Here is a 115,343-nt window from a genome sequence, read left to right as displayed (position 1 = left end):
AACGTTTAATGCACGACCATAAGCATATTGCTATTTTGCTGAATATTCTTTCCAATAAATTGACTCGATTGGCAGATGGTCAAGGCGTAAATTTTAATCTGGTTAGAGATATTGTTGAGTACATGCAGAGTTATGCTGAACACAGCCATCACCCTTTAGAAGATATTATTTTCGATTATTACAGTAATAAAATGGGTCAAGCAAATTGTGGCCAATTGTATAATGAACATCATCGTTTAGCTGAAGCATCAGGCGCTTTAGTTTATAGCTTGAATATGATTCTTTCGGATGTGGTTATCTCGCGCGACAAGCTCATTAACGATCTAAAAGAATATATTGAACTACAACAATTGCATATGCAATATGAAGAGCGAGAAGTATTTCCAAAATTCGTTAAAACCTTAGATGATAACGATTGGCAGAAGGTTACCGTATTATGTCAAAAACGGTTAATCGAAGATCCATTATTTAATGATAATGATAAAACTATTTTTGAAGATTTACGTGCCTATATTGAGCAGGCTGATAACAAATGATGTTATTGCCCTTGGGCTAGAGGGCTATGATATGCATTGCATAGGCAAGCTATAAATCTTGGCAAACAAAAAGAGCGCAACATGCGCTCTTTTAATCGATTTTACAGTTAAGTGATATGTAATCTAATTAAAGTACTAATGTATTAACATCAAAATCGAATGAATCATCAATATCTTGCAATTCCTTGAGTAAACGCTGCTTATCCTTAATGGCTTCAATTTCACGCCATTTGCGTTTTTTTGACGAGCTTTTTGAGCGGCTGGGTCTTTCAACAACTTCGTCTAGCGCACCACCATAGTCTAATCGATCCATGGTAACCTCCCTTGTTATTATGATGTCTCTGCAAATAAGTATCATATTTCAACTACAGGGTGCAACACTAGTGTTTCATTGATGTTACTAGTTGGTTACAGTTTAATGGGCTATATCGATGTTTTAGTTAGCGTTTAGCGATGTTATTCAATATTTTCAATATTTTGTAAATAAAAAACACCTTCAACAATATTGAAGGTGTTTTTTTATAAACAAGGTTTTATTAGCTTAAGTACGTTAGGTATTAAAGCTGTCCCTGACGATATAGATTAATTAACGCATTACTTGATGAGTCTAATTGAGTCGCCTCTTCTTTAGCTCCAATACGCTCTAATACGTCATTACCTAGCTGTTTCCCTAACTCAACGCCCCATTGGTCAAATGAGTTAATTTGCCATATTGCACCTTGAACAAACGTTTTGTGCTCATACAATGCAATTAATGCACCTAATGTCGTAGGAGTCAGTTTGTCCATTAATAAGGTATTGCTCGGTTTATTACCAGACATAACCTTATGTTTGGCTATAAGCGGTATTTGAGCTGCGTCCAATGAACTATTGCTCAGTTCCGCTAGAGCTTCATCATAAGTTCGACCTTGCATTAATGCTTGAGTTTGTCCAAAGCAGTTTGATGCAAGTTGGTCATGATGTTCACCCAACGGATTATGACTTTGCAGTGGCATGATAAAGTCAGCAGGAACGAGTGCAGTTCCTTGATGCAATAATTGATGATAAGCATGTTGACCGTTAGTACCTTCACCTCCCCAAATAACAGGACCAGTGCTGTAATCAACGTCAGTACCGTCTAGAGTTACTGATTTACCATTACTTTCCATATCTAATTGCTGGAAATAAGCGGGTAAGCCGCGTAAATAATGATCATAGGTCAAAATGACGTGTGCTTGAGCGCCATGAAAGTTGCCATACAGTACCGATAACATTGCCATAATCACGGGCATATTTTGTTCAATAGGCGTATCAGAAAAATGCTCATCCATCTGATGCGCGCCATCTAGCAAGGCATTAAAATTATCCATACCGATAAGTAGGGCAATAGGCAAACCAATAGCTGACCATAATGAGTAACGACCGCCAACCCAATCCCACATTGGGAATATGTTGCTAGCATCCATACCAAACTCTGTCGCTTTTGTCACATTAGATGTCACCGCAACAAAGTGCTTAGCGACATCTTGTTGGCTTGCACCTTGGGCTAAAAACCAATCTTTGGCACTAAGGGTATTAGTTAGTGTTTCTTGGGTACCGAATGATTTAGACGACATTACAAATAATGTGGTTTCAGCATTGAGATTTTTTAATTTTTCACAAATAGATGTCGCATCAACATTAGCCACAAAATGGCAATTAAGTCCTTCTTGCCAATATGGTCTAAGCGCTTGTGAAACAATTTTAGGTCCAAGAAATGAACCGCCAATGCCAATACTGACGATATCAGTAATCGCTTTACCGGTATATCCTTTCCACTCGCCTGATTGCACAGAGCCAACAAACTTAGCCATTTTAGCTAATGTTTGTTGCACTTCAGGAACGATATTAGCTCCTTCAGCAATAATCGTTTGAGTTGCTTTACTGCGTAATGCAGTGTGCAATACTGAGCGCTGTTCGGTGTTGTTAATCACATCACCATTAAACATTGCAGTAATTTTGTCACTCAGTTTTGCTTCTTTAGCCAGAGAGAATAGCAGCTTAAGTGTTTCATCGTTCACACGGTTTTTAGAGTAATCTAAAAACAGACCACAAGCCGCAACGCTCATTTGCTCAAAACGTTGTGGGTTTTGGGCAAATAATTCGCGCATGTGAGGTAGTTGACTTGAATGGGTTTGTAGCGCCTTCCAAGTCGTGCTTTGTGTCAGTGTAGTCACGAGTAAAGCCTCCAACTAGCTTAATTTTGTTTTTAGCATAACTTCTAGTTTGCCTTGATCGATGGCAAAATTACGAATACCTTCTGCTAACTTATCAACTGCCATTGGGTCTTCGTTAAATGCCCAGCGGAATTGTTCTTCAGTTAACGCAGCTGGAGCAGACTGTGTTGCTGGCGTTGCAACCAATTTCTGGATAATTTCTACATCAGTATTGGCTAATTCTTCTAGTAATGCTGGCCCAATCGTTAAACGGTCACAACCTGCTAGTTCAATAATTTCACCGATATTTCTGAAACTTGCACCCATAACAACGGTGTTATAACCGTTCTGCTTGTAGTAGTTGTAAATCTCAGTAACAGAGACAACACCAGGATCGGTTTCTGCAGTGTAATCTTGACCTGTGTCTTTTTTATACCAATCTAAGATGCGACCCACAAAAGGCGAAATAAGGTATACGCCAGCTTCTGCACAGGCTCTTGCTTGAGCAAAGCTAAATAGCAAAGTTAGATTACAGTTGATGCCTTCTTGTTCAAGTTCTTTTGCTGCGCAAATACCTTCCCAAGTAGAAGCTAATTTGATCAAAATACGTGATTTATCAATTCCAGCATCTTTATATAATTTGATTAGCTTGTGGGCTTTGTCGATTGAGCGTTGCTTGTCAAATGATAAACGTGCGTCGACTTCAGTTGAGATCCGACCTGGCACTAACTTTAAAATTTCTATGCCAATATTCACTGCAAGTTTATCACCTGCGTCTTCAATTTGTTGTTCAAGACTTTGGCTTTGAGTTTTAGCCCATTCAATCGCATTGTCGATAAGGAAAGCATATTCAGGGATCTGAGAGGCTTTTAAAATGAGTGATGGGTTAGTTGTTGCATCTTCAGGCTGGTAACGTTTAATTGCCTCTATGTCGCCGGTATCAGCAACGATAGTAGTGAAGGACTTGAGTTGCGCGAGTGTGTTGGCCATGTAAATTTCCTCTCGATAAGCAATGAATATAGATCAATGCCTTTATTAGAAGCGATTTTAGGGATTATTCCAACTTTATTTGTAAAAAAATTACGAAATTTTCCGTTATTTTCGCTTATTTAATGCAATTATTGTTGCTAAAGAGACAGAATAGGTCTGTTTGTATGATACATACTTTCAATTCTATTCCCGCAACATCAGTGGTGGCAGTGGTTGTACAGATTTTTATGTTGTTCTTAAAATAAAAAAGTCGCTGCAAGCAGCGACTTTTAAAGTTTAGCATATCAATATTACAATTAACGTAATACTACGCGCTTTTCGGTACCCGTCACGATAGCTTCGATACGACGGTTTACACGGTTAGCTTCAGCTGAGTTACCTTGCATAGCAGGTTTAGTTACACCATAACCAACAGAAGTGATACGGCTAGAACTAATACCATATTTTGTGTTTAATGCATTTGCAACAGACACAGCACGACGCTCAGAAAGCTTCATGTTGTATTCTGCTTTACCTACGTTAGACGCATGGCCTTGAACTGATACAGTATGCTGTGGATACTTATTCAAGAAATCAGTTAATTTTTCTAAATCAGCAAATGAACCATCACGGATAACTGCAGAATCGTTAGCAAATAAAATGCCACCTAAATCATGCTTTGTTGTGATGAATTCATAAACACTACAACCAGTCGCATCAACTTTGTGAGTTAATGGAGTGTTTGGACATTTGTCGATGTTATTAGTAACACCATCTTTGTCATCATCACCAGGCATGGCGGCAATAACAGGTGCTACTGATGCAGCTACTGGTGCTGCTACTCTAGTGCCAAAGCGGTAACTGAGTTCAAGACCCCAATAGTTACTTTCCATTTTCAAATTATTTAATACGTCAGCATCTAAATTTTCATAACGACGGTATTTTGCTTGTAGCTTTAGGTTGTCGGTAAAGTTATAACCAACACCAGCACCAGCAAATAATGCAACGCCTGAATCACTTAACTTTTGGCCATTAATTGGCTGCTGGTTCTCTAGAAGGTAGCTAAAAGTACCAACTTCTGATGATAGGCTCCACTTGTTCGCTAGAGGGTAAAACCCGACAACACCTAAACTAACACCGCTAGCACCAACATCGTACATTCTGTCGTTAGTATCAGTCCATTCAGCACGGCCTAGATCACGGTATCCTAATTCAATACCAATGTATTCATTAAATAAGTAACCACCAAATACATCCCAAGCATATGGGTCATCTTCACCACACATTTTAGTGCCTGGTTGGTCACAATTCTGTTCATAGTTGTTTACGCCTAAACCACCACCAACATACCAAGGCGTTAGTTCTTGTGCAGCTGACGCAGCAAAAGGCAACATAGAGGTGAGTAATACTACTTTTAATGTGTTCTTCATCATATATACATCCATTGTTATTTTACTCCACCAAATATGCATGTAACGGAGTTGTTATTGTCATGCACTACTGACGCTTAATGTGGTGTTTCTTTGTGTTTTAGCCAGCGGCGCAATTATGAGGGGTAATTAGATGTTTTTCCATAGTAAAAAAGATTAATTTTTTATAATGGTAAATACAAATACGTCATGGTTAGACTTGTTTACTATTGGAAATGTGAATAAAAACAGCGGCTAATGTTAATTGTTTATAGACGTAAATGATGTAATTTATTTTTTAAATAACCTTAATATTCTTAATGAGTTAGTTAAATATTATCATAGGTTAAGTTTTTTTGTGGATTTTTAAAAAAAATACGTCCTAATGAGGACGTATTTTGTTTCAGTCTAGGTCTAGATAGCGCTTAGCGAGTCCATACCCAGTTTTCGATCTCTTCTGGGTCTACACCGTTTGCTTTTATGTAGTTCTTATGGTCAACCAAGCGTTGTAACATATCGGTAGTGATGGTCACATGTTGTGATTCATCAATTACGCCTTGTTGGAACAACTTGTAAGCCATATCGATAACTAAGTGGTAGCGAGATGTGCCGTTACGTACACCCATATCAAATGGTGTAGTCGTTGAGCCCTCTTCCTCATAACCTTTAATGCGGAAACGACGGTTACCTTTATAATCAAATACCAATTTTTTGATAGTATTTGGATAACCATGGTAGTTAAATACCACGCCTTTATCTTCAGTGAAGACTTCATCCATCATCCAAGGCTTACTTTGGAATTCAAGACTACCTAAACCGCTGCTATGAAGCTCTGACACGCTAACAAAGCGGATACGTACTCTTGGTAATATTTCACGAATTAACACTAAAGCAGCCATACATTCTTGAGTAGCGTAATCACCACAACCTGCTAATACTACATCAGGGTTGTTGTCTGAGGCAAAATCCCACACCATCATGCCGTCTTTAGCTTGCTTGCGAGCTTCATCTAATGATAACCATTGAGGTAAAGACTTTTTGCCTGCAACAATAATATTTAATTTGTCTCTGTCAGCATACGCTTTTTCGGTATACACCAAGGTGCTGTTAGCATCTGCTGGTAAATAAGCAGAAATAATGTTTGGGTGCTTCTCTAACATAGCGCCTAGGAAAGACGGATTCTGGTGAGAATAACCGTTGTGATCTTGACGCTCTAACAACGATGATAATACTACGTTGCATGCTGGAATTGGCTTACGGAAATGGATCCCTTGGCTTGCATGGACATATTTACAGTATTGGTCAGCCATTGATGACACTACCTGAGAGAAAGACTCATAGGTAGGGAACATACCGTGACGACCCGTGACTGTGTAGCCGTGTAACATACCAAAAAGTAAGTTTTCAGATAACAGCTCAATAACGCGGCCGTCGCGAGACATGTCTTGGTCCCAGCTTTCAATTGGCCACTGCCAAGCACGATCTGTTTCTTCAAATACGGCTTGTAATTGGTTTGAATAGGTTTCATCTGGGCTAAAAATACGTAGGTTACGTTGATCGCGATTCAATTTGAATGCATCACGCATCCATTCACCCATTTTGAGCATTGAGAAACCACGTTGACCACGAGGCGTTTCTGCACCGTAACCTAGTTTTACTAAATCGGGATTGGCTAAAGCGCGAACCACTTCACCACCATAGCTTAGGCGTTGACGGCCACAACATAAATCCTTTGGAGGCATTAAAGACAGGATATCTTTATCAAATACTAGCTCACCGGTATCGGTGGTTTGTACTAGCTCATCAAACTTATAGCTGGCTAACCATGCATCGAGTGCTTCAAGGTGGCCTTTATCTTTAGCACAGTTGCTAACGATAACTTGGTGTGATTCACAGTTTCCGGCAAGTTTTTTACCATCGTATTCTGATGTACCTGTCCAACCTTTTGCTGTGCGCATTAAAATCACAGGCCAGCGTGGTTTAACTACGTCTTCACCAGAGCGTGCACGGCGTTGAATGTCATTAATCATGTCATATGACAAGTCCATTGCCGCTAACATTTGTTCGAAGATGTCAGTATCAAGTTCGTCGTCAACTATGATTGGGTGATAACCAAGACCACGGAATTCTAAATCAAGTTCTTCATGGCTCATGCGTCCCATACGGGTTGGGCCAGAGATTTTGTAACCGTTGATGTGAACGATTGGCAGTACAGCACCGTTATTCTTAGGAGAAACTAAACGGTTGGCATACCAAGATGCCGCGAGTGGACCCGTTTCTGCTTCACCGTCACCAATTAAACAGGCTGCAATCAGATTTGGGTTATCCAGTACGGAGCCCCATGCAACAGACAATGAGTAGCCAAGTTCGCCACCTTCTAAGATTTGTCCTGGTGCTTCTGGGTTGGCATGTGAAGGATAACCATAAGCGGCAGAGAATTTTTTACAGATGTCTTCAATACCCGTTTCTGTATAAGGGATAGTCTCTGGATAGAAATGACTTAACGATCCTTCCATAAATAAGTTAGCCTGCACAGCTGGGAAGCCATGACCAGGACCTACTAAGTAAATGAAGTCACGGTTGTGCTTAACTATAAGGCGGTTAACGTTAGCATAAACAAAGTTGATGCCTGGGCAAGTTCCCCAATGGCCTAGTAATCTAGGTTTGATGTCAGTGTGCTCAAGCTTGCGTTTGTAAAGTACGTTTTGCTTAAGATAAATTTGCGACGTCGCAAGGAAGTTAGTCGCTCTTACATATTTTTTTAGCGCGGTTATTTCATTTGAGTTAGTCATTGTGACCTCGATTAAAAGTGAAAATATTTATTTAACTTTCTTTGAGAACACTGTATCTGTAATTTTATTACAATAATGTGGCCTTTATCTAATTTCTGATGAATCACTTTTCGTTTAGATCGCATTTGTGGTCGATTTGTCGGTAATTGCTTGAAATTTAATAACGATTTACAATAATTTTAAACATAGAGCATTAACAATAAAAGTGATAAAATGTGACCTAAGTCACTTGTTACTTTTTGTTTTATTTGTGTTGCTTCAAAGTTTCATTTACTTAAGCAATGTTTATGTTAGGTAATGTGGCTTTAGCATTCTCAGCCCTCGGTAATCAATACCTATTAATCCACTACCATTACCTTTTATAATAGCGCCTTTCAGTAGGCGTTTTTATCTTTCAGTAGGTATATTTATTAGTGTTACCGTTTTACACATAGCAGTATGCACACAAAGTGCTTGGTCTGTTCCTTATGTGATTTATATTCAGCGCAATGGCTGATACAGAACAATAACCTTATAACGGGGAAGATTAGACAATATGGCAATGTTAGAAACGATTATTAATTTCATGAATAGCCTGCTTTGGGGCAAATTATTAGTTTATGGATTAGTGGGAGCGGGATTGTTTTTTACCATTCGTCTCGGCTTTATTCAGATAACACATTTTGTTCATGGTATCAAAGTATTGGCTATTAGCCGTCGACCAGGAAAACATGGGTTATCATCATTTCAAGTTTTTTGTACCAGCATGGCTGCTCGAGTAGGGGCTGGTAATATGGCCGGTGTGGCCGTTGCCATTGGTACCGCAGGGCCAGGAGCCGTGTTTTGGATGTGGGTTATTGCGGTACTTGGTATGGCAACCGCAATGATAGAGTCAACTCTTGCCCAAGTTTATAAAGTTAAAGATGGTGATGGTCAGTATCGTGGTGGTCCGGCTTATTATATGGAAAAAGGCCTTGGCCAACGTTGGATGGGTGTGGTTTTCTCAATATTTTTAATTTTAGCATTTGGCCTAGTATTTAATGCTGTTCAAGCCAACACTATTACTGGTGCGATGACGCAAGTTTTTGGCTTTGAGCCTTTGTATATTGGTATTGGCATCGTTATGTGTAGCGCCTTTGTGATTGTAGGAGGCCTTAAAAAAGTAGCGAAAGCCTCTGAGTTAATAGTGCCCGTAATGGCTATTGCTTATATTGCAATTGCTTTTGTAGTTGTGGGTATGAATATCGAAAAGTTACCTGACATATTTATGTTGGTTATAAATAGTGCTTTTGGTTGGCAAGAAGCTGCAGCTGGTGGTGTTGCTTATAGCGTTGCTCAAGCAATGCAAGCCGGTATTGCCCGAGGGTTATTTTCGAACGAAGCCGGTATGGGTAGTGCTGCTAACGTTGCAGCAAGTGCCTCTCCAAATCCTAATCACCCAGCCTCGCAAGGTTTTGTGCAGATGATGGGCGTATTTGTTGATACTATTGTTATCTGTACCGCAACGGCAGCTATTATTTTATTATCTGGTGATGCAGCGTCTAGTTCTGACGGTATTGCAAAAACAATTAGTGCGTTGACTAGTCATGTCGGTGATTGGGGGGGAGCATTTATTGCTTTTGCTATTTTGCTTTTCTGTTTTACGTCTATTATTGCCAACTATTCTTATGCCGAAACTAATGTGATGTTTTTATCTGGCAATAGTAAAAAAGCTTTACCGCTATTTCGAGTGGTTGTTTTAGGTATGGTGATGTTTGGTTCGCTTGCTAAAATCAGCCTGGTTTGGGATTTAGCTGATGTGTCAATGGGGTTAATGGCCATTGTTAATATTGTGGCTTTGGTATTGTTATCTGGTCTAGCCATTCGCGTTATTAATGATTATCGCGAACAGATTGATGCTGGTATAGATCCGGTTTTTGATACCAGTAAATTTCCAGAATTAGCAGAACAACTAGAAGGTAATATTTGGCCAAACTCGGCGGAGATTAACAAGAAGTAAGCTTGCTAATTATTGTTTAGCCGAATGGCTCAATCGAAAAAACCATGCTAATACGGCATGGTTTTTTTATTTCAGTTGAGTATGATGACATTATGATTTTATGCGGAGCTTATTTATGTTGGTTTTAGTTTCACCTGCGAAAACATTAGATTTCGAAAATGCACCCATTACCAATGCTTTTACTCAACCGAGTTTACTTAAACAAAGCCAAGCATTGGTTGATGTATGTCGTACATTAACACCAATGGATATTGCCAGTTTAATGAAGGTGAGTGATAAAATTGCAGGGTTAAATGCGGCTCGTTTTGCTGATTGGAAGCCCCCATTTACACTAAACAATGCCAAACAAGCTATTTTTGCGTTTAGAGGAGATGTTTACACTGGCTTTGATGCAGATAATTTATCAGAGTTGCAAAGAGTTTCTTGTCAAAAGCACTTGCGTATTCTGTCTGGCCTGTATGGTTTACTAAAACCATTAGATTTGATTCAACCTTACCGGTTAGAAATGGGTACTAAACTGGCCAATCCACAAGGCAGTAATTTATATGCTTTTTGGGGCGAGACTATTACAGATGAAGTTAACAAGGCGTTGAAAGAGCAGGATGACGATATCATTGTCAATTTAGCTTCAAACGAATACTTTAAATCGGTTAAGGTTAAGCAGCTTGAAGGGCAGTTAATTACACCAGTGTTTAAAGATTGCAAAAATGGTCAATTTAAAGTAATTAGCTTTTATGCTAAAAAAGCTCGTGGACTGATGGCTCGTTATATAGTCGATACCAAACCTGCTACGATTAAGCAATTAACCGAGTTTGATCTTGAAGGTTATTATTACTGCGAAGCGCAATCGACACCGACAGCGCCAGTTTTTTTACGCGCTGAGCAAAAGTGAGGCATTGGCAAGTTATAGCATTACGATAATAAAAAAGCCCTTGTTTAAGGGCTTTTTTGCGTTATCGAGTAAGTACTTTATTCAGTTAGTGCTTTATTAAGATAATGAATTAGTGTTGCTCTTCTTTTTGGGTAACAGGTCTTAAATCAATTTCTGATTGCGCCATCATATAAGCAAATTGAACATAAGCTGCAGCACTCTGTGCTAGCTTCTTAGGATCAATTTTATCCAATGTATCGTTTGGTGTATGGTGATAATCAAAGTAGTCAGTACCATCTTGATTTAACGACGCCACGGGTACACCTAGTGCGGGTAGTATTGACACATCTGGTCCGCCAGAGGCCCGGTTGTTACCTAGTTCAACCCCATTTAGTGTCATAGCTGAGTGCTCTTGTTTGACTTGCTCAAACGTATCAGGGTTAACATTAAAATCAATTTTATAGACGGGTCCTGCACCAAAATCAGATTCTGCCGCAATATAATGCTTATCAAGTTCATCAGCATGTTGGGCTGCATAGGCTTTACCACCAACGATACCGACTTCTTCAGCGGCGTATAATACCACTCGAATTGTGCGTGCTGGCTTTTGTGGTAAGTCTTGAATAAGTTTAGCTGCGGTGGTGACAATGGCTACTCCAGCGCCGTCATCAATCGCACCAGTTCCTTCATCCCAGGAATCAAGATGAGCACCTATAAGTACTATTTCGTCGGGCTTGCTGCTCCCTGTGACTTCTGCAATGACATTATAAGATGTGGCTATCCCCAGATTTTCTGAGGTCATATTTAACGACAAGGTAATGTTAGGATCTCGCTTTAACATCGCACTAATTAAATCGGCATCAGGGTTTGACATCGCAGCGGCAGGAATTTTAGGAATACCTTCTTCATAACGCATCATGCCAGTATGAGCCATTCTGTCATGGTCGGTACCGATAGAACGGATAACAATAGCCACAGCGCCTTTTTGTGCTGCTACTATAGCTCCTTGAGAACGTCCACCAACAGCTTCTCCATAGCCTTTACCGGTAATGTGTCGTTCTGTTTTATGGTCGATAAACACAATCTTGCCTTCAATACGTCCTTGCGATGCATTGGATAATTCTTCTAAACTATCAAAACGTACGATTATCGCTTGAATACCGTTAACAGGTGTGGCAACACTACCACCTAAGGCGGTAACCACTAATGGTTGCTCATAAGGCGCTACGATACTGGCATGAGCACTGCCTCTTGACCAAGCAGGGACTTGAACCGACTCTTTGTATACTTTATCAAACCCCAGTAACCACAATTTTTCCATAGCCCAATCGACAGCAATAATGTCTTTATCTGTTCCAGTCAAACGTGGACCGACTTCTACAGTAAGTGATTCAACAATGTCATAACTCAAACTGGATGTTAAGGCTTGCTTGGCGAGTTGTTGGCTCATTTTTGCATCATCTGAAGTGTTAATGACTACATTGGCGGTGGTTGTTTTAGTTGGTACTGTCGTTTGGCAACCTATTAGCGCGGTAAATATGGCTCCGACAAGCGTCGCTCTTTGATAATTTTTCATGAGTTTCCTTTGATTATTTTAGCTAAGTCTCACTTTTCACAACAATCTACCAAAAAGTGTGCTTTATGTCCCGACTCTATTTGTAAGGGAACGCTATATTAGAGCGGGGTTAGATGAGGAGAAGAGCGCGTGATGAATATAGAAAAAATGCAACAGCAAGCAGATCATGCGGTCGTATTGCTAAAAGCATTAGCAAATGAACGTAGATTGTTTATTTTGTGTCATCTTCTTAATGAAGGTGAAATGTGTGTTGGTGAAATGAATAAAAAGTTGGGTTTAAGCCAGTCGGCTTTATCTCAACATTTGGCATGGCTTCGTAAAGACAATTTAGTCTGTACTAGGAAAGAAGCCCAAACTGTTTTCTATTCATTAAAAAGTAATGAGGTAAAAGAGTTAATCCTAGTATTGAATAATATGTATTGTTATTAAATTGACTCCGCAAACGTCTTAACGGATACATCTCTTTAATTGGTGTTTTAGTTAAGACGTTTAGTTTTATCGCTGTATTAATGCTATCGCTAACTTGGCGAATATTAAATCAAATACAATGTTTATATCCCTTAAGGGATAATTGTTAAGTATCAAAAACGCTATCACACTCATCATAAGTCATCATTTTATTACCAAATAGAGATTAGCTTCTCTGATCTATTACAAGCTGTCTATCATCTATTTTTTTTTAGCAACCTCAAACACCATTACAGCATACAACACCTAACATCATTCGTTCAAAAGTAGGCCATCATACTAAGGCGTTAATCGGTCAACTTACTGTTAAATGATGAATCATCCACGGTCATGGGTTATCTTTAAAGGTGTCAATCTTAATGGTTGCTTTGGTGTTATAAGCTGGATTGATCTTAGGAGGGCTGCACTTAGTCAGAATAAGAAAATGAATCAGGATAAGAGAAAAGCTTAGACAAAATTTAGATATAAAAAAACCGGCCGAAGCCGGTTTTTTAAATCGTTAACTACAAAAACTTAAGCTGCAATAGCTTTAATCTTTGCGTTTAAACGAGCCTTCTGACGACCGGCTTTATTCTTATGAATAAGACCTTTAGTCGCCATACGGTCAACAATTGGTTGTGCAATAGCGAACGCTTCTGTAGCCGCTTTATGGTCACCGCTTTTGATAGCCGCGATGACTTTTTTAACGTATGTACGTAACATAGAGCGACGGCTAGCGTTATGCTGGCGACGCTTTTCAGACTGAAGCGCGCGCTTCTTTGCAGACTTGCTATTAGCCAAGGTGCAACTCCTAAAAACTGGATTTGATACTTTTAAAGGTCGAGGAATATGCCTGCTTTCTATCGTCTTGTCAACGACTTCAGTTGAATAATTATCATAAAGATAAATTAATCCAACCTAACATGCTTAACTTCAACCCTACTCGTGTAATATGTGGCGTAATTCTACCAGCTCTTTGGTCCGTGTGACAGGGTTAGAATAGAATATTTGTTATAAATCCCATTAATTTCTTAGAAGAGACCGAGTGTCTGGGGGCTGTTTGAGCAAAAAATTATTTAAATCAGGTCTAATTGTTAGTGTTATGACACTGATTTCGCGAGTCTTAGGTTTAGTTCGCGATGTAGTCATTGCAAATTTAATGGGCGCGGGTAGCAGTGCCGATGTGTTCTTTTTTGCAAATAAAATTCCTAACTTTTTAAGACGATTATTTGCTGAAGGGGCTTTTGCACAAGCATTTGTACCAGTGCTGACTGAGTATCAGGAAAAAATGACCCCTGAAGACACTCGAGAGTTATTAGGTAAAGTAGCAGGTACCTTAGGTGTATTAGTTACAATTGTGACTTTAGTCGGCGTTATTTGTTCACCTGTATTAGCGGCACTTTTTGGCGGAGGTTGGTTTGTTGATTGGCTAAATGATGGGCCTAATGCCGAAAAGTTTGAACTTGCGTCTGTTATGTTAAAAATTACCTTTCCCTATTTATGGTTTATTACCTTTACAGCATTAGCTGGCTCAATACTAAACACTCGTGGCCGTTTTGCTGTATCAGCCTTTACGCCTGTTTTTTTGAATGTAGCCATTATTGCCGTAGCCTTATGGTACGCACACACATTGGAAAATCCTGAAATTGGCTTAGCTTGGGGGGTCTTTTTTGGTGGGCTGATTCAGTTTCTATTCCAAATCCCTTTTTTAATTCGCGAAAATGCGCTAGTTAAACCTTCATGGGGATGGGATCATCCTGGTGTGGTAAAAATTAGAACCTTGATGATCCCAGCGTTATTCGGTGTATCGGTTTCACAAATTAATTTACTGTTCGATACTTTTATAGCCAGTTTTTTGATGACAGGTTCTATTAGTTGGTTGTATTACGCCGACCGTCTATTGGAGTTTCCTTTAGGATTATTCGGTATTGCAATCGCAACGGTTATTTTACCCGCATTATCGCAAAAGCATGTTAATGCCCAAGGCAACGGATTTAACCAAACCATGGATTGGGGGGTTAAAGCTATTTTGCTATTAGGTACACCTGCTATGTTAGGCCTAATTGTTCTGGCCAAGCCGATGTTGATGGTGTTGTTTATGCGTGGTGCTTTTAGCCTTAACGATGTTGAGATGGCTTCGTACAGCTTGGTTGCCTATGGTTGTGGTTTATTAAGCTTTATGATGATTAAAGTATTAGCTCCGGGATACTATTCACGCCAAGACACAAAAACTCCGGTTAAATATGGCATTATTGCCATGGTCAGTAATATGGTTTTCAACCTTATTTTTGCCATTCCATTTGGCTATGTAGGCTTGGCTATCGCGACATCAATATCTGCGTTATTAAATGCCGGTTTATTGTACCGAGGTTTACACAAAGCGGGCGTTTATCAAATGAGTCGTCAAACGTTATTTTTCTCATTTAAAGTGATCATTTCAACCGCATTGATGACTATTGCTATTGTGTATTTTATGCCACAACAAAACATATGGCTTGAATGGCACACCTTTGAGCGTATGTTTATGCTAATTGAACTTATTGTTGGTGGTGCGGCAGTTTATTTACTGAGTTTACTTACGTTAGGTGTTCGACCTTGGAAAATTAAACGTCAGGGATAATTTATCCCAGGTGAATGGCGGAGTGTATATCGGCAGATTATCCTAAATCCTGTGTAATAATCTGAGGTTGAAACTCGCATCTAACATTGGTTTGGGTATATAATCTGCCGATTTGCAATAGGCAGTATTGAGCGTAATGGAATTAATTCGCGGTATACACAATATTTTACCTTCTCATTATGGTTGCGTTTTAACCATTGGGAATTTTGATGGTGTCCATCGTGGCCATGCGCAGGTGATCAGTAGCTTGGTTAGTAAAGCGCATCACTTTCAATTACCTGCAACCGTAATGACATTTGAGCCTCAACCTCAAGAACGCTTTCGTGGCGCTGATGCGCCTGCTCGTCTCAGTCTTCTACGTGATAAAATGAGATTGTTAGATGAGCTTAAAATTGATCAGCTACTTTGTATCAATTTTACTGAAGCCTTTGCTAGTCAACCTGCTGAAGCGTTTATTGAAGAGTTACTGGTTAAAAAACTCGGGGTTAAATATCTCGTTGTTGGAGATGATTTTTGTTTTGGTAAAGGTCGCTTAGGCAACTTCGATATGCTCGTTGCTGCGGGTAAAGAATTTGGCTTTACTGTGGTCAGTACCCAAAGCTTTGTTGTTGGTTCGTTGCGAGTAAGCTCTACTGCAGTGAGAGAACAACTAGCGTTAGGGCACTTAGAGCAAGCAAGGCGGTTATTGGGTCATCCTTTCATTTTAAGTGGTAAGGTTGCACACGGGCAAAAATTAGGCCGTACAATTGGTTTTCCAACAGCAAATATTGCCTTAAAACGACACGTAGTACCTGTAAGAGGGGTGTTTGCGGTTCGTTTGTACTGGGATGGCAGCGATATTTATGACGGTGTGGCTAATGTGGGTTTTAGACCCACTGTAAATGGTCAAACTTGCAGATTAGAAGTCCATTTGTTTGATTTTAGCGGTGATTTATACGGCAAACGAGTGGAAGTAGAATTAGTAGCAAAGATCCGTGATGAACAACCTTTTGAGTCATTGGACGCGCTAAAAAAACAGATTTTAAATGATGCAAATGAAGCTCGCGCTTTATTTAGCAACGATGCTAGCTGAAATGAATCAGCTTTAAATAATGGTATGGGATCAATGAGCGACTATAAATTTACTTTGAACTTGCCGGAAACAGAGTTTCCGATGCGCGGTAATTTGGCAAATCGCGAGCCAGAAATGTTAAATAGCTGGACGCAAGACGGACTGTATCAACAGATCCGTGATAGCCGTGCTGGCCGTAAACCTTTCATTCTTCATGATGGCCCTCCATACGCCAATGGCAGTATTCATATTGGTCACTCGGTAAACAAAATCCTTAAAGACATCATTATTAAGTCTAAAACCATGTCAGGTTTTGACGCGCCTTATATTCCAGGCTGGGATTGTCATGGATTACCGATTGAGCTTAAAGTTGAGCAAAAAGTCGGTAAACCAGGAGTCAAGATTTCTGCGGCAGAGTTTCGTGAAGAATGCCGTAAATATGCTGCCATCCAAGTAGAAGGCCAGCGTGAAGACTTTATTCGTTTAGGTGTATTAGGTGATTGGCAAAACCCTTACCTCACCATGGACTTTTCAACTGAAGCGAATATTGTCCGTTCATTGGCGAAAGTGATTGAAAGCGGCCATTTGCACAAAGGTGTTAAGCCAGTGCATTGGTGCACAGACTGTGGTTCTGCACTTGCTGAAGCTGAAGTGGAATACGAAGATAAAACATCTCCAGCTATTGATGTCGCTTTTGTGGCGGTTGATAGCCAAGCCGTAGCTGCAAAATTCGGCGTAGAGAATTACGCTAAGCCAGTAGCGATGGCAATTTGGACTACCACGCCATGGACTATTCCAGCTAACCGTGCATTAGCGTTAAGTCCAGAGTTAGATTACAGCTTAGTTGAATTTGTTAAGAATGGTGAAACAACCACCTTGATATTGGCTCAAGTTCTAGTTGAGTCATGTCTTGAGCGTTACAGTGCCGAGTCACACACTATTTTAGGTGAAGTAAAAGGCGCTGAACTTGAGTTAATGCGTTTTAATCACCCATTTTATGCGTTTGATGTACCTGCTATTTTAGCTGACCACGTTACTACAGATGCTGGTACCGGTATTGTACATACAGCACCTGGCCACGGTCAGGACGATTTTATTGTCGGCCAAAAATATGGTTTGGAAGTCGCTAACCCTGTCGGCGACAATGGTGTTTATAAGCCAGACACTGAGTTTTTTGCTGGTCAACACGTCTTTAAAGCCAACGCTAGTGTTGTTGCGCTGTTAGAAGAAAAGGGCGCATTACTTCTGCATGTTGCTATCCGCCATAGCTATCCGCATTGCTGGCGCCACAAAACGCCAATTATTTTCCGTGCCACGCCACAATGGTTTATCTCTATGGATAATCATGGTTTGCGTTCACAAGCGTTAAAAGAAATTGAACAAACCAAATGGATCCCTGATTGGGGCCAAAGCCGTATCGAAAAAATGGTAGAAAACCGACCAGATTGGTGTATCTCACGTCAGCGAACCTGGGGCGTACCGATTACCTTGTTTGTACATCGTGAAACGGATGAATTACATCCAGACAGTGTTTCATTAATGGAACGTGTAGCGCATCGCATTGAACAACAAGGTATTCAAGCTTGGTGGGATTTAGATGCCAGCGAATTGTTAGGTGATGAGGCAGAACAATACCGCAAAGTGACTGATACATTGGATGTATGGTTTGACTCAGGTTCATCATTCTCATCTGTTGTCGCAGCGCGTCCAGAGTTTCATGGGCATGACATAGATTTGTATCTAGAAGGTAGCGATCAGCATCGTGGTTGGTTTATGTCATCATTGATGATCTCAACCGCTATGAATGGTAAAGCACCTTATAAGCAAGTGTTGACCCATGGTTTTACCGTTGATGGTAAAGGCCGTAAGATGTCAAAATCTGTTGGTAACGTGATAGCTCCCTTACAAGTAATCAATAAGCTTGGTGCTGACATTCTACGTTTGTGGGTTGCAGCAACTGATTACAGTGGCGAAATGACGGTTTCTGATGAGATTTTGAATCGCAGTGCTGATGCATATCGTCGTATTCGAAATACTGCGCGTTTCTTACTTGCTAACTTGAATGGCTTTAACCCAGAAACAGACATGATCGCATCTGAAGATATGGTCGCGTTAGATCGTTGGGTTGTTCGTCGTGCAGCAGTACTGCAACAAGAAATCATTGAAGCATATGATCAATACAATTTCCATTTAGTGACTCAAAAACTGATGCAGTTCTGTTCTGTAGAGTTAGGCAGTTTCTATCTTGATATTATTAAAGATCGCCAGTACACCGCGAAGCAAGAAGGGCATGCACGTCGTAGCTGTCAATCTGCGCTTTATCATATTGCAGAGGCAATGGTTCGGTGGATGACGCCAATTTTAAGCTTTACCGCTGATGAAGTGTGGCAATTGTTACCCGGTAAACGTGAAAAGTATGTGTTTACCCAAGAATGGTATCAAGGCTTAGAAGCCGTCACTCTTGAAAGTGATTTAAGCGATGATTATTGGGAGAAACTATTAACTGTCCGTAACGAAGTTAACAAAGTACTCGAACAAGCGCGTCGTGATAAACGTATTGGTGGTTCATTAGAAGCTGAAGTGACATTGTTCGCCGATGCTGATTTAGCGGCTGAGTTAGCTAAAGTGGGTGATGAGTTACGATTTATTCTTATTACCTCTAAAGCAGCCGTGGCGGATATGTCACAAGCGGGTAGCGATGCCATCGAAACCGAATTAAGTTCGCTTAAACTAGTGGTTGCCAAAAGTGAAGCCGAGAAGTGTGAGCGTTGCTGGCACTATCGTGAAGAGGTTGGCACTATTGAAGCTCACCCAACATTGTGTCAACGCTGTGTGACCAATATTGAAGGTGAAGGCGAGAAACGCGAATTCGCTTAAGGAAACATTGATAATGAGTACTGTGCCATTAACATGGAAAGACAGTGGCTTACGTTGGTATTGGGTAGCTGCATTGGTGTTTTTAGCCGATCAGCTGTCTAAACAATGGGTCCTGGCTAATTTTGAGTTGTATGAGTCTATACAGCTTTTGCCGTTTTTTAACTTCACTTACGTGCGAAACTACGGTGCAGCGTTCAGTTTTTTAAGTGAAGCAGGAGGTTGGCAACGTTGGTTGTTTACCATTATTGCGGTTGGTTTTAGTACCTTGTTAACAATATGGTTGCGTAAACAATCTTATTCGTTATGGCGCAGTAATTTAGCCTTTACCTTAGTTATTGGCGGCGCATTAGGTAATTTGGTTGATCGTTTAATGCATGGTTTTGTAATTGATTTTGTCGATTTTTACTGGAATACCAGCCATTACCCTGCATTTAATATTGCCGATGCAGGCATCTTTATTGGTGCGGTACTGATCATTTGGGAATCATTTAGACCCGACGCAAAGCCATCGAAGGAGCAAGATTAACTGTGACAGATTTAAATAAGCAAGACAGTCATTCATTAATATGTCATATGAATATTGTACTGGAAGACGGGTCCACAGCCGACAGTACAAAATCATCTGGCAAACCTTCACGTTTAAATATTGGTGACGGTAGTCTAAGTCCGGCTTTTGAAGACGAACTAAAAGACTTGAAAGAAGGTGATAAGCACGCATTTACCTTAGCGGCAAAAGACGCTTTTGGTGAGTCAAACCCTGATGCGATTCACTATATGGACAGAAGTCGATTTCCTGCAGATATGAAGCTTGAAGACGGTGTTATTGTGAGTTTTGCGGGTCCTGGTGGCAGTGAAATACCGGGTATCGTTCGCGATACTGCTGGTGATTCAATTACCGTCGATTTAAACCATCCACTCGCAGGACGCACGCTTACGTTTGAACTTGAAGTTATTAGTGTCATAACTGAGTAAAAAAGGTATCACATGCTAAAAGTTGATCCGACGTCTCCAGAACTGAGTATTTTATTGGCCAACCCTCGTGGTTTTTGTGCCGGTGTTGACCGTGCTATCAGTATTGTTGAGCGTGCTTTAGAGTTATTTGAACCACCAATTTATGTACGCCATGAAGTGGTACATAACCGATATGTGGTTGAAAACCTAAAACAGCGTGGTGCTCTTTTTATTGATGAACTTGACCAAGTACCAGACAACAGTATTGTTATTTTTAGTGCTCACGGTGTATCACAAGCTGTGCGTAAAGAAGCTAAAAATCGTGGTTTAAAAGTCTTCGATGCAACCTGTCCTTTAGTGACAAAAGTACATTTACAAGTGACTCGTGCAAGTCGTAAAGGTATTGAGTGCATTTTGATTGGTCATGAAGGCCATCCAGAAGTTGAAGGCACTATGGGACAATATGATAATCCTAAAGGTGGTGTTTATCTTATTGAGTCTCCAGAGGATGTTAATAATCTTCAGGTCAATAATCCAGACAACTTATGCTTTGTCACTCAAACAACACTTTCTGTTGATGACACCTTAGATATTATTACTGCATTGCAAAAGCGCTTTCCTTCAATTGAGGGGCCGCGTAAGGATGATATTTGCTACGCGACGCAAAATCGACAAGATGCTGTACGTAGTATGTCTTCCGAAGTCGATTTATTGATTGTTGTCGGTTCTAAAAATAGCTCTAACTCAAATCGATTACGTGAGTTGGCTGAAAAAACAGGTACGCAATCTTATCTCGTTGATACCGCTGCTGACGTTGAGGCTGTGTGGTTTGATGGTGTGAAAAAAGTAGCAGTAACTGCTGGTGCTTCAGCGCCTGAGGTTTTAGTGCAACAAGTTGTTAACGCGATAGCTAAACTTGCACCGAGTATTATTACTGAAGTTGAAGGCCGTAAAGAAGATACTGTATTTGCAGTTCCAGCTGAATTACGTTAGTAATTTCAATCATCTATAAATATTAACCCGCAACTTAATTTAAGTTGCGGGTTTTTTGTGCTTACAAAGTAAACCGAGTATAATACTGATAAAATATGTTGTTCTATTAATCATACAAAATTGATACTATCTGATTACATTTAAGTCAGTTATTATCTATGCTAAATGTTTAGACTGGTTTAATAGTTGTGCTGTATAAAATATCGATATTCAAGAGTGAAAATATCTACTTTTGATTTTATCTGGAGGTTTTACGCTCATGTCATGCAAAAGGAATGGATTTTCCTTAATTGAAGTAATGGTCTCACTGGTTATCTTAGTGATAGGCCTTATTGGGATTTTTAATCTTCACATTATGTCGAAACAGGGTAGTTTTGAGTCTTTTCAGCAAACCCAAGCATCATATTATGCTAATGACATGATAAATCGTATGAGATTAAACAGTGCTCAATTAGCACTGTATGCAAATGGTTCCCCTTATTCCGGTACTCCTAGTGCTGTTAGTCAGCGATGCGATTCAGCGACTGTATTTTGTAGTGCAAGTCAAATGGCCCAGTGGGATATTTTTGAATGGCAGTCTTCTTTTATAGGGACTTCAGAAGTCATTAATACTAAAAATGTAGGTGGATTAGATACTGCAACAGGCTGTATTAACGTTAATGGTAATATTGTCACTGTTACTATGTCTTGGAAGGCTATTCGAAGCTCTAGCGATTCTGGTGATGTAAATGCATGCGGTACAGCAAGTGATAAACGTCGAATTTATTCTATACAAACAGTGATTATTTAAATGATAGCTTTTAATAAAATTCACAGAAGATCACAATCGGGTATGTCACTTGTTGAGTTAATGGTGGCAATGGTTATTAGTTTGTTTTTATCTGCTGGCATTTTTACTATGTTTAGCATGTCCTCAACCAATGTCACTACAACGAGCCAATATAATCAGCTTCAAGAAAATGGTCGTATTGCATTGGCAATAATGGAACGTGATATTTCTCAGCTGGGTTTTTTCGGTGATATGACGGGTTCTGAATTTATTCTTGGCATTAATACTACATTAAATAACACCATTCCTATTGCTGATGACTGTATTGGTGCAGGCTTAAACAATGCGAGTTTACCTAGCAATCAACCAGCCCATTTTAGGCGTTTATGGGGTTATGAAAATGGTTTAAGCGGTACAACTCCTTTTGCGTGTTTATCAGCTGCAACGGTTGCCCCTAATACTGATGTTATTCAAATAAAACGTTTTATAGGCCCAAGTATTGGATTCGGGGATGGAAGTGATAGCCCCGTAGGCGATATCACAAGATTTTCTGTATCAACCACATCAACCCAAGCTATATTTTTTAATGGCCTTGATCCTGCTACTAATTTGGTGAATTCTAGAGTTTGGGAATACCAACATCATGTTTATTTTATTGATATTGAGAATGGTGTTCCGATTTTAAGTCGTAAAACACTAACGAATACCGGCATGAAAAATGATGAACAACTTGTCGAAGGAATAGAGAATATTCGTTTTTTATATGGATTTGACAATAATGGCGATAACACACCAGATACTTATGTCCCAGCCGCAGATGTGACAACTCCAGTGTGGGATAATGAAACATTACAAAGGTTAGTTGCTGTGAAAATATATATATTAGTGCGCTCCGCTCAAGCTGATGATAGCTATGATAATCAAACAACTTATCAGCTGGGTGACAAGCAGATAAATCCCTTTAATGATAATTTTAGGCGAAAAGTGTTATCGACTACTGTCGTTTTAGAAAACCCTGTTTTAATAAGGAACTAGATGAGTATTTCTATAAAAAAACAGAGAGGTATAGTTTTGTTTCTATCTCTAGTAGTTCTAGTTATTATGACTATCATAGGGATTGCCCTAGCCGTTAACTCAACGCAGTCATTACGAATGTCTGGCGCAGGAGCAGAGCGTATCGAAGCTATGTCTATTGCAAACGGTGGTTTAGAGCAAGTCATTGCTAATAATTCCGGCGCTTCTTTTAGTAATTTATTAGCCGTAAAAACGGAATCAGCGTTTAACAGTACACAAGTTATTACACCATTACCAGAAACCGGTGTTAGAGATGTTGGTTGTCAAAGAACATCGAATGCTATGGGTGTAGATTTAGTCAGTTGTAGGCGTTCTCAAATAACAAGCACAGCCCAATTTGGCCGTGATAATTTAGGTTCGTTAACGGTTGCTGCAGGAGTAGAGCAGCAAGTGATTGCAGGGAATTAATATCATGAAAAACAAAATTATAATGAGTGTAATAGCTATACTCGTCACTATTTCTAGTGGGTTATTTGCTGATGATACAGAGCTTTATTTAGTTGATGCCAGTGCCCGATCTGGTAAGCGACCGCAAATTTTATTTATTTTTGATAATTCTGGCAGTATGGGTACTGAGGATCAGCAATCTGTTAGTCCTTATTGCTCCTCATTAGACAAAGCTGCTAAAAAATGCACCTATGCTGCAGGATTTGAAAACTATTTAAATAGCTACTCTGGCTATATTAATGATAACGGTATTTATTGGACTGCTGAAGGAATCGACAGTTCAAATGCTCCAACGCCAGACAGTCCAAGTGATGGGCGTCGTTTTTATGCAGCTAACAATAACTGCAATAAAGCTGTTGAAGCTCTAGCTACAACCGGACAGTATACTGGGTATCTTCGTGAGTTTAAAAGTAAAGGTAACAGCGGTACTTGGGAACCGTTAGCTGAAAATAATGGTTTTAACCAAAACCAAATAGTGGATTGTTTTCAAGATATTTTGGAATACGACCCTAAGAACCCGGGCGAAACGAAGAAAGGTAAAAACTATCTATCCTACGCAGATGGATATCCAATTAATACTAAGTTGATGTACACAACTACTACAAACTCAAGTGCACGTGATCAAAGTTTTAATAGTACGGGTTTTGGTAGTGAAGCACCTTTAACGTTATATTCTGCAAATTACCTAGTCTGGTACAAGTGGGTTACAACCACCGATGAAGGTAAGAATAGTGGGAGCACTAATACTCGAATGGATATTGCTAAGGATGCATTGAAGTCTGCATTAATCAACATGTCTATTCCTATAGATGCAGGTTTGGCTGTATTCAATTTAAATTATCCATCAGAGGGTAATGCTGACGGAGGTCGAATTGTTTCTAATATTAAGGAAATGACAGACTCAAATCAGACTCAATTAATTAAAACTATTTATAATTTAAAATCAGAGACAAATACACCTCTTTGTGAAACATTATATGAGGCTTATCAGTTTTTCAGTGGTGGCGCTGTTAAATATGGTAATAAGGACAATAATGGATCCGGCCAAAATAAAATACAAAGTTACACCCCAAATACACCCGCAAGTATTAAATCTTCTGGTAGTTATACAACTCCATTTAAAAAATGTCCTGATACAGCTTATGTTGTTTATATCACTGATGGTGCGCCGACTTTAGATCATTCAGCCGACTCAAGCATAATATCATTAACAGCATTAGCTGAAGATAAAACAGCTGATTACTCAAAATTCAACTTTAAAAATGGAAATAGTGATGAGTATAGCTATTTACCTGCTTTAGCTGCTTATATGGCAAATAATGATGTTGTCAAAGATGTGTTAGATCTTGATGGTGTTGATAACAAACAAACTGTTAAATTATATACTATTGGCTTTTCTTCTGGTGCTGATGCCGCTGCAAAACTATTAGAAGAAGCGGCGTTCCGTGCTGGCAGTAAAAGGGACGAAACAACGAATATTTCATCTGGTTATTTTAAAGCTTCCAATGGTTTAGCATTAGTCGAAGCCATTAATCGTGTACTCAAAAATATATTAGAAGTGAATACATCTTTTACTTCTCCAAGTATTGCAAGTAACAATTTTGATAAGACTGAAACATTTAACGCTGCTTATTTTGCTATGTTTTATCCTGGTGCGGGACCTCGTTGGAGTGGTAACTTAAAAAAACTTAAAGTCAATTCTAATGGTGAGATTGTTGGTCCTGGAGGGGTGAAGAAAGCTGTAGATTCTGACGGCAATATATCGTCAACAACATGTACGTATTGGAATACATGTGCAGCAAATGCTAGTGACGGTAATAATGTTACCTCTGGTGGTGTATTACCTTATCTTAGGGAGACGTTAAAAGATCGAAATATCAAAACTACAAGTGGCGGAAGCATCATTGATATAGATAGTTCGAGTTTTGTCTCTTCTCATTCTCAGGATACTCTTGATTGGCTTTACGGTGTTGATGTTGATGATGACGATAATGATGAAAGTTCTACAGATATACGAATCGATATCATGGGCGATCCACTACATTCTAAGCCATTAGCGCTCAATTTTGGTACATCAGATACACTAGATGTTAGGATCATATTAGGCACTAACCAAGGTTTAGTGCATATGTTTAAAGATTCTGATGCGGGCAGTGATGATTATTCTGTTGGTAGTGTTATTGAGTCATGGGCTTTTATACCTGAAGAACTCTGGAGTAACATCCCTATCATAAGAGAGAATAATCCAACTGGTGACCATAGTGTATACGGAATGGATTTATCTCCTGTTGCATACACTGAAACTGATAGTAGTGGTAAGATTGATAAAGCTTGGCTGTATTTAGGAATGCGTCGTGGAGGTGCTTCATATTATGCTTTAGATATATCAACTCCTGATACTCCGACATATAAGTGGATGATCAATTCTACTACATCAGGTTTTGAGGATTTAGGTCAAACTTGGTCTGAGCCCGTTACTACTTTTGTTCCAGGTGTTGATGATCCTGTGTTAATTTTTGGTGGCGGCATGTCGTCGAGTGATGGTACAGGCGAAGGTGTTTATATTGTCAATGCCGATACAGGCCCCGCAGGATTGATAAAACTATTTACCTTTTCAGACATGAGTAGTATCGCCACTAAAGTATCTATTCTAGACAGTGATAATGATGGCGTAACGGATCGTATATATGCATCTGACATAGGTGGTAGCGTGTGGCGGATGGATTTACCTTCAGCTGACAAATCGACCTGGACAATATTTAAGTTTGCGTCAATAAGTGATGGTAGCTCACCAAATGATCGCATGTTCTTTTCAGAGCCTTCTATTGCACAAACCCAATTCAGTAACATTCACAGTACCAGCGGTGTGCTTAGTTATCAAAATACACCTTATGATGCGGTAGCTATTGGAACCGGTAATCGAACTCATCCATTAGACACATATACCAATGATATGTTTTTTGTTTTCCAAGATAGGAACGTGGTTACTAAATCTTATAGTTCGACGGAAGCACCTGCTACGTTAGTTTTTTCTGATTTGTATGATGTAACTTCAGCAGCCCCCACATCCCAAACCCAAAATATTGAGTTTGGTACCAAGAAAGGTTGGTATTATGATTTTACATCAGCGGGTGAAAAGAGCTTATCATCGTCTTTAATTTTTGATGGGAAAGTGTACTTTACGTCGTTTATACCTCCTGCCGGTGGAACCATTGATTACGACTTGGGTGTTTGTGATCTTTCGGGCGAAGGTCGATTATACGTATTAGATTTACATAAAGGTACTCGAACTTATAGTGAACTTTATTATGATTTGGGTGAGCGAGTACCTGATACTCCTCAGATAGTTATACCAAAAGTTGACACTGGTAATGATTCTATTGCCTATATAATTGGTGTGGGAAAAGGAGAATGTGTCGGTAATGATTGTAAAGGTACTGTTGTTTTAGGTTCGGGTCTAACAACGAATAGAATTTATTATCATATAGAAGAGTAAAGTTGATGAAAAAAGTATCTTTTAAAGGTTTTACTCTGATTGAAGTGATGATTACTGTTGTCATTATTGGGATTCTTGCTGCAATAGCATATCCTTCATACACTAGTTTTATAGCTAAAAGTGGCCGTTCTGAAGGTGTCGCCGCTGTAATGAGAGTATCTAATTTGCAGGAACAATATTATATGGATAACCGTATATTTACTGAAGACATGACCAAATTAGGAATGTCTAGTGAACCATTTTTAACAGAAAATGGATATTATTCGGTCGATTCAGTGGGTACCACAACGTATACAATTACTGCAACCGCTAAAGGTAGGCAAGCAACCCTTGATACAACTTGTGCTACTATTACGCTTACAGCTGCAGGAGTTAAAGGTCCTTCTAAGGAGTGCTGGAAATGATCAAATTAATAGTATTGTGTTTATGCCTTGTTTCGTTCGGGGGTATATCTCAAACAGATGAATGGCAAGACTATAAATGTCATATTACCTCGTCATCAATAGGTGAGAGAATACTTTTTTATCGTTGGAAATCTAATGATGTTAAACGGAAAGAAATGAAGTTATCAGGTACGCAATTTAAAGATAGCATAACAGGTAATAAGTATTACATAAAAGAAGTGAGTGAGTGCTTACCCTTAAATGGTGTCTTTAAGTTAGAAACCGCCAAAAATCTGGATAATCAGACACTTCGTTAATATTGTAAATAATAAGAGATAACCATTGTTTGGCCTAGCAACTGTTACCAGCGCTACCATAAGATACTCGACCGCTACTTATCACTGATACACTCAGTGATAAGTCAGCTTTTCCACTAGGGCAGTAAATAATGTTGCCACCTGATGATAAACCGTCAGCAGAAAAGGTCATTGTTTTGGTGGAAGCTTTGACCTTGTCGCTATCATTAAAGCTATCTATTGCTCTCAATTCAGTCTCTTTACCATCAACATCAATATATACTCTTATCCCGTTACTCCAATCCGTAGATGTTCCACAGCTCGTTGCTGTCGAATATGAGCAAATATTGACAGTTCTGCCGTAAGTAATGGCTTGGTTTCTGGCAAAGACTAGGATACTTTGAATTTTTTCAATGTTATTGTTTACGCGAGTGCTTTCATAAAGTGAAGTAAAGCTTGGAACTGCAACTGTTATAAGTATCGCTGCTATTGCAACAGTGACCATTACCTCTATTAAGGTGAACCCAAACGTTAATTTTTTCATGCATAAACCCTCTGCTATATAAACAGAGTATAACTAAGCGCAGCATGAATTACAGTGTTTTATTGACCATTTTGACCGAACTACTGATTTGATATTTATTCAAATACCCTATTTAATTCCTACTTTGTCAAAGCTTACATTTAATATTTTTCTTTTTCGACATTCTTACCCTTCCTGCTTGATTTACAATGACGGCTTTTGAGTATTTACTGTCAAATTTTCCTGGGCAGTACGTTAATGTGCCATTGGTACCAGAAGCTAATCCATCGGGTTGGAATCTAATCGCTGCACGATTGTAATCAATATAGTCATTTTCATGAAAAGGAGCCGTTTGTTGAAGTAAGCGATCGTTGGCATCAAGTTGATTTTTTTGCCCATGATCAATAAATACGCTTAATCCAATACTCCAATCTGCTGAACACAGATTATCGATTAAAGGGCAAACCGTTACCCTAGAGCCATAACTTATGGCCATGTTTCGACCTAACTGTATCGTCTGTTGGATAACTTGAATATTACTCTTTGCTCGTACTTGTTCAATTACTCCAGAAAAAGAGGGGATTGCGATGAGTGACATTATTGCGGCAATCAATGTGGTGACTATAACTTCAATCAGGCTAAAGCCTTTTGCTTGGATAGGAAATTTCACTGTTGTTCATCCTTAAACGTCGTTAGCTGCGTCCTGCAGTAAGATTAAATTAGTATAGAAAATAACCAGCAGTTTTGCTGAGAAATATCTTTTCATAAATATGTAAAATAGCCGCGACAATTAGCTTCGCTTTCAAGTAAGATATTTGGACGATGTTAGCGAGTATATAAATTGCAATGAGGACATGTGCTTAATCAACTTCAGTATGGGGTTATCAATGGTTATTAAATTGCTTTTGTCCTGTTTATTGTCGTGGATTGACTTGCAATAGGCACCATATTGACGTGCAAATGTGACTTGTTAGTAAAACAAATGGCAAATTCGATATTGCAGATTTGAAATAAACCATTTTCTTATCGATTTATCCCATCTCTTATCCCGAGTTGAGGTTAATCAAAAACTTAGCCGATGACAGGAGTATTTAATGAAAAAAGTCGAAGCGATTATTAAACCGTTTAAACTTGATGATGTGCGTGAGGCTCTTGCTGAAATTGGCATTACGGGTATGACCGTCTCAGAGGTCAAAGGTTTTGGTCGTCAAAAAGGCCATACTGAACTTTATCGTGGTGCAGAATACATGGTCGATTTTTTACCTAAGGTAAAAATCGAGTTAGTTATTCAAGATGAGATATTAGAACGTGCGATTGACGTTATCGTTGATACTGCCAGAACGGGTAAGATTGGTGATGGCAAAATATTTGTAACCGATATAGAGCGAGTGATACGTATTCGTACCGGCGAAGAAAATGAAGAAGCAGTATAAGGTCCATTAGGACCTTTTTTTATATTTGTACATTTTAAGTTGTCGGCATAAAGTCTCTTAGAGGTAATGTATGGTTCAACGAATTGTTATCGTGGGTGGCGGGGCAGCAGGGTTAGCGTTAGCTTCAAAATTAGGTCGTAAATTCGGTAAAAATCCGTTAATCGATATTAGTTTAATTGATAAAAATACCGTTCATATTTGGAAACCTAAATTACACGAAGTTGCTGTAGGGGTGATAGATCAATCAATTGAAGGCCTACAATATCGAGATCATGGTTTGAAGAATGGTTACCGATATATTCGCGGCGCAATTGAACAATGCGACCCAAGCATTAAACAAATTCAACTTGCTCCAGTGTATAACGATGAAGGCGAGGTGATTATTGCCGCGCGTAATATTGAATACGATACCCTTGTTTTAGCATTAGGAGGTGTTTCAAATAGCTTCAATACCCCTGGTGCTGAAAAACATTGTATATTTTTAGACAGTCTAGACAGTGCTAACTTGTTTCACCACAAGCTTATGGATGCATTATTACAGCTTAATGAAACCCAAGACCAATTAGGCATAGGTATTGTTGGTGCTGGCGCCACAGGTGTCGAGCTTGCGGCAGAACTTCATCATGTTATTGAGTCTGTTAGGGAGTACGGTTATCAAAACATCTCTAAAGATCATTTAGATATAAACTTGATCGAGGCATCGAGTAAAATTCTGCCCCAATTACCAGAGCAAGTGAGTTCAAGAGCGCAAACCGTATTGTCAAAGTTAGGTGTTAAATTGCATTTAGGTGTGCAGGTTAAAGAAGTCACAAAAGAAGGCTTTGTTACCGCGACAGGTGAGACGATTAAAGCCAATATAAAAGTGTGGGCAGCGGGGGTTAAAGGTCCAAAAGTCTTCGAGAATTTCACTCAACTTCCGGTTACTCCCCGTAATCAAATTGATGTAGATGATTGCATGCATGTTAAAGGCATTAAAGATATTTATGCTTTAGGTGACTGTGCGCAATTAATTTTACCATCAGGTAAGCCGGTACCACCAAGAGCCCAGGCCGCAGCTCAAATGGCAGACCGTCTGTATGCTAATATTTGTTTGAAAATGAAACTGCAACCCGAAAAACCTTTTGTGTATAAAGACTATGGTTCACTGGTTTCACTTAGTCGTTTTTCAGCAGTCGGAAACCTAATGGGTAATCTTCGTTCGGGAGACTTTTTTGTAGAAGGACACATTGCGCGTTTAATGTATATTTCGCTTTATCAGCGTCATTTAGCTAGCTTGTATGGCTGGTTCTCGGCATCTGTATATCGTATTGCTCAAAAATTACTGCGCTGGCAACGCCCTAAACTAAAATTGCATTAGGTCATTAATTTAGCAAACAATTGATTGATAATTAGTGCTTGTTTTACCGGCTTTGTTTAACGCAAAGCCTTTTTTTGAACGATAATTACTCATTTGGCATTTATTGACGCAATTTAACCTAAATCTACTTGAATTTAAGATTTAACTTGGTAGTTTCTGTTATTAATTATTTGTTAACGCAACGTACGACAATGATGTTGTACTTATACCATAGAAGATAATCAGTGCTTCAAGGAGCCAAGATGCCTAACCAAATTACATTATTAGAACAAACCAAACATGGTGATTTAAAACTGACTCCAAGTGATTATTCGCACGTAGCAGAGCAACATATTGTGCCGGTAACCTTACATGAAATTAATCGTGCTGCTACTGAGTACCCAATCGTATTTGTCAAAAACAGCGACACGAATGAGTTTCAATCTGTTGCGATGTTAGGGCTAAAGCCTGGTCAGAATCTAAGTGTTAAAGACGGTAAATGGCAAGGTTTGTATATTCCAGCGGTTGTGCGTGATTATCCTCTTGGTTTAGTCGTCAACCCCGATGTTAAAGACAAAGTATGGATCGGTATTCGTGAGAATGCTAAAGAAGTGACTAAGGCTGATGGCCAAGCATTGTTCGAAGAGGGCAAAGAAACCCCATTTTTAGAAGCGCGTAAGCAAGCATTGATTAGCCACTATGAACAAGATCAAGCGACTCGAGGCATTTTGAGCTTTTTAGATGAAAAAGGCCTGCTAATTAATCAGACTCTCACTGTCGATGTTGCGGGTGAGAAACGTAATATTAATGGCTTATATCTTATTGATGAAACGAAATTAAATGCACTAAGCGATGAAGAGTTTATTGAGCTTAAAAAGCGTGGCTTACTTGGGCCAATTTATGGTCACTTGGGGTCATTAAACCAAGTTAATCGTTTAGCCCGGGTTGAAGTACTCGGCAGATAATCACGAGGTTTAACATAAAGCGGGCACTCAAATGAGTGCCCGCTTTATGTTAAGAGGCCAAATATTAACCAAGAGCATCAACTGGAGTTAGGGGATGGAACACGTATGGCCAAAGCCATCATATTGGCCCTAATTGGTAACTTGCCCTTATTCTATTCAATGTTGTTATTTGTTTGGCTAATAGGGCTGGTTAACGCGTTAATAGCTGGTCTATTGAAAATCAAGCTCAATCGCAAATCAAGCAACACAGTTAGTCGTGAACGTTTAGTATTTTGGCCTGAGATTAGATGTATAACGGGTAAATTTTAGATACAAAAAAGCCACTCATTGAGTGGCTTTTTTGTTTTTATGGTGCCGGCACCAAGAGTCGAACTCGGGACCTACTGATTACAAGTCAGTTGCTCTACCAACTGAGCTATGCCGGCTAAATATGGTGCCCGAACCCGGAATCGAACCAGGGACACGAGGATTTTCAATCCTCTGCTCTACCGACTGAGCTATTCGGGCAACTAACTAATAGTTAGTCTTTACTGCAAACTAGGTAATAACTTGGTAATCAATACCTGTCTCGTCTGGAGTGCGCATATAGTATAGTGATGGTTTTTATCGTGCAAGCGGTTTTTCAATTGTTTTGACTCGTTCGGCTAGTTAATGCGCAAAATGATGCTTTTTTATTAGTTTTTGATGGTTTTTAGGATTAATTGTTACTTTTGAGCTTTAATCGGACAATATTAATCTTTATAACATGATGCAAACAACGACGTGGAACAGCCAAAGAGTGGTTATGCGTAATACTATTGTTGGTTTATTTGCTCTCAATCACAACATGCTGACTCTTAGTGCTTTAGGTCCGGCTAATAAAGGTGAGTTTACATGTAAATAAATGACCTTTTAGTATGCTAGTTCACCTTAGATAGCATTATCAAAGGCATGATGTGTATTTACAATTAACCTTTTATGTATCTTACGGCTTAAACAATATTGAAATGTAGGATTGAACATGTCGATAAATTGACAACGCGCAAGTTGAGCCTGTGAACAATAGTCTGTAAATAATGTTAGTTAATTTCTTCTGTGAAAAAGACGTTCTCCGTTTTAGTCGTGGTGTTTATTTAATTGCTGGACTCGTTAGTCTTTATAACTCAGCTTCAATCATTACCTTGTTCAACGAGCTTAACGGGCACTCTGCAACGAGCATTTTGACATCGCTTAATTATAGGCATGATTACGTAGCGATTTTAGGTCATCAATGGCGACAATTGATTTTTATGGCATTCTAAATCGATGGGTTATTACCATAATGAGTCTGTCTCAACGTTATCTTTCTATTTTATCGAATTATATGAGCTAATTTTACTGATTTTATTTCCATAAAATGACGTTAATATGTTGTGAGTTTAAAAAGGAATGTACTCATGTTAAAAAATACTTCAGTAAGCTATGGCTTAGTGACCATTTTTATCCATTGGTTATCCGCTATCGTGGTTATAGGTCTTTTTAGTGCAGGCTATTGGATGGTTGACCTTACGTACTACAGTAGTTGGTATCAAACTGCGCCGCATCTGCATAAAAGTGTTGGTCTGCTATTACTTTGTTTAACGCTATTAAGATTAGTTTGGCGAACGATATCACACACTCCTAATCCGATGTCGAATCATCAGCCATGGGAAAAGCGTTTGGCGAAGTGGGCACATATTACTCTATATACGTTAATGCTATTTATCATGTGCTCAGGAATTATGATTTCTACTGCTGATGGAAGAGATATTTGGATTTTTGACTGGTTTGCGGTGCCATTTCCTAATGCTTTTATTGAGGATCAAGCAGATATTGCCGGTGTTATACATCAATATCTGGCTTATAGCTTAATTGGGCTGGTTGTACTGCATGCAGTAGGTGCTATTAAGCACCATGTTATTGATAAAGATAATACCTTGAAAAGAATGTTGAATCCTAAACGGGTTAGTTAACCATTATGTTTGCTCATTGTCATGTTAAATAAACACCCATCGACTTATTTACGATTTTACTTACTATCAATATAAAGGAATATAAATTATGAAAAAGCACCTTATTGCAGCATTAATTAGTTCTACTCTTATGTTACCCGTTGCAGCGAATGCGGCTAACTATGTTATCGACACTCAAGGTGCACATGCATCGATTCAATTCAGTGTTAATCATTTAGGTTACAGTTTTGTTGTAGGACGTTTTAATGAGTTCTCTGGCGATTTTAGCTTTGATGAAAATAAACTCGCTGATGCTAAAGTGAATGTTAAAATTAACACTAACAGTGTTGATTCTAATCATGCCGAGCGTGACAAGCATTTGCGCAGTGAAGACTTTTTAAATACCAGTAAATTTCCCGAAGCTACTTTTACATCGACATCTATTATAAATAAAGGCAATAACCAGTTTGTTATTAATGGGGACTTTACTTTAAATGGTGTGACAAAGCCGTTAAGCATTGATGCCGTTGCTATTGGTGAAGGTAAAGATCCATGGGGAGGTTATCGTGCCGGTTTTAGTGGCAAAACCACTTTTGCGATGAAAGATTTCGGTGTCAAAATGGATTTAGGTCCAGCTTCTGCTAACGTTGAATTAGCGTTGGTCGTGGAAGGCGTCAAACAATAGTCTGTTGGGTTAGTTATTAATAGCCAAAAAAAAGCCGCTAAATTAAGCGGCTTTTTTATTTAATACAGTGATTGACTATATTGCTGGGTTATTCATCTTCAGCTGGTGGTACATAGCCATCGATTTCAACGTCTTTACCTTCAAATAAAAAATTAGTCATTTGCTCTTCAAGAAACTTACGATCATCAACATTCATCATACTGAGTTTTTTCTCATTAATTAGCATGGTTTGCTTCTTTTGCCATAAGCCCCAAGCTTCTTTACTGATATTGTCGAAAATACGCTTACCTAATTCGCCAGGGTAAAGCTGAAAATCTAAGCCGTCAGCTGATTTGTTAAGATGTAGACACTGAACTGTGCGAGCCATGATGATTCCTTACTAACTTTAATTACACTAAAAATTAATGTGTCGCGAAAAGTACGGCTAAATTAGCCAAAATACGTTCTGTGGCTGCTGCCAATCCGACTTTCGCAGGTTGCTCTATGTTATACCAGAGAGCCGAGGTTTGTTCCATGATGCCGCTAGCGAGATCCGGAGATAGTTCAACTAATATCGGTTTAATATCTAAATGAAAGTGGCTGAATGTATGCCTAAACCCTGCAAGCCCTTGCTCTGATTCGGTCAAATTATGCAGGGTTAAATAGTCATCTAGTTCGACTTGGTGCTCAAATTGTGGGAAACACCATAATCCACCCCATATGCCTGCTGGTGGGCGTTGAATAAGCTGAACTTTTACAGTATTTTCGCTGCTGTTGACTAAAACGACCATAAAAGCAGATTTTTCTGGAGTGATTTTTTTAGGTTTTTTGCCTGGATATTGACTCTGATGACCGCTTTGTTGAGCCAAGCAATCTATTGCCACAGGGCAAGCTGCACAATTAGGTTTGCTGCGAGTACAAACACTTGAACCTATATCCATCATCGCTTGATTAAACTTTTCAACGTCTTTAATTGGCGTTAACGTATCCGTTAATTGCCATAACTGTTGCTCAACGTTTTTTTGTCCTGGCCAACCGGCAATCGCCCCGTGTCTGGCCAACACCCGTTTTACGTTGCCATCTAAAATAGGGTGATGTTGCCCAAGCGATAACGATAAAATTGCCCCGGCAGTCGATTTACCTATTCCAGATAAAGCAACCACATCATCAAACTGAGTCGGAAACTCACCATCGAAAGTATCGCGAATATGCTGAGCTGCTTTATGTAGATTACGTGCTCTGGCGTAATAGCCTAAGCCAGTCCATAAATGCAGCACTTCATCTTGATGTGCATTAGCGAGGTCTATGACACTAGGGAAGCGAGCCATAAATTTTTCATAGTAAGGAATCACCGTTGCCACTTGGGTTTGCTGGAGCATGATCTCCGACACCCAAACACGATAAGGCGTTTTATTGATCTGCCAAGGCAGTGATTTACGACCATGTAGGTCATACCAAGCGATGATACGCTCAGAAAATGGAGTCAGATTTTTCATGGGCGCAGTGTAGCCATAGGCATTTTATTACACAAGTAGCCACGCTATTTTAAATTAATCTTTAACACTAAATTAATCTCAGTTAGGGATAATCAATGCTTATCAATATAGACTTTTATTGGGTTAATTATGTTGTTGTAATCTGCTATTGCCGCAGTGTTTAACCCATAATTGCGCTTTATTTTAGTAGGCGAAATGACAAGTTTGCTACTAATTAAGTCAAATAATCTGATTTTGGCTTAATTATCCCATGCCTTAACTAGGGCCTGTTGATCTTTGCTGGTTGAATTTTGTTCGAGTTAAAAACGTTTTAATCGAGGCGAATGGATTGATGCCTAGTCATCTAAGCAAAATGCATTCAACAAAGAGTAAAACGTTTTTAGCCGAACCCTTCGGGCAGCGTTTGTTGGCCATTTTTACTGTGTTATCGACTTTTTATGTAGAATAACTACACCTCAAAGTCTCTGCCTTGTACAAATGGCCAACAATTCGCTGCAAAAATAACCTTGAAAGATCAACAGGCCCTAGAGTTGAAGTTAAATTAGCATAAACATGTGCAATCAGTTTAGGTATAATGCTCACAGACTTTAAAAACCATCTATTACAGATAGCAATTGCGTAATGTGCTGCTAGACGACGACTAAAATAATATTAGTCGTTTTCTATTTAGCAACTAGCTATAAGCACAAGTAAGTACGCAGACAATGAGGCAAAGATGAGCGACGTTACCACAGCTGAATTTAACGAAGACGGTAAGTATATTCGTAAAATCAGAAGTTTTGTTTTACGTGAAGGCCGATTAACCAAAGGTCAATCTCAAGCCATTGAGGCACATTGGCCAGCAATGGGACTTGATTACACCCCACAAGCGTTAGACTTAAACCAAGTGTTTGGTCGCGATGCTAATACCGTTTTAGAAATCGGTTTTGGTATGGGGGCATCATTAGTGCAAATGGCCCAAGCTGCTCCAGAGCAAAACTTTATTGGAATAGAAGTTCATAAGCCAGGTATTGGCGCGTGTTTAGGGGATGCTGGAGAAGCTCAAGTCACTAATTTACGTGTGTATCATCATGATGCTATGGAAGTGTTAGAGCACAGTATTGCCGATGGTTCACTGGAACGCGTGCAATTATTTTTCCCAGATCCTTGGCATAAAAAACGTCATCACAAGCGCCGGATCGTACAAGCTGAATTTGTGCAACTAATCCGTCGTAAACTTAACATCGGTGGTGTATTTCATATGGCCACTGATTGGGAAAATTACAGTGAGCATATGTTAGACATAATGAATGCAGCTGAAGGTTATAAAAATCAATCAACAACTGGTACAGTTGTTGAACGTCCAGACCATCGTCCGCTTACAAAATTTGAAGCAAGAGGCCACAGACTCGGTCATGGCGTATGGGATATCATGTTTGAGCGTACCGCTTAATCACACTTCACTTTAAGCAATCGGAGAATACACCATGGCGCAAAATCGTAGCCGTCGTTTACGTAAAAAATTACGAGTTGATGAATTTCAAGAATTAGGTTTTGAAATTAACTGGACTTTTGATGAGTCTGTTTCAGAACAAGATATCGATAGTTTAGTTGATCAGTTTCTTGTTGAAGTCATTGAACCTCGTCAACTAGGTTTCCACGGTGGTGGGCATAAGCAATGGGAAGGTATTATTGCTACCCAAGCAATCGGTAAATGTACTGATGAAGATACCGCCGCAGTGAGTGCGTTCTGGAAAGACAAGCCTGTTTCAAATCTTGAAGTCAGTGATTTGTACGATATTTGGTGGGGTTAAGCCAAATTGCCAGAGCAATTATTACTTCAACAAGCTGTAGATAAAGTAAGATCGCTTCTGGGTAAAGGCAAGGTGGCAGGATACATTCCTGCTCTTGCCTGTATTGACCCAAGCAAAATAGGTATTGCAGTTACCACTATAGATGGTCAAACAATTGGTGCGGGTGATTATCTCGACCCTTTTTCAATTCAAAGTATTTCTAAAGTTTTTAGTCTTACTCTTGCACTTAATTTATACACAGAAGATGAAATCTGGAGTCGGGTGGGCAAAGAACCCTCAGGACATTCATTTAACTCGCTGGTACAAGTCGAATTAGAGCGTGGTAAACCACGAAATCCATTTATTAATGCTGGTGCGCTAGTTATTGCTGATTTGTTACAAGCACGTCTTGGAGCACCTAAGCATCGTATGCTCGAGGTCGTACGACAATTGAGCCAAAATACGACAATATCTTATGACAAAGTGGTCGCAGATTCTGAGTATCAGTTCAGTGCACGTAATGCCTCTATTGCCTATCTAATGAAGTCATTTGGTAATTTTAATGGCGATGTTGATACAGTACTTAAAAGCTATTTTCATTATTGTGCTTTAAAAATGAATTGTGCTGATTTGTCGCGGGCAATGTTTTATTTGGCTAACCGCGGTAAAACGCTTGATGGCGACAGCCTTGTTTCTCCTGTTCAAACGCGGCAGTTAAACGCATTATTGGCGACATCGGGGTTATACGATGGTGCTGGTGAATTTGCTTACCGAGTCGGTATGCCGGGTAAAAGTGGCGTAGGCGGCGGTATTATTGCCGTTATACCTGGCGATATGTCTATTTGCGTGTGGTCTCCAGAGCTTGATGTTAATGGTAACTCACTCGCTGGTACTGCGATGCTTGAGCACCTCAGTCAGCAGCTTGGTCGATCTATTTTTTAACTTTTTACCCGCTAAATTAATTATTATTGGTATTCGCAAAATAGACTACTTTTTGGTTTATTTTACGAATACACTTTCGCTATTATTTACTCATCGACTTATCTAGCATCTCATATTAAATTTAAATAGCTATGAATCAATTGGTTATGATTTTGGCATGACTTGTGCTTTATTAAATCTATATCCGCCCCTAATTATTGATATTTGTATAACAAAAGGATTTTTCTCATGACCAAACAGAAGTTGATTTGTGGTTTAGCGTTAACCAGCATGTTATTTACTGCTGGAGCGCTGACTCCCGCCATGGCAAAAATGTCAATTAATGATGAGAAGTGTAACGTAACCCTAAACTATGACGTGACCGTTGAACCCACTAGCTTACAAGTTAGCGATAATGGAGCTGAAAAGTATCGTGTCGAGTTAGGCCAGTTATATGTTGATGGTAAAAAAGTCACTCTTAATGATAACCAACAAAAATTACTTACCCAATATTCAGAAGAGCTGTCTCGCCAAGTACCTGATGTAATTGACCTCGTTGGTGATGTTGTTTCTGTTGCTACCCAAGCTGTTAATATGGCATTAACGCCTATTTTTGGGGAGGCAGCGGGTGCTCAGATTGATAAACTAATGGTCGGGATCCAGAAACGTGTTGATACCATGGCATATCAACAAGGCGATAAGTTTTATCTTGGTTCGACAGAAACATCAATAGAACAAGCTTTCAACCATGAGTTTGAACAAGAAATGGAACAAATGGTCACCAATTCAATGGGATCATTAATGATGACATTAGGTAGCCAAATAATGTCTTCTGAGGGAGGAACATTTGAACAGAAAATGAATACTTTTTCACAAAAAATGGACAATGTTGGAGCTGATATTGAAAAGCAACTTGAATCGCAATCAAAAGGCCTCGAACAACGAGCAAATAAGGTTTGTGACAATTTTGAAGAGTTACTCGTGTTAGAGAGCAGAACGCGCCAAGCCATACCTGAACTTGCACCTTATACTTTAGCTAAGCTAGGCGATATAAAAGAGTAAACGAGCTTGTAAATAATTTTGTTCAACCTGTCTTCCCGGACACCTGACTTTCCCCTGTGCTCTTATTAAGACACAGGGGCTTTTTTTTGTGGCTATTTTAACGATTATGCCGCTATAGCTGGTGTTGCTTTGTTCTGATAAAGAAATTGTCAATTATAAATATAGAACCATATTGGCTTTTTTTGCTATACTCTCATCAATTATAACAAAATTACACTCTACTTTAGATGTGGTTATATGTCAGAATCTTCATTTGTTGGTGTCGATTTACAGTATTAGTTTATTTTAGTGCTCATTTAGCATCAAAAATAACATCAAAATAATAATACTGAACGTTGATATTGGTGCTTAGCCAGGTTTAGTTGCCAGCAATTGCTAACAGATATCTGAAGTCTTTATTAATGTCGTAACCAGCTTAAGGCGCCTTTCATGTTAGAACTGTTAGAACCTATCGCAATTTTTACTCATGTTGCACGTGCAGGAAGTTTTAGTGCTGCAGCCAGACGTCTTGGCATTTCTAAATCTAAAGTAAGTACTCAAGTTGCAGACCTTGAACATAAACTTGGCGTACAGCTAATTCAGCGTACTACACGCAGTTTAAGTCTTACCGAAGCTGGCAATTTATTGTATCTACAAGGTGAAGAGCTACTTCGTGATGCAGAGCAGGCAGTATCGAGCGTTCATAATTTAAATGATGCCACTCGTGGTGTGTTGAAAGTGGGTATTTCGCAATCTTTTGGCACTATGCATATTATCCCCGCTTTGCCAGCATTCATGGCCAGACATCCAGATCTTGAACTGCAAGTCAGTTTGCTTGATCACAAAGTTGATGTTGTTAGCGAAGGCTTAGATTTGTTGTTAACCATGTCAGAGCAATTGCCGCTTGGTATGGTGGCAAGACCCTTAATGAAATGTAATTTTTTGTTAGTTGCCTCACCGGGTTATATTGCTCAACATGGCAATATTAGTCGTCCTGAACAGTTGGTTGAACACAATTGTTTGGTGTATCAAGGTGAATGGCACGAGCACAGTATGTGGCAATTTAAAAAGGGCGAAGATTATTGTGAGATTGGCGTATCAGGCAATTTCCGTGTTGATAATGCGCCAGCATTGAAATCTGCTGCTGTGAGTGGTTTAGGTATTGTGTATTTAGCCAGTTACTTAATGGAAGATGAAATTGCTCAAGGGACATTGGTACCTTTATTACCTGATTGGCAATTGACCCACAACCTTCCATTGCAAGCAGTGTATCCTCGTCGTAAACACTTAGCTCCAAAAGTAAGTGCGTTTATTGATTTTATTAAAACGCACATTAGTAGCCCACCTTATTGGGATGCTAAATTTGACCATTTATATAAACTTCGTAAATAATTCAACTGCGGATAATAAACGCTTATCAAGCAATCCTTTGTGCCAGTAATTGAGTGGTATTGACTGACAATAGATTAGCTATTAATTGTCAATAGGTATTGCTAGCAAAATAGATGGTAAGTTTGATACTGAAAATGCAAAATAAAGAGTTTTATATTCATTTTTTGGTTCTTTTATCCTGAGTTAATGTTAATAAAAATGGAAACATTGTTTCTATTTAAAAACAAAGCCGCAAGTCATCTTGCGGCTTTATTTTAATCTGAATTTTATCAATTACTTAAGCTGTTACTTGATTAGTTGATTAGTAACCTACTAATCAAGAGGTTAGTGATTTACATTTGTTAAGTAGTTGAAGTCTGTTCTGATATCAATACAATGGTTGGTAGTTGATTCGAAATGATTTGAAGCATGCGTTTTTCTGAGAAATGACCCCTTTTCAATCAAGCGTACAAATCTGCAAGGTAGCACGTTTTGGATCAGAGCTGGCAATGGTTTTCGAACTAGAACAATGCCAGCCTTAAAACCATCATCCTAGTTTATTTGGTTTACCCCAGACTTTGTTCTGGGGTTATTTTTTTGTGGTAATGATCAACGTAAAACGGCAACCTTAGGTTGCCGTTTTACGTTAGAACATAGTTAGCTGTTAACTTACAGTAAGTTAACTTGTTTAATCCATTTAGTTACTTGCTCTTCAAGTATGTCTAATGGCAACGGACCATTTTTCAATATTAAAGTGTGAAACTCGCGGATATCAAACTTTGAGCCTAACTCTTTTTTTGCTTGTTCACGTAGCTGTAATATTTTAATCATACCCACTTTGTAAGCGGTAGCTTGTGATGGCATAACAATATGGCGTTCGACCATTTTAATTGCATCAGATTCAGCATTTGGGGTGTTATCAACATAATAGGCAATGCTCTGTTCACGAGTCCACTTCTTAGCGTGTATGCCAGTATCAACCACTAAACGGCATGCTCGCCATAGCTCCATTGATAAACGGCCAAAGTCAGAGTATGGGTCGGCATATAAGCCCATTTCCTTAGGGAAGTATTCAGAATAAAGTCCCCAACCTTCTATATAAGCAGTGTAACCGCCAAATTTTCTAAATTTTGGAATACCTTGTAATTCTTGTGCTATCGCGATTTGCATGTGATGGCCAGGGATCCCTTCATGATAAGCAAGTGCTTCCATTTGATACTTTGGCATCGCCTTCATTTTGTATAAATTAGCGTAATAGGTACCTGGGCGAGAGCCATCTGGTGCAGGTTGATCGTAAAAGGCTTTTCCTGCAGACTTCTCTCTAAATGCCTCTACTTTTTGTACTACCAAAGCCGCTTTAGGTTTAATGGTAAAGACTTCATCTAATCGAGACTCCATAGTATCGATTAGAGACTTTGCTTGCGTGATATAGGCCGCTTTACCTTCGTTGGTGTCAGGATAGTAAAATTGTTTGTCATCGCGCATGAAAACAAAAAACTCTTTCAAGCTACCGGCAAACTGTACTTTTTTCATAATGACGCGCATTTCATCATGAATACGCTTAACTTCAGTTAAACCGAGTTCATGGATAGTGTTTGCGCTCATGTCAGTAGTGGTTGTACGGGCGAGGGCGTTATTATAAAACGCTTCTCCGTCTGGTAGTTTCCAGGCGCCATCTTTAGTATCTGCACGTGCTTCAAGTGACTTGGTATAAGTGATTAATTGCTCATAAGCAGGCTTCACGTTAGTTAACAAAGCTTGTTTAACATCATTTAATAAAGCTTGTTTTTTGTCATCGCTAATATCGAGCTTATTTATTTTACGTGTTGCATCAGCCCATAGCGCACTGTCTTTTCCTGTCTCGGTAAAAGGAGCACCACTAATAATATTTTTACTGTCTGAAATCACATAAGGGAACACAAATTTCGGCGCGATGATGTGTTTTTTAGCTCTAATTTCTAATGACGTTTCGAGTTGTGAAAATAATGTCGGTACCGCGTTTAAACGGCTGATATAGGCTTTTGCATCACTTTCATCGGTTATCTGGTGTTGATTGATAAGAAATGAAGCCACGATAGAATGAACGCCGTACATTTGATTTATCGGGTAAGTGTGATAACGCCATTTATCATCGCTAATTGTATGCTCTAAACTGGCTTTCAATAGCTCAAAACTTAATGCAGCTTGTTGATCGAGCTTAGTTTCATCAAGTTGAGTGAGCCTTATAAGCTGCTTTTTAATACGGGCTAAGTCAGCATCCGCAGCAGCATCTGTTAAGTCATTCCACTTGCCATAATCTTGTTTAATACCAAGGTAAGTTTGGTTAATTGGATTTGCCATCACATTTTCCATAAAAATGGCTTCAAACAACGCGTTGGCTTTTTCTGTTTCGGTTTGTTGGTTAGATGTTGCTGTACTTTCTTGAGGACTCAATTGTGGCATGTTGTGTAAATTAGCAATAGCCGATGCACTTAATAAGCTCGATAACGCAACAGCAACCAGAGTTATTTTTGTTTTAATAGACATTAATATCTTCCCAAAGTACCTAAGTTATAGGAGCACATCCTAATCAAGCTTTGTCTAAAAGTGTCAATATAAATGTTAGAAAGTGTGTATTTTTGGTAAGTGAAATGTATTTTTTTATAAGGGGAATAATTAAGAGTCGACTCGCAGTTACCTGTTTATAACGCTAAACCGCGAGTCATATTGGCGGATTAAATAAATTGAGACAGTAAGTCATTTACAAACATATGGCCTTTAGATGTTAATTGCCAATGTGTTGTGGTCTCGGTTAATAGGCCTCGTTCAATTGATTTCTGCATGCCTGCCTTGACTACTTCTGCAGGTTGACCGGTGCGTTGCTCAAACTCGGTTTTAGGAATTGGAGTCATCAATCTAAGACGGTTCATTAAGTATTCTAATGGGCGATCTTCTTCAACTACATCTGTGGTTTCAAAAGTATATTTTTCTGCCGCGAGATAGCCTTTAGGGTGCTTGATTTTAACTGTACGCACAATTTGATTTGAGTCGGGCAGGGTAATTTTACCATGGGCTCCGCAACCAATACCAAGGTAGTCACCAAATTGCCAATAATTAAGATTATGACGGCACTGATATCCTGGTTTAGCATAGGCGGAGATCTCGTATTGCTCGTAACCTAAAGCGGCTAAGCGTTGTTGACCTTGTTCATAAATTTGCCACAGATTCTCATCGTCTGGTAATTGTGGTGGTTTTGAATGAAATAAGGTATTAGGTTCAATGGTGAGTTGATACCAAGATAAATGTGGAGGGGCTAATGCGGTTGCGGTATCAATATCGTGCATGGCTTCATCAAAGCTTTGGTTCGGTAAACCATGCATTAAGTCGAGATTAAAACTTAAATAGTCAGCTTGTTTAGCTTTTTGCGCTGCCACTTTAGCTTCATCCTCATTATGGATCCGTCCTAGCAGGTTCAGTTTTTCTTTTGAGAAGCTTTGTACCCCAATGGATAGTCTTGTCACACCCGCCGCGCGGTAAGCACTAAAGTCATCATGCTCTAATGTGCCAGGATTGGCTTCCATGGTGATTTCTATATCATCTTCAAAAGGGATTAATGCTTGTGCACCTTCAAGTATGCGTTGGATTTGGCTAGCGTCAAATAACGATGGTGTACCACCACCGATAAAAATAGTATGGATCTTTCGACCCTGAACATAAGCCAGGTCTTGTTTTAAATCGTCTAATAACGCATCAACATATTGTTGTTGAGGTAACTCACCATTTTGGCCGTGGGAGTTAAAATCACAATAAGGGCATTTTTGTACACACCAAGGGATATGGATATACAAACTAAGTGGTGGCAATTGCAATGTCATTTATTGATGATCATCCGTAGTGTTGTTTGATGTAATGTTTGATGTAATGTTTGATGTAATGATGCCTTGAGCTTTCATTGCACTTACTAGCAGTTCAAGTGCTTTGCCCCGATGACTATGGGCATTTTTCTGATCGCCAGTTAATTCAGCGGCCGAGCAGTCAAAGCCTTGCGGGATAAAAATAGGATCATAACCATGGCCTTTATCGCCTTGAGGAGCATGGTTTATGGTGCCTTCCCATGAGGCCTGGCAAATAATAGGCGTCGGATCTTTTGCATGGCGCATGTACACCAATACACATTGAAAGCGGGCACTACGAAGTTTTTCGCCCTGAAGAGCATCCAATAGTTTTAGGTAGTTGCTGGTTTCAGTGGCCCCAGCGCCAGAATATCGTGCGGAATATATGCCTGGTTGACCTTGTAGTGCATCGACTTCAATACCAGAATCATCTGCAATAGCAGCTTTACCGGTAATTTCTGCAGCATGACGCGCTTTAATGATGGCATTCTCAACAAACGTGGTGCCTGTTTCTGCAACCTCGGAAACATTAAATTTATTCTGTGGTAATACTTCAATATTAAATGCTGTTAGCATTTGATCAAATTCGGCAAGTTTGCCTTTGTTGCCACTGGCAAGAACAATTTGTTGTTTGGCTAAGGTATGCATAAGTTTTTTAGATGAGGGTAAATTTGCCGTCATTATACGCTAACTACCCCGCGATAGGCTACGGCGGTAACTAGGCCGCTTCGCTTCTAGGGCGCTTCGCTTCTAGGACGTGACTTCGTCACTGCTAAGATCCTAGGCCGCTACACGGATAGTGCGCTCCGCTTCTAGGGCGTGACTTCGTCACTGCTAAGAACAGCTTCGCTGTTAAAATTGAGTTGCTGGGCGACTAGGCTGTTGATTCTATAGAATCTAGCCGCGAAGCGTCCTAGCAGCGCAGCGCTCTAGGCTCGATATCGCTCGATACCGCTTGTTATCGATGATTTAATCTACATAAAACTTCTGTTTGAACTTCAAAGAAGTATTTAATTGTTTGCCGTATTTAATGGCAATCGTAAAATTAACCTCTTGATCGTCTCTGTAAGGTACTTCTGCGATGTAATAGATGGAGTGTCCTTCTCGGATCTCTTTAAAATCAAGTGTGATGCGGGCATCTATTAAGTTGTTGGCGATACCCGATATTTCAACGGGAACAGCCGGGTGTCCATCTTGGCTAGTATTTAGCACGGTAATATTAACTAAGCCATTATAACTACTGCGTTCTATGCCATAGGTTTTCGCAATTTCAGGGGTAATAAAGGTGCTGCTGAGTGCCATATAATGAATATCGAAATTACCGACTTGTTGTTTTTGTTCTGCGTGAGCATTGCCGATACTGCTAATTGTGATGAGAGATAGCAATAGTATTGGTAAAAGTGGCCGAGATAAACGCAATGATTGAAACATAATCTTGTCCTTAGGATCTTGAGCAGTAAGGTTATTATAGATGAGTGAGCTTTAAAAGTACGCTTATAGCAGTGCCGCTATCTCTGGTGGAATAACTCGAGGTTGGCATATTTTAATTTGTTTATGCCGACCTTGTTCACCTTTAATAATATGCACCTGACTTTTAGGTACTTTACAGGCTTTTGCAAGATACTTAGATAAATAAGCATTTGCCTTACCGTCAATCGGTGGTGCTGTTATGGCTATTTTTAATTCGTTACCGTGCAAGCCGATAATTTGATCGCGGCTGGCTTTGGGTTGTATATAGACGATGAGCAGTAAGTCACCTTGCTGCTCATCGTTGATATAGCTAACGGCATTCATCATGTAATGATGCCCGCTAACTAAATAATCGCCCAAAAAGGAATGTATTGCGCGCACAACATATTGATGAAGTTCATCGCAATAAATACTACTAATACCGATAAATCTAAGCCACCAATTGCAGGCAATATTTTACGTACAGGCGCTAAAATAGGTTCTGTTAATTGAGTCATTACCATCACTATTGGGTTGTAGCCTTGATTGAACCAACTTAATACTGCGCGAATAAGTAACATCCAAAAAAGTAATACACCCGCTTGTTTTATTACTGAAATAACCGAGAATAATAACAAGGTAACGATGTCTACAGTGGCATTGGTCATGAAAGTAAGTACTAACATTTTTACTAATACTACTATTAATGCCAGTAGCATTGATGAAGTATCTATTCGTCCTATTGAAGGTAATAGTCGACGCATTGGTGCGATAATAGGTTGTGTCGCTTTAACCACAAATTGGCTAAATGGATTGTAAAAATCCGCTCTTGCAAGCTGTAGCCAAAAACGAAGAATGACGATCATTAGGTACAAGTCAAACAGCGTGTTGACTAAAAAACTCATTGCATTCATAGGTTTTGCCTTACGTTTATGTAATTTAGTGCTAGTAATTTAGTGTTTAATTTTATGCCATTAGGCACTTTAATTAGTACAATAATCAGTGTGTAAATTAACAATTTTTTTTGTTAATTAAGCGACAATATAAGCGATTATTACTCAGGTTTGATGCATGCCAGCTTAGTATTATGTAAGCAATTTTACACCAACGAAGTTAATCTTAAATTAAATAATCATTCATTTAATACCGTTAAAATGTTTTAGCCATCTCTTGGGCGCGAGCAACGCAGTTTGTCATGGCTTTGTCGACCAATTCAACTAAACCGCCTTGTTGAAAAGTCTCAACGGCTCTGGCTGTGGTACCACCTTTTGACATAACATTTTGACGTAACTCTGTAACCGATAATTGCTGGTTTTGAATGACCATCTGCGCGGCGCCTAAAGCAGCTTGTTCAGCCAATAGCCTTGCTTTGTCTTCTGCCATACCCATTTTGACCCCTGAAGCGATCATCGATTCGATAAACAAGAAGAAATAGGCAGGAGAGCTACCAGCAAGTGCGATAACTTGATCTAATTCTGACTCATTATCAACCCAAGCTACTTTGCCGCCACTTTGCATTAACGTTGCACAAATAGCTTTGTGTTCAGCTGAAATACTGTCATCAGCATATATACCTGTCATACCGTAACCAATTTGAGTCGGAGTATTTGGCATAGTGCGGATAAGTTTGATGGGTTGTTTAAAATAAACTTGATAACGAGACGCTGGAATACCTGCAGCGATAGTAATGATTAACTTATCGGTTAAGTCTAGTGAGCTTAAGTCTTCGCAAACGGCCGCCATTAATTGAGGCTTTACACTTAGCACGATGACATCGGCAGCTTGTGCAGCAGCATTATTATCGTGGGAAACTTGAATCGAAAAATCTTGCTGCAATGCATCCAACTTACCCTTGCTTGGATTGGTTGCATGAATAAGATCACCAGGATAGCCATGTTTAACTAAGCCACTAATAATGCTACGCGTCATATTGCCCGCACCGATAAAACATACTTTTGCTTGAGTCATTAAGTCTGTATCCAATAAATAAGTGAATTTATGTTCAGTTGCCGTGTATGTTACCTAATTCAGTACTAGGACGCTACGCTTCTAGGTTCTAGGTTCGCTACGCTGCTAGGGCGGACTTTGTCCTGCTAGGATCGCTACGCTGTTAGGGCGGACTTTGTCCTGCTAGGATCGCTTCGCTGCTTGATTTAGTCACTTCGCGAGTAGGCTGTTGATTTTATAGCGTCCTAGTAGCGCAGCGCTCTAGGCTGTTGATTTTATCTTTCACCAAAGATCGCACTGCCGATGCGTACCATGGTCGAGCCGTTGGCAATAGCAATGTCCATGTCACCACTCATTCCCATAGATAGCGTATCTACGCTAGGATATTGTTGCTTGAGTTGATCAAACAGTTGTTTTAATTGGGCAAACTCTTGTTGTTGGAGTTGAGTGTCATCGGTCGCGGTTGGAATAGCCATTAATCCGCGTAATTTAAGATGAGGTAAAGTTGCGATAGTAAGTGCTAACGCTGCCACATCGGTAGCATTAACGCCCGATTTAGAGTCTTCTTGGCTAATATTGACTTGAATACATACGTTTAATGGCGCTTTGTTACTCGGGCGTTGCTCGTGTAAACGTTGGGCAATTTTATCGCGGCTTAGGGTATGCATCCAATCAAAATACTCAGCAACAATTTTGGTTTTATTGGATTGTAGCGGGCCGATAAAATGCCATTCAATATCTGAATAATCTGCCTGTAAGGCAATAATTTTAGTTTCACCTTCCTGGACATAGTTTTCGCCAAATTGACGTTGGCCCGCTTTATAAGCGGCAATGATGTCACTGATAGGTTTAGTTTTACTCACCGCCAGTAGGCTTATTTCACCAGATGAGCGTGAACAATTTTGCGCCGCTTGATTAATTCTACTCTGGGCGATTGATATTCTGTCTGCTATTGTTGTCATAATGTTGGTTAAATGGATGTCTCTACAATGGAAATCACTGAATTACTCGCTTTTAGTGTAAAACACAAAGCGTCAGATCTGCATCTTTCAGCAGGCGTTTCTCCTATGATCCGCGTTGATGGTGAGGTAAGAAAAATTAATTTACCTGCGTTAGATCATCAAGCCGTTCATAGTCTTGTCTATGACATCATGAATGATAAACAACGTAAAGACTATGAAGAACATCTAGAAATAGATTTTTCATTCGAAGTACCTAACTTAGCCCGCTTTCGTGTTAACGCATTCAATCAGTCGCGTGGCGCAGGTGCCGTCTTTCGTACCATTCCGTCTGAAATTTTGTCGCTTGAGCAACTTGGTGCACCAGATATTTTTAAGAAAATTGCCAGTTATCCACGTGGGTTAGTGCTAGTAACAGGCCCTACGGGTTCAGGTAAGTCGACTACCTTGGCAGCCATGGTTGATTACGTTAATGAAAACCGACATGACCATATTTTAACCATTGAAGACCCAATCGAATTCGTTCACCAAAACAAACAATGCTTAATTAATCAACGTGAAGTTCACAAACATACCCATAGCTTTAATGCGGCATTAAGAAGTGCATTACGTGAAGACCCGGATGTCATTCTTGTGGGTGAAATGCGCGATCTTGAAACGATTCGCTTAGCCATGACGGCCGCAGAAACGGGTCACTTAGTTTTTGGTACCTTGCATACCACCTCAGCAGCAAAAACCATTGACCGTGTGGTCGATGTATTCCCAGAAGGTGAAAAGAGTATGGTACGCACCATGTTGTCAGAATCACTTCAAGCGGTTATTTCGCAAACATTAATCAAGAAAATTGGTGGTGGCCGAGTGGCGGCTCATGAAATTATGATGGGAACGCCAGCGATCCGAAATCTTATTCGTGAAGATAAAGTCGCACAAATGTACTCTGCTATCCAAACGGGCATGTCCCATGGAATGCAAACTCTTGATCAGTGCCTACAAACGTTAGTTAATCGTGGCTTGATTACCCGTGAAGATGCAATGCAGAAAAGTTCGAATAAACAAGCTAATTTCTAAGGAACTGGATCATGGATGTTCGTCCATTTTTAAATATCATGGTTGAGAAAAAGGCGTCAGATTTATTTATTACCGCCGGTTTTCCACCCAGTGCCAAAATTGACGGTGAGTTACGTCAATTATCTGAAGAGCGATTAACGCCAGAGCAGTCGCTGGTGTTTGTTGAGTCGTTGATGAGTGATATTCAAAAGAAAGAATTTCACGAAACTAGCGAATGTAACTTTGCTTTTGCGGCAAAAGATTTAGGTCGTTTCCGGGTGAGTGCTTTTTGGCAACGTGAATCAGCCGGTTGCGTAATGCGCCGTATTGAAACCCAAATTCCTGAAGTTGATGACTTAAAACTACCGGCTATTTTAAAAGACTTAGTCATGAGTAAGCGCGGCCTTATCATTATGGTTGGGGGCACAGGTACCGGTAAGTCAACTTCATTAGCTGCGCTGGTGGGCTATCGAAATGCTCATTCTCGCGGTCATATTTTAACCATTGAAGACCCAGTTGAATTTGTCCATAATCATCGAAAAAGTATAATTACTCAACGTGAAGTCGGTATTGATACTGACTCGTTTGGGGCAGCGCTTAAAAGCTCACTGCGTCAAGCTCCAGATGTGATTTTGATTGGTGAAATCCGCACACAGGAGACGATGGAGTTTGCATTGTCGTTTGCCGAAACAGGTCATTTATGTATGGCGACATTGCATGCCAACAACGCCAACCAAGCACTCGATCGTATTATGCATTTAGTGCCAGAAAGTAAGCACAATCAATTATTATTTGATTTGTCATTAAATTTACGTGGCATTGTGGCACAACAGTTAATTCCTAAGTCAGACGGAACTGGGCGTCGAGCCGCTATTGAAGTGTTAATTAATACCCCACGAGTCGCCAGTTTAATTGCTAAAAACGAGTTGCATTTACTTAAAGAAACCATGAGTAAGTCGCGCGAGCAAGGTATGCAGACTTTTGATCAGGCATTACTTGATTTGTATGTAGAGGGTGAAATTAGTTACGCAGATGCACTGCATCATGCCGACTCACCTAATGATTTACGTCTAATGATTAAATTACAAAATAATGAAGCAACCTCTTCAGGTACGCTGGATGGCATTACCCTTGATATGGATTAATGGACATTTTTAGCTGTAAATGAGTGCATTATCCACTTAACTGTTTGTTGTTGTAGGTCGCAAGGTACATTTTGCGGCCTTTTTTGTTATAATGGCTATTGGATTGTCATTATGGATGCCGTAATGAAAAAAGAACGTAAAATCCGCTTACCGTTAATTTTATCCATGTAACTAAATTTAGCTTGGGATAAAGGGTTATCAAATAGCGCTTTGTTCGGTTAACTCCGACAAGTAAAAGGCTGGTATTGATACGTCAATGCGTCTTGTTAGTAAAACAAATAACAAGTTTGATATGAAATAGATAAAGTCTTTTTATATTAGTCTATTCACCGCATCTCTTATCCTGCGTAAAGGTTAGTTACATTGTACGTTTGTCAATTTTCCACTTTATCACATTATTTTTTCAAGGATGTTTCATGCAGTTATGGCAAAAAGTCACCGTCTTATCTTCGCTAATCTTGTTTCCATTCGCGGCCTCAGCAGTACCAGTTACAGATGAAGTCGATATCGGCGGTGCAGTACGCGTAAACTACGGTTGGAAAGATTACGACAACAACTCCAAGCTTGAGTTTGAACTGTTCCGTGCTGACGTTAACTATAAGAGCAAAGATGGCTTATTTGCCTCAGCTCAGTATCGTTGGTATGAAAACATGGACGTAGTACATCATGCTTACATGGGTTATCAATTTGATGAAGCCCAATCAGTGCAAGTGGGTGTAACCCAAGTGCCATTTGGTTTATTGCCTTATGCAGCCCATTCATTTTGGTTCGGTGCTACTTATTATCTTGGCTTTGAAGATGATTATGATGCTGGTATCCATTACAAAAATGAACAAGATGGTTGGCGTTACGATTTAGCTTATTTTGTCAATGACGAAATTGGCGACGGTTCTAATTATGATCGTTACTCATTTGATGCTGCTACCACAGCCGATTCACCATACGAAGAGGCAGGACAAATTAACGCCCGTATCGAGCGAGAATTCACTTCTGGTGAAGTTACTCATAAGTTAGGTGGTTCATTACAGTACAGCCAATTAGATTATATCGCTAATGCCGCTACGGTAGCGGGTGAAGATACCAATGGTCTTGCCGCTGCAGCGCATTGGCAACTTGACTGGAAACAATGGCAATTACAATTACAATATATTCATTATGACTATGACATAGACAACAGTGAACGTATTGCGCTAAGTGCTTTCCAATATCCATTTGAAATTGCTGCAGAAGCCGATGTTGCTACCGTTAACGTTGCTAAATCGGTTGACGTTGATTGGGGACCAATCACTAATTTGAATTTTTACAACGATTATAGCCAGGTAATGGCATCTGGCCCAGGTCTTGATGATTCTATCCAGAATGTGACTGGTGTTGCCATCACTGCAGGTAAATTTTATTCTTATGTAGATTGGATTGCCGGTAAAAATATGTGGTTTGTTGATGGAGCAGGTGTTGGTATCGACAATGGCGATACTTCGTGGCATTCACGTTTAAACATCAATGTTGGTTTCTATTTCTAAACGTTTTGATCTCAATAAAAAAGTATTACGTATAAAGTATTGATACTTCATTAGGCACCGATAAATTTATTTACCGGTGCCTATTAACTTTGAGAAAAGGACAAATTAACATGATTAAATATATAACCGCAGTCGGCTTATTAAGCCTTAGTAGTAGTGCTTTAGCTGCAAGTTGTCCTGACTATCTCAATGTTGAAGCCCGCAAGTTACATTCCGAAGAAAACATCAATTTATGTGAACTCACCCAAGGTAAAGCAGTATTAATTGTTAATACCGCATCCCATTGCGGATTTACCCCTCAATTTGAAGCACTTGAAGCATTACACCAGCAATATGCCGACAAAGGTTTAGTGATCATTGGTTTTCCATCAGATGATTTTTTCCAAGAAGAAAAAGACGAAGCAAAAACAGCTGATGTGTGTTTTATTAATTACGGTGTTACCTTTACTATGGTGGCGACATCGCCTGTTAGAGGTGATAATGCTAACTCAGTATTTACATACTTAGGCGCCAAAAGCGCTGCACCAAAATGGAATTTCTATAAGTATGTTGTCTCTGGTGATGGCCAAACAGTGAAGGAGTTTAGCTCTCGTGTTAAACCCGATAGTGATGAACTGAAAAAAGCCATCGAAGCTGTTTTATAACTTGTTAACTTATTTGAATGATTTAACTAAGATAATGCATTAGCTGGGCTGACGTTAACTTAACTAATTAAGCTAGATAATCGTTTGATTAAGATAGATGCTGCCGGGCGCTGATTTATTTGATGATAAAATCGATAACTAGCGCTCTTTTTGTGTTAAATGAATACGATACAATATTGATTTAATCTCACCAATTATTCAAGGTGAGATGTATTTATCAATCCATACCAATAACGGAGAAGATACTTTGGCTAGATTTTCAGGGCTAGATAAAGAAACCGGCCACAAAGCTCGTGGCAAAACCGGCGTATTATTATTAAATCTAGGTACACCCGATGCACCCACTGCATCAGCTGTTCGCATCTATTTAGCTGAGTTTTTGGCAGATCCTCGAGTGGTAGAGATCCCTAAACTGATATGGATGATCATTCTTCACGGTATTATTTTACGTATTCGTCCTGCTAAATCGGCTGCCTTGTACAAGCAAGTATGGACCGAAGCAGGGTCTCCTTTGCTTGATATAAGTCAACGTCAACAAGCCAAACTAGCCAAACATCTACAAGCGCAAGGGTACGATGCAAGTGTACATTTAGCTATGCGTTATGGTTCTCCATCAACGTCGAGGACCTTACAAGCTATGCACAAACAAGGCGTTGATAACTTAGTAGTTTTGCCTTTATATCCGCAGTATGCCGCGCCAACCACAGGTTCAGCATTTGATGCTTTAGCCAAAGAATTAATGAAATGGCGTTATATTCCAGCACTGCATTTTATCAACACTTACCATGATAACCCGGATCTTATTGATGCCCTTGCTGCATCAATTCAAAAAGATTTTGATCAGCACGGTAAACCGCAAAAACTAGTGATGTCTTATCATGGTATGCCTGAGCGTAACTTGCATTTAGGCGATCCCTATTACTGTTTCTGTTTAAAAACGACTCGCTTAGTCGTAGAAAAATTAGGCTTAAGTGAGGACGACTATGTAGCAACATTCCAATCTCGCTTTGGTAAAGCTAAATGGTTGCAACCTTATACCGACGTCACTATTGGTAGTCTTCCTGAAAAAGGTATCACCGATATCGCCGTTATCTGCCCAGCATTTAGCGCCGATTGTCTAGAAACCTTAGAAGAGATTAAAGGTGAGAATCGTCATGTATTTGAAGATGCAGGTGGTAAAAAATTCAGATACATTGAATGTTTAAACGACAACGACGACCACATCAATATGATGGCAAATCTTGTAAAACCTTTTCTATAATTATAGGGCGTGACTCCGTCACTGCTAGGGCGCTTCGCTTCTAGGGCGGACTGCGTCCTGCTAGGGCGCTTCGCTGCTAAGATCCTAGGCCGCAACGCGGCTGGTATGTTGATTTTATAGAATCTAGCCGCGTAGCGCTCTAGGCTGTTGCTTTTGAAGCGTCCCAGTCCCCAGGCTTTTAGCTTTATATCCTCGCCTCCGCTTTTATGATTTGTTAAACTCAAATAATGTTTTGACGCTAAAGAAATAATATGAGAATAGATCCTAATATCGCATTAGTGTATAGCACTGATAAAGGCCGTATTGATCAACCCAAGCCACAAGCTGAAATACCAACTGGTGACGGCATCGTGCGCATTCACAAAGACAGTAAAGGTCGTAAAGGCAAAGGCGTGAGTGTTATCAAAGGGCTCGAGTTAGATGAAAAAGCCCTAAAAGACCTAGCACTAAAACTGAAGAAACAATGTGGCTGTGGTGGTACAGTGAAAGACTTCTGTATTGAAGTGCAAACCGACAATCGTGAACAAATAAAATCCATATTAGACAAGTTAAATTTCACAGTGAAATTAGCGGGTGGATAATACAAAACGCTAAAGCACTATTGGGGAGAGCATATGGATAGCTTAAAAGACCACTTTTTAATTGCGATGCCATCATTGGATGACACATTTTTCGAACGTTCGGTCATTTATATTTGTGAACATGACCAAAAGGGTGCCATGGGAATAATGGTCAACCGTCCAATTGGAGTTGAGGTTGAAGAGCTGCTTGAACAAATGGAGCTATATTTATCGCCAGAATTTTTATTCTCCTTAGATAGCCAAGTACTCATTGGCGGCCCTGTAGCACCAGAGCGCGGTTTTGTGCTGCATACACCTCAAAAACACTGGGTTAATAGCACTGAAATCAGTGAACAGACTATGTTAACTTCTTCACGAGATATTTTAGCCTCGATAGGCTCTAATAAATCGCCTGAAAAATTTATCGTCGCCCTTGGCTACGCTGGTTGGAGTAAAGATCAGCTTGAGCAAGAAATTGCCGATAACACCTGGTTAACCATTAAAGCTTCAGCAGAATTACTTTTTACCATAGAACCTGAAAAGTTGTGGCAAACGGCGACTCAACAACTTGGCTTCGACATTTGGCAAATGTCTAGTCAGGTCGGTCATGCTTAGCATAGGTCGCTTCGCTTCTAGGGCGGACTGCGTCCTGCTAGGGTCGCTATGCTTCTAGGGCGGACTGCGTCCTGCTAGGGTCGCTATGCTTCTAGGGCGGACTGCGTCCTGCTAGGGTCGCTATGCTTCTAGGGCGGACTGCGTCCTGCTAGGGTCGCTATGCTTCTAGGGCGGACTGCGTCCTGCTAAGGACAGCTTCGCTGCTAAGATTTTATAGAATCTAGCCGCGAAGCGTCCTAGCAGCGTAGCGCTCTAGACTGTTGCTTTTAAAGCGTCCTCTAAAGATTAAACAAAGAGATATACATGCAACCACAAACCGTTTTAGGGTTCGACTATGGCACCAAAAGTATTGGTGTCGCTATAGGTCAAGCCATTACTGCTAGTGCTACACCTTTATTATCAATTAAAGCGCTTGATGGGATCCCTAATTGGGATGATATCGATAAATTATTGAAAGAATGGCAACCCGATATCGTGGTTGTAGGTTTACCGTTAAATATGGACGGCACTGAACAAGAGATGACTCAACGAGCTCGAAAATTCGCTAATCGAATTAACGGTCGTTTTGGGGTGAAAATTGCCACTCAAGATGAACGCCTCACAACTGCAGATGCTAAAGCGAGATTATTTGAGCTAGGCGGCTTTAAAGCGCTAACAAAAGGCCAGATTGACGCCGTTTCAGCCGTATTGATTATCGAAAGCTACTTTGAAAACCAGTATTAATCTCAACACTAGATAGCTACTAGGGCAGTTGCAGTATTCAAACACCGCCCACGACTCCGTCGTTACGGCAATGCTGTTGAGCCCGAATCCAGGTGTTAGCTTTTACGTGAATAATATTAAGGCCTAAAGTCTTAAATCTAATTCAACAGAAACACCTGGATCCCCGATAAAAACCACTCGAGGATGACATGCGGTGAAGAAACATCTGGATCCCCGATAAAAGCATTCGAGGATGACATGCGCTGAAGCAACACAATGATTGATCCCAGAAATAACGCCCACGACTCCGTCTTTCCGGCAATGCTTTTGAGCCGGAATCCAGGTGTTAGCTTTTACGTGAATAATATTAAGGCCTAAAGTCTTAAATCTAATTCAACAGAAACACCTGGATCCCCGATAAAAACCACTCGAGGATGACATGCGGTGAAGCAACACCTGGTCCCCGATAAAAGCATTCGAGGATGACATGCGCTGAAGCAACACAATGATTGATCCCAGAAATAACGCCCACGACTCCGTCTTTCCGGCAATGCTTTTGAGCCGGAATCCAGGTGTTAGCTTTTACGTGAATAATATTAAGGCCTAAAGTCTTAAATCTAATTCAACAGAAACACCTGGATCCCCGATAAAAACCACTCGAGGATGACATGCGGTGAAGCAATACCTAGTCCCCGATAAAAGCACTCGAGGATGACATGCGGTGAAGCAACACCTGGTCCCCAATTTAAGCACTCAAGGATGACATGCGGTGAAGTAACACCAAGATCCCGATTAAAGTATTCGAGTACGACGTGCGGTTTGAAAAACACCCCTGGCACCTATTACCTACAACCTAGTAGCACTTAGCGGCAAAGCCTAATATCTCGTCTCTGCAAGCGAAGCGTTCCGTAATCGGTTATCGTGATAAGCATTTATCGCACTTTATCATCCTGCCGCTTTTACACTTTTCTACTTACTAATTCGCACCAAAGTAGTGCAGTAACTATTCATTGTTGCACAATTAACCGTCTTTACAACCAATCACCACTTTTACCTTATCGGTTCTCACCTTTTTAATATTCCTTTTATATCAGTGGCTAACATCTAATTGAACTATTTGAGTGCAATGATTTTACGCTTGGCACATATCCTGAATCCTTCACTATAAAGGTAATGACAGACAATCAAAGCAAAGTGACGAGCGACAATAGATTAACGATAGTGAATAAATGGTGAATAGACAGCGATTAAAGAATGTTAAACCGGTTAGTAATGGCTTTGAAGGCTATCGACGCTAGCTGCAAACGAATGAGCTTCTAAGCTTACCTTTTTAACCACCTGACTTCGCTCGCTAACGCTTTTATAGCTTTGTTCACTCAGCACTCAATGATGATAAAGGGACATGATATGACAACTAAACCACTTATCTTTACTGACATCGATGGCACTTTACTTGATCATTTTGATTATAGTTTTAGTGATGCAATCGAGGTGATTGAAGCACTAAATGAACGGCATATTCCAATTATTGCAAATACCAGTAAAACCTTTGCCGAAATGGAAAAGCTACAACAAACCTTCGGTTTTAACTCACCGTTTATATCAGAAAATGGCGCGGTAATTTATATCCCCATTGGTTACTTTAGCCAACAGCCACAAGACACGCTAACCCAGGGATACTATTGGGTAAAAGAGTTTTGTCAGCCTAGGCAATATTGGCTTGAATTGTTACACCAGCATGCGCAGGCATTTAACGATAACTTTATTGGTTTTTCATCGTTATCGGTGGAAGAGTTATGTGAAGTCACCGATTTGTCGCCAGATAATGCCACGTTAGCACTAGTGAGACACTATGGCGAACCGCTACTTTGGCAAGGTGATGACGTTAGTAAGCAAGCCTTTATTGAATTGATGGCCAGTGTTGGTGCGCATACATTGCAAGGAGGGCGCTTTTTACACGTGGGCGGTGATACCGATAAAGGTAAAGCAATGCAATGGTTAGCAGCTGTTTATGCTGAGCAGTACGGCACTCTAGTGTCCACTATTGCTCTTGGTGACAGTGGTAATGACAATGCCATGCTTGAAGCTGCTGATATAGCCATACAAATCAAGTCACCGGTGCACCCATTTCCTTTATTAACGACTAAAAATCCAAGTATTAAAAGCTCTGAATACGGCCCTAAAGGTTGGGCTGAATGCATAAAGCAAACGCTATTGTCTTCATCGGAAACATCATCAGTATTGGCTGAATTAGCGGTAAGCCAACCATCATTTGGAGGGGCATAATATGGCCGACTTTTATCAAAATGGCATTGTAACCACAATGCATAATTTAACACGACGCAGCCATGAAGAGCTTGAGCAAGATTTGATAAAATTTTCTAAAACTCGTCCATTAGGGTTAATTCTTCCGTCTCTGTATTCCGAGTTAGAAGGGGATGCTCTTAAAGGTATTGTGAGTAAATTGAAACAAGTGCCATATTTAGACGAAATTGTCATCGGACTAGACCGAGCCGATCTCAAGCAATACCAACATGCTTTAAGTTTCTTTGGTGAATTACCACAGCATCACCGCATTCTTTGGAACGATGGTCCTCGTCTACAAGCACTAGATGCCAAATTACAAGCATTAGGTTTAGCGCCCAAAGAATTGGGTAAAGGCCGTAATGTATGGTACTGCATGGGTTATATTCTGGCCTCTGGCAAAACAGAGTCGGTAGCGCTGCATGATTGCGACATTGTCACCTATGAGAAGTCATTACTGGCGCGTTTGCTTTATCCGGTGGCCAATCCGCAGTTTAATTACGAGTTTAGCAAAGGTTATTATGCCCGTATTTCTAATGGCAAAATAAATGGCCGCGTGTCACGGCTACTCGTAACACCATTGATTAAAGCGCTTAAAAAAGTGGTTGGTTACAACGAATATTTAGAATACATGGACAGTTTTCGCTATCCATTAGCGGGTGAGTTTTCATTTAGACGCGACGTACTCAACGATCTGCGTATCCCGAGTGACTGGGGCTTAGAGATTGGCGTGCTGTCAGAAATGCAGCGCAACTATGCCCATAATCGTATTTGTCAGGTTGATATTGCCGACAATTACGATCATAAACATCAAGATTTATCATTAGATAATGAAGATGCCGGCCTTTCTAAAATGTCGATAGACATTACCAAAGCCTTTTTCCGTAAACTCGCTACTCAAGGTCATACTTTTAGCACGGAATCGTTCCGAACTCTTAAGGCAACTTATTACCGTGTTGCCCTTGATTATGTCGAAACCTATCATAATGATGCGTTAATGAATGGCTTAACCACGGATATTCATTTAGAAGAAAAAGCAGTAGAAATGTTTGCTCAAAATATTGTCACAGCAGGGCAACGATTTTTAGATAACCCAATGGAAACCCCATTTATGCCAACATGGAGCCGAGTCGTCAGTGCCATGCCAGACGTACTTGAACAACTTAAAGCCGCAGTTGAAGCCGACAACGCTGAGTTTAGTTGAGGCTAATGATTAACAAGGACACTCTATGTCAACAATAGATGGATTACAGCAAAAGCTGCAGCAACAACTTAGCTGCATTTATAATGATATCGACATAAACATAAGTCCGTTAGAGCTGGCAACTCAGCTAATCGATATCATGCGCATCACTGAGTATTGCCAAGTACCTGAGCCATTTGCAAATCATTGGTCTGAAAAAGACATCATAATGATCACGTATGGTGACAGTGTGATGCAACAAGGTGAGCGACCATTAACAACCCTGGCGCAATTTATCGACAGTTACTTAAGTTGTATCAATGCTGTGCATATTTTACCGTTTTTTCCTTACAGTTCAGACGATGGATTTTCGGTAATTGACTACTCAAGCGTTAACGAAGGCCTTGGCTCGTGGGCAGACATTAGTGCCATTGCCAGCAAACGACGATTAATGTCAGACTTAGTCATTAATCATTGTTCAAGCCGCAGTTTATGGTTTGAAAATTTTTGTAAAGGCGAGGGTATTGGTCATGATTACTTCTTTACCGCAGATCCTCGTGATGACCTAAGTACGGTTGTAAGGCCAAGAACCTCAGCATTATTAAGACCAACTGAAACACCTAGTGGTACTCAACATGTGTGGTGTACCTTTAGTCATGATCAAGTTGATTTTGATTTTCGTAATCCTCAAGTCTTAGTCGAATTTGTGCGAATTATTCGACTGTACCTCGATGCAGGTGTGAGTATTTTTCGCCTCGATGCAGTAGCGTTTTTATGGAAAATAGTCGGCAATAAATCAATTAACTTACCGCAAACTCATGGGGTAGTACGTTTATTACGGACATTAATTGAGTATGCCCAACAAGATGCCATTATTATTACCGAAACCAATATTCCCAACACTCAAAACCTAACTTACTTTGGAAATGCTAACGAAGCACATTGCATCTATAACTTTTCGCTGCCACCGCTGTTGATCAACAGCCTTATCACGGGCAATTGTTTGTATTTAAAACGTTGGCTTATGAGCATGCCACCGGCACAAGACGGTACAACCTACTTTAATTTTATTGCTTCGCACGATGGTATTGGTCTGCGCCCAGCGGAGGGCTTACTAGACGATGATGAGATTGATACGCTAGTCGACACCATGAAACAGTTTGGTGGCAAAATTTCGTCTAGAACAACAGAAGATGGCCAACAAAAACCTTACGAAATGAACATCGCCTTATTTGATGCACTTCAAGGTACCACTAAAGGCAAAGACTCATGGGGCATGCAACGTTTTGTATGTGCGCATAGCATTATGTTAGCGCTAGAGGGGATTCCTGGTATTTATATTCACAGTCTACTGGGCACTCGTAACGACGATGAAAAGCTGGCAAACACATCACACAATCGAGCGATTAACCGTCATCGTTGGGATTTAGCACAATTAACCGAGCAACTTAATGATGTTAACAGTGACCATAACCAGGTATTAACTGCGCTAACTAATTTAATTAATATTCGAACTCAACAAAGTGCTTTTCATCCCAATGCGACTCAATTTACCTTGCACCTGGGATTACAACTATTTGGTTTTTGGCGTCAAAGTCGTAACCGCAAACAAAGTATCTTCTGCATCAGTAACGTGTCTGATCAAGTCACCGACTTGCCCATTAATGAGCTCAATCTAGTGATTTCAGAATACTGGATTGATTTACTCACCGGGATCCAAATCGAAGACATCACCAAAACAATACAACTGCAACCATATCAAACCGTATGGATCAGTAATAAAGGCTAAAGCTGCAATAGAATCAAAAGCTGCAAGAATATCTAAAGCTTTAAAAGAATTAAAAGCTGTAAGAGAACTAAAAGCAATATCAGGATCTTAAATACAAACATTTGGCGATGACGTGCGGTTGGAGTATTCAAACACCGCCCACTATTCCGTCGTTCCGGCAATGCTTTTGAGCCGGAATCCAGGTGTTAGCTCTTACGTGTTTAATCTTAAGGCCTAAAACCCTAAAGATAAGTCAACAGCAACACCTGGATCCCCGATAAAAGCCCTCGAGGATGACGAGCGGTTTGAGCAACAACAGGATCCTCGATACAAGCACTCGAGGATGACGAGCGGTTTGAGCAACAACTAGCCCCAATACAAGCATTTTGGGATGACGGGCGATTGGATCAATAACTGGATCCCTAATACAAGTACTCAGGGAAGACGAGCTGTTGGAGTATTCAAACACCGCCCACTACTCCGTCGTTCCGGCAATGCTGTTGAGCCGGAATCCAGGTGTTAGCTCTTACGTGTTTAATCTTAAGGCCTAAAACCCTAAAGATAAGTCAACAGCAACAACAGGATCCTCGATACAAGCACTCGAGGATGACGAGCTGTTTGAGAAACACCTGGATCCCCGATAAAAGCCCTCGAGGATGACGTGCGGTTTGAGCAACAACTAGCCCCAATACAAGCATTTTGGGAAGACGGGCTGTTGGATCAGTAACTGGATCCCTAATACAAGTACTCAGGGAGGACGGGCGTGTAGTATTTCAGTGATAACTATGACGACATCATTTCAAACACCGCCCACTACTCCGTCGTTCCGGCAATGCTTTTGAGCCGGAATCCAGGTGTTAGCTCTTACGTGTTTATTCTTAAGGCCTAAAACCCTAAAGATAAGTCAACAGCAACACCTGGATCCTCGATACAAGCACTCGAGGATGACGAGCGGTTTGAGAAACATGTGGATCCCCGATAAAAGCACTCAAGGAAGACGGGCGATTGGAGTATCCAAACATCGCCCACTACTCCGTCGTTCCGGCAATGCTGTTGAGCCGGAATCCAGGTGTTAGCTCTTACGTGTTTAATCATAAGGCCTAAAACCCTAAAGATAAGTCAACAGCAACACCTGGATCCCCGATAAAAGCACTCGAGGATGACGAGCGGTTTGAGAAACACCTGGATCCCCGATAAAAGCCCTCGAGGATGACGAGCTGTTTGAGAAACACCTGGATCCCCGATAAAAGCCCTCGAGGATGACGAGCGGTTTGAGAAACACCTGGATCCCCGATAAAAGCCCTCGAGGATGACGAGCGGTTTGAGCAACAACTGGATCCCCGATAAAAGCCCTCGAGGATGACGAGCTGTTTGAGAAACACCTGGATCCCCGATACAAGTACTCAGGGAAGACGAGCGGTTTGAGAAACACCTGGATCCCCGATACAAGTACTCAGGGAAGACGAGCGGTTTGAGCAACAACAGGATCCTCGATACAAGCACTCGAGGATGACGAGCGGTTTGAGAAACACCTGGATCCCCGATAAAAGCACTCGAGGATGACGAGCGGTTTGAGCAACACCTGGATCCCCGATACAAGTACTCAGGGAGGACGGGCGTGTAGTATTTCAGTGATAACTATGACGACATCATTTCAAATAACGCCCACTACTCCGTCGTTCCGGCAATGCTGTTGAGCCGGAATCCAGGTGTTAGCTCTTACGTGTTTAATCATAAGGCCTAAAACCCTAAAGATAAGTCAACAGCAACACCTGGATCCCCGATACAAGCCCTCGAGGATGACGAGCGGTTTGAGAAACACCTGGATCCCCGATACAAGCACTCGAGGATGACGAGCTGTTTGAGAAACACCTGGATCCCCGATACAAGCACTCGAGGATGACGAGCTGTTTGAGAAACACCTGGATCCCCGATAAAAGCCCTCGAGGATGACGTGCGGTTTGAGAAACATGTGGATCCCCGATAAAAGCACTCGAGGATGACGAACGGTTTGAGATACACCTGGATCTCTGATACAAGCATTCAGGGATGAGGTGCGGGTAAAATTTAAAACCTACCTAGTACCTAAAAGGAGTGCGCCCTCTGGCGAGCTTGCGAGTTCCTTGAACCTAGTCCTTATAACCTACATTTATAAATTCTAGTTAACTTGACAACATCTTTGTGCTCTATAAGCTTACAGCTATTAACATATTTTTTTGGGAGCCTGTATGAAAAACCTGTTTATCGTTGCTGCAGTATTAGCATTGAGCGCATGTAGTACTTTAAAATCAACCTCAGACTTCGATCCGTCGGTATCATTTGAGCAATATAAAACCTACTCATGGGTAGATAAAAAAAATGAAGATGCCGGTTATCATTTAGACGGACAGATGGATCAACGTGTCCGTGCAGCAGTAGAAACTCAACTGAGTCAAAAAGGTATTAGTAAAACAGACAAGCAAAATGCAGATTTACTAGTTAACTACATTACTAAAGTTGATAAGAAGATCAATGTCGATACTTTTAATAGTAACTTCGGCTATAACCCATATTACGGACCCCGCTGGGGGTTAGGTAGCAGTTTTCATAGTGAAACTACCGTTCGCGAATATGATGTAGGCACACTAATGGTTGACCTGGTAGACAACAAAACCGGCAAATTAATTTGGCGTGGTACTGTTGCCGACACAGTACGTGAGCAAAGTACCCCACAAGAACGAATTAACACTATAAATCAAGCGATTGGTGCAGTGATGATGAATTACCCACCCAAGCCAGCTAAGTAACCTTTAATCTTAAAAAAGGATGCTAAAAAGCCTCGGTTATCGAGGCTTTTTGTTGCTGGTTAAATAAACAGTTATTATCCCAAGTAAAAATTAATGACATATCAAACTTAATGTGTGAGTGATGATAACGATTGGTTTCGGTATCGAACCAACGCTAAGTCGCAATATGATATAAACCCATACAACACCAAGACGTTAGTTAACCTGAGCTCGGGATAATAAATGTCTTTCAAACAGCCCCTTGTCCTGCTAACTATGTTGAATCGACTTACAAGAGACTCGCTATTGACGCGTCAATTCGCCTTGTTAGCATAACAAATGACAAGCTTGAAAGTGAGCTTGGTTAACATGCTGATGTTAAATAGCTAAGTTCATCCCTTATACCAAGTTCAGGTTAGTTAATCACTCTCTAACTGCTACATAAATTTGTTTATAGGTAAGGGAAATAGAAAACCCTAACTTAGGTGAGTTTAGATAAGGTAGGTTTGGATCCGGTGGTAACAAACGCAGTGAGTGGCCTTTGTAAGATCGGTAAATGACACATAAAATAAAATTAACCGAGCGCCGTTTGCTAAAACTGTTGGGCTAACGTCAAATGATAAATCAATTAGTTACTGCCTAATTGACATAATAACGGATAGTGTTTTTGTTTAATATAAAGCCAAGTGATAACTTAAACGCTGTATTTATAGGCATTAGCAACTAAAAACCCATTCAAATAGTTAAGGAATTTTGCTAATATCCTAAGCCGTGAATGGATGTCACTTGCTCAGACTGATGAGCAAATTTAAACAAGCGAGTAATAATGAAATCTTGGTATTTACTGTATTGCAAATCACGTGAAGAATTACGTGCACAGCAAAATTTGGCTTTACAACAAGTCGATAGTTATTTACCTGTGATCACCCAGCAAAAAACGGTACGTAACAAACAACAAATGGTTACGTCGCCTCTTTTCCCCAATTACCTGTTTATCTATTTTGATCCTCAAGTCACTAGCGTGAGCAAAATCCACAATACCCGTGGTGCAAATCGTATCATTGGCTGTCGAGAAGACATGACTCCCATTGACGACAGAATTATTTCAGCGCTTAAAAGACGCGTTCAAGGTTATGTACCAGAACAGGTAAAACCTTTAGGTAAAGGCGATAAAGTTAAATTTGTCGATGGACCATTTAAAGATCTTGAAGCTATTTTTGATGAAAATAATCCAGATAAGCGTTGCCATGTATTATTTAACATAATGGGGCAGCAGAAAAGAATTCTGGTTGAACTCACTAATTTGCAAGCTGTATCAAAAAATGATTAGAAAAACTAAATGAACAAAAGTCAGAGAATAGCCACACATTGTGTAGGATATTGTCCATTGATTAAATGATTGCTGACGGTAAAAAGAACTATTTCAATCTATAACGGTTGATTTTTGGCCACTTGAATGATGTATCTGCTATTTTGTCATATTTAGCTAGGTGAAGAGGTTTTTACTCAAGCATTTAAGTTGATTTTTGAGTATAATTCTTCGCTCGATTAATGGCTGTTATGATTATTAGTCAATAAAAATAAGTATTTCGCATAGCGAAGGGCATATTGGAAGCCGTAATCCATGGGCGGTAGCGTGCCTGAAAGGCAAAAGACAGAATAGTTTCTGTCTTTTAGTGAACGCCGAAGGGCGTCTCGCCCGCCACGCGGGTCGGTAGCGTGTCTGTTAATAATTGTCAGGAACAATTATTAACAGCTTTAGCTGGCCCGAAGGAGAAAATACAGGACGTATTTTATAAAGGCTTCGAATGAACAATTTCATTCGTTACGTGGGCGCAACTCGGAACGGTAGCGCACCTGAAAATCGATTAACTCAAAAAATCCAGATGCGAGAGCGCTTCAATGCTAGATGCTCTAGAATCTTAACAGCAAAGCTGTCCCTAGTAGCGCAGCGACACGAGTAGGACGAAGTCCGTCCTCTGGCGAGTCTGCGAGTTACTAGAACCATTTTAATTACAAACTTTCTATTAATCCTAAAATAATATTGGAGATACCTGGTGCTACATAAAACCAAAAACGTGTTAATAGCTGGCTTATCTGCCGTTATTATTTTAAGTACACAGGTACAAGCTGTAACCCCTTCGCCACAAATGATTGAACAATTTAAGCAGTTGCCAAAATCAGAACAAGAACGCATCGCCAAACAGTATGGTATCGATCCATCAATGCTTTCAGGTTCAACAAGTGGCCAAGCCCAAATTAGTAACCCACAAATTGTGACTCCTCGTGATGTAAATTCAAAATCTGAACCAAATCACGATCCAGTTGTTGATCAGTCAGAAGACGAACAAACTAACCAAGCAACTAAAACCATAGCAAAAACCGAAGCCACAGATGACCAAAAACAATCTGAATTAAAACGTTTCGGTTACGACTTGTTTGCTGGCTCCCCGACGACGTTTGCACCAGTAAGCGACGTACCGGTTCCTAATGAATACATGGTAGGCCCTGGCGACAATATTAATGTTCAGTTATACGGTAAAGAAAATAATAATTATCAATTGATAGTAGGTCGTGATGGTGCTGTACAGTTTCCTGACTTAGGGCCAATATCATTAGTAGGATTGTCATTTTCAGAAGCAAGAGTACTACTGCAAGACAAAATCGCCCAAAGCATGATAGGTATAAATTCAAGTATCACTATGGGTGAGCTTCGCTCAATTCGTATTTTTGTTGCTGGTGATGCATATCAACCTGGCTCATATACTGTTTCAAGTTTATCGACTATTACCCAAGCCTTATTTGTATCTGGTGGTATAAACGAAATCGGCTCATTACGTAATATCCAATTAAAACGTGCGGGTAAAGCTGTGGGTACCTTAGATTTATACGACCTGCTTATGCGTGGTGATTCATCAGGAGACAAGCGATTACAATCCGGTGATGTGGTATTCATACCAACGGCTGGTGCCAGTGTAAGCGTGATGGGCGAGGTTAGACGTCCCGCTATTTATGAGTTAAAAAATAGCGAAACCATGGCAGATGTACTGAAAATGGCCAGCGGCTTAAATCCTGGTGCTTACCCTAAAGCCAGTGTGATAGAACGTTATAGCGATAAGGCCGTTAAAACTGTTGTTAACGTAGACTTAACGGCATCAAGTGGACTCTCTACTTTTGCTAAAAATGGTGATGTATTAAATGTAAAATCTGCCTCAACAAGGGTAGAAAATGCCATCACAATAGCTGGCGCGGTTATTCGTCCCGGTAAATATCAATGGACAAATCAAATAAAAGTTGCTGATTTGCTACCATCAATTTGGGGTAATTTAACCATAACCGCAGACCTTGATTATTCTTTATTAATCCGTGAAGTAAATCAACGTGGTGATATTGAAATTCAACGTCTAGCCTTAGGCAAAGCGATAACAGATCCCCATTCATCATATAATTTATTATTAAAACCGCGTGATACTATTGTTGTATTCGATTACGAAGACCGCGAAGCACTTTTAACACCTATTATTAGCAAACTTAAAAATCAGAGTCGATTTGGCGATGCAGTCAAACTTGTCAACATTAACGGTAATGTTCGTTTTCCTGGGCAGTATCCCTTAACGATGAATGCCAATGTGAAAGAATTACTGATTGCAGCGGGTGGGTTAGAAGAAGGTTCATACACATTATCAGCTGAATTAACTCGTCAAAATATTTCAGAAACCGACGGTGTCAGTATTGAGCATAAGCAGCTCAGTCTTTCTGAAGTGATGAATAATGAAGCGACAAATATCCCATTGCAAAGTCGAGATACTTTGACTGTGAGAACGTTACCAGATTGGCAAGATAATCGTTGGATTACCGTTAAAGGCGAAGTTAAGTTCCCTGGAACCTACTCTATTCAACGAGGTGAAACACTTAAAGACGTTATTTCACGGGCTGGTGGATATACAGCAGATGCATCATTAAAGAGTGCGGTTTTTCTACGTAAATCAGTTAAAGATAAAGAACAGTTAGAGTTAGCGAAGCTATCGGATGAGCTTCGTCGCGAAATTGCAGCTAAAGCATTAACTAGAGATACACCTACTGTTGGTTATGCCGATGCCCAATTAATGCTGAAAGAACTTGAAAATATTCAAGTTGTGGGTCGCTTAGTTGTAGATTTAGCTGCATTAGACTTGGGTATTGATGAAGCTAACTTAGCTTTAGAAGATGAAGATGCATTATACGTTCCACATAACAGTCAAACAGTGTCAGTAATGGGCCAAGTTCAACACCCGAGTACACATCGCTTTAAAGACGGTGTTACTTTCGACCAATACTTAACCATGGCTGGTGGCTCACGTAAACGAGCTGATGATGACCGAATTTATATTATTAAAGCTGATGGTTCGGTCGCATTACCAAATGAATCACATTGGTTTAGCAGTGGCGGTCAGATGGAACCAGGCGATACCATCATTGTACCGCTAGATACTGAGTATGCTGATAGCTTAACCATTTGGCAGCAAGCAACGACAATCCTTTATAATAGCGCAATCGCAGTAGCTGCAGTCGCAACCTTGTAGGGTAATTATTAGTGATAAGGAACTCGCAGGTTCGCCAGAGGGCGGACTACGTCCTGCTAGGTCGCTTCGCTGCTAAGATTTTATAGCAGGCCGTAGGCCGCTCTAGCAGCGAAGCGACCTAGATTCTAGTACCTAGTCTTCGACTGCTCTAGTAGCGAAGCGTCCTAGAGTCTAGGCTTTTACAGAATCTAGAACGAAGCAATACAACCAGTAATAAACTAAACACTTAGCAGTTTTCTGCTGGTATCTTTTGACTTTATAGCAGCGTAGCGCTCTAGCCGCGAAGCGTCCTAGAATCTAGCAACTGCTTCCCAGACAAAATAGAATTATGAATAACCAAAATAAACAATTAAACCCAGATGCACAATTTCAACCCTATGCCCCCCAACCAATGGGAAGCGTTGAAAACGAGGAAATCGACCTTCGTGAGCTATTTGCTGTTATCTGGCAAGGTAAGTGGTTAATTATTGCCATCACTGCAGTGTTTGCAGTTGGTGCCGTTATTTTTGCTATCAACCAGCCTAATATCTATAAGTCAGAAGCGCTGTTAGCTCCTGCAGACTCAGAGCAAGGTGGTGGCGGTTTAGCTGCACTTGCAGGACAGTTTGGTGGCCTTGCAAGTATGGCTGGCATCAATTTAGGCGGTGGAGGTGGTGTTGATAAAACCCAAATGGCAATCGAGGTGATGAAGTCTCGTCAATTTACCAGTGACTTTATTCAGCAGCATAATATTTTGCCTGACTTAATGGCGGCTAAAAAATGGAATATGGCTGATAACAAGATCAGTTATGATGATGAATTATATAATCAAGCAAACAAACAATGGCTTCGTATAGTCGATGCACCGTTTAAGCCTGAACCGTCAATGCAAGAAGCATATAAAGTATTCACTAAAATAATCGCCGTTAACGCTGCAAAAGAAACGGGTATGGTCACAGTTTCTGTTGAACACCTTTCACCTTCAGTTGCTCAGCAATGGGTGATTTGGTTAGTGCAAGACATCAATAAAGTCATGAAGGACCGTGATGTTGCAGAAGCTACTCGCAGTACAGCATTTTTGAAAACTCAAATTGAACAAACTAATGTTGCCGACATTCGTTCAATTTTATATAAGTTGATAGAAGAGCAAGCTAAAACAATTATGTTTGCAGAAGTTCGCGATGAATACGTATTTAAAACCATCGACCCAGCATTAATACCAGAAGAAAAATCAAAGCCTAAACGAGCGTTAATCTGTGTGTTAGGCACAATGCTGGGTGGTATGTTAGGTGTCATGTGGGTATTAATTAGATATTTTGTTAGAAAAGAAGATTAAAAAGATGAGCCTATTGGGACGGTTTTCAAGAAAACCGTAAAACCTAGGCTCTATGCAGGTTAGCGAAGATTGACCTGTCTCAAAATGAATTAAAAGTGTCTCACCATGATTTATAAGGCTGAGATCGGAAATTGTATCTACTCAATTCACCTCGCCTAAAACGACCTCTATTTAGGCTAATCAAGACCTCTCGGAAACATACAAATGAAAATTTTAGTCACAGGTGGAGCTGGTTTTATCGGCTCTGCAGTAGTGCGTCATATCATTAATAACACCCAAGATAGCATCATTAATGTCGATAAATTAACCTATGCTGGTAACCTTGAATCATTAGTGAGTGTTGAGTCAAGTGAACGTTATGTTTTCGAGCAAGTCGACATTTGCGATCGCGCTGAGTTAGATAGAGTCTTCAAACAACACCAGCCAGATGCTGTGATGCATTTAGCTGCAGAGTCTCACGTGGACCGTTCTATCACTGGACCATCAGATTTTATTCAAACCAATATCGTAGGCACCTATACGCTACTTGAAGCGACTCGCGAATATTGGAACACTTTATCAACCGATGCCAAGAAAGCATTTCGTTTTCATCATATCTCAACAGATGAAGTCTATGGTGATTTACCTCACCCAGATGATCTATATGGCCTGAGCTCTAATGAAACGCTGCCATTATTTACTGAAAACACATCTTATTCACCAAGCAGCCCTTATTCTGCATCGAAAGCATCAAGTGACCACCTAGTCAGAGCTTGGTTACGGACATACGGTTTACCAACCATTGTGACTAACTGCTCTAACAACTATGGTCCGTATCATTTTCCAGAGAAGTTAATCCCTTTAGTGATCCTCAATGCGTTAGAAGGGAAGCCACTTCCAATCTACGGCAAAGGTGATCAAATACGTGATTGGCTCTATGTAGAAGACCATGCTCGTGCACTCTATAAAGTAGTGACGTCCGGTAAAATAGGCGAGACTTACAATATTGGTGGTCATAATGAAAAGCAGAACCTGGAAGTGGTACAGACCATCTGTAGTATTTTAGATACTCTAGTGCCAAAAGATACTCCTTATGCAGATCAAATAACTTACGTAACAGACAGACCCGGGCACGACCGTCGTTATGCGATTGACGCAAATAAAATGAGTAAAGAGCTTAACTGGCAACCACAAGAGACTTTTGAAACTGGTTTGCGTAAAACCATCGAGTGGTACTTAACTAACCAAACTTGGTGTCAACATGTACAAAATGGCACTTACAAACGCGATCGGTTAGGCATTTAATCTCTTTTATTACTTTGTTTTAATGTCCTAGTTTTTCTTTAACCTAGGATCTATTTATCTAGGAACTGATTTTACTATGAAAGGCATTATTTTAGCGGGCGGTTCAGGGACTCGTCTTTATCCTATTACGAAGGGCGTGTCTAAACAGTTATTGCCTGTCTATGACAAACCAATGATTTATTATCCTATTTCAGTATTAATGCTAGCTGGTATTCGTGAAATATTAATTATTACAACGCCTGAAGATAAATCATCTTTTGAACGCTTGTTAGGTGATGGTTCTGATTTCGGGATTATGCTTGAGTATGCCATACAAAATAAACCAGATGGTCTAGCGCAAGCATTTATCATTGGTGAAGAATTTATTGGTGACAGTAGTGTATGTCTTGCCTTAGGTGACAATATTTTCTGGGGTCAAGGTTTTTCTCCAATACTCAAGAAAGCTTCTTCTAGAATATCAGGAGCAACTGTTTTTGGTTACCAAGTAAAAGATCCCGAACGTTTTGGTGTGGTAGCGTTTGATCAAAATCAAAAAGTGATTAGTATTGAAGAGAAACCTGATAAACCAAAATCTAATTTTGCAGTTACTGGTCTTTACTTTTACGATAATCGCGTTATAGATATTGCTAGAAATGTTCAGCCATCAGAGCGAGGTGAGTTAGAGATCACATCTATCAATCAAGCTTACCTACAACTTGAGGATTTAAATGTTGAGTTATTAGGACGTGGTTTTGCTTGGTTGGATACTGGTACTTACGACAGTTTACTCGAAGCTGCTACCTTTGTTGAAACAATAGAGAAGCGTCAAGGATATAAAATAGCTTGTCTAGAGGAAATAGCTTTTAATCATGGTTGGTTGGATAAATTAGACATAGCGAGATTAGCAAAACCATTATTAAAAAATAATTACGGTCAATATTTGCTCGAATTAATTAAAGAATAAATATGAATATTTTATTGAACAAACCACTTAAACCTGAACTTGATAAATTAACTAAATATCTTGAGCAAGTGAATAATAATGAATGGTACACAAATTTTGGTCCACTTCATGAAATATTGACACAAAAATTAGAATCTTATTTAGGTGTTAAGAATTTATTACTTGTATCAAATGGAACACTTGCACTTCAAGTAGCTTGTAAAGCGCTTGATATTAATTCTGCTATCACTACACCGTTTAGTTTTGTTGCGACTACAAGCTCTCTATTGTGGCAAGGTATAGACATAGCGTTTAGTGACATAGATTCAGAATCATACAATTTATGTCCAGAAGCACTTGGTAAAGCTTTAAGTATAGAGCCCAGATATGATGGCATTGTAGCAACACATGTATATGGTAATCCTTGTGATGTTGATGCTATAAGCCAAGTAGCACTAAAATATAATAAGAAAGTTATCTATGATGCAGCTCATGCTTTTAATGTAAAAGTCGGTAGCGAATCCGTTCTTAATTATGGCGATGCAAGTACCTTAAGTTTTCATGCAACTAAACTATTCCATACTGTTGAAGGTGGAGCAATTGTTTTTAAAAATAAATCTGACTACGAGAAAGCCAAACAGCTAATAAATTTCGGAATTGATGCCAATGGTGATTTAGGAGAACCAGGTATCAACGCAAAGTTAAATGAATATCAATGTGCTGTTGGTTTAACCTTACTTGATGAAATAGATCAAGTTACGAAACATCGAGTAGAGTTATTTGAACTCTATAGGCAAGAACTAAAAGACTATGTTAAAATGCCTGATTGGCATATTAAGGGAAGTTACAACGGTGCTTATATGCCCATTTATATAGAAAATAAAGAGTTACTTAATAAAGTAATTGAAAACCTTAATTTAAGTGGTGTACAGCACCGACGATATTTTACACCATCTCTCGATGTTGCATACAAAAAACAAAAAACATTTAGCGCTATAGAAAGTAGAAAGATTTCAGAGGGTATTCTCTGTTTACCTCTTCACTATTATTTAAAAATAAGTGACGTATTAGAGGTTACAAACATTATTAAGCTAGCTCTTAAAGGTTAATAGACCTGACTCTTCTACACAAATCTGAAGCAAAATGAACTTTGTGACAAATCGATGATCAGATCTGGTAACTCAATCAACTTGCAGATTAATGATGTCAATTTTCAACCCAGAGCAATGGTCATACAATCACTTTAAAAACGGTTCATTTGGTGACTCGCGTCGCACTGACCGTGTCATCGAAGTCGCTGCCGACATGGCGCGTTGTAGCGGTAAGTCGATCGCTTTATCATGTCGAGGTAATGAAGCTAAAATTGAAGGGGCTTATCGATTGATCCGTAATGACAACATTTCTCCAGAAGTGATCAGAGCTTCTGGTTTTCAACATACTGCAGAGCTTGCCCAGCCCTATGCTGAGATATTAGCCATTGATGACACCACTGCGTTGAGTTACAAACATCAAGTAGCAGAAGAGCTTGGAAAACTGGGGACGACGACAGATAAATCACGTGGTTGGTGGGTTCATTCAACCCTGCTATTAGACAGCTTCACGACTCAGACTATCGGGCTCATTCATCAAGAATACTGGCTTCGTCCTAATAATCCTGAAGATGCTGACGAAAAAGAAAGTGGTAAGTGGTCAGAAGCATCCTATTTCTGCCGTCAACGCTTGGGAGACATCATGTCACGTGTCATTTCAGTGTGTGATAGAGAAGCAGACATACTGAGTTATATTCAAGATAAACAGCAGCATAATGAACGTTTCGTTGTTCGAGCGAAACATTCTAGAACGCTGATAGAGACTGACGCTACGTTATTTGAACATCTTGAATCACAAGCCGAACTGGGTGAATACACTATCGATATCGCCCAGAAAGGGACAAAAAATAGTAAAGGGAAGCCTGTAAACCGCGTGGCAAGAAAAGCCAAGCTAACAATTAAAGTGGCACAGGTTACGTTCAAAACGAAAGGTGAGACTCAGCCAGTAAACGTGGTGTACGCTCAAGAAAAAACATCAAAAAGCGTTACTGAGCCGTTGCGCTGGGTGCTATTAACAACAGAGCCAATCGATACGTTAATTCAAGCACTTCATATTATTGATATTTACACAGCAAGATGGCGAATTGAAGATTTTCATAAAGCATGGAAAACGGGTGCAGGAGCTGAGCGCCAAAGAATGACAGAGCCTAAGAATTTAGAAAGAGCGGTTTCAATCTTAGCTTTTATCGGCGTCCGTTTACTGCAACTCAGAGAAGCCATCACCCTCCCTTATTATTTACGTAAAAAAGGGCTGCTTGAGGAGGCCAAAGCAGTGGAGGCTCAACGCTGTGACACGGTGCTCGAAGAAGATGAATGGAAGGTGCTAATGCGGTTTAATAAGCCTAGAGGGCATAAAGATAAAGGAGCGCCGAGTCTGAAATGGGCGTATCAATCAATCGCAAAGCTGGGTGGTTTCACCGATACCAAACGAACAGGGATCGCAAGCTGGACGGCGGTTTGGGAAGGTTGGAGTACATTACAGTCTCATGTTGTAGGCTACCGAGTCGCGAAAGAAATGATTGCTGATGGCGAGAGCTTATGAGATCTGATCAAGAGACAGGTTAATAGACTATATGGCAATTCTAACAAGAGATCAGTTACTAAGAATGGGCTTTAAATCCGTAGGTGAGAATGTGAACATCTCGGACAAAGCAAGTTTTTATAGAACAGATAAAATTATAATTGGTGATAATGTACGGATTGACGATTTTTCGGTACTTTCTGCTGGTAAAGGTGGTATCGAGATTGGTAGTTATATACATATTGCGGTCTATTGTTCACTGATTGGAGCGGCTAAAATAACTTTAAAAGATTATAGTAATTTATCCTCTAAAGTCGCTATATATAGTTCAAGTGATGACTATAGTGGTGAATATATGACTAATCCTATGGTGCCGGAAGAGTTTACAAATGTACATCATGAAGACGTATCTATTGGTAAGCATGTTGTTTTAGGTTGCGGTACAGTAGTTTTACCTGGTGTAACAATTGGAGACGGAGCTGCAATAGGTGCACTTAGTTTAGTAAACAAAAGTTGTTTTGGTTATTTTGTTTATGCTGGTGTTCCCGTGAAAAGAATAAAACCTAGAAGTAAAAACTTAATATCTCTAGAACATAAATTGGTAAATTGATTTTATATGAAACCTACAATAAGTATCTGTTGTTTAATTTTCAATCATGAGAAGTATTTAAATAAATCTATTGATTCTTTCTTATCTCAAAAAGGTAGTTTCAACTTAGAGATTGTTATATTTGATGACTGCTCTACAGATAAGTCAAGAGCTCTTATTGGTGATTATGTTAAAAAGTTTCCTGAGGTTTTTAAATTAGTATATCCGGAAAGAAATATTTATAGTGAAGGTAAAACAGCATACTATAATTTAATTAGCGCGGCTACTGGCGAATTTATAGCTTGCTGTGAAGGTGATGATTACTGGATTGATGATTTTAAATTACAGAAACAATTAGATTATTTAATTGAATTTAAGGATGTGAATTTGGTTTTTCACCCGGCTTTATCTTTGCACACAAATAATGTTATTCAAGATGATGAATATGGATTTTATGGAGAAGATATTACCACAAAATCGTTTGAAGATATACTGAGGTGCAGTGGGGGGTTTATGCCAATGGCTTCGATTTTTACAAGAAAATATCTATATCTTGAATGGTTTAATAAATACCCTGACTTTTTCTCAGAAAGTATGTGGCACTCAACTATTCAAATATTAGGTGCATATAAATCTAAAGCAGTTTATTTACCAGACAGAATGTGTGTATATAGAACGATGCATGAAGGATCATGGAGTTCATCAATTACTCAATCTTCAGATGCACTAATAACGGATTATAAGAGCTTTATTAAAAGAAATCGCAAGTTAAATGAAATTATGAACTTTGAATATAAAGTTATTTATGATCAAGTTTTAATTAAAAGAACTGAAAAAGTCATCAGAAATAGACGGCTTACGAATCAACAAAAGAATGAATTAATAAAGCTTGCTAATTATAAGTTCAACTGGGTTACTAAAATTAAGTTTATATTTTTTAAAATTATAAGTAGTGTAATCCGTTATGTTAAGTAAAAAATCAATTATTGGATTTTTCTGGAATTTTCTGGAACAACTTAGTCGACGGGGTATATCTGTATTCGTTACCTTGCTACTCGCTTATTTCCTTACTCCTGAAGATTATGGGTTAGTAGCGATGATATCTCTATTTTTGGCATTGGGTAGTGCCTTAATGGAGTCTGGCTTTAAGCAAGCCATAATTAGAAAAGTTGATCTTACTAATCTAGATATTAACACTGCATTTTACGCAAATTTTATTTTTGCTATTTTAGCATATTCTGTACTATTCGTTTCTGCGCCCTACGTAGCTTCATTTTATGGTGAAGAAAGGCTTATATTATTATTACGTGTCGCTTCAATTTCGATAATATTTAATGCATTTCAAGTTGTTCCTAGTGCAATATTTACGAAAGAAATAGATTTCAAAACATTATTGAAAGCCAATGTACCTGCTACTATGTTATCAGGTTTAAGCGCTGTTATCCTAGCTTATGTAGGACTTGGTGTATGGTCTTTGATTTCTCAGACATTAATATCTTCCCTGTTTATATCGATTTTCTTATGGGTAAAAACCTCTTGGCGACCTAGTTTGACTTTTGATAAAGTATCGTTTATTGAAATGTATACCTATGGTTACAAATTGTTTCTTTCTAGTATTTTAGATACTATCTACAAGAATATTTTTGTGATGTTAATCGCAAAAATGTTTACTGTCAGCTTAGCTGGTCTTTATTTTTTTGCTGATAGGATTAAGGAGCTTATTATCAGTCAATTAATTACTTCAATTCAATCTGTAACATTTCCTGCATTATCTTCGATTCAAAATGAACCAGAGCGATTAAAAATAGCTTTTCAAAAAATAATCCAAGTGATGACATTTGTTTTTTACCCAGTTCTGTTGATCTTTGTTGCTCTATCTGAATTGATTTTTAAGGTTGTACTGCCTGAACAGTGGTTACCTGCAGTTCCATATTTACAATTGATGTGTTTATCCTGTCTTGCTATTCCCATTATTTCTGTAAACTTAAACATAATAAAAATTAAAGGGAAAACGGATTGGTACTTATATTTAGAAATTATTAAAAAAACAACTGGTTTTTTAACTTTATACTTTACTTATGAGTATGGTGTGTTGGCTATATTAGTTGGTCAAATATGTAGTCAAATTCTAAATTATTATCCAAGTGTATATTTATCAAATAAATTGATTGATTATAATTTATTTCAACAAGTACGTGATTTTTTGCCTAGCTTACTTCTTTCTACAATTATTGCTTTAAACGTTTGGTATTTACAAATTTATTTAAATTTAAGTAGTGCTCTTGATTTAATAGTAATAGGTATTTTCTCTTTATTTTTATATATTATTTTATCATATATCTTTAAATTTAAATCACTAAGATTAACATTGGATATGATTAAAAAATTAAAGTCGAACAGTTGATTAATTTTTAGAAATATTAATGTTATCTAAATTTGTTATTGTGGTGATAAAATTACTATAGTTTATTTAGTAATGTTCTTTGTTAATATTATATCCAGTACATTCGGTGATTATTGACATCTAATGTTACATCGCAAGGTATTTAAGTGGGAGTTTCAATGTCTGTATCACTACTGTTAATTAGTGAAACTAATGAACAAAACAAAGTTATTAACGCTATTAATAGCTATTCATCGCAATGTGATCAAATAATGGTGCTGCATAATAATTATTTTTATAAAGATCCTATTAATACAATAAATGAAGTTTCAAGTATAAATGAATTTGTCGAAAAAGCGAGTTCTGACACTATTGTTATTACTAGGGTTGGCTATGAATTAGATATTATTAACATGCTTAACAGTATTTCATCAAAAGAGCGTGCAGTAGGTGCTTTGTATGTTGATAATTATATTAAAGATGAAATGTATGTATCTATAGATACTTATGTAGAGGCTCGACTTCCAATTTTAATCAATACGAGTTTTATGCTTAAAAAGCAAGTATTCGAATCGTTTGATATACTTACTGAATGTGATGTAGCTACTTTTGAAAAAATAATATTAGCTAGAGCTTTTGTTGCTGGTGAAGTGTCGCTAGTTTCTAATCGAAAGAAGGTCGTTAACGTTTATCACGAAATAAATATGTATGATGTCACGTCTTCAAATATACTACATATATTAAAATCAGATTTAATTTTGATTGAAGAAGAAAAACTTTTGAAAGGTAAACAATTTCAAAAGTTAGTTGATTTTATTAAGTTATTTTCAAAACTTAAATCTAAAAAAGTTCCTAATAAACTCAACATTCTTATTTTGAAAGCAGTGTTGCAAAACATAGGTATTCTAAAATACTTAAAAAATGATATTATTGGCACAGTTGGCTACTATCTAAAAGATATTATCAATCTCATAAATCACAAATATTTGAAGAAAGAAGATGTATTATTTTCTTTTTTTACATCAAAATACCCAGTACACATGAATTGGGGGGATGACATAAATTATTTTATCCTTTCTAAAGCTACTAATAAAAAAATTGTTAAACTTAATCGTATTAGTTTTGGGGATGTGATTTTACCTATAGGAAGTATCATTCAATTTATCCCTAAAAATATAAAAGTAAATATATACGGCGCAGGTTTAATATCAAACAATGCTATTGTGAATAAAAATAATATTGGTGATATTCTATTTGTAAGAGGGCCAAATACACGAAAGAGGTTAATTGAATTAGGTTTATATGTACCAGAGTCATATGGTGACTTGGGTCTGCTCATCAGTGATTACTACAAACCAAAAATAGATAAGAAATTTAATATTGGATTTATACCACATTATACAGAAAAAAACTCTGATTTTACTTTGCACTGCAAAAAATTAGGTATAAAAATTATTAACGTTCAACAAGGACATGAGGAATTTATTGATGACCTATTATCATGTGAAAATATTATTTCGTCCTCCTTACATGGACTAATTGCTTCTGACTCATATTTAATTCCTAATAAGTGGATTAAAGTCTCAGACCGTGTTTTAGGTGACGGTTTCAAATTTGATGACTATCACCTTGGTACATTAGCTAAAGATTTCATGTCATATACTCCTGATTGCACAGAGAGTGTAGCTACTTTGATTTCACTATGTTCTGAAAAGCACATAGATGAAGCGGAAATTGTGAGAGTAAAAAAGCAAATGCAAAAATTTTTGCACAATGTTTGCTGAATCAACTCAATATTTATTGGTGAATAATGAAAGTACTTATAGTTGGCACTGACCCAAATGGCATTGGGGGAATAGAGACTTTTTCTAAAAATATACAAAAAATGTATCCAGAAACAATGTTTCTAGTAAGTTATGATCGCTTTAAAAAGAAAAATGTAAATAATATTTACTATATTTTTAAACATAAGTGGTTAGGGTATTTTCTTTTCTCATTGTTATTTTGTATTTCTAAAAAAATAGCTCGCCGATTTCTATCTAATAGAATAAGTGCACTAGACTTAAAATATGATGTGTTAATAGTTAATTTACATTTTGACCATTTTATTCCCATATTTATGCAGGTAAAATCTCCTAAGTTTATCGTGCAGCATACGCACAAAGATGTTCTACTAAACAATAAATTATTAATAAATAATGACATAAAATTACTAAAGATAATAACTTCGTATTATGATGTTATTTGCTTATCAAGTTTTGAGAAAACGATATTAAAAAAAGCTCTTTTACTCGAAGACTCGCGGTTGCATTGCATCAGACATATGTCACCTATTAAAATTATTGACCATCCTAAAGTTAAAAATAATAAGAAGATTGTGATCATTGCGCGATATGATAACGCTATAAAAAGAATAGACCTTGTTATAAATGCTATGTCTTCTTTGCCTGACTATCATTTGAATGTTTACGGTGATGGACCAGACAAAGCGTTATTAGTGAATCTTGCTACCAACTTACAAAATGTGACTATAAACGGTCCAGTTAGTAAAGTGAAAAATGTATTAGATGATCATAGTATATTTGTTATGAATAGTGAAAGTGAAGGGTATGGGATTACGCTGATCGAAGCTATGTCAAGAGGTTTGCCAATAATAATTAGGAATACATATGCTTCTGTTCCTGATATTGTAACAAATAATGGCGTTATAATTGATAAGACTTGGGACGAAAAAAATTTCCATAATGCAATCAAACTTATCGAGAATAATTTTCAATATTACTCCGAGAATGCTTTGACGTTGGCAACTCGTTACGATTTTAATACAATAAAAAAACATTGGGATGCATTGCTTATTTTTCCTAATGATTGACGGTAATAAAATACTGACTTCAATTATTACTATTATTATCTACGAGTCTTAATTCCTATAGGTGCGATAGTTGGTTAAAAATAATATTAGTTGTGCTGAAAAAAGGAAATATAAAGTATCACTGAGCAGTGTGTGCTGGTTTATTATTATTCCCTCGGTTTTACTTGATTTTTTATCAGGTTTCTTTTCTCTGCAAGTAGGTGTAGACCTTAAAATTTCACTTTTATATAAATCGATACTTATTGTACTGTGTATGATTGTGATCATGAGGGCTAACTTTGTTTCTTTCATCTTTTTAATCTCATTCCTATATTATATTTTATTTGTTTCTTATTTTAAATTTTTGTTTTTCGGAAAAGATGCTTTAACTTATGAGATGACAATTGGCCTTAAATTTTTTTCAATTATATTATTTACTCTTTTTTTTATTGAGTTAAAAAATACGGGGCGTTCGTCATTTAATAAGAACGCTTACCTTTGTCTTAATTTGGGTTTTTGGGTTGTTGTAATCAATGTTCTTTCTGGATATTTAGGTTTCGGATTTTCTACATATGCTAGCTCCCAAGTTGGTTTTAAAGGTTATTTCTTTGCTGGTAATGAATTAAGCGCCCTTTTTATAGTACTAAGCTCCTTTAAGCTTCAAACTATACTTAATTTTAGAACTAAAAAAGTATATTTTATTTATTCAATACTGGTTGTTTTAATTGGATTTTCAATTGGAACTAAATCTGGTATTGTCTTTTCTGTACTTCTACCCTTTGCTTTACTAGTCATTTCCCAGAGGAAAAAGATTTTTACAAGTAAATTTATAATATTTTTCTTAGTCGTTATAAGTTTAATTGCACTTGGTGTGGTTAATCTAGTAGATAGTTTATCTTCAATTCCAGCTATTGGTAAGATAATATACAATTTCTCTAATGGGGGATTATTACGTTTAATATTTTCAGGACGAGATGTTTGGGTTACACAATTATTTGAGCACTTTAATGATAGTAATGGTTGGGCTATATCCTTCTTCGGTTACGGTTCTACTTTCGTAGATAAAAGTATAGGTAAATATCTTCTTGAAATAGATCCTATTGATGTATACAATCTTTATGGTGTTCTAGCTGTTATTGTTATGGTAGTTTTTTCAATATGCACACTTGCTTATTCAATTAAAAATCTAAATAACCCTTTTGGCGCAGCCGCTCTTGTTGTTAATTTTTCACTTCTTATTTTTGCTTTTATTGCAGGTCATGTTTGGACTTCAGGTATGCTTAGTATTTCTTGGAGCTTACTCATAGCAATGTCTACAATTCCTAATGCTAATAATATAAATGTAGTTGGAGCGCTTGATGAGCATCCTTGTCGTAAGTAATATGTATCCGAGTAAAGAATTTCCTTTTTATGGAACTTTCGTACAAAAAATAACTGAAGGATTAATAGATAATGGTCACGATTGTAAAATCGTGGCAATATCTAAAATAGAAAATAAACGTTTTTTTAAATTAATCGGATATATCAATTTTTATATTAATATTATCTACTCCATAATTAAGTATAAGCCATCCTGTGTTTATCTTCATTTTCCTTCGCATACAGGGCTACCTGTTTTATTTATAAAGCTTTTTCGTAAGTTTAAAATTATTGCTCATTTCCATGGCGGTGATTTAATTAATCAGTCGCAGAGGTCTAAGTATTTTTTTAAACTAAAAGAAATTATTAATAATAATGTTATTTCCAAGTCTGAATTAGTTGTTCTGCCGTCAAATAGTTTTTTTAATTTAATATCTAAGACATATAAACTTAAAGAAGATAAAGTGATAATCACACCTTCAGGAGGTGTTGACTGTGATTTTTTTAACTTTAAATCGAGAGTTACTAGAACATGTAAAATATTATTTGTTGCTAGATTAGTTCCTGTTAAACGTCCACTACTTATGTCTGACTGCATTAAAAGTTTTTACCACGAATGCCCAGAATACTCTCAATTTGTTGAAGTTACTGTTGTTGGATCTGGCCCCTTAAGTATTACATTGAAAAAAGAGCTTAAAGGCTACAATGTCAAGTACCTTGAATTAGCATCTCAGAAGCAACTCCGTCAAATTTATAAAGAGAATGATATCCTAATTCAAACATCAGAATACGAGAGTTTGGGTTTAGTTCCGTTGGAATTTATGTCTACTGGTGGTATTGCTATGTGTATAGATATCCCAGCATTTAGGGAGTACATATCCAGTGGTGAGAATGGTTTCATTTTTAAAGATCCTTCTGATTTTGTTAGGTGTATGAAAAAATATATTTTAATGGATAAGTTGAGTTTTGGAATGATGTCTAATCAGTCTAGAAACACTGTTTTAAATAGATATAATTCATGTCGAACTTTAAAAGTCTTGTCGAATAAATTAAATGAAATTTCATCTAAAGTTTAAAGGTGCTTAACTATAAGTAAATTAATGTTTTGTGTATATTTGTTAAATGAGCAGGCTTGCTTCTACAATTAAATTTTTTTAGGCGATTCAATACTATCTTAAGGTAATAAAATTTATCCTGAACAGACTTCTTCAAATTAAGTAACTTGATAGGTTAGTGAAGTTGAAGGAACACAATTTAGAAGTAGGATTTATTTTATTTTCCACACTATGACGTACAGAATGACATGGCTGATTGGTATAGATACTTTAGCTTGGAGCGGGACTGCGCTTACATTCGATTGTCCTGGTCCTGAATCATACATCTCTAATAGTTATAATGGTCATTTAGTCACCAAAAACTCTGAAGTGCAGCAATCCAATTGTGTCATTCTGTTTATGGATTTACCTGTCAAAACCCCAAAACAATGCGATTACTACAGCCAAATAGTATGATTCTAAAATAGTGGAAGAACAGCTAAACTTCGTTGTACTTTCAGTTTTTCATGTTTTGTTACGTATCTATTCATTTTTATTATATGTGTTTAATTAGTATCATTGATCGTACCTACGTCCCGTCGTCAATTTTACTCATTTTTAATTTTAACTTTGTGACTAAATTGCTTAATCTTTTGAGGGGAGTGTATGAACTCAACAAAAAAAATACTGCTAACTTATGGTGTAGGTGGTCATTCCGCACAAATGAACCGACTTGTTCCAAAAATTAAACCTCTTTTGGCTGATTCTAAGTTAATTTCGATTTCGGATAATACAATAAATCCAACATGGTCATCTTGTCATTATGTCACCGGAGAGGTTAGAAATAAGAATAACCATATGGAAATATTTTCTAATTTTGGTCCTTTAACCGTTTTGAAAAGTCTTTTTAAAGTAAACCATGAACATAAGGTTGATGTGGTCATATCTACTGGACCAGGGCTTTGTTTTCTTGTTTCTTTGTTTTTCAAATTAAGAGGTGCAAAGATCGTTCATATTGAAACTTGGTCTAGATTCACAACAAAGTCCTTCACTGGTAGCCTTATGTACTATATTTCTGACCGTTTTTATATCCAGAATAAAGAGTTAATAAAAATTTATCCTAAGGCTATTTATGCGGGGTTACTGTGAATATATTTGTCACTGTAGGAACAACTAAGTTTGATAGTTTGATTATTAATGTTGATAATTATGCTGGGAAAAATAAAATATTAAATTTTACTTTTCAAGTATCCGATAGTGGTGAATATTCACCCCGAAATGGTTCTTTTTTTTCATTCGCAAATGAGATCAATGAATTATATGACTCTGCTGATTTGATTATCACACATGCTGGTGCAGGTTCTATATATACATTATTAGAAATGAACAAAAAAATAATAATTGTGCCTAATTTTGAAAGAGTTGATAAACATCAGTCTGATATTGCAAATTATATGGCTATAAATAAACACGCTCTTGTATGTTCGGATGTCGCTGATATTGGTCGTTTTATTGAAATGACCAAGGGTTTTCAGTTTGTACCTTTTGAGAAGATTTCTTTTTTCAAATCAGAAGAAATTTCCGAATTCATTATGAGTTAAAAAAATTATTAAGGTTTTGTCATGAAAATTGCTATCGCAGGCACAGGCTATGTAGGCCTTTCAAACGCTATGTTATTAGCGCAACACAATGAAGTGATTGCGGTTGATATTATTGCAGAAAAAATATCCATGCTTAATCAAGGTATCTCTCCTATCGCAGATACAGAAATAGAAGACTTTCTAACAAACAAATCATTGAACTTCACAGCTACGCTAGATAAGAATTTAGCTTATAAAAATGCTGACTATGTAATTATATCCACTCCTACAGATTATGATCCAATAACGAATTACTTTAATACCTTCTCAGTTGAGTCTGTAATTAATGATGTTATGGCGATTAATCCATCGGCTATAATGATAATTAAATCTACCGTTCCAGTTGGATATACCGCGAGCATCAAACAGCAATTGGGTTGTAATAATCTAATTTTCTCACCTGAGTTTTTACGTGAAGGTAAAGCATTACACGATAACCTCTATCCGTCGCGTATTATCGTTGGTGAACAAAGTGAGCGGGCTAGAGTGTTTGCTAATTTATTAGTTGAAGGTGCAGTAAAAGAAAATATTGATGTATTGTTCACTAACTCAACTGAAGCGGAAGCCATTAAACTTTTTTCTAATACCTACTTGGCATTGCGAGTTGCTTACTTTAATGAGTTAGATACCTATGCTGAATCTCATGGTTTAAATTCTCGACAAATTATTGAAGGGGTTAGTTTAGATCCGCGCATAGGAAATCATTATAACAACCCTTCGTTTGGCTATGGCGGCTATTGCTTACCCAAAGATACCAAGCAACTTCGCGCAAATTATGCTGATGTGCCTAATAATATTATTGGTGCAATTGTTGATTCTAACACTACTCGCAAAGACTTTATTGCGGAGTCAATTCTTAAGCGTGAACCTAAGGTTGTCGGCATTTACCGTTTAATTATGAAAGCTGGTTCAGACAACTTTAGAGCATCAAGTATACAAGGGATCATGAAACGCTTGAAAGCCAAAGGTATTGAGGTTGTGGTGTACGAGCCTGTACTTGAAGAGACTGAGTTTTTCCATTCAAAAGTCATTAAGTCACTTGAAGAGTTTAAAGCCACTTCAGATGTCATTGTATCAAACCGTATGGTTGATGAAATCAAAGATGTGGCTGATAAAGTTTATACTCGAGATTTGTTTGGTGCTGATTAACGCTACACATTATCAATAGTCAACCCTATTAGGCCGAAATGATATTGTCATATTAGTCAATGTGATACGAACAGGGTGAGACGGTTCTGAGACACTTTTTGTCTTGTTCTCACCCTTTTTTTGCTTAAATTACCCCTTTTATTTTCAATTCACCATAGTTTACATTTTTATTTTCAGCACAATCATTTTATGTTTTTCGATGTGTTTAATTCTCCATCAGCCAGAGTCATATATGCCCACTACCACTTCAGTCATTTTTGTTTTCTGCCTTTCTTTTATCAGTCTGTTTGCTTTCAGGAAGTTGGCTAAACGGGTTGGATTAGTGGATAAGCCCAATGAGCGTAAACACCATGTGGGTCAGATCCCACTCGTTGGCGGTATTTCAATTTATTTTACCTTAATGATTGCCTTGTTCGTGCTTTTTCCCATCACTCATGCTTTGCAGCTTTACGTTGCATGTTCAACCGTGCTCATTGTCTTGGGGGCGTTAGATGATAGGTACGATTTAAGTTTTAAGTCTCGCTTGGTGGTGCAGGCGGGGATTTCACTTGCGATGATTTTGGTTGGTTATAAAAGTTTGCATTACCTTGGTGCTATGTTCAGTGATTCGGCGTTAGTTATTCCAACTTATATGAGTTATATCGTCACCATTTTTGCGGTCATCGGGGCCATTAATGCCTTTAATATGGTTGACGGCATTGATGGTTTGTTAGGTGGTCTAGCTTCTGTGACATTCTCAGCCCTTGGTTTAATGTTTTATCTTGCCGGCAAGGACTATTTAGCGCTTTACTGCATGCTGTTCGTTGGTGCGATGCTCCCCTATATCATGCTGAACTTAGGCTTTCCGTTTGGTCGTCGATTCAAGGTGTTTATGGGGGATGCTGGCAGTATGTTTATCGGTTTTACGGCTATCTGGTTATTGATTGAAGCTAGCCAAGGCGAAAATGTGCTGGTTATTCGCCCTGTAACAGCCTTATGGTTTATTGCATTACCGCTGATGGACATGGTTTGTATTATGACCAGAAGGATCAGAAAGGGGCAATCGCCTTTCAAACCTGATAGAGAACATCTACATCATATTTGTCAGCGCATTGGTTTATCGTCAAGTCTGTCATTACTGGTTATTTGTCTATTAGCATCTGTAATGGCTGGCGTTGGTATTATGTCAGAGTTGTATAATGTGCCTGAATCAATCATGTTTTTTTCATTCTTAGTGACTTTTGCTATTTATTTCTCTGTCATTGCAAACATTTGGCGAATAACGGCTTTTCTGCATAAAACCTTTACGTTTACTCAGCCATCACACGAATGACTTATTTAGCTATTAATTTATGTCAGCATAATTATAATACCAGACAGCTAACTACCGCCAAAGGTGGTAGGATACCTCGCGTTAAATGACTTTTTACAATGTTAGGTTTTATAATAAGTAGTTTTATAAGTACTTAAGGATGAGATGATGGATTATTTAGTTCCTTTTATAACAGCTTTTATATTTAGTTTTACGGCCATTTTAGTATTCAAACCTATTGCTGCCAAGGTTGGCTTATTAGATGTACCTAATGAGCGTAAATGCCACGATGGTGCTATCCCCCTGATAGGTGGAATTGCTATTTTTTGCAGTGTGTTACTCGCATCAGGGCTGTTCATTAAAAGTAGTCAAACCCTCAATTTATATCTTATTTCGTCTGCATTAATTCTTTTCATTGGCGTACTGGACGATCGTTATGATTTATCTGTGCGGCTACGGCTCGTTGCTCAAGTTCTTGTGGCCTCAATACTTATTTTTGGTGCAGGATTTTACCTGACTACGTTGGGTGATATTTTTTATTTTTTTGAGTGTAAACTCGGCTATGTTGGTATTTTAGTCACGGTTATTGCCGTGATAGGGTCGATTAATGCTTTCAATATGGTTGATGGAATCGATGGCCTAGCGGGAATGCTGAGTCTTGTCACTTTTACATCTTTATCAGTACTATTTTATCGTGCTGGAAATGATTGGTTTTTGTTACCTTTACTTTTTGATGCCGCTATCCTTGCTTATTTATTTTTCAATCTTCGTTGGCCTTTTGTATCAGTACAAAAAATATTCATGGGCGATGCAGGCAGTATGTTGATAGGGCTAACCGTAGTGTGGTTGTTAGTCTTAGGTACCCAATCTTATAATGTACATCAGGGTACAGTGCTGAATGAGGTTGTCTTTTCGCCTGTCACGGCGTTGTACCTCATTGCGATACCTTTAATGGACATGACTGCCATTATGTACCGAAGGATCAAAAAAGGATTCTCTCCGTTTAAACCTGATCGTGATCATCTACATCATATCTTTGAGCGTGCCGGTTACAACCGTAAACAGACGCTTGTTAGAATTACGCTGTTGTCTTTATTATTAGCATTATGTGGTATGGCTGGTGAGTTTTATCAGGTACCAGAGTGGATAATGTTTAGCTTATTTATTGCATTATTTGCCTCTTACAACTGGGCTCTTGCTCATGTCTGGCAAATTATTACTTGGCTAAAGCGTAATGATTGATTTTAGCCTGTCATCATTTATCAAGTATTCTGAATTTAAAGGGTTTTAGATGAAAGTTGTAATTCCTGTAGCGGGTTTAGGTACCCGTATGCTGCCAGCGACCAAAGCCATTCCGAAAGAGATGTTGCCTTTAGTTGATAAACCGTTAATTCAATACATTGTTAATGAGTGTGTGGCTGCGGGTGTGAAAGAAATTGTATTAGTGACTCACGCCAGTAAAAATGCGATTGAAAACCACTTTGATAAATCCTATGAGCTTGAATCAACGTTAGAGAAGCGCGTAAAACGTCAGCTACTTGAAGAAGTACAAGCGATTTGTCCTAAAGACGTGACCATTATGCATGTGCGTCAAGGTGAAGCGAAAGGCTTAGGGCATGCTGTATTATGTGCTTACCCGTGTATTGGTAATAACCCCTTTGCAGTAGTGTTACCTGATGTTATTTTAGATGAATACACTGCAGATCAAAAAACTGAAAACCTAGCCGCGATGATCGCGCGCTATAAAGCAACCTTCGCTAGCCAAATTATGGTTGCGCCAGTGCCAGAAAGTGACGTTAATAAATACGGGATTGCCGATTGTAATGGTGTTGAGATCGCACCCGGTGATTCTGCTAAAATTAAAGCCATGGTTGAAAAACCTGAGATAGGTGAAGCGCCATCTAATCTTGCGGTTGTTGGCCGCTATGTATTATCTGAAAAGATTTGGCGATTACTGGCTAAAACACCCGCGGGTGCAGGTGATGAAATTCAGTTAACTGACGCGATTGATATGCTGATTGAGCAAGACACTGTTGAAGCCTTTAACATGACGGGTAAGTCCCATGATTGCGGTGATAAACTAGGATACATGAATGCCTTTGTTGAATATGGTTTGCGCGATGCTAAGTTAGGCGCGGATTTCAAAAAAAGCGTTGAAAAGATTCTGCTTGAACAGTAACACTTAATTATCATGTGCTTTTAAACCAACTTATATCAAGTTGGTTTTTTGCTTTCTGCTTTTTGCAATTAGCTAAATGCCTAGATCGCTGCTAGGACGCTACGCGGATAGATTATAAGAATGGGGCGCCTACGGCTGCTAGAACGACCTTCGGTCTTCTAGGACCTAGAATTTACAGCAACACCTGGATCCCCAATAAAAGCATTTGAGGATGACGGCAGGTGGAGCATTGAACCTAAACGGACGTAGTCCGCTCTCTGGCGAGCCAGCGAGTTCCTAGACTCTTAGCAGTGACGTAGTCCGTCCTAGAACCTAGCAGGACGTAGCCCGTCCTAGAACCTAGCAGTGACGAAGTCCGTCCTAGAACCTAGCAGTGACGAAGTCACGTCCTAGACTCTAGCAGTGACGAAGTCACGCCCTAGGTACTTAATTTTTTAGATTGGAGTTTTTTATGTCTCGTAAGTATTTTGGCACCGATGGTGTTCGTGGAAAGGTGGGAACGTTTCCGATAACGCCTGATTTTGCAATGAAGTTAGGTTGGGCTGCTGGTAAGGTTTTAGCCTCAACCGGTACCAAAGAAGTGTTGATTGGTAAAGATACCCGTAGCAGTGGTTATATGTTTGAATCGGCTATGCAGGCAGGCTTGTCTGCTGCTGGTGTCAACGTGGCTCTTATTGGCCCTATGCCAACGCCGGCGGTGGCGTATTTAGCCTCGACCTTTAGAGCCGATGCCGGGGTGGTGATCAGTGCATCGCACAATCCTTTTTATGATAACGGCATTAAGTTTTTCTCAAATTCGGGCACTAAGCTCAATGATCAGCAAGAGCTTGAAATTGAAGCGTTACTCGACCAGGCGTTAAATCATAATGCGATGGAATGTGTTTCATCTGAATTGTTAGGCAAAGTGCGCCGAATTAATGATGCTGCGGGACGTTACATTGAGTTTTGCAAAGGCGTATTTGCGAAAGATTTAACCTTAGCGGGGCTGAAAATTGTCGTCGATAGTGCTAACGGTGCGGCGTATCATATCGCGCCGAATGTGTATCGTGAATTAGGTGCTGAAGTGATTAGCATTAATGACAAGCCTAATGGTACCAACATTAACGAGTATTGCGGCGCGACCCATTTAGACAGTTTACAAACAGCTGTGATGGTACATGAAGCAGACTTGGGCATTGCGATGGACGGTGATGCAGACCGAGTGATGTTTGTTGATCACAATGGCCGTGTAGTGGACGGCGATCAAATTTTATATATTTTGGCAAAATCTGCCAAGCAGCAAGGCACAATGACAGGCGGTGTGGTCGGCACGTTAATGTCTAACCTTGGTCTTGAAATAGCCTTAAAAGAAATGGACATTCCATTTAAACGCGCCAAAGTGGGTGACCGTTATGTGGTTGAACAATTAAAACAGACTGGATGGCGCATTGGCGGTGAAGGTTCTGGGCATATTTTACACCTTGACCATGCTTCTACCGGCGATGCTGTTGTGGCGTCATTATTAGTGCTGCAAGCGGTATTACAATCGGGGCAATCATTAGCTGAGGTTGTATCGGGTATGAAAAAGTTACCTCAAGTACTGCTTAATGTGCGTTTAACCGCTAATAACGCAGATGAAATTATTGCTTCAGCCGCCGTAAAACAAGCAGTGATTGAAGCCGAAGCGGTACTTGCTGATAACGGCCGTGTGTTATTACGTAAATCGGGCACTGAACCGCTTATTCGTGTGATGGTTGAATCAACCGATCCTGAAATGTCACTAGCACAAGCAGAACATATAGCGAAAGCGGTTCGCGCCTAACAACAGCGGACAGCATTGTCTAGGCGCGCAGTTAAGCTATGACGTTAGCGTTTAGTTCGCGTCGGTTAGGTGATTAACCACCGCTATTTGATTATAAAAAAGCAGCAATCTATTTGCTGCTTTTTTAATGCTTGTAATGCCTCGTTTTAGTGATCACTTTTTAATGGCATTTAAAGTGTTTTTTAAGGCGTAAATTGAGTATAGCGTTCGGTTACATTCGTTATTTTACATCTCAATTTATATGGGGTTTGATTCAGTCAATCAGATAGTTAAGGTTGATTGGGTATCGCAACCCATAAATAGACTATCCGTTTTTGATACACTTCATCCGCCTCAACGCCGTGATTTCCGTTATAATTATCCATTAAAGTTAGGTCGGACTGATATTTAGGTTATTAAATAGCTCTTGGAAGCATTTCAATGAAAATTCTAGTCACAGGTGGCGCTGGTTTTATCGGCTCTGCAGTAGTGCGCCATATCATCAATAGCACTCAAGATAGCGTCATTAATGTGGATAAACTGACCTATGCAGGTAATCTTGAATCGTTAGCGAGTATAGCGTCAAGTGATCGATATGTTTTCGAGCAAGTCGATATTTGCGATCGTGCGGAATTAGACCGAGTGTTTAAACAGCATCAGCCAAATGCCGTAATGCACCTTGCTGCAGAATCTCATGTTGATCGCTCCATCACTGGTTCATCAGACTTTATCCAAACCAATATCGTTGGCACTTATATGCTGCTTGAGGCGACGAGAGAGTATTGGAATACCTTGTCATCTGACGCTAAGCAAGCATTTCGCTTTCATCATATATCTACCGATGAAGTGTTCGGTGATTTGCCTCACCCAGATGAGTTGCAAGGCCATAGCACAAATGAAGCGTTAGCATTATTTACTGAAAACACTGCTTATGCGCCAAGTAGCCCTTATTCTGCATCAAAAGCATCAAGTGACCACCTAGTGCGAGCATGGTTACGCACCTACGGCTTACCTACTGTGGTGACTAATTGCTCTAACAACTACGGCCCTTATCACTTTCCTGAAAAATTGATCCCATTGGTGATCCTTAATGCGCTAGAAGGCAAGCAGCTTCCTATCTACGGTAAAGGTGATCAAATTCGTGATTGGCTTTACGTTGAGGATCATGCCCGCGCACTTTATAAAGTGGTTACCAGTGGCAAAGTCGGTGAGACCTATAATATTGGTGGGCATAACGAAAAGCAGAATTTAGAAGTGGTACAGACTATTTGCACTATCTTAGATGCTCTAGTGCCTAAAGACACGCCTTACGCTGAGCAAATCACTTATGTGACAGACCGCCCCGGCCATGATCGACGATATGCCGTTGATGCGAGTAAAATCAGTAATGAATTGAACTGGCAACCACAAGAAACTTTTGAAACGGGTTTACGTAAAACCATCGAGTGGTATTTAACGAATCAAGATTGGTGTCAACATGTCCAAGATGGAACTTACAAAGGCGAGCCGTTAGGCATTTAATCTCATTACTGCAATTATTGATCTGTTGTCCTAGATTTATGATCCAAAACCTAGGGCCTTTTCATCTAGGAACTTATTTACACATGAAAGGCATTATTTTAGCGGGCGGCTCAGGGACTCGTTTATACCCACTCACGAGAGGGGTATCCAAACAGTTATTGTCCGTGTATGACAAGCCAATGATCTACTATCCACTGTCAACATTAATGCTGGCTGGGATAAGAGACATATTGGTTATTACCACTCCAGAAGACAGCGAAAATTTTAAACGTTTACTCGGTGATGGTTCTGATTTCGGCATTCAGTTGAGTTATGCATTACAAGTATCACCAGACGGTTTAGCGCAGGCATTTTTAATTGGCGAAGAATTCATTGGACAAGACAGTGTTTGCTTGGTGTTAGGTGATAACATCTTTTATGGGCAATCCTTCAGTAAAACATTGCAGAATGCCGCTAGCAAGGACGGTGGCGCCACAATATTTGCCTATCAAGTTAAAGACCCTGAAAGATTTGGTGTGGTCGAGCTTGACGTCAATATGAACGTTATATCGATAGAGGAAAAGCCCGTTAAACCTAAATCAAATTATGTTGTGACGGGTTTATATTTCTACGACAACAGCGTTGTTGAAATGGCAAAACAAGTTAAGCCATCACATCGCGGCGAGTTAGAAATAACCACGTTAAATGAAATGTATTTAACCAAGGGTAACTTGAAGGTAGAGTTGCTTGGTCGTGGTTTTGCATGGTTAGACACAGGCACATATGATAGCTTGCACGAAGCGTCTTCTTTTGTGCGTACTATAGAGAATGTGCAAGGGCTTAAAGTGGCCTGTTTAGAAGAAATAGCCTGGCGCAACGGTTGGTTAAGTACGGATGATCTTGCTAAATTGGCTGCACCGATGATAAGCAGCAACTATGGTCAATATTTAGCAAATTTAGCTGGTTCGGTTAACGAGGCTTGAGTATGAACATATTGGTCACAGGTAAAAATGGCCAAATTGCTAGGTGTTTAGTTAAGCAACTTAATACTCTACCAGATGTCACCTTGTTGGCATTAGATCGTGACCAGCTTGATATAACAGACCCTATTAGGGTCAATAAGGTTATTGCTGAGTTTTCACCCAATATCATTATCAATGCAGCTGCTTATACCGCAGTTGATAACGCGGAACAAGAAAGCGCATTGGCCTATGCTGTTAATCGTGATGGACCATTTAACCTTGCCGTTGCCGCGAATAATATCAATGCCATTATCATCCATATTTCGACCGATTATGTTTTTGCTGGTGACAGTCTTGCCGCTTATGTTGAGACTGATAACACCGAACCTCAAAGTGAGTATGGCCGAAGTAAACTCGCTGGTGAACAAGCGGTTGCACGAGCGTGTTCGCAACATATTATACTCAGAACCAGTTGGGCATTTGCTGAGCATGGGCATAATTTTGTCAACACCATGCTGCGTCTTGCTAAAACCAAAACGTCTATAGGGGTTGTTGCCGATCAGTTTGGCGGCCCAACCTATGCGGGTGATATTGCCAATGCCATAGTGACAATTGTGAAACAGCTCGTTGATGGTCATCAAGCCTACGGGATATACCATTATTCTGGTTTTCCTCATGTCAGCTGGCATGTTTTTGCGACAAAAATTTTTGACCTTGCGCTAGCGCAAGGCGTATTGAAACAGCCCATTCAAGTTCCCCATATCACAACGCTAGACTATCCCACCCCCGCAAAGCGCCCAGCAAACTCACGTTTAAATTGTGATAAAATCAATCAAGAATTTGGTCTTGTGCAAAGTGATTGGCAAGCCGCATTAGTCAACATTGAAGAGTATTCACGATGAACGTCATCGCTACACAAATTCCAGATGTGAAGATTATAGAGCCCACCGTGTTTGGCGATGATCGTGGCTTTTTTATGCAGACGTGGAGCCAGCAACAGTTTGAAGCACTCGTGACAGGCAAGCCTACCATTTTTGTACAGGATAACCATTCCAAGTCGAACAAGGGAACATTACGCGGTTTACATTATCAAACACAACACACTCAAGGAAAGCTGGTACGTGTCGTGAGCGGTGAAGTATTTGATGTGAGCGTCGATATTCGTAAAGGCTCACCTACCTTTGGTCAATGGGTCGGCGTTTACTTATCTGCCGCCAATAAACGCCAGTTGTGGATCCCAGAAGGCTTTGCCCATGGTTTTTATGTAACAAGCGACCAGGCTGAATTTATTTACAAATGTACTGATTATTATTGCCCTGGATCTGAAGAGAGTATTGCCTGGAATGACCCCGCTATTGGCATTCAATGGCCGTTAACTAACCCACCTTTATTATCAAATAGAGATGCTCACCTAAGTGTATTGCTCAAGCACGCACAATGTTTATAGCATTTAGCTTGGCTGCTCGACTACGTCGTTCCGGTAACGCTGTTAAAGCCGGAACCCAGGTGTTCGCTTTTAATTGTTCAGAAGATGGGGCGCTGCTCGATTACGTCGTTCCGGTAACGCTGTTAAAGCCGGAACCCAGGTGTTCGCTTTTAATTATTCAGGAGATAGGGCGCTGCTCGACTACGTCGTTCCGGTAACGCTGTTAAAGCCGGAACCCAGGTGTTCGCTTTTAATTGTTCAGGAGATGGGGCGCTGCTCGACTACGTCGTTCCGGTAACGCTGTTAAAGCCGGAACCCAGGTGTTCGCTTTTAATTGTTCAGGAGATGGGGCGCTGCTCGACTACGTCATTCCGGTAACGCTGTTAAAGCCGGAACCCAGGTGTTCGCTTTTAATTGTTCAGAAGATGGGGCGCTGCTCGACTACGTCATTCCGGTAACACTGTTAAAGCCGGAATCCAGGTGTTCGCTTTTAATTGTTCAGAAGATGGGGCGCTGCTCGACTACGTCGTTCCGGTAACGCTGTTAAAGCCGGAACCCAGGTGTTCGCTTTTAATTGTTCAGAAGATGGGGCGCTGCAAAGGGGAAATTGAACGTAAACGGCGGTGACAATTACTGCGCTCTGTACGTGGCTGTTACATACATTTAGTCACCAAGAACCTAGCGTCAAGGTTGATGAAACGATATCATTCTTGATAATACACTCACTGAAATCAAAAAAGCTTCAATACGGTACTCTGCATGACATTAATGACCATTATCGACAATTCTGAGCTCAACAAATCTAACAAACAGTCGCAAAAACTCGAAAAATTATGGTTAGACGTTGAGAAAAAACAAGCACGTAATCAACGCTATCGCGCAAAATTAGAGGGTTTTTATGAAGAGTTTAAACCGCTAATCGAATCAAAAGAGCATGTTGTGTGTGCTGCGACCGGAAAGTGGGTCCAACATTTACTAACGTTTGTGCCACGCAAAACGATTAAGGGTAACCAAAGGGTTGAACTTTATGGTTGGATTGAAGAGGAGCTCACTATACTTGAGGCCAACCCATTTAATCCCATTAGCACAACTGATTTGCGAGAGTTTTTTACTTCATTATTGATTGATTTTCAATCGACGATGCCAAAGCAAACGGTGAGTGATGAAGAGCTTGAGGCGCTAAGGGAAGATCTGTTTGGAATGTTCGGTGAGTGGTTGCCTTTAAGCAACGAAGAGCTTATTGATATGATACATCATCCTGAACGTTTTCAAGCGTATATTCATGACATGCTCAGCCAAAGCAATAACGCAGAAGCTCAGGATGAACATCAAGATGATGTTGAGTGGGATGAACCAGGCTGGGACATGGGTGATGACTTTTCATTCGAAAACGATGACTCTGAATTACCGATGAGCACTGCGTTATTTGAAGATAAAGCGATGACGAAACTGTATCGACAACTCGCTAATCAACTTCATCCTGATAAGGAGCAAGATCCTGCGCAAAAAGCCTTAAAGAAGGACTTGATGCAGCTTCTTTCCCAGGCTAAAAAAGATAAAGATGCGCTCGCGTTACTGATGATGGCACAGGAACATTTGCCCGAATATAAACTCATCGCTGATGAGGACATGATAAAGCGAGTGGAAGCCGCGCTATATTCAAAAATAGCATTACTAAACCAAGATCATCAATTTATGCAGCATGGCAACGACATTAAATCGGAAATTTGGCGTCGTTTTGGCGGTGGCGGAAAGGCGTCGCGCGCAAAAACGTTGCAACAGTATGGCGATCTGCTGATCATTGAAGCTGAAGCACTATACGCTAAGATCAATAACGTCACGACGGTGCAAGCCCTGCGTGAACAGTTAAGTCAGCGAATGCATCAGCAGGAATTGAATGACATGATGGGGTTTGGCATGTTTGAAGATTTTCTAGATTAGATTTTGTTTGTCGAGATGTCATCGCTGACGTTTTAAGCGTTTGGCATACTCACTTCATCTATTATGATGGGGTCATAATCTAAACCACTATCGACCCAGTCACAGGGCCGATAGTGGCTAAGGTTTTTAGCCCAGTCCCTCGCTTTTCATTAATGAGTCAAATGCATTACCATCAAGGCGAGAAGCATTGGCAACATAGGGGGCATAGACTTCAAACAGTAGTCGGGTGTCGCTATGTCCTAGCATATGGGAAATGTATAGCGGGTTCTCATGAGCCGCAATATGCAGCACTGCGGCTGTATGGCGTGTTTCATAAGGTCGACGGAGTTTTAAGCCTGCGGCTTTTAAGGTGGGGAACCACAATTTACGACTTATAAAATGCGTTGAAGGTGGTAAGCCTGTCGGCGCGATAAATACAAAGTTAGATCGTCCGGTTTTAACGGCTTGAATACGTTTAAACGCATTAAATACGGTGTCACACATCTTAAGCTCACGGCGTGATTTTGGTGTTTTTACATCACACACTTCACCATTAACCCAATTTTGACGAACGCGAATTAATCGATGGTCAAAATCAATGTGGTCCCACTCTAAACCATGCACCTCACAGCTGCGCATGCCCGTCCAGAAGCGAATGATAAAATAGTCCTTCCACTTTTTAGGCACACTCGCAAGAAACTTGCGCACCTCATCGATGGTCATGGGGTTTGACTCTGCTTTTTCTTCTTTGAAGGCCTTATAACGTCTCAGTGGATACTCAAACTTATACTCTTCTGCCGCTAAGCTGATAATGGCAACCAAAGGCCAGAGGATGAAGTTAATTCGCCGATTAGACAATAAACGAGAACCGTCTTTTTTTACCCCTTCACTTAAGTCCTGACGAAAGTAATCCACCTGTGACAGCGATAGTTCGTTGACTAATGTGTTGCCGAAGTGGGGGATAAGGTATTTATCCAATGCACTGCGCACCGAATCTCGATAGCTGTTTTTCCAGGTGGCTTTTTTTCGTTCAAACCACTGGTTGGCAAAATTATCAAAGAAAGGGTATTGGCGGTCGGGATGAGCTACACGTTGCAGTTGTTCAAACTGAGCCACTTTTTTACTGTTTGGGAAGTAGTCGCGGTATTGAAAGGTGCCTAAGTCAATTTCAGCACTCATTTTTTTGAGCATGGATTTAGCATTAGCGAGGTTTTTAGGGGTGGCCATCAATTGGGTGCCTTCACGAAAACGGCAGCCATAAAGATGTAAGTCGAACTGAATACGCCCATTGGGGCGAATGCGAATATGGACCATGAATGGCCTCCATCAAATAGATCTGTCCCTACCCGATGGAATTCGTTAGAATTTAGCCATCGGCTGGGTCTGGATTAATAGTCTTCGCAGCCGGTAAGGGGGAGAGTGGTTGCCGCCACTCTCTCCCAACTGCTATTTTTAGGGTACTCAACTTACCAATCGCGCAAGTCAATCACCTCAGTGTGCCTCCCAATAGGCTAAAAATATAGCTTATTCGTTAACCAGTTCTAGTTATATACCTAGCACTGTATATTTGTCCAGTGTTTTATTGCCAGACGCTCAACTTTTTACATTTATCCTTTCTTAATCAATCATTATCAGGATTTTGTGCTGGTCAGTTGTTTAAGTGGTGCGTTTACACATCACCAAACCCTAATAGATCACCTTGCTTCTCTTTTTCTCCGCCATTTTCTTTGATTTTCTTCTCCAATGCTTTTTTAGCATCGAGTACTTGATTCATTTTTTCAGGAGCAAGCTCAATATCATATACGCTTTGGTATGGTTGATTAGTATCTCGGTCACTGTAGAAGCCAAGTTTTCGTTTGCCATCACTACCAAGCAACATTTGGATTTTGATCTGGGTTGCCGTTGTAATGTCCTTCACTTTTATCTTTGACAGTTCACTTAAATCAATTCTATATACTGTCGGTTGAGTTTTTCCAATATGCTCTGCTGACAAAAACCGATTACCACCTGTTTCGTCAGTCAGGCCTGCGAACATAACGCAGTGATTATCGATATATAGCAGCGCCTCGTTTGCTTGTTTAATTAACGCTATATCGCGGTAATTTTCGATTTCCTTTTTGAATGTATAGATATTGACAACAATCTTTTGCTCAACAGTAAATGAGATTTCTTTCTTGTTAGCATAGTCTCGTAATGACAGTAATGAGCTTGAGATTACCCTGCTGCCATCACTGAATATCGCTCGTTCATCATCAATGTAAATTGAAACAGTTTCAGCGCTAGTTGAATCGCAGAGATTACTGAGTTGTGAAACGCTATCTTTATTTAGCAGCAAGTTGAATTCGGGCTTTAATGACTCTGGTATAGCGTATGGAATAATTTCGTTGTCGCGCTCGATACGAATTTGTGCTCGCTCTTTGTTGATTTCAAATGTATCAAATGGCGTGTGAGTTTCTGCTGCTTTGATGATGTCCTTTGCTTTGGATGTTGATAATGTATGTTGCTTTGATTGCTCTGCGAGCGATAAAAAATCGAGGTGTTCAGTTATAGCTGATTTAGCTTGAAAATAGAGCCGAGACTCGTGTTCAGTCAATGTATCTATAAATGGATATGTGCTTTTTTTGTTGTAATTCACCTCGATGTAAAAGTCAGTTTTTGATTTTACCAACTCCTTTTGATTGTTCCAATATTGCTTCAGACTACTTGCCGAAATGCTCCAGTTCCCATTCTTAATCCCCCATTTTTTTTCAGTTTCAAGGCTTATTATTTGAAGGTTATCCCCCATGCCTCCAATGATTTTGCATGTCATTTCGTCGATAACAAAAGATATACGAGCTTCGGCATCTGACTTGTTAACCATCTCAAGTAAGTGAGAGATGGGCTGATGATGTTCCGGTTTAAAAATGATTTTCGACATATAGATTCATCCTAATTTTGTTGTTAAGTGGGTAAAAAAACCATCTAGTATTGGTTTTAGTTTTTTCGATGGCATTTGGGTTTCTAAAGTGATAATTAGCTGGGTATTACCGGTTTGTGTTATCTGCTTGTTGACGCTATCTCCTCTGCGCACAAATTGCGTTTTAACCATATTTAATTTACTACTTTTAAGGCTTTTTCTATTTTGTTGAAGCACGAAATTGGCTTTGTAATGCTTAAAAGAACCCACATGGCACAGAGCAATAAATGCATCTAATACTTTTTGATTGCATTGGCATTGGAACTGAAGATTAAGTGTTTCGACGCTTGATGCTTGTGGTTGATGAATAATGACTTCTGGTTTGCCGAGTGTGTTTAATGCTGTACGCTCTTTAGCGGTAAAACTAAAAAATTTCCCTCGTGCAAGGTGGTGCCATTGTGCATTGACGGTATTAAAGTCTAGATCGCCTTTATTCAATGATGTGAAAAGAGCCTGGCAAAAGTAATGGAATGTGGTTATTTGTTTATCGAAGTAGTTAACAGGCATTGAGCTTATCCACTGTGATGCAAAGTCATCATCAATAGATCGTGTTTTTTTAATGGGTAAAATGTTATTTTTAATGAGAAACTGATTTCGTTTTAATTTTTTTAACACTTGGCTTTCACCCAATATCGGTTGAAATTGTTTTTTTGCCTTGTTCGATAATGATGAATACTCAGAAGAAAGTGTGTTTAATATACGTGATATATCATTTGAGCCGGCGGGTAAATCAAATAAATAGCGAAGCTCTGCTCGAGAGTATTGTCGACAAGCTGGTTTCAGTAACGGAACAATTTTCTCCATACCATGTATATAGTTACGCCGAGTTGTAGCATAATTAGCGTGGCCTAGCTGTCCTGAAATAATGTCAAATAATAACCCTGTATTCAGTTGGGAAAATGGGCGTCTTTCCAACCAAAAATCAAATCGTTGTATACAGCTTTCATGAGTTAACATTTCCACAGTTGCGTCATCTTGAAGAATGTCTTCGAGGTGACCCTCTTGTCGCTGATAAACGAGATGTAGTCCTTGTAAGTAAAGTAATTCTGCTCCGCTGTGTCGTAAATGATGAAAGCGTACTTTAGATCCAAATAGCATTTTGAGTGCTTGAGTCGCAGGATAGAGATACTGGCTTGCGCGAACATGAATCGATTCATGTTCAAAGCCCAGTAGTGGCTTATTGCCACAACTCCCCGATTTTATTTTGAGTAATATACGAATTAGCTTGGCTGCTGAAGCCGGCATCAACGCACTGACGACTCTCGTTTTACCATTTTTTGTGCGCCCCTCTGGAGTATGTGTTATGACGATATCGAAAAGCTGCTTATTTTGAGCGCTTACTCTAATGTCACTAAGCCGCAGCCTTAATATTTCACCTCGTCGCATCGCACCATAATACCCTAGGAGAACTGCAACGCTGGCAAATAGTCGCTGCATAGCATTACCGTTAGGTGATGAAAGCAATTTTGTTACAGTACGATTGACTTGAGAAACGTCCAGACGAAACGAGTCAACTAAAGAGGGAAGTTCTGGGCGCTCAAATAAGCTTAAATCTAAATGGTCTGTTAGCTCTTGATGCGAAGCACTTCGGAGAAAATTATATAAATGCCAAGGCGTAGTTTGTTCATTTAAGCGTTCGAACTCGTTATGCGCCCATTGGTGCAGTTTTTCCGGTTCACTCGCATCATAAAAGCTCAATGAGCTTAAGTTATGATAGAAATTCGTATAGCGTTCGATACTTCTAGGTTGCAGATTTTCTTGCTTAACGCCTCCTTCTGTAAATAATTCGTCTGTAAAGTGAAAGAACAGTTTTGGGAGTACATTTTCTAGATCCCACTCTGGAGTCGCGGGTTTAATGGGTTGCACCTTTGACCCTTTTAGATAATATTTTATGAGTGCTTTATGGGGCCAATAGGTGGTACGAGTTGTTTTAGGGGTATGCGCCTTTAGATTCCATGCCTGCTGCAATGGTGCTTGGTATAATGCCTTCTCCTTTTTAACACCAATAGGGGATTGTTTGGAATTGCTAAGCGTCGCCACATGGCGCATCGGATCACTTAGATCACGTAACAATGCCGGTGGTATAACATAATGATGATGCCAAAAAGATTGAAATGTCCGCAACCACTCAGCGGGATCCATTGGAGAGAAGTAATAGGGATCGAGGTTTACCCAGTCATTAATGGCATTCAGTAATGATTTTATGGTTAAGTTGTTTACAGAATTGAGCTGGTAAAAATCTTGCAAAACTTTCAAGGGAAAAGAAGGCAATGCATAACGAGTAAAGCTGGCTATGTTGTCATTTGAGAATGTGGCGATAGGTTTGTAATGCGGTACCTTTAAGGTAAATTGTCCTTCAAAAAATTCGATTGAAGAGGGGTCTACTAGTATTTTTTTCCAATATGGAAGGGGTAATGGGGCAACTTCGAAATTCAGTACGAGCAATGTCCACCCCATGTTACGCCATCGCTGATTCATAAACGTTTGACGCTGTTGTTCATAACGTCTAAAACACCGATTGGCACACTCACTTTTTTTCAATATGCCTAATAGCCAAATCATAGACTCATCACGAAAGACAGATTCTGTTGTTTTAGGCAGTTGCCAGTCACATATTTCGTTTAAGTAAAGTAAGACTTGATTAAGTGCAGTTGATAGCGATCTTTGGCGACCGGTAGGCACACTTCTAATTTTTTGATTAATGAGGAGCAGCTGCTGTTGAGATAATACTCGTTCACTAATATGTAATGAGTTAAGTATATTGCAAACCCATTGAATGTGTTCTTGCTTTTCACAAGTTAAGCCCAGATCATCTCGGTACTCGAAAACGCTGTCAGCCGTTAGCCCTCTTCTAGCCATAAAAATCACCGTCTATCTCTTTTAAGCTTAAAAAATCAGGAATATTATTCAGGAAGTGGTGAAGCTTACTATTTGTGATGGGATATAGCGTATCACTACCCAGTTGTTCCCCCCAGTTAGCATGCCCCATCAATCTATCAATATCTTGTGCGTTTAGCGTGGGAGAGGACGATGTTAGCGCGTGTTGGGCAAAGAAATGTCGTAATTGGTAAGGCACAGCTACTTCTTCAGGGTTAGCAGTTACCCACCACTTAGCCATAAATTGACGCAGTACTTTTGCTGATAATGGTTTTATGGACATATGTTCATCAACTAAAAACCACATATAAGTCGAATCAAGTGACGTTGATGAGTGACGGCTTAAGTTTTTCTGTAAAAAATCATAGCGTAATAATGCGTTACGAAAATAATCACATAGCCAAATTGAGCGATAGCGGCCCTTATCAAACACGATAGCGTTTCGTCGGTCGTAGCAATACTCTTTCAATAATGTGATTTGATGAGTTGGACGTGTCCCTGTCAACACGATGAATAATAATGCTAATTCAAAAGTTCGAAAATTGTACAGTTCACGCAGTGTTTCTTGCGTATGTAAACAAGAGTCAAGTTTTGAAGCGTGATAGTAGATTTGGTCAAAAAAACGGCGAACAGAATCTACTTTTATCTGTCGCAAAGAACCCACAAAGATGGGCGGTGTTTGGATATGTGTTCGCAAAGCTGGCGACACATCATAATGAAGTGAAGGGATCCGTCCTGGAGTACATAAGTAATATTGTGGATTTTTTTGGAGGCGAATTAACTGTGTATTTGTCGTCGATGTCGGTTTGGGCACACTCAATAATGCAATTAATTCTGGTTCATTTATGGCTTGGCTAAGCCGCTCTAAATACTGTGTTTGAGCTCTAAAAATATCGTATCTTATTTGTTCAGTGTCACGTCTCTGATAATTGAAGGCACTAACGTGTTGCAGTTCATCGATCCCTAGTATGACCGCTTTTGCTGGTGTGGTCAGGTTTGGATCCGCTTGCGCCATTTTATGGAAATGGTTAAATAGTACATCCTTTCGTGCAAGGTATTTTCCTTCCAATATTGTAGGCTTTCTCCATTTTGATGTGATAAAGCGTAAGAATTGTATTTTTTCAGTAGTACTCATTATCCAGCATTTTTCAGCATGCTTTGTTTTAGTGATGGCATGAGAAAACCAATGGTTTAACCCGTTTGGAATTGGCTGCCATTGCCAGTTAACACCATGCCTAGCAGGTACCTCCAGAGCATATTCGATCCATGAGGGAGATTTTTCTCTAATACTCCTTAAGCAATAGGGTTGGCAAGGCTTGCTGCCACTTACGATCGTGATATCTGGAATGTCATCGATTGATTTACATGACGCAAGTGTGCCTGTTAACCATAAGTACAAGAAATTAAACAGTGCCCTATCAAATTGAGTGACCGTTTCACTCGGAAATGGCTGATAAATTTTTTTTAATCTCATCATTGCCGCTAATAGCTTAAGAGCACAGAAACGGGCATTAGGGAAAGGTGAACCACTATTGTTGTATCTTATTTTTGATTTGATAGCTTCAGAGTTCATTAATCTTTTGCCCTACGAATTGCAGAGGGAGAAACATGACTCAATTTGCTGAGTTGTTTTTGTGTCGGTACGGTTAACCCCATTAATTTTGCGTTATTGAGCCGCCCATGCAGAATTTCTGGAAGTTGTTTGTACTCAGGGTAAAATAAAGCGGGTCGAATAATAGCTAAAGTGCACAGTATTAGCTCGATGTTGGTGTAAATGACGATTGATGCTGTGAGTTTATGATTTTCAGGGTGGCTAAGTAACAAAGTCAATAGAGGCATTGCAGTTAGCAAATAGTACTCATTCGGGGTTGGTGAGGTGATAACCGGAATTGGGCTGGTATCGAGTAAGCACTGAAGTTGTTCAAAAGAAAGAAATTGAAGATCGGGCATAGCAGACGGCTTTAACTTGTCTTCAGAGCATAATCTAATGAGTTCTGGATGCGGTCGCCATTGAAGCGAATCTAGCCGGATTTTTTTAGTTTTAGCCATATTTCCCTGCCAGATGCTCTTAGTCATAGTTATGCGCATATCAAATGACGCTTACCGAAATTAATTTTTCATGTTTCTTATTTACTGTCTATTTGTACAGTAATTATTGTTAATTACAATAGATATACTATTTATATTTATTAATAAATCCTTTACTATTCATAATATTACACAACAAAAATGTTGTTTTTTATTGTGTAATAAACGATTTAGGTGATTTTGATTCATATTTTGGCGAAAGATAAATTGATTGGGATGATGAATTTAAATTGATGTGGATGCACTTATAGATTGTCATTGAGCTTGTCGTGGAGAGTAAATTGATAGCATCCCCCGAACCAATTATTGGCATCTCTGAATGAAATGGCATTACACCTTGTTGATTTTAAAAGTCTAATACAACGAAAATTACCTGATCACATTGTGGAAAAAGCGGTTCCATCATAGTATTTTTTAACATTAGCAATCGTGGATTGCACCGTGCAAAATCACAAAATTTTCAATACGAATAATTGATTACGGTATTTCTAGTCGAGGCATGATTATTCGCAAGATCCGCTAGAGCAGCGTTAAAGTCGATTTGACGACAAACAACCATTCACTGCACTACATAAAATCAAGGTTTCGACCTTTGTTTTTGTTTGTCGATCTTGTGCACCAGTTTGCTTGGGAGTCTTTGACAGGCCTATGGTGATTGCAGACTATTAATTAGTTTCTTACTTAGGCTGTTGTTGAATAATGTTATCTTCTTGACCTTTTAAATACTATGGATGATATGGATGATATGGTTGATCGGTAAGCAATGGAATGGACACAACCTCACCCATTCGTCCCATATGCTGACAATAGAGTAAACTAGCAGCAGGAGTCTTTTTTATAACCAGTGAGGTTTTTATGAAAAACACGATAAGAGTCGGTGTCGATTTAGCCAAGAACGTTTTCCACATTCATGCTGTTAATGAAAGTGAAGATATTATCTGGCAAGGAAAATATAATCGTACTAACTGGATGAAGGCCATTGTTAAGCGTGTACCGACAACGGCAGTCATTGGCATGGAAGCTGTGGCTCTGCAAATTATTAGGCTCGAGAGCTTCATCTATTTATCCTCTAAAGCTTGCGATATAAAGCTTTTCCCCATTGTCCTAACTGCCCACAGTAAGTGAGCAAATGGTGGGTAGGCTAGTTTCTCCTGATTGGCTTTTTTGCATACGGCTGTGTTTACCATCGAAAAAGGCCAATACTCTGAACTAATAAAGTGATTCTTCATAACTCAGGCTACACGTTGGGCGTGCAAGCGCGATTAGCCCCTGTTTGCGTCCTAGGCTGACAATCACGAAGAACGTGAGCTTTAGCGTAAGCCCAGGGGCGAGTACCACAAATATCATCATGCAATATCGGGTAATTGCATAGCCTAAGCCATGTGGCTGTTCGAGTAAGGCAATGCCAATACACCAACCAAGGCCTGCCAGAATGGCTATTGGAAAGGTAATAGGTGCGAGTCGCATCATAAATTGCATGTTATATCCTTCCTAATTGGATCCGCAGCAGTGTTGGCTACGTTCGTTGGTAATCCCCCCTAAAAAAACCTATTCCACTAATTGGACTGAGTAAATCGTAAAAACACGATCCCACTAAGTGGACGTCTCTATACTTCAATATAAGGTATTTCAACTGCTTGAGCTTTTAAATACTCGGTTCTTGTAAGTATGTTGTCACTCAGTTGCTGAAAATACTTTATATCATTAGCAGAAAAATGAGATTGAGTTTTCAGACTTTCAATCAACGATTCAGTAGATAGTTGTTTTATCACTTTATTTGCCAATTCAGTCAATAACCTAGATAACAGTTTCTTATCGATACCACATGTTTCTGCGAAATCAGCCAGTTGATACGCATGAATATCATTGGGGTCAAACTCATCTCCCATAGCCATCGCCAACATGTGTTTAAATTGAGGGAACAAAGCGATATTGACGAGATCATAAGCTGGAGTGAATCGTGCGTTATTTCTATCAAAGAATAGTGAAACGTTCTTGCCGTGACTGTCGTAGTTGCTGATCATTAAATTAAACAGTTGCCAGTTTATAAGCCATTGCTTACTTTCAATTGGCGAAGACATATGTTCAGTGAATTCAAATAGCTTTACTAAGCTAGCTCCATCTCGAATATGTTGAACATCTCTTCCGTCACCCAAGTTTCGCTCATATTTGTAGTCTCTTGGTAAATTCAATGCTTGGCAGCCATCGATAACATGACGTCTCATTACTTTGTTGGAGTTGGCAACATATTTGCGGTCAAATCGTTTTACGATGAGCGATGGGTGCGGTCCAAAATGTCTATACTCAACATCAGCAGTTGGCAATCCAACTGCACTAGAGAGCTTCATACAAAAGAATTCGTTCAAGACGAGATTAGGACAGTTTCTCTTTTCAAATTTTAAAATATGGGTAGAACAGAGTGAGCCATCACCAAAGCCAATAGTGCCTTTCTCATCAATAAAAACATTTAATTTATCTTGAACTCCGGCCACGCTGAGACGTGGCTTATCGTCCCATATGAGTAGGCCAAATTCTTCTTTATTGTCGAGTCTTGTAATTAACTCTTCTTCTTCAAGTATTCTAAAAGACGGCTGGTTGTGTTCTTCTTCTAATGACGGTAAAAATGTCACAGCGCCTGCTAAGTCATTTCCAATGGCACGGACTTGTGAATAAACATTTTTCTCTGAAATACCCAGATTTTCAGCCAATAGCTTTCTTGCTTCACCTTCAGGCAAGGCATTATCTAGAAAGTTGTAAGCGACTTCTGGTGAGTGTTGATTATCCAGTGATAAATGGGGTGAGATAGCAAAACCTTCGTTTTGCCACTGCGGTGAATAACTAAGTTTTAATAAGTTGGTAGTGTTATCTAAAGATAAATTTCCAATCACTTGATCAGCGTATTTGATGTCTAGCCTGTATGCGTAAGCTTTTGTCATATCTAAACCCAGTCATCGTGAGGTGATGATATCTTTTCTAAAGGGGTTAATTCTTTAGAGGTTAGCTTAATACCTAATCCGTTTAAAATAGAAAATACCGCTGATAAAGTGCAGTTTGAATTTCCGTTTTCAATACGTGATAAAGTATTAATACCAATTCCGCATAGCGCGGCACAGTCTGCTAATTTTAGGCCGAGTTCCGTTCTTTTTGCTTTGATGAGTTGGCCCAGAACTTCTGCATTATCTATGAATGCAGAGCTAGGCATTTTCGAAGCTGTTACTTTCTTAGCCATCAATCGAACCTTACTAAAAATTAATCACCGATTTCAGTGATTATAGAACGATTCCAGTAACTTTTAAATATATTCACCGATAAAGGTGATTATATTACTCTCGTGAAATGTATCATCAATAAATAACCGATAGTGGTGATTATTTGACTAGTTAACAAACAATCATCACAGCGGCAATCTATTTCAATGTTGATTTTTGTTGAGTTACTTTAATATGTCTCTCATCTCAATTATACGCTGGGGCGAGTACGCTCCTGTTCTCATCACTGCAAATTCAGCGAGTGTTAATTCAAAAAGATTTGGATTATGCTCAATAATGTAACAACTACCGCTATGTGTTATTACCTCCAATTTTTCTCCTTTAATTTGTTTAGTCACTATTTTGGATGTCACTATTTGTTGGGACTCGCCAAATGACTTGTATTTCGATTTTTAAAATTGAAGGAAACTGACGTTTAATAAAGGTTCTAGAAGGTTTGGAGTTACCGTCATGACCCTGTTTGATAGTTACATGACGGTAAATGAATGTTTGTAACTCTTTGTAAAGGTTAGTAATTTACACTCTATACTCTGACTCTGAATGTGGTGCAGCTTTTGATTTTAGCTTTAATTCAATGTGTTACTTGTGCCTTTGTGTGTGTAAAATACATTTAGTCACCACTTTAGTACCACTTTGATTGGTCTGTAAGCTGATATTCTTATGGGCAAACTCCCCCTTGGTATTTCATTTTTTTCATTCATATTTTTTGGTCAGTCTCTTTTATGACAATACGCGTTAGCATGTCATCACATATTTAACGTCTATAGCGTGTAAATATTACTTTAACGGTTATAGCGTGTAAAACTCGATTTACCTGCTATAGCGTGTAAAGTGTTATTGGAACTGTTTATATAGGTAAAGTGATTATGAAGGTGACGAACTCAAAGCAGCTTAGCGCGTATCTTAAAGATGCACGGCTGAATATGAAGCTATCGCAAAGTAAAGCGGCTAGTAAGGTCGGCATTCGTCAGGATACGGTTTCTAGTTTTGAGCAGAACCCTGACTCTACTAAAATAGAAACACTGTTTAAGATATTATCGGCATTAAACCTTGAGCTAGATATTAAAGTTAGAAATCCAGAGTTAGGGTGTGAGCTTGTAGATGATAACGCTATACCGACTGAGCAAGAATGGAAGGAGGAGTGGTAATGGCTATCCTTGATGTTTATATGAATGGTTACCTAGTCGGAGAGTTAACTAAATCGACCACAGGCTCCCATCTGTTTAAGTATGAACAGCAATGGTTAGATACCTCCAGTAGTCGTCCCATCTCTTTGTCTATGCCACTGCGTAAGCAAGCTTATAAAGGTGATGAGGTTTACAATTTCTTCGATAATCTACTCCCAGATAATATAGCGGTGAGAAACAGAATTGTTGCTCGCCACAATGCTAAATCGACCCAAGCGTTCGATTTATTGGCTAAAGTCGGCCAAGACAGTGTCGGTGCATTGCAACTTGTACCACATGATCAACAGCCGTTTGATATCAAAAAGATTGAGTCTAAACCCTTATCAGATAAAGAATTGGAAAGAGTGTTAAAGGGTTATCAGTCGGATATTCCATTAGGCATGTTAACCGATGAAGATGACTTTCGAATATCGATAGCAGGTGCCCAAGAAAAAACGGCCTTACTTAATCTAGATGGACAGTGGCGGCTTCCTATTAAGGCGACCCCGACAACGCACATCATTAAGCTGCCCATAGGTTCGATACCGAGTCATTCACAACATACTCTTGATATGTCTGACAGCGTTGAAAACGAATACTTATGTATGATGATTGTGAGGGAGTTTGGTTTAGATGTACCACAATGCTCTATCATTAAGGTGGGTGATGTTAAGGCGCTTGCTGTGGAACGCTTTGACCGTAGGCTCTCATCTGATGGTAAATGGATTATGCGTTTGCCCCAAGAGGACTTTTGCCAAGCATTAAACATTCCGCTAGCGAGAAAATATGAAAGCCACGGCGGCCCCGATATTGAGCAGATTATGTCATCTTTATTAGGCTCCACCAATTCAGAGCAAGATCGAGTTAACTTCATGAAGTCTCAGGTACTGTTTTGGCTATTAGCGGCAACCGATGGTCACGCTAAAAATTTCTCACTTTTTATTGAGGCGGGTGGCGGATATCGACTAACCCCTTTTTACGATATTTTATCTTTGTATCCTGTGCTCGGCGGTAAAGGGGTAAATATTTGCGATGCAAAGCTGGCTATGGGGCTCAAAGCGACAAGAGGTAAGAAGTACCAAATAGCAAAGCTCTTACCAAGGCACTTTATTCAAACCGCAAAAGCCGTAGGTTTTGATCCTGCAACTATGGCGGACATTATGAATGAGATAGCCAATTCAGTTGACTCAGTCATCACTAAAGTTAACTCACAGTTACCTCAAGATTTTCCAGTGCATATAAGAGATACGATTCTTGATGGCTTAAAGGATAGATCTAGACGACTACTTAACTAGCAATTGGCTTCTTGTTGGTCTCGCTTAAATAACACTCATACATAATAGGTGCTTCATTTGCCTGCCTAATAAACCCCACCAGAGTGCTTATCAGAGCACAAAACAGCTCCCATCTGACTTACGCTTAAGCCATCCACGTGAGATGCCTCATCCTACAGCCTCAGATAATGGCGTTTCATTGGAGGGCGTTTTGGCGGTTTTTAGTCTCACCGGTGTATGAGTGGTGGTAAAAAGTTGATTTAAATCGGTTAATTAGTTTTTGGTTGGTATCTCGGTAAAACAGGTCCAACCTATTCGTAAAAAGTGGTTTTAAATCAATCGTTTAGTTGTTTTTGTTGGATGTGGTTGGCGGTTTAATCGCCTATCCACTCAAAGAAAGTAAGCCACAATGTAATATCTCTGATGTCGATTTCAATGCGATTTCTGTTATGGCTTAAATCGATCTGAGGTGACTTAACGTCTGAATATTGGTTTCGTGTAAATCAGCGAGTTTACTTTGATAAGTATTTTAATACGATAGGCACTAAAAATCACCCTTTAGTAAACTTACGCAACAAACTTATAATGGTTATTTGCAACCCAATGTTGAGTAAACTAAGCCGATCGAATGTCTGTCTGCGTTAAAGGTTAGTCGGAGTAAAAAATTCAGTGAGTTTACTTTGGATGAATTATCGCATTTAGCGGCCAAAGCCATGTTGCCAGAAAAGCTGGTGCTGGATCCTGCCAAGCAAACAGTGGAAGGTTTCTAAGAAGTATGGACGAAAGAAAAAGTGCATTTGCCGCTGACCAAATCTATGATTGAAGTCATTGAAAAACCCTTGCGAGATCTGCCATTAGGCTGATAGAGGAAGATCCAACACAAGCCATTCAATGTCATGTAACACCCAACCTATGGCACAGTTACTTGTCGATCAATCCACAAGTTAACCGTTATTTTGTATTGGACTCATTTTCTGAACAAATCATGCATCTTCATGAGCTGTAAGAGGTTGAGCGGTCATCTCATTCTTACCTAAACCCATTAAAAGGATCACAGTTAGGCGTAACTTGACAGAGAATGCTGTCCCCCTCACATCTAGCTCAAAAATTGCTCTTCATAGGAGCAAACAATTCTAACCAACTCATCTAGCTCATTTCCCAGTTCGGTATTAGGTTCTGCATTCCATATTTGCTCAATTCGCTTCAAGGCTAGCTGATGCTTGGCAGAATTCGATATCTGGCATGTCGTCAGAATTTCTCTGATACCAATACACATATCTGAGCTTTCTTTGAGACAAATCGCTTTATCCTCATCCACAACGTCAAAAATATTATCGAATAGTAGCCCCTCGCAAGTACTTAAGTCTTGAGCGTTTGCTATCCTAATGTTTAAAGCGTTCATCGATATCGGCTTTTTACTCATGTTAGATATACCCAATATAAAATGTATTTATTACCAGTATAGTGACTTTGTGGCTGACCTCATTGTGCTACTTAACTAAAAGTGGCTAAGCCGGCTTGTAATGAATGAACCTTGTTATTAAACTCACAATAACCGTCATGTCTCATTAATTCAGTGCCATTCAGCACTTTTGCGCTGTTAACAATAATTGTCAATGTCGTCGATAGAGTCTCCAACAATAAGTGAGTGTCAGTTTGTTTTGGTTGGTGGTGGTCCAACCTAAGCATACCCACCCATTTGAATTGACTTTATATAATCGATCAACAATTTACCATCGCCACGAACACAAACCCCTAAAGCTGTGATATTACCGAATGCGGGTATAGGCTCTTGAGTAAACCAAGAGATGACCTTATTGGCATCACCTGAAAAACTCAGTAATACAGGGATCAGGTAATCTTGGTCATCAATTGTAAAATAACACTCAAGAAGTGCTTTGAGTTGTTGATATGAAGCTTCTTGGGTCGTTGTCATCAGTAGTTCCTTAACATGTTCATAATGTGATGCTCGAAGGAGATGATGTTGCCATGGTAAATACGAGTGCTACCATCATTGTTCTTTATCAATAACGGATAAGTCGATTTTGATTGGCCGTACCATATTTAGCTTTGACTTGCCTTAGCCATCCAGCATTAGCATAAAAATGTGCATATTTTATTAGTATTGTTTTGATTTAGAATGAACCCAGTCGCTCACTCTTCCTAATAAGCATTATTTTTAGCACTCAACATCAAACTCATTATCTTCCTACTTCTAAGCAGGCATTATACCTTTTATAAACTTAGCAAACGGCGCAACATTACTATCTATCGAGGCACTCTCCAGCGGATCAAGGTACTTGGTACGGTGAGTTACAGGAATAATTGTCCAATGATAACCTCCGAGCAAGAACATAAAGTTCATCAAAAACCTGCTAGTTCTTCCATTTCCATCTGGGAACGGGTGTATGTACCCCAAGAAGAAATGCCCCAGTACAAAATAAAAGGTGGGGACAAAGCCAAAAGATGGCGGTTAGCCCCTTTAAACGAAAAAACCCACAACAGAAGTCGTAGGCTTAATCTTTATCTTATGTCTTTGGTGGGCTGCCGAAGCAGGAATATCCAAAGCGCTCTGAGTCATATTAGTACAAAACTGACGGTATCGACAATATTAATCGATCTTAGGACTTTCAATGCCACATGAAGCAATAGAGCAAACGTTATCGATAAGTCGCTTTGCAACATATAGAAACGCTGTTTGTACTTCTCCAGGGAGAAAATATTAACCAAAACAGAAGATTAAAGTAGAAGTGGCAAATATTCCAGCCTATACGAAAGAACCACAACCGCTTCAAATAAACTATGATTTTTTGCCTGATGCAAACAGTGCAACGCATAAATGACTAAAACGTTAGTTGCCTTATCAATATCACATGTACAATTAATTGTACAACTTAAACGTATAAGGCTATACTTGTACAATTAAATGTACATGTTGAGGTTCATATGAAGATCGTATCTTTTACTGAAGCTAGAAACAGTCTCAAAGCCGTTTTAGACGGTGTCGTTAATGATGCTGACACAACCGTAATAACTCGCCGTGACTCGGAAGATGCAGTGGTTATGTCTCTAGACTATTACAATAGTCTTATGGAGACAGTTCATTTACTTCGCTCGCCTGAAAATGCCGAGCATTTAAATCGTTCCATAGCGCAGTATCGTGCTGGTAAAACAACAGCACGAGAGTTAATTGATGAGTAGTCGCATGCGTTTACTTTCCTGGACTGACGATGCTTGGAATGACTATTTGTACTGGCAAACTCAAGACAAGAAAACACTAAAGCGAATTAATAAGCTGATCAATGATGTTAAACGTTCGCCATTTGAGGGCATAGGTAAACCAGAGCCACTAAAGGAAAACTTATCTGGCTTTTGGTCGCGTCGTATTGATGACACAAATAGGCTTGTTTATGCTGTTGATGATCACGCTATCACGCTAATTTCGTGTCGTTACCACTACTAAAATTAGCTTCATCGCTAAGCAACTAAATAACGTTGATAGCGGTAGGTTTTATCGTCATGATAAAATCGACCTTTTTTGACAGAGTCTTACTCTATACTAAAGCGAGTTTAGTGGATGGTAGCATTATCGTTAAAAAGCAGCGTGATCTAACATTTCTTACCTATTAAACCTTTATGTATCAGGTTAAATACAAGAAAGAAGCGGTTATGACAGTTAGTTCGCAGAGGAAACCCTGTTCTGGTTATGGAATACAAGAGGACCAATGTAAAAATACCAGAATTGCCTATTGTGCTGGCTAATGATGAGCTAAAAAGGGCGTTCGAAAAGTATATTAAATGGCTGGTTGAATTGGGGAACAATACGATACCTCACAAGCATTACCTGAGCCTAAACCCAAACGCCCCGTTATTTGTCGATGACAATCTCAAGCCGTTCACTGTGCAAAATAGAGGGGAAAGCATCAGCCCACACGCAATGAACAGGCTGTTAGATCAGTTAATTAAAAATGCAGGGCTCTGGGATGCAGGTGTAAGGCGTCTATCACTTGTTAGAACGTGCGTTATTGAGTCATAT

General features: G+C 39.3%; 101 protein-coding genes, 2 tRNA genes and 1 pseudogene (2 of these 104 cut by a window edge). 72 read left to right on the top strand and 32 right to left on the bottom strand.

Annotation, left to right across the window (positions count from 1 at the left end):
- Positions 1-536 carry the 3' portion of a hemerythrin domain-containing protein gene (locus tag EGC82_RS16690; RefSeq protein ID WP_124731753.1) on the top strand. Its footprint begins 7 nt before the window's first position, so only the last 536 of its 543 coding nucleotides appear in the window; its start codon lies off the left edge, out of view; it ends in the stop codon at positions 534-536.
- A 127-nt stretch (positions 537-663) separates the two neighbouring features.
- Here EGC82_RS16690 and EGC82_RS16685 read toward each other — a convergent pair whose 3' ends face one another.
- The 5 genes from EGC82_RS16685 to EGC82_RS16665 form a co-directional block, all read right to left on the bottom strand.
- Positions 664-849 carry a DUF3545 family protein gene (locus EGC82_RS16685; protein WP_101034559.1) on the bottom strand — a complete coding sequence of 62 codons (186 nt, stop codon included), beginning with the start codon at positions 847-849 and terminating at the stop codon, positions 664-666.
- Positions 850-1,093: 244 nt separating this feature from the next.
- The gene (gene pgi / locus EGC82_RS16680) at positions 1,094-2,731 is read right to left on the bottom strand and encodes a glucose-6-phosphate isomerase (protein ID WP_124731752.1); all 1,638 of its coding nucleotides are present in this window, start codon (positions 2,729-2,731) and stop codon (positions 1,094-1,096) included.
- A 15-nt stretch (positions 2,732-2,746) separates the two neighbouring features.
- On the bottom strand, positions 2,747-3,700 hold the full coding sequence (gene tal / locus EGC82_RS16675) for a transaldolase (RefSeq protein WP_124731751.1): 954 nt from the start codon (positions 3,698-3,700) through the stop codon (positions 2,747-2,749).
- 296 nt (positions 3,701-3,996) lie between these two features.
- Entirely contained in the window at positions 3,997-5,112 is a 1,116-nt protein-coding gene (locus tag EGC82_RS16670; protein WP_164839152.1) for an OmpA family protein, read from the bottom strand.
- 401 nt (positions 5,113-5,513) lie between these two features.
- On the bottom strand, positions 5,514-7,880 hold the full coding sequence (locus tag EGC82_RS16665; protein WP_124731749.1) for a phosphoketolase family protein: 2,367 nt from the start codon (positions 7,878-7,880) through the stop codon (positions 5,514-5,516).
- A 541-nt stretch (positions 7,881-8,421) separates the two neighbouring features.
- Here EGC82_RS16665 and EGC82_RS16660 point away from each other — a divergent pair.
- Entirely contained in the window at positions 8,422-9,858 is a 1,437-nt protein-coding gene (locus EGC82_RS16660; protein ID WP_124732686.1) for an alanine/glycine:cation symporter family protein, read from the top strand.
- Positions 9,859-9,973: 115 nt separating this feature from the next.
- On the top strand, positions 9,974-10,750 hold the full coding sequence (yaaA, locus tag EGC82_RS16655) for a peroxide stress protein YaaA (protein WP_124731748.1): 777 nt from the start codon (positions 9,974-9,976) through the stop codon (positions 10,748-10,750).
- 109 nt (positions 10,751-10,859) lie between these two features.
- On the opposite strand, the gene EGC82_RS16650 is transcribed toward yaaA, so the two are convergent.
- Positions 10,860-12,305 carry a M20/M25/M40 family metallo-hydrolase gene (locus EGC82_RS16650; RefSeq protein WP_124731747.1) on the bottom strand — a complete coding sequence of 482 codons (1,446 nt, stop codon included), beginning with the start codon at positions 12,303-12,305 and terminating at the stop codon, positions 10,860-10,862.
- 132 nt (positions 12,306-12,437) lie between these two features.
- On the opposite strand from EGC82_RS16650, the gene EGC82_RS16645 reads away from it, so the two are divergent.
- Entirely contained in the window at positions 12,438-12,734 is a 297-nt protein-coding gene (locus EGC82_RS16645) for an ArsR/SmtB family transcription factor (RefSeq protein ID WP_124732685.1), read from the top strand.
- A 552-nt stretch (positions 12,735-13,286) separates the two neighbouring features.
- Here EGC82_RS16645 and rpsT read toward each other — a convergent pair.
- Positions 13,287-13,553, bottom strand: coding sequence for a 30S ribosomal protein S20 (gene rpsT / locus EGC82_RS16640; protein WP_059744082.1), 267 nt, complete (start codon positions 13,551-13,553; stop codon positions 13,287-13,289).
- Positions 13,554-13,812: 259 nt separating this feature from the next.
- Here rpsT and murJ point away from each other — a divergent pair, with 259 nt between their 5' ends.
- The 12 genes from murJ to EGC82_RS16580 all read left to right on the top strand — a co-directional run bounded on the left by murJ (position 13,813) and on the right by EGC82_RS16580 (position 27,730).
- The gene (murJ, locus tag EGC82_RS16635; protein WP_124731746.1) at positions 13,813-15,372 is read left to right on the top strand and encodes a murein biosynthesis integral membrane protein MurJ; all 1,560 of its coding nucleotides are present in this window, start codon (positions 13,813-13,815) and stop codon (positions 15,370-15,372) included.
- A gap of 136 nt (positions 15,373-15,508) precedes the next feature.
- Positions 15,509-16,444 (top strand): bifunctional riboflavin kinase/FAD synthetase, encoded by a 936-nt coding sequence (ribF, locus tag EGC82_RS16630; protein WP_124731745.1) that lies wholly within the window; start codon positions 15,509-15,511, stop codon positions 16,442-16,444.
- 33 nt (positions 16,445-16,477) lie between these two features.
- On the top strand, positions 16,478-19,300 hold the full coding sequence (ileS, locus tag EGC82_RS16625) for an isoleucine--tRNA ligase (RefSeq protein WP_124731744.1): 2,823 nt from the start codon (positions 16,478-16,480) through the stop codon (positions 19,298-19,300).
- 22 nt (positions 19,301-19,322) lie between these two features.
- Positions 19,323-19,826: a signal peptidase II gene (lspA, locus tag EGC82_RS16620; RefSeq protein WP_124732684.1), complete on the top strand. Its 504-nt coding sequence runs from the start codon at positions 19,323-19,325 to the stop codon at positions 19,824-19,826.
- 47 nt (positions 19,827-19,873) lie between these two features.
- Entirely contained in the window at positions 19,874-20,272 is a 399-nt protein-coding gene (gene fkpB, locus EGC82_RS16615; protein ID WP_244212593.1) for an FKBP-type peptidyl-prolyl cis-trans isomerase, read from the top strand.
- A gap of 42 nt (positions 20,273-20,314) precedes the next feature.
- A complete protein-coding gene (gene ispH, locus EGC82_RS16610; RefSeq protein ID WP_182744784.1) occupies positions 20,315-21,244 on the top strand; it encodes a 4-hydroxy-3-methylbut-2-enyl diphosphate reductase in 930 nt (309 codons plus the stop codon).
- A gap of 259 nt (positions 21,245-21,503) precedes the next feature.
- The gene (pilV, locus tag EGC82_RS16605) at positions 21,504-22,034 is read left to right on the top strand and encodes a type IV pilus modification protein PilV (protein WP_124731742.1); all 531 of its coding nucleotides are present in this window, start codon (positions 21,504-21,506) and stop codon (positions 22,032-22,034) included.
- Positions 22,035-23,048, top strand: coding sequence for a PilW family protein (locus EGC82_RS16600; RefSeq protein WP_124731741.1), 1,014 nt, complete (start codon positions 22,035-22,037; stop codon positions 23,046-23,048).
- Between the two features lie 12 nt (positions 23,049-23,060).
- A complete protein-coding gene (locus EGC82_RS16595; RefSeq protein ID WP_124732683.1) occupies positions 23,061-23,495 on the top strand; it encodes a PilX N-terminal domain-containing pilus assembly protein in 435 nt (144 codons plus the stop codon).
- Positions 23,496-23,499: 4 nt separating this feature from the next.
- Positions 23,500-27,030 (top strand): pilus assembly protein, encoded by a 3,531-nt coding sequence (locus EGC82_RS16590; RefSeq protein WP_124731740.1) that lies wholly within the window; start codon positions 23,500-23,502, stop codon positions 27,028-27,030.
- Between the two features lie 5 nt (positions 27,031-27,035).
- A complete protein-coding gene (locus EGC82_RS16585) occupies positions 27,036-27,434 on the top strand; it encodes a type IV pilin protein (protein ID WP_124731739.1) in 399 nt (132 codons plus the stop codon).
- The gene (locus EGC82_RS16580; protein WP_124731738.1) at positions 27,431-27,730 is read left to right on the top strand and encodes a TapY2 family type IVa secretion system protein; all 300 of its coding nucleotides are present in this window, start codon (positions 27,431-27,433) and stop codon (positions 27,728-27,730) included. The genes EGC82_RS16585 and EGC82_RS16580 overlap by 4 nt, the downstream gene beginning before the upstream one ends.
- A gap of 34 nt (positions 27,731-27,764) precedes the next feature.
- Here the strand turns inward: EGC82_RS16580 and EGC82_RS16575 are convergent, their stop codons facing one another.
- Positions 27,765-28,253 (bottom strand): GspH/FimT family pseudopilin, encoded by a 489-nt coding sequence (locus EGC82_RS16575; protein ID WP_124731737.1) that lies wholly within the window; start codon positions 28,251-28,253, stop codon positions 27,765-27,767.
- A 127-nt stretch (positions 28,254-28,380) separates the two neighbouring features.
- Positions 28,381-28,902, bottom strand: a complete 522-nt coding sequence (locus EGC82_RS16570; protein ID WP_244212477.1) for a GspH/FimT family pseudopilin — start codon at positions 28,900-28,902, stop codon at positions 28,381-28,383.
- 424 nt (positions 28,903-29,326) lie between these two features.
- Here EGC82_RS16570 and glnB point away from each other — a divergent pair, with 424 nt between their 5' ends.
- From glnB to EGC82_RS16555, 3 genes are all read left to right on the top strand, one after another.
- Positions 29,327-29,665, top strand: coding sequence for a nitrogen regulatory protein P-II (gene glnB / locus EGC82_RS16565; RefSeq protein WP_124731736.1), 339 nt, complete (start codon positions 29,327-29,329; stop codon positions 29,663-29,665).
- Between the two features lie 70 nt (positions 29,666-29,735).
- A complete protein-coding gene (locus tag EGC82_RS16560; RefSeq protein WP_124731735.1) occupies positions 29,736-31,022 on the top strand; it encodes an NAD(P)/FAD-dependent oxidoreductase in 1,287 nt (428 codons plus the stop codon).
- 242 nt (positions 31,023-31,264) lie between these two features.
- Entirely contained in the window at positions 31,265-31,966 is a 702-nt protein-coding gene (locus EGC82_RS16555; RefSeq protein WP_124731734.1) for a SapC family protein, read from the top strand.
- Between the two features lie 349 nt (positions 31,967-32,315).
- On the opposite strand, the gene EGC82_RS16550 is transcribed toward EGC82_RS16555, so the two are convergent.
- Positions 32,316-32,391 (bottom strand) — tRNA-Thr (locus EGC82_RS16550).
- Positions 32,392-32,397: 6 nt separating this feature from the next.
- Positions 32,398-32,473: transfer RNA gene (locus EGC82_RS16545), tRNA-Phe, on the bottom strand.
- 908 nt (positions 32,474-33,381) lie between these two features.
- On the opposite strand from EGC82_RS16545, the gene EGC82_RS16540 reads away from it, so the two are divergent.
- On the top strand, positions 33,382-33,936 hold the full coding sequence (locus EGC82_RS16540; RefSeq protein WP_124731733.1) for a cytochrome b: 555 nt from the start codon (positions 33,382-33,384) through the stop codon (positions 33,934-33,936).
- 88 nt (positions 33,937-34,024) lie between these two features.
- Positions 34,025-34,600, top strand: coding sequence for a YceI family protein (locus tag EGC82_RS16535; RefSeq protein ID WP_124731732.1), 576 nt, complete (start codon positions 34,025-34,027; stop codon positions 34,598-34,600).
- Positions 34,601-34,688: 88 nt separating this feature from the next.
- Here EGC82_RS16535 and EGC82_RS16530 read toward each other — a convergent pair whose 3' ends face one another.
- Together EGC82_RS16530 and mutY are read right to left on the bottom strand one after the other, a co-directional pair.
- Entirely contained in the window at positions 34,689-34,967 is a 279-nt protein-coding gene (locus EGC82_RS16530) for an oxidative damage protection protein (RefSeq protein WP_124731731.1), read from the bottom strand.
- A 34-nt stretch (positions 34,968-35,001) separates the two neighbouring features.
- Positions 35,002-36,075, bottom strand: a complete 1,074-nt coding sequence (gene mutY, locus EGC82_RS16525; protein ID WP_124731730.1) for an A/G-specific adenine glycosylase — start codon at positions 36,073-36,075, stop codon at positions 35,002-35,004.
- 715 nt (positions 36,076-36,790) lie between these two features.
- Here mutY and trmB point away from each other — a divergent pair.
- The 5 genes from trmB to EGC82_RS16495 all read left to right on the top strand — a co-directional run bounded on the left by trmB (position 36,791) and on the right by EGC82_RS16495 (position 41,201).
- Positions 36,791-37,507 (top strand): tRNA (guanosine(46)-N7)-methyltransferase TrmB, encoded by a 717-nt coding sequence (gene trmB / locus EGC82_RS16515; protein WP_124731729.1) that lies wholly within the window; start codon positions 36,791-36,793, stop codon positions 37,505-37,507.
- Positions 37,508-37,541: 34 nt separating this feature from the next.
- Positions 37,542-37,868 carry a YggL family protein gene (locus tag EGC82_RS16510; RefSeq protein ID WP_124731728.1) on the top strand — a complete coding sequence of 109 codons (327 nt, stop codon included), beginning with the start codon at positions 37,542-37,544 and terminating at the stop codon, positions 37,866-37,868.
- A gap of 6 nt (positions 37,869-37,874) precedes the next feature.
- Positions 37,875-38,789 carry a glutaminase B gene (gene glsB, locus EGC82_RS16505; protein ID WP_124731727.1) on the top strand — a complete coding sequence of 305 codons (915 nt, stop codon included), beginning with the start codon at positions 37,875-37,877 and terminating at the stop codon, positions 38,787-38,789.
- 228 nt (positions 38,790-39,017) lie between these two features.
- Positions 39,018-39,830, top strand: coding sequence for a YggN family protein (locus tag EGC82_RS16500; protein ID WP_124731726.1), 813 nt, complete (start codon positions 39,018-39,020; stop codon positions 39,828-39,830).
- Positions 39,831-40,259: 429 nt separating this feature from the next.
- On the top strand, positions 40,260-41,201 hold the full coding sequence (locus EGC82_RS16495) for a LysR family transcriptional regulator (protein WP_124731725.1): 942 nt from the start codon (positions 40,260-40,262) through the stop codon (positions 41,199-41,201).
- A 648-nt stretch (positions 41,202-41,849) separates the two neighbouring features.
- Here EGC82_RS16495 and EGC82_RS16490 read toward each other — a convergent pair.
- The 8 genes from EGC82_RS16490 to EGC82_RS16455 all read right to left on the bottom strand — a co-directional run bounded on the left by EGC82_RS16490 (position 41,850) and on the right by EGC82_RS16455 (position 49,410).
- On the bottom strand, positions 41,850-43,706 hold the full coding sequence (locus EGC82_RS16490; RefSeq protein WP_124731724.1) for a DUF885 domain-containing protein: 1,857 nt from the start codon (positions 43,704-43,706) through the stop codon (positions 41,850-41,852).
- Between the two features lie 188 nt (positions 43,707-43,894).
- Positions 43,895-45,034: a radical SAM family heme chaperone HemW gene (gene hemW, locus EGC82_RS16485; RefSeq protein ID WP_124731723.1), complete on the bottom strand. Its 1,140-nt coding sequence runs from the start codon at positions 45,032-45,034 to the stop codon at positions 43,895-43,897.
- The gene (gene rdgB, locus EGC82_RS16480; protein ID WP_124731722.1) at positions 45,035-45,733 is read right to left on the bottom strand and encodes an RdgB/HAM1 family non-canonical purine NTP pyrophosphatase; all 699 of its coding nucleotides are present in this window, start codon (positions 45,731-45,733) and stop codon (positions 45,035-45,037) included. It lies immediately after the preceding gene.
- 288 nt (positions 45,734-46,021) lie between these two features.
- Positions 46,022-46,483 carry a DUF4426 domain-containing protein gene (locus EGC82_RS16475; protein WP_124731721.1) on the bottom strand — a complete coding sequence of 154 codons (462 nt, stop codon included), beginning with the start codon at positions 46,481-46,483 and terminating at the stop codon, positions 46,022-46,024.
- 63 nt (positions 46,484-46,546) lie between these two features.
- Positions 46,547-46,846, bottom strand: coding sequence for a DUF167 family protein YggU (yggU, locus tag EGC82_RS16470; RefSeq protein ID WP_124732681.1), 300 nt, complete (start codon positions 46,844-46,846; stop codon positions 46,547-46,549).
- A gap of 20 nt (positions 46,847-46,866) precedes the next feature.
- Positions 46,867-47,415, bottom strand: a complete 549-nt coding sequence (locus EGC82_RS16465; RefSeq protein WP_124731720.1) for a YggT family protein — start codon at positions 47,413-47,415, stop codon at positions 46,867-46,869.
- A 235-nt stretch (positions 47,416-47,650) separates the two neighbouring features.
- A complete protein-coding gene (proC, locus tag EGC82_RS16460) occupies positions 47,651-48,469 on the bottom strand; it encodes a pyrroline-5-carboxylate reductase (protein WP_124731719.1) in 819 nt (272 codons plus the stop codon).
- 254 nt (positions 48,470-48,723) lie between these two features.
- A complete protein-coding gene (locus tag EGC82_RS16455; protein WP_124731718.1) occupies positions 48,724-49,410 on the bottom strand; it encodes a YggS family pyridoxal phosphate-dependent enzyme in 687 nt (228 codons plus the stop codon).
- Positions 49,411-49,437: 27 nt separating this feature from the next.
- Here EGC82_RS16455 and EGC82_RS16450 point away from each other — a divergent pair, with 27 nt between their 5' ends.
- The 39 genes from EGC82_RS16450 to EGC82_RS16260 all read left to right on the top strand — a co-directional run bounded on the left by EGC82_RS16450 (position 49,438) and on the right by EGC82_RS16260 (position 97,698).
- Positions 49,438-50,475 (top strand): type IV pilus twitching motility protein PilT, encoded by a 1,038-nt coding sequence (locus EGC82_RS16450; protein ID WP_124731717.1) that lies wholly within the window; start codon positions 49,438-49,440, stop codon positions 50,473-50,475.
- Positions 50,476-50,486: 11 nt separating this feature from the next.
- On the top strand, positions 50,487-51,599 hold the full coding sequence (locus EGC82_RS16445) for a PilT/PilU family type 4a pilus ATPase (RefSeq protein ID WP_124731716.1): 1,113 nt from the start codon (positions 50,487-50,489) through the stop codon (positions 51,597-51,599).
- Positions 51,600-52,015: 416 nt separating this feature from the next.
- Complete coding sequence (locus EGC82_RS16440) at positions 52,016-53,119, top strand: hypothetical protein (RefSeq protein WP_124731715.1); 1,104 nt, start codon at positions 52,016-52,018, stop codon at positions 53,117-53,119.
- A gap of 110 nt (positions 53,120-53,229) precedes the next feature.
- Positions 53,230-53,763: a glutathione peroxidase gene (locus EGC82_RS16435; protein ID WP_124731714.1), complete on the top strand. Its 534-nt coding sequence runs from the start codon at positions 53,230-53,232 to the stop codon at positions 53,761-53,763.
- Between the two features lie 247 nt (positions 53,764-54,010).
- A complete protein-coding gene (gene hemH / locus EGC82_RS16430) occupies positions 54,011-55,024 on the top strand; it encodes a ferrochelatase (RefSeq protein ID WP_124732680.1) in 1,014 nt (337 codons plus the stop codon).
- 251 nt (positions 55,025-55,275) lie between these two features.
- The gene (gene yciH, locus EGC82_RS16425) at positions 55,276-55,605 is read left to right on the top strand and encodes a stress response translation initiation inhibitor YciH (protein WP_124731713.1); all 330 of its coding nucleotides are present in this window, start codon (positions 55,276-55,278) and stop codon (positions 55,603-55,605) included.
- A 33-nt stretch (positions 55,606-55,638) separates the two neighbouring features.
- The gene (locus EGC82_RS16420) at positions 55,639-56,199 is read left to right on the top strand and encodes a YqgE/AlgH family protein (RefSeq protein ID WP_124731712.1); all 561 of its coding nucleotides are present in this window, start codon (positions 55,639-55,641) and stop codon (positions 56,197-56,199) included.
- Between the two features lie 303 nt (positions 56,200-56,502).
- Positions 56,503-56,922, top strand: a complete 420-nt coding sequence (gene ruvX / locus EGC82_RS16415; RefSeq protein WP_124731711.1) for a Holliday junction resolvase RuvX — start codon at positions 56,503-56,505, stop codon at positions 56,920-56,922.
- 1,386 nt (positions 56,923-58,308) lie between these two features.
- Complete coding sequence (locus tag EGC82_RS16410) at positions 58,309-59,187, top strand: HAD-IIB family hydrolase (protein ID WP_164839151.1); 879 nt, start codon at positions 58,309-58,311, stop codon at positions 59,185-59,187.
- Between the two features lies 1 nt (position 59,188).
- A complete protein-coding gene (locus EGC82_RS16405) occupies positions 59,189-60,409 on the top strand; it encodes a glycosyltransferase family protein (RefSeq protein WP_124731709.1) in 1,221 nt (406 codons plus the stop codon).
- 25 nt (positions 60,410-60,434) lie between these two features.
- Entirely contained in the window at positions 60,435-62,177 is a 1,743-nt protein-coding gene (locus EGC82_RS16400; RefSeq protein ID WP_124731708.1) for a sugar phosphorylase, read from the top strand.
- A gap of 2,207 nt (positions 62,178-64,384) precedes the next feature.
- Entirely contained in the window at positions 64,385-64,942 is a 558-nt protein-coding gene (locus EGC82_RS16395) for a DUF4136 domain-containing protein (RefSeq protein ID WP_124731707.1), read from the top strand.
- An 805-nt stretch (positions 64,943-65,747) separates the two neighbouring features.
- Positions 65,748-66,251 carry a transcription/translation regulatory transformer protein RfaH gene (rfaH, locus tag EGC82_RS16390; protein WP_124731706.1) on the top strand — a complete coding sequence of 168 codons (504 nt, stop codon included), beginning with the start codon at positions 65,748-65,750 and terminating at the stop codon, positions 66,249-66,251.
- A 727-nt stretch (positions 66,252-66,978) separates the two neighbouring features.
- Positions 66,979-69,483, top strand: a complete 2,505-nt coding sequence (locus tag EGC82_RS16385) for an SLBB domain-containing protein (RefSeq protein ID WP_124731705.1) — start codon at positions 66,979-66,981, stop codon at positions 69,481-69,483.
- 328 nt (positions 69,484-69,811) lie between these two features.
- Positions 69,812-70,798, top strand: coding sequence for a Wzz/FepE/Etk N-terminal domain-containing protein (locus EGC82_RS16380; RefSeq protein WP_124731704.1), 987 nt, complete (start codon positions 69,812-69,814; stop codon positions 70,796-70,798).
- Positions 70,799-71,002: 204 nt separating this feature from the next.
- Complete coding sequence (rfbB, locus tag EGC82_RS16375) at positions 71,003-72,082, top strand: dTDP-glucose 4,6-dehydratase (protein ID WP_124731703.1); 1,080 nt, start codon at positions 71,003-71,005, stop codon at positions 72,080-72,082.
- 76 nt (positions 72,083-72,158) lie between these two features.
- On the top strand, positions 72,159-73,025 hold the full coding sequence (gene rfbA, locus EGC82_RS16370) for a glucose-1-phosphate thymidylyltransferase RfbA (protein WP_124731702.1): 867 nt from the start codon (positions 72,159-72,161) through the stop codon (positions 73,023-73,025).
- Between the two features lie 2 nt (positions 73,026-73,027).
- Positions 73,028-74,113: a DegT/DnrJ/EryC1/StrS aminotransferase family protein gene (locus EGC82_RS16365; protein WP_124731701.1), complete on the top strand. Its 1,086-nt coding sequence runs from the start codon at positions 73,028-73,030 to the stop codon at positions 74,111-74,113.
- A 91-nt stretch (positions 74,114-74,204) separates the two neighbouring features.
- On the top strand, positions 74,205-75,635 hold the full coding sequence (locus EGC82_RS16360) for an IS4 family transposase (RefSeq protein ID WP_124731700.1): 1,431 nt from the start codon (positions 74,205-74,207) through the stop codon (positions 75,633-75,635).
- Positions 75,636-75,666: 31 nt separating this feature from the next.
- On the top strand, positions 75,667-76,224 hold the full coding sequence (locus EGC82_RS16355; protein WP_124731699.1) for an acyltransferase: 558 nt from the start codon (positions 75,667-75,669) through the stop codon (positions 76,222-76,224).
- Positions 76,225-76,230: 6 nt separating this feature from the next.
- Positions 76,231-77,178 (top strand): glycosyltransferase, encoded by a 948-nt coding sequence (locus EGC82_RS16350; RefSeq protein WP_124731698.1) that lies wholly within the window; start codon positions 76,231-76,233, stop codon positions 77,176-77,178.
- Positions 77,168-78,607, top strand: coding sequence for a lipopolysaccharide biosynthesis protein (locus tag EGC82_RS16345; RefSeq protein ID WP_124731697.1), 1,440 nt, complete (start codon positions 77,168-77,170; stop codon positions 78,605-78,607). Before EGC82_RS16350 ends, EGC82_RS16345 begins: the two co-directional genes overlap by 11 nt.
- A 158-nt stretch (positions 78,608-78,765) precedes the next feature.
- Positions 78,766-80,370 (top strand): polysaccharide pyruvyl transferase family protein, encoded by a 1,605-nt coding sequence (locus tag EGC82_RS16340; protein WP_124731696.1) that lies wholly within the window; start codon positions 78,766-78,768, stop codon positions 80,368-80,370.
- Positions 80,371-80,396: 26 nt separating this feature from the next.
- A complete protein-coding gene (locus EGC82_RS16335; RefSeq protein ID WP_124731695.1) occupies positions 80,397-81,458 on the top strand; it encodes a glycosyltransferase in 1,062 nt (353 codons plus the stop codon).
- Positions 81,459-81,528: 70 nt separating this feature from the next.
- Positions 81,529-82,818: an O-antigen ligase family protein gene (locus tag EGC82_RS16330; protein ID WP_124731694.1), complete on the top strand. Its 1,290-nt coding sequence runs from the start codon at positions 81,529-81,531 to the stop codon at positions 82,816-82,818.
- Complete coding sequence (locus EGC82_RS16325; protein WP_124731693.1) at positions 82,796-83,872, top strand: glycosyltransferase family 4 protein; 1,077 nt, start codon at positions 82,796-82,798, stop codon at positions 83,870-83,872. Before EGC82_RS16330 ends, EGC82_RS16325 begins: the two co-directional genes overlap by 23 nt.
- Positions 83,873-84,094: 222 nt before the next feature.
- Positions 84,095-84,307 carry a hypothetical protein gene (locus EGC82_RS16320; RefSeq protein WP_124731692.1) on the top strand — a complete coding sequence of 71 codons (213 nt, stop codon included), beginning with the start codon at positions 84,095-84,097 and terminating at the stop codon, positions 84,305-84,307.
- A gap of 189 nt (positions 84,308-84,496) precedes the next feature.
- On the top strand, positions 84,497-84,979 hold the full coding sequence (gene pssD, locus EGC82_RS16315) for a PssD/Cps14F family polysaccharide biosynthesis glycosyltransferase (protein WP_124731691.1): 483 nt from the start codon (positions 84,497-84,499) through the stop codon (positions 84,977-84,979).
- Positions 84,976-85,431, top strand: coding sequence for a PssE/Cps14G family polysaccharide biosynthesis glycosyltransferase (pssE, locus tag EGC82_RS16310; protein ID WP_124731690.1), 456 nt, complete (start codon positions 84,976-84,978; stop codon positions 85,429-85,431). Before pssD ends, pssE begins: the two co-directional genes overlap by 4 nt.
- Positions 85,432-85,452: 21 nt before the next feature.
- Complete coding sequence (locus tag EGC82_RS16305; RefSeq protein ID WP_124731689.1) at positions 85,453-86,619, top strand: nucleotide sugar dehydrogenase; 1,167 nt, start codon at positions 85,453-85,455, stop codon at positions 86,617-86,619.
- A 232-nt stretch (positions 86,620-86,851) separates the two neighbouring features.
- Positions 86,852-87,931 (top strand): UDP-N-acetylglucosamine--undecaprenyl-phosphate N-acetylglucosaminephosphotransferase, encoded by a 1,080-nt coding sequence (wecA, locus tag EGC82_RS16300; protein ID WP_124731688.1) that lies wholly within the window; start codon positions 86,852-86,854, stop codon positions 87,929-87,931.
- Positions 87,932-88,078: 147 nt separating this feature from the next.
- Complete coding sequence (gene wecA, locus EGC82_RS16295; RefSeq protein ID WP_124731687.1) at positions 88,079-89,152, top strand: UDP-N-acetylglucosamine--undecaprenyl-phosphate N-acetylglucosaminephosphotransferase; 1,074 nt, start codon at positions 88,079-88,081, stop codon at positions 89,150-89,152.
- A 49-nt stretch (positions 89,153-89,201) separates the two neighbouring features.
- Entirely contained in the window at positions 89,202-90,089 is an 888-nt protein-coding gene (gene galU / locus EGC82_RS16290; protein ID WP_124731686.1) for a UTP--glucose-1-phosphate uridylyltransferase GalU, read from the top strand.
- Between the two features lie 451 nt (positions 90,090-90,540).
- Positions 90,541-91,890: a phosphoglucosamine mutase gene (gene glmM, locus EGC82_RS16285; RefSeq protein WP_124731685.1), complete on the top strand. Its 1,350-nt coding sequence runs from the start codon at positions 90,541-90,543 to the stop codon at positions 91,888-91,890.
- Positions 91,891-92,310: 420 nt separating this feature from the next.
- Positions 92,311-93,390, top strand: a complete 1,080-nt coding sequence (rfbB, locus tag EGC82_RS16280; RefSeq protein WP_124731684.1) for a dTDP-glucose 4,6-dehydratase — start codon at positions 92,311-92,313, stop codon at positions 93,388-93,390.
- A gap of 83 nt (positions 93,391-93,473) precedes the next feature.
- Positions 93,474-94,352, top strand: coding sequence for a glucose-1-phosphate thymidylyltransferase RfbA (rfbA, locus tag EGC82_RS16275; RefSeq protein ID WP_124731683.1), 879 nt, complete (start codon positions 93,474-93,476; stop codon positions 94,350-94,352).
- Positions 94,353-94,354: 2 nt separating this feature from the next.
- Entirely contained in the window at positions 94,355-95,233 is an 879-nt protein-coding gene (rfbD, locus tag EGC82_RS16270; RefSeq protein ID WP_124731682.1) for a dTDP-4-dehydrorhamnose reductase, read from the top strand.
- Positions 95,230-95,778 carry a dTDP-4-dehydrorhamnose 3,5-epimerase gene (gene rfbC, locus EGC82_RS16265; protein ID WP_124731681.1) on the top strand — a complete coding sequence of 183 codons (549 nt, stop codon included), beginning with the start codon at positions 95,230-95,232 and terminating at the stop codon, positions 95,776-95,778. The genes rfbD and rfbC overlap by 4 nt, the downstream gene beginning before the upstream one ends.
- A gap of 738 nt (positions 95,779-96,516) precedes the next feature.
- A complete protein-coding gene (locus EGC82_RS16260; protein ID WP_124731680.1) occupies positions 96,517-97,698 on the top strand; it encodes a J domain-containing protein in 1,182 nt (393 codons plus the stop codon).
- Positions 97,699-97,824: 126 nt separating this feature from the next.
- Here EGC82_RS16260 and EGC82_RS16255 read toward each other — a convergent pair whose 3' ends face one another.
- From EGC82_RS16255 to EGC82_RS16235, 5 genes are all read right to left on the bottom strand, one after another.
- A complete protein-coding gene (locus EGC82_RS16255) occupies positions 97,825-98,991 on the bottom strand; it encodes an Arm DNA-binding domain-containing protein (protein ID WP_124731679.1) in 1,167 nt (388 codons plus the stop codon).
- Positions 98,992-99,346: 355 nt separating this feature from the next.
- On the bottom strand, positions 99,347-100,594 hold the full coding sequence (locus EGC82_RS16250; RefSeq protein ID WP_124731678.1) for a hypothetical protein: 1,248 nt from the start codon (positions 100,592-100,594) through the stop codon (positions 99,347-99,349).
- A gap of 6 nt (positions 100,595-100,600) precedes the next feature.
- The gene (locus EGC82_RS16245) at positions 100,601-103,492 is read right to left on the bottom strand and encodes a site-specific integrase (protein WP_124731677.1); all 2,892 of its coding nucleotides are present in this window, start codon (positions 103,490-103,492) and stop codon (positions 100,601-100,603) included.
- Complete coding sequence (locus EGC82_RS16240; RefSeq protein ID WP_124731676.1) at positions 103,485-105,083, bottom strand: site-specific integrase; 1,599 nt, start codon at positions 105,081-105,083, stop codon at positions 103,485-103,487. Before EGC82_RS16240 ends, EGC82_RS16245 begins: the two co-directional genes overlap by 8 nt.
- Entirely contained in the window at positions 105,083-105,559 is a 477-nt protein-coding gene (locus EGC82_RS16235) for a hypothetical protein (protein WP_124731675.1), read from the bottom strand. Before EGC82_RS16235 ends, EGC82_RS16240 begins: the two co-directional genes overlap by 1 nt.
- 894 nt (positions 105,560-106,453) lie before the next feature.
- Between EGC82_RS16235 and EGC82_RS16230 the strand changes: the two genes are divergently transcribed.
- The gene (locus tag EGC82_RS16230; protein ID WP_124731674.1) at positions 106,454-106,723 is read left to right on the top strand and encodes a hypothetical protein; all 270 of its coding nucleotides are present in this window, start codon (positions 106,454-106,456) and stop codon (positions 106,721-106,723) included.
- A gap of 84 nt (positions 106,724-106,807) precedes the next feature.
- Here EGC82_RS16230 and EGC82_RS16225 read toward each other — a convergent pair whose 3' ends face one another.
- The 3 genes from EGC82_RS16225 to EGC82_RS16215 form a co-directional block, all read right to left on the bottom strand.
- Complete coding sequence (locus EGC82_RS16225) at positions 106,808-107,077, bottom strand: hypothetical protein (protein ID WP_244212476.1); 270 nt, start codon at positions 107,075-107,077, stop codon at positions 106,808-106,810.
- Between the two features lie 128 nt (positions 107,078-107,205).
- Positions 107,206-108,534: a HipA domain-containing protein gene (locus EGC82_RS16220; RefSeq protein WP_124731673.1), complete on the bottom strand. Its 1,329-nt coding sequence runs from the start codon at positions 108,532-108,534 to the stop codon at positions 107,206-107,208.
- Between the two features lie 2 nt (positions 108,535-108,536).
- Positions 108,537-108,827, bottom strand: coding sequence for a helix-turn-helix domain-containing protein (locus EGC82_RS16215; RefSeq protein ID WP_124013258.1), 291 nt, complete (start codon positions 108,825-108,827; stop codon positions 108,537-108,539).
- A gap of 906 nt (positions 108,828-109,733) precedes the next feature.
- On the opposite strand from EGC82_RS16215, the gene EGC82_RS16205 reads away from it, so the two are divergent.
- From EGC82_RS16205 to EGC82_RS16195, 3 genes and pseudogenes are all read left to right on the top strand, one after another.
- On the top strand, positions 109,734-110,015 hold the full coding sequence (locus EGC82_RS16205; RefSeq protein WP_124013259.1) for a helix-turn-helix domain-containing protein: 282 nt from the start codon (positions 109,734-109,736) through the stop codon (positions 110,013-110,015).
- Positions 110,015-111,328: a type II toxin-antitoxin system HipA family toxin gene (locus EGC82_RS16200; RefSeq protein WP_124731672.1), complete on the top strand. Its 1,314-nt coding sequence runs from the start codon at positions 110,015-110,017 to the stop codon at positions 111,326-111,328. Before EGC82_RS16205 ends, EGC82_RS16200 begins: the two co-directional genes overlap by 1 nt.
- Positions 111,329-111,657: 329 nt before the next feature.
- Positions 111,658-111,765 (top strand): annotated as a pseudogene (locus tag EGC82_RS16195) (IS982 family transposase); the annotation flags it as partial.
- Positions 111,766-112,403: 638 nt separating this feature from the next.
- Here EGC82_RS16195 and EGC82_RS16185 read toward each other — a convergent pair.
- The 3 genes from EGC82_RS16185 to EGC82_RS21870 form a co-directional block, all read right to left on the bottom strand.
- Positions 112,404-112,730, bottom strand: coding sequence for a hypothetical protein (locus EGC82_RS16185; protein WP_124731671.1), 327 nt, complete (start codon positions 112,728-112,730; stop codon positions 112,404-112,406).
- A 258-nt stretch (positions 112,731-112,988) separates the two neighbouring features.
- On the bottom strand, positions 112,989-113,243 hold the full coding sequence (locus EGC82_RS16180) for a hypothetical protein (RefSeq protein WP_124731670.1): 255 nt from the start codon (positions 113,241-113,243) through the stop codon (positions 112,989-112,991).
- Positions 113,244-113,522: 279 nt separating this feature from the next.
- A complete protein-coding gene (locus EGC82_RS21870) occupies positions 113,523-113,726 on the bottom strand; it encodes a Fic family protein (protein WP_164839150.1) in 204 nt (67 codons plus the stop codon).
- 527 nt (positions 113,727-114,253) lie between these two features.
- Here EGC82_RS21870 and EGC82_RS16165 point away from each other — a divergent pair.
- The 3 genes from EGC82_RS16165 to EGC82_RS16155 all read left to right on the top strand — a co-directional run.
- The gene (locus EGC82_RS16165) at positions 114,254-114,508 is read left to right on the top strand and encodes a type II toxin-antitoxin system Phd/YefM family antitoxin (RefSeq protein WP_124013263.1); all 255 of its coding nucleotides are present in this window, start codon (positions 114,254-114,256) and stop codon (positions 114,506-114,508) included.
- Positions 114,501-114,770 (top strand): Txe/YoeB family addiction module toxin, encoded by a 270-nt coding sequence (locus EGC82_RS16160; protein WP_124013264.1) that lies wholly within the window; start codon positions 114,501-114,503, stop codon positions 114,768-114,770. The genes EGC82_RS16165 and EGC82_RS16160 overlap by 8 nt, the downstream gene beginning before the upstream one ends.
- 243 nt (positions 114,771-115,013) lie before the next feature.
- Positions 115,014-115,343 carry the 5' portion of a hypothetical protein gene (locus EGC82_RS16155; RefSeq protein WP_124731669.1) on the top strand. 183 nt of this gene lie beyond the right edge of the window, so only the first 330 of its 513 coding nucleotides appear in the window; the start codon lies at positions 115,014-115,016; its stop codon lies beyond the right edge, outside the window.

The organism is Shewanella livingstonensis, assembly GCF_003855395.1.
Lineage (GTDB): Bacteria > Pseudomonadota > Gammaproteobacteria > Enterobacterales > Shewanellaceae > Shewanella > Shewanella livingstonensis.
This window is presented reverse-complemented; position numbering and strand designations above follow the sequence as displayed.

Excerpts from the sequence above, each read along its gene's own strand:
- EGC82_RS16685 (WP_101034559.1), bottom strand. The coding sequence starts at position 849 with ATGGATCGATTAGACTATGGTGGTGCGCTAGACGAAGTTGTTGAAAGA.
- tal (WP_124731751.1), bottom strand. The coding sequence starts at position 3,700 with ATGGCCAACACACTCGCGCAACTCAAGTCCTTCACTACTATCGTTGCT.
- EGC82_RS16670 (WP_164839152.1), bottom strand. The coding sequence starts at position 5,112 with ATGATGAAGAACACATTAAAAGTAGTATTACTCACCTCTATGTTGCCT.
- EGC82_RS16665 (WP_124731749.1), bottom strand. The coding sequence starts at position 7,880 with ATGACTAACTCAAATGAAATAACCGCGCTAAAAAAATATGTAAGAGCG.
- EGC82_RS16660 (WP_124732686.1), top strand. The coding sequence starts at position 8,422 with ATGTTAGAAACGATTATTAATTTCATGAATAGCCTGCTTTGGGGCAAA.
- yaaA (WP_124731748.1), top strand. The coding sequence starts at position 9,974 with ATGTTGGTTTTAGTTTCACCTGCGAAAACATTAGATTTCGAAAATGCA.
- EGC82_RS16650 (WP_124731747.1), bottom strand. The coding sequence starts at position 12,305 with ATGAAAAATTATCAAAGAGCGACGCTTGTCGGAGCCATATTTACCGCG.
- EGC82_RS16645 (WP_124732685.1), top strand. The coding sequence starts at position 12,438 with ATGAATATAGAAAAAATGCAACAGCAAGCAGATCATGCGGTCGTATTG.
- ribF (WP_124731745.1), top strand. The coding sequence starts at position 15,509 with ATGGAATTAATTCGCGGTATACACAATATTTTACCTTCTCATTATGGT.
- ileS (WP_124731744.1), top strand. The coding sequence starts at position 16,478 with ATGAGCGACTATAAATTTACTTTGAACTTGCCGGAAACAGAGTTTCCG.
- fkpB (WP_244212593.1), top strand. The coding sequence starts at position 19,874 with ATGAATATTGTACTGGAAGACGGGTCCACAGCCGACAGTACAAAATCA.
- pilV (WP_124731742.1), top strand. The coding sequence starts at position 21,504 with ATGTCATGCAAAAGGAATGGATTTTCCTTAATTGAAGTAATGGTCTCA.
- EGC82_RS16600 (WP_124731741.1), top strand. The coding sequence starts at position 22,035 with ATGATAGCTTTTAATAAAATTCACAGAAGATCACAATCGGGTATGTCA.
- EGC82_RS16590 (WP_124731740.1), top strand. The coding sequence starts at position 23,500 with ATGAAAAACAAAATTATAATGAGTGTAATAGCTATACTCGTCACTATT.
- EGC82_RS16585 (WP_124731739.1), top strand. The coding sequence starts at position 27,036 with ATGAAAAAAGTATCTTTTAAAGGTTTTACTCTGATTGAAGTGATGATT.
- EGC82_RS16580 (WP_124731738.1), top strand. The coding sequence starts at position 27,431 with ATGATCAAATTAATAGTATTGTGTTTATGCCTTGTTTCGTTCGGGGGT.
- EGC82_RS16575 (WP_124731737.1), bottom strand. The coding sequence starts at position 28,253 with ATGAAAAAATTAACGTTTGGGTTCACCTTAATAGAGGTAATGGTCACT.
- glnB (WP_124731736.1), top strand. The coding sequence starts at position 29,327 with ATGAAAAAAGTCGAAGCGATTATTAAACCGTTTAAACTTGATGATGTG.
- EGC82_RS16560 (WP_124731735.1), top strand. The coding sequence starts at position 29,736 with ATGGTTCAACGAATTGTTATCGTGGGTGGCGGGGCAGCAGGGTTAGCG.
- EGC82_RS16555 (WP_124731734.1), top strand. The coding sequence starts at position 31,265 with ATGCCTAACCAAATTACATTATTAGAACAAACCAAACATGGTGATTTA.
- EGC82_RS16540 (WP_124731733.1), top strand. The coding sequence starts at position 33,382 with ATGTTAAAAAATACTTCAGTAAGCTATGGCTTAGTGACCATTTTTATC.
- EGC82_RS16535 (WP_124731732.1), top strand. The coding sequence starts at position 34,025 with ATGAAAAAGCACCTTATTGCAGCATTAATTAGTTCTACTCTTATGTTA.
- EGC82_RS16530 (WP_124731731.1), bottom strand. The coding sequence starts at position 34,967 with ATGGCTCGCACAGTTCAGTGTCTACATCTTAACAAATCAGCTGACGGC.
- mutY (WP_124731730.1), bottom strand. The coding sequence starts at position 36,075 with ATGAAAAATCTGACTCCATTTTCTGAGCGTATCATCGCTTGGTATGAC.
- trmB (WP_124731729.1), top strand. The coding sequence starts at position 36,791 with ATGAGCGACGTTACCACAGCTGAATTTAACGAAGACGGTAAGTATATT.
- EGC82_RS16510 (WP_124731728.1), top strand. The coding sequence starts at position 37,542 with ATGGCGCAAAATCGTAGCCGTCGTTTACGTAAAAAATTACGAGTTGAT.
- EGC82_RS16500 (WP_124731726.1), top strand. The coding sequence starts at position 39,018 with ATGACCAAACAGAAGTTGATTTGTGGTTTAGCGTTAACCAGCATGTTA.
- EGC82_RS16495 (WP_124731725.1), top strand. The coding sequence starts at position 40,260 with ATGTTAGAACTGTTAGAACCTATCGCAATTTTTACTCATGTTGCACGT.
- EGC82_RS16490 (WP_124731724.1), bottom strand. The coding sequence starts at position 43,706 with ATGTCTATTAAAACAAAAATAACTCTGGTTGCTGTTGCGTTATCGAGC.
- hemW (WP_124731723.1), bottom strand. The coding sequence starts at position 45,034 with ATGACATTGCAATTGCCACCACTTAGTTTGTATATCCATATCCCTTGG.
- rdgB (WP_124731722.1), bottom strand. The coding sequence starts at position 45,733 with ATGACGGCAAATTTACCCTCATCTAAAAAACTTATGCATACCTTAGCC.
- EGC82_RS16475 (WP_124731721.1), bottom strand. The coding sequence starts at position 46,483 with ATGTTTCAATCATTGCGTTTATCTCGGCCACTTTTACCAATACTATTG.
- yggU (WP_124732681.1), bottom strand. The coding sequence starts at position 46,846 with ATGAATGCCGTTAGCTATATCAACGATGAGCAGCAAGGTGACTTACTG.
- EGC82_RS16465 (WP_124731720.1), bottom strand. The coding sequence starts at position 47,415 with ATGAATGCAATGAGTTTTTTAGTCAACACGCTGTTTGACTTGTACCTA.
- proC (WP_124731719.1), bottom strand. The coding sequence starts at position 48,469 with ATGACTCAAGCAAAAGTATGTTTTATCGGTGCGGGCAATATGACGCGT.
- EGC82_RS16455 (WP_124731718.1), bottom strand. The coding sequence starts at position 49,410 with ATGACAACAATAGCAGACAGAATATCAATCGCCCAGAGTAGAATTAAT.
- EGC82_RS16450 (WP_124731717.1), top strand. The coding sequence starts at position 49,438 with ATGGAAATCACTGAATTACTCGCTTTTAGTGTAAAACACAAAGCGTCA.
- EGC82_RS16445 (WP_124731716.1), top strand. The coding sequence starts at position 50,487 with ATGGATGTTCGTCCATTTTTAAATATCATGGTTGAGAAAAAGGCGTCA.
- EGC82_RS16440 (WP_124731715.1), top strand. The coding sequence starts at position 52,016 with ATGCAGTTATGGCAAAAAGTCACCGTCTTATCTTCGCTAATCTTGTTT.
- EGC82_RS16435 (WP_124731714.1), top strand. The coding sequence starts at position 53,230 with ATGATTAAATATATAACCGCAGTCGGCTTATTAAGCCTTAGTAGTAGT.
- yciH (WP_124731713.1), top strand. The coding sequence starts at position 55,276 with ATGAGAATAGATCCTAATATCGCATTAGTGTATAGCACTGATAAAGGC.
- EGC82_RS16420 (WP_124731712.1), top strand. The coding sequence starts at position 55,639 with ATGGATAGCTTAAAAGACCACTTTTTAATTGCGATGCCATCATTGGAT.
- ruvX (WP_124731711.1), top strand. The coding sequence starts at position 56,503 with ATGCAACCACAAACCGTTTTAGGGTTCGACTATGGCACCAAAAGTATT.
- EGC82_RS16410 (WP_164839151.1), top strand. The coding sequence starts at position 58,309 with ATGACAACTAAACCACTTATCTTTACTGACATCGATGGCACTTTACTT.
- EGC82_RS16405 (WP_124731709.1), top strand. The coding sequence starts at position 59,189 with ATGGCCGACTTTTATCAAAATGGCATTGTAACCACAATGCATAATTTA.
- EGC82_RS16400 (WP_124731708.1), top strand. The coding sequence starts at position 60,435 with ATGTCAACAATAGATGGATTACAGCAAAAGCTGCAGCAACAACTTAGC.
- EGC82_RS16395 (WP_124731707.1), top strand. The coding sequence starts at position 64,385 with ATGAAAAACCTGTTTATCGTTGCTGCAGTATTAGCATTGAGCGCATGT.
- rfaH (WP_124731706.1), top strand. The coding sequence starts at position 65,748 with ATGAAATCTTGGTATTTACTGTATTGCAAATCACGTGAAGAATTACGT.
- EGC82_RS16380 (WP_124731704.1), top strand. The coding sequence starts at position 69,812 with ATGAATAACCAAAATAAACAATTAAACCCAGATGCACAATTTCAACCC.
- rfbB (WP_124731703.1), top strand. The coding sequence starts at position 71,003 with ATGAAAATTTTAGTCACAGGTGGAGCTGGTTTTATCGGCTCTGCAGTA.
- rfbA (WP_124731702.1), top strand. The coding sequence starts at position 72,159 with ATGAAAGGCATTATTTTAGCGGGCGGTTCAGGGACTCGTCTTTATCCT.
- EGC82_RS16365 (WP_124731701.1), top strand. The coding sequence starts at position 73,028 with ATGAATATTTTATTGAACAAACCACTTAAACCTGAACTTGATAAATTA.
- EGC82_RS16360 (WP_124731700.1), top strand. The coding sequence starts at position 74,205 with ATGATGTCAATTTTCAACCCAGAGCAATGGTCATACAATCACTTTAAA.
- EGC82_RS16355 (WP_124731699.1), top strand. The coding sequence starts at position 75,667 with ATGGCAATTCTAACAAGAGATCAGTTACTAAGAATGGGCTTTAAATCC.
- EGC82_RS16350 (WP_124731698.1), top strand. The coding sequence starts at position 76,231 with ATGAAACCTACAATAAGTATCTGTTGTTTAATTTTCAATCATGAGAAG.
- EGC82_RS16345 (WP_124731697.1), top strand. The coding sequence starts at position 77,168 with ATGTTAAGTAAAAAATCAATTATTGGATTTTTCTGGAATTTTCTGGAA.
- EGC82_RS16340 (WP_124731696.1), top strand. The coding sequence starts at position 78,766 with ATGTCTGTATCACTACTGTTAATTAGTGAAACTAATGAACAAAACAAA.
- EGC82_RS16335 (WP_124731695.1), top strand. The coding sequence starts at position 80,397 with ATGAAAGTACTTATAGTTGGCACTGACCCAAATGGCATTGGGGGAATA.
- EGC82_RS16325 (WP_124731693.1), top strand. The coding sequence starts at position 82,796 with ATGAGCATCCTTGTCGTAAGTAATATGTATCCGAGTAAAGAATTTCCT.
- EGC82_RS16320 (WP_124731692.1), top strand. The coding sequence starts at position 84,095 with ATGACATGGCTGATTGGTATAGATACTTTAGCTTGGAGCGGGACTGCG.
- pssD (WP_124731691.1), top strand. The coding sequence starts at position 84,497 with ATGAACTCAACAAAAAAAATACTGCTAACTTATGGTGTAGGTGGTCAT.
- EGC82_RS16305 (WP_124731689.1), top strand. The coding sequence starts at position 85,453 with ATGAAAATTGCTATCGCAGGCACAGGCTATGTAGGCCTTTCAAACGCT.
- wecA (WP_124731688.1), top strand. The coding sequence starts at position 86,852 with ATGCCCACTACCACTTCAGTCATTTTTGTTTTCTGCCTTTCTTTTATC.
- wecA (WP_124731687.1), top strand. The coding sequence starts at position 88,079 with ATGGATTATTTAGTTCCTTTTATAACAGCTTTTATATTTAGTTTTACG.
- galU (WP_124731686.1), top strand. The coding sequence starts at position 89,202 with ATGAAAGTTGTAATTCCTGTAGCGGGTTTAGGTACCCGTATGCTGCCA.
- glmM (WP_124731685.1), top strand. The coding sequence starts at position 90,541 with ATGTCTCGTAAGTATTTTGGCACCGATGGTGTTCGTGGAAAGGTGGGA.
- rfbB (WP_124731684.1), top strand. The coding sequence starts at position 92,311 with ATGAAAATTCTAGTCACAGGTGGCGCTGGTTTTATCGGCTCTGCAGTA.
- rfbA (WP_124731683.1), top strand. The coding sequence starts at position 93,474 with ATGAAAGGCATTATTTTAGCGGGCGGCTCAGGGACTCGTTTATACCCA.
- rfbD (WP_124731682.1), top strand. The coding sequence starts at position 94,355 with ATGAACATATTGGTCACAGGTAAAAATGGCCAAATTGCTAGGTGTTTA.
- rfbC (WP_124731681.1), top strand. The coding sequence starts at position 95,230 with ATGAACGTCATCGCTACACAAATTCCAGATGTGAAGATTATAGAGCCC.
- EGC82_RS16260 (WP_124731680.1), top strand. The coding sequence starts at position 96,517 with ATGACATTAATGACCATTATCGACAATTCTGAGCTCAACAAATCTAAC.
- EGC82_RS16255 (WP_124731679.1), bottom strand. The coding sequence starts at position 98,991 with ATGGTCCATATTCGCATTCGCCCCAATGGGCGTATTCAGTTCGACTTA.
- EGC82_RS16250 (WP_124731678.1), bottom strand. The coding sequence starts at position 100,594 with ATGTCGAAAATCATTTTTAAACCGGAACATCATCAGCCCATCTCTCAC.
- EGC82_RS16245 (WP_124731677.1), bottom strand. The coding sequence starts at position 103,492 with ATGGCTAGAAGAGGGCTAACGGCTGACAGCGTTTTCGAGTACCGAGAT.
- EGC82_RS16240 (WP_124731676.1), bottom strand. The coding sequence starts at position 105,083 with ATGAACTCTGAAGCTATCAAATCAAAAATAAGATACAACAATAGTGGT.
- EGC82_RS16235 (WP_124731675.1), bottom strand. The coding sequence starts at position 105,559 with ATGGCTAAAACTAAAAAAATCCGGCTAGATTCGCTTCAATGGCGACCG.
- EGC82_RS16230 (WP_124731674.1), top strand. The coding sequence starts at position 106,454 with ATGAAAAACACGATAAGAGTCGGTGTCGATTTAGCCAAGAACGTTTTC.
- EGC82_RS16225 (WP_244212476.1), bottom strand. The coding sequence starts at position 107,077 with ATGCAATTTATGATGCGACTCGCACCTATTACCTTTCCAATAGCCATT.
- EGC82_RS16220 (WP_124731673.1), bottom strand. The coding sequence starts at position 108,534 with ATGACAAAAGCTTACGCATACAGGCTAGACATCAAATACGCTGATCAA.
- EGC82_RS16215 (WP_124013258.1), bottom strand. The coding sequence starts at position 108,827 with ATGGCTAAGAAAGTAACAGCTTCGAAAATGCCTAGCTCTGCATTCATA.
- EGC82_RS16205 (WP_124013259.1), top strand. The coding sequence starts at position 109,734 with ATGAAGGTGACGAACTCAAAGCAGCTTAGCGCGTATCTTAAAGATGCA.
- EGC82_RS16200 (WP_124731672.1), top strand. The coding sequence starts at position 110,015 with ATGGCTATCCTTGATGTTTATATGAATGGTTACCTAGTCGGAGAGTTA.
- EGC82_RS16185 (WP_124731671.1), bottom strand. The coding sequence starts at position 112,730 with ATGAGTAAAAAGCCGATATCGATGAACGCTTTAAACATTAGGATAGCA.
- EGC82_RS16180 (WP_124731670.1), bottom strand. The coding sequence starts at position 113,243 with ATGACAACGACCCAAGAAGCTTCATATCAACAACTCAAAGCACTTCTT.
- EGC82_RS16165 (WP_124013263.1), top strand. The coding sequence starts at position 114,254 with ATGAAGATCGTATCTTTTACTGAAGCTAGAAACAGTCTCAAAGCCGTT.
- EGC82_RS16160 (WP_124013264.1), top strand. The coding sequence starts at position 114,501 with ATGAGTAGTCGCATGCGTTTACTTTCCTGGACTGACGATGCTTGGAAT.